The sequence below is a fragment of the Halococcus morrhuae DSM 1307 genome, from assembly GCF_000336695.1.
GTDB classification, from domain to species: Archaea; Halobacteriota; Halobacteria; order Halobacteriales; family Halococcaceae; genus Halococcus; species Halococcus morrhuae.
Genome location: NZ_AOMC01000074.1, coordinates 1 through 87,049, shown reverse-complemented (window position 1 = coordinate 87,049; position 87,049 = coordinate 1). Strand labels below are relative to the sequence as shown.

Here is an 87,049-nt window from a genome sequence, read left to right as displayed (position 1 = left end):
CCCCGCCGAAGTGCCCGAACCCCACCGTGAACAGACAGTCCACACACCGCAAGAATGGAACGAGAAAGAGGTAGAGGGGAGGTCAGTCGTCGGCGGGTTCGCCCTCGCCGTGGGCCGCCGCGTCGATCTCGGGCAGTTCGGGGATGGCGCTCGTGTCGTGGGTACCTACTGGCGGGAGGTTGACCGCCGCGGCCGGCGAGGCATCGAGATCGACACCCGTATCGAGCGCGTCCATCTCGCCGTCGGCGTCGCGGGCGTCCTGGTCGATCCGCATCGAGCAGAACTCGACGCCACACATCGAGCAGAAGCGTGCCTCCTTGTAGTTGTCACCCGGCAACGTCTGGTCGTGTGAGTCCCGGGCGCGATCGGGATCGAGCGCGAGATCGAACTGCTCGCGCCAGTCGAAATCGTATCTGGCCTGCGAGAGCGCGTCGTCCCAGTCGCGTGCACCGGGCAGCCCGTTGGCCACGTCGCCGGCGTGGGCCGCGATCCGGTAGGCCGCGAGCCCCTCACGGACGTCCTCGGCGTCGGGTAGCCCGAGGTGCTCCTTGGGTGTGACGTAGCAGAGCATCGCCGCGCCCGCGCGGGCAGCCTCGGTCGCCCCGATCGCGCTCGTGATATGGTCGTAGCCCGGCGCGACGTCGGTCACGAGCGGCCCGAGCACGTAGAACGGCGCGCCGTCACAGACCTCCTGCTGGCGCTCGACGTTACCCCTGATCTGATCCATCGGCACGTGGCCCGGTCCCTCGACCATCACCTGGACGCCGTGATCCCACGCGGTTCGAGTGAGCTCGCCGAGCGTGTCCAACTCGGCGAACTGAGCCTCGTCGCTCGCGTCCGCGAGACTGCCCGGCCGAAGCCCATCGCCGAGACTGAAGGTAACGTCGTGTTCGGCGAAGATCTCGCAGATCGCCTCGAACTCGGTGTAGAGGGGGTTCTGCATCGCGTTCTCCTCCATCCACTGGGCGAGAATCGAGCCGCCGCGCGAGACGATCCCCGTCACCCGGCCGTCGGTCAGCGGGAGGTGTTCCATCAGGACGCCGGCGTGGATCGTCATGTAGTCGACGCCCTGTTCGGCCTGCTTTTCGATCACATCGAGCAGGAGCTCGTGGGTGATCTCCTCGGGACTTGCCGCGCGCTTGACCGCCTCGTAGATCGGAACCGTCCCGATCGGCACGGGCGAGTGCTCGACGTTCGCCTCGCGGATCGTGTCGAGTTCGTCGCCGGTACTCAGATCCATCACGGTATCCGCGCCGTAGTGGACCGCCGCGTGGAGCTTGCGGAGCTCCTCGGTCCGGTCGCTCGTGGTCTCGCTGTTGCCGATGTTGGCGTTGACCTTCGTGGCGAACTCGCGACCGATGATCATCGGGTCGAGCCCCTCGTGAGCGTGGTTCGCGGGAATCACCGCCTCTCCCGCGGCGACCTGCTCGCGGACGAACTCGGAGTCGCGGTTCTCGCGCTCGGCGACGCGCTCGATCGCCGGCGTGACGATACCCTCGCGGGCGGACTGGAGCTGTGTCTTCGCCATCGACAATCTAGTTATACTACCTAATTATAAAGTTGGCGACCGCCGGCAACGGTCCGCGATGGTCGGACACACTACCCGGGCGAGGACGACGGACGTTTATATGTCAGCGGGAGAACCCCGAAGCGTGAGCCCCGTCGTCCAGCTGGCCGTCCCGCTCGACAGCCCCGTCGCGAGGATCGCGCTCGCGGGCGCGCTCGGGCTGTTTCTGGGGCTCGAACGCGAGTGGTCGGACAAGCCCGCCGGCGTTCGGACGTTCTCGCTCATCAGCCTGCTCGGGGCCGTCTTCACCACGCTCGGGCGCGACGGACTGCTGGCGGTCGGCGGCGTGCTCGTCATCGTCCAGGGCACGGTTCTGGCGATCCAGGGGCTGCGTGACGAGGACCTCGGCCTCTCGCTCACCACTTCGGTGTCGATGCTGGTCGCCTACGGCGTCGGCGCGCTGACCGCCGCCGGGTTCGTCATCGAGAGCGTTACTGTCGCCGTTCTCTCCTCGCTGCTGCTCGTGCTCAAGCGCGAACTCCACACGTTCGCCGGCGCGCTCTCGCGCGAGGAGCTCCGCTCGACGACCGAGTTCGCCATCCTCGCGTTCGTCATCTACCCGCTGCTCCCGACCGGCGACGTCACGCTCGGCTCCGGCCCGCTGGCGGTCGAACTCGAACCGCGCGTCGTCTGGCTGATGGTGGTCGCGGTCGCCGCCATCGGCATCGTTAACTACGCCATCGTGCGGACGTACGGCGGCCGAGGCATCGCCGTCACGGGGTTTTTCGGCGGGCTGGCCTCCTCGACGGCGGTCGTGGGCACGATGCTCGATTCGGTGCGCCAGCATCCCTCGGCGACCTCGTATGCGGTGGCGGCCGTCCTGCTCGCCGACGCCGCGATGGCGCTGCGCAATCTCGCCATCGTGCTCGCGTTCACTCTCCCCGACGTGCTCGTGGGCGCGCTCGTGCCGCTCGTCGTGGTCGTCGTCGGCAGCGTCGCCATCGCCGCTGTCACCGCCGACTGGAACACACCGGTGGAGATGGAGCTCGACAGCCCGTTCTCGCTGCGCAACGTGCTCGCCTTCGGTGCGATGTTCGCCGTCATCATTCTGGCCGGCGGCATCGCCCAGTCGGAGTTCGGCGAGGTGGGCTTCTACGTGACCGCCGTCCTCTCGGGGCTCGTCTCCAGTGCGGGCGCGACCGCCTCGACTGTCTCGCTCTATCGCACGGGCAGTCTGGCCGGCGAGACGGCCGTCATCGCCGTCCTGCTCGCCACCGCGTCGAGCATCGTCGTCAAGGCCGCGCTGACCGCCGCCGGACCGAGTCGGTCGTTCGCCTCCCGTGTCGCGCTCTGGAGCGCCGTTCTCCTAGCCGGTTCGCTCGCGGCGGCGGTTCTCGTGACGCTGTGAGCGACGCCGAACTGAACGATCTGTCATCAACGACCGAAACCGCTATGCGCGCGTCGCTGTCATCCGGTGACATGCAGGCAGTCCAGTTCACCGAGCACGGCGACCGTGACGTCATCGAGTACGGCGACTTCCCCGACCCCGAACCAGGGAAGGACGAAGCCCTCGTCGACGTGAAGGCCGGTGCGTTGAACCACCTCGACGTCTTCACGCGCCGCGGACTGCCGGGCGTCGATCTCGAGATGCCACATATCCCCGGCAGCGACGCCGCCGGTGTCGTCACCGACATTGGAGAAGACGTCACGCGCGTCGAGGTCGGCGATCGCGTGGCCGTCACCGCCGGCGTCTCCTGTGGCGAGTGCGAGTTCTGCCGCCACGGCGAACACTCGCTCTGTGAGAGCTACCACCTCATCGGCGAGCACGTCCGTGGGGTACACGCAGAACGGGCGGCCGTCCCTGCCTCGAACCTCGTCCACGTTCCCGACGACGTGGACTGGGTGACGGCGGCGGCCGCGCCGCTGACCTTCCAGACCGCGTGGCGCATGCTGATGACCCGCGCCGACATCGAGGCCGGCGAATCCATTCTGATTCTCGGTGCCTCCGGGGGAGTGGGCCAGGCGGCGGTCCAGATCGCCGACTACGCCGGCGCGGAGGTCTACGCGACCGCGAGCACCGACGAGAAACTGGAATACGCCGAGGAGTGTGGGGCCGATCACACGATCAACTACGCCGAGAACGATTTCGCAAGCGAGATGCGCGAGCTCACGGACGGGCGCGGCGTCGACGTCGTCGTCGACTACGTCGGTCCGGAGACGTGGGACGACTCGACGAAATGTCTCGCCAAGGGCGGTCGGCTCGTCACCTGTGGGGCGACCACCGGCCCGAAGGCCGAGACGAACATCAACCGCGTCTTCTGGAAGCAGATCGACATCCTGGGATCGACGATGGCCACCCTCGGCGAGGTCGACGATGTGCTCTCGCTGGTCTGGGACGGCACCTTCGAGCCCCGGATCCGCGAGACGCTGCCGATGAGCGAGGCCACTCGTGCCCACGAGATGCTCGAAGAACGCGAGGGGTTCGGCAAGGTCGTCGTGATCCCCGACAGCGAGCGCTGATCGGAACGCGGTTCGCGTGGATCGGTGCCATCCGAGCGGCCCCCATGTTGAATGTTTACATGACACATAACACCATGTGGAATTCTGACACATGTAACAAGTTTTATGATGCAGGTGGGTGGGGATTTGTCCGATGTCGGAGAGACCATCGACGGAACGGGCGAGTGGCACCGACAACGATGCAGATGACGGCCCGAACACGACGCGCCGAACGTTCCTCAAGGGATCGAGCGCGGCGGCCGGCATGGCAGCGCTCGGATTCCAGGGGACCGACCAAGCGAACGCGAACGACACCGACGACGCGGACGAGGACGAGGACGACGATGGCGGGGGCGACGACGGACCGACGAACGTCATTCTGTTCGTCGGCGACGGACAGGGTCGCGCACAGCTCGATCTGGGCCGATATCTGAAGGCCTATCGGAAGAACTCGGAGAAGTTCCCGCTGAATGCTGCCGACGTGACCTACAACGTCGATCGCCACGACGCGCACGGCTCGGCGATGACGTATCCGGACGATCCCGAGGAGTTCGTCGCCGATTCGGCGGCGACGGCGACCGCGATGTCGACAGGCCACAAGAGCTACAATGGTGCGATCGCCGGCGTGAAGAACGACGCGGGCGAGTTCGTCCCCAAGCAGACTGTACTGGAGCAAGCCCGCGATATGGGCTACGCCGTCGGGCTGGTGACGACGGCGCGGATGACGCACGCGACGCCGGCATCGTTCGCCAGCCACGTTCCGTCCCGCGACGAGGAGGAGAAGATCGCCAAACAGTACGTCCGTGACAGCGGCGTCGACGTGCTCTTCGGCGGCGCGCGCTCGTACTTCCTGCCCGATGGCCGCGAGAGCGACAGCGCGAATCTGGTCGCCGAGGCCAAACGCAACGGCTACAACTACGTCACGACCGCGAGCGAACTCGACTCGCTCGACAGCGCGCCAGCACTCGGCCTGTTCAGCGAGTCCGACCACCTGAGCTACACGCTTGATCGGCAGGATAACGATGACTCGACGCAGCCCGGTCTCGGCGCGATGGCCGAGACGGCGATCGAACTGCTCGAAGCCCGGGGCGGGCGAAAGGGCTTCTTCCTGCTGGTCGAATCCGGCCGCATCGACCACGCGAGCCACTCGAACTACCCGGTCGTCGCCCACGAACAGCTCGAAGCCGACGACGTGATCGGCCGACTGCTCGATTACGCCGAGGACTCCCACGGCGAGACGTCAGTCATCACGACCGCCGACCACGAGACGGGCGGTCTCTCGCTCGGATCCGGTGGTCCGTACGACGTGAACTTCGACGTACTCGACGGGATGAACGCGAGCACGGCCACGGTCGTCCCGCAGATCGAGGAGGCCGAATCGCGTGAGGAGGTCGCCTCGATCATGGCCGAGCAGATGGGTGTCGAACTGCTCGACACCGAACTCGACGAACTGCGTGCGTACAACACACCGGTCGCGGAGATCCTCAACGAGCGGATACGGATCGGCTGGACGTCGACCGGCCACACCGCCGAGAACGTCCCGACCTTCGCCACCGGCCCGAACGCCGAGTTCTTCGACGGCACCGTCGACAACACGGACATCGCCGACGCGATCCGAAAGCGGCTGAACGGCGACTGAGCCACACTCTTCCTTTCCGTGGCTCTGTTGAAACGATCGGAATTGGCGAGACCGGTGTGATACGTAGGAAGTGTATCACAGCTAAGAAGTGACGACCGATTTTCGCCGATAGCAGATCTGCGATGCAAAACACTGCTTGCTTGGCTACTGAGATATCTACCATCAAAAGCGATCATCACTGATACAAGTTGACGTGAGTAGTGAGTCAGGAGCGCGATTGGATGGGACGAACGTACAAGTACATCGAATGTCACTAACTGAGCGCAAAATGGATCGGGATGTGAAGATAAATCTCGTTTGTGGTGGCATTGTCGCCCTCTCTGGGTTTCTCGGATACATCGTTCTCCCGTTAGCCACGGGTGACTTTACTGACCTCACTCGCATTGTTACGAGTGCGATGGGCAGGTCGCTCGGATACCACATGCTAGTTCTGACAATGCCGTCGTGGTTGATCACGTTCGGCGGAATCGTTTGTGCTCGGCAGTGGGGGCTGGATTCTACATGGGACGACGTTGTGATCGTCGGCGGGATCAATGGTATCCCACTGTTGATGGCGTTTGCCACTTACGTGATTGCTGCCGTCGGGATGGCACTCGTAATTACAGTTAGCGGCCCAATCGAGACTCCTCTGGTCGTAATAGCGGCAATGGGCCTTATCTTGTTGGCCTTGCTTGTCGGATTTGCGTTTGCAGCGATAGTGTTCGTTATCGTGTTTCTGGCGGTGGGAGTCGGCAGCATTGCTGGCTACACATCTGCTCGGGCTGTCATCTATCTATGGGGATCGAGATCAGCTCGCCAGTAATCACGCTGTCTCGATGACCGGCAAGTCGTCACGATTTTGTCCCGAGCGCCGTTCCCTCCGACCGAACGCTCACGTGAACCCGATACAGCACACACAGGACGGACACTCGACGGCACGAACCGTCGGCCGACGGCGATTTCTCGGGCTGACGGCGGCCGGCGCGCTCGCGGGCGTCGCCACCGCCGGGCGCGGGCGCGCACAGAGCAGTCGCACGATCGAACTCGGCGGGAAGATCGCCGGCTGGCAGGGTCGCACGCCCGAGTCGATCGCTGGTGAAGAAAATCCCACGCTCGCCCTCGAAGCCGGCGTCGACTACCGCATCACGTGGACGAATCTCGACGGGATGGGTCACAACATCGCGCTGATCGACGAGAACGACGACGTCCTGAAGCGTACCGAGGTGATGAGCGAGCAGGGCGCGACCCAGACGATCGAATTTACCGCTCGCGAGGAGATGGCCGAATACATCTGCGAGCCACACCGGTCGTCGATGCGCGGGAGCGTGCGCTTCGGCTCCGGCTCGTCGGCCACGACGGACGCCACGACCACCGAGCAGGCCGTCCCGACCGGGCCGACGATCGGCCTCGAACGGCTCGTCGGCGGCTTCCAGGTACCGACTGATATGGCGCTGCTGCCGGGCGACGACCAGCGAGTCGTCGTCGATCTCTACGGGATCGCCCAGCTCAACGAGGGCGATCAGTTGCGCGACGAGCCGTTTCTCGATCTGCGCGATCGCCTCGCCGAGATCACCGGCGAGCGTGGCTTTCTCGGACTCGCGCCACATCCCGACTACGAGCAGAACCGGCGCTTCTACGTGCGCTACAGCGCCCCGCCCGCCGACGACGCACCCGACGAGTTCTCACACACGGAGGTCCTCTCGGAGTTCGAGGCCAACGAGGACGGCACGAGTGCGCGTCCCGACTCCGAGCGAGTGCTGCTCGAAGTCCACGAACCCCGCAAGGTCCACAACGGCGGCGCGGTCGCGTTCGGTCCCGATGGCTATCTCTACACCTCCTACGGCGACGGCGGCGGCCCACGGGATACGGGCCCCGGCCACGCCAGCGACTGGTACGATCGCAATCGCGGCGGCAACGGTCAGGACGTCACCGAGAATCTCCGGGGATCGATCCTGCGTCTCGACGTCGACAGCCAGGGTGGAGAGAACCCCTACGCGATCCCCGACGACAACCCGCTCGTCGGCAAAGAGGGTCTGGACGAACAGTACGCCTGGGGCTTTCGCAACCCCTGGCGGATGAGCTTCAACGACGGCGAGCTCTACGTCGCCGACGTCGGCCAGAACCGCTACGAGGAGATCGACCGCGTCGTGAAGGGCGGCAACTACGGCTGGAACGTCCGCGAAGGTACCCACTGCTACGGCACCGAGAGCCTGAGCGACATGCCGAAGAACTGCCCGAGCCGAACGCCGCCGGATGTCCGGGGCGGCGAACCGCTCCGCGATCCCGTCATCGAGTACCCCCACGCCCGCAACGGTGAGACCATCGGCATCTCGGTCATCGGTGGCTATCTCTACGACGGCTCGATCGACGCCCTCGACGGGAAATACGTCTTCGGCGACTACAGCAAGGAGGGCGACCCACGCTCGTCGCTGTTCGCGGCCACCCCCACCGAAGACGGGCTCTGGGATCTCGAACGGCTTCAAGTCGAGGGCGCAGAGGGCGGCGCAGTCGAGGGCTATCTCATCGCCATCGCCCGCGATGCCGACGGCGAACTGTTCGCGCTGACCTCCGCCGGCGAGCTCGGCGGTGCGGTGAACCGGATCACGGCGACCGAAGCGACGGGCACCGCAACGACCCCGGACGGGACGAACGCGACCGCGAACGCAACGGGCTCCACCACGACCGCACTGGGCACCGACGCGACCGATACCGACGCGAACGCGACGGCGGGCGTTCGGTCGGCGGCTGGAAACGGTACGGCGAGCGGATCGGGCGCTACGGATGGGTCGGGCAACGCGAGCGGAACCGAGACGAGCGGCGACGGGGCGGGCTTCGGCGTGCTCGCCGCGCTCGCCGGCATCGGCGGTCTCGCCGCGCGCCGTCTCCGGCGCTGAAAGCGGTTATTCAGCTTCGCTGCGGAGATCGGCGAGGATCTCGTCTTCGAGCACCTCGCGCACGTCGAGGGCGATCGCCTCGCGGTCGAGGGTGATCTGGTGGACACGCCCGCCGAGCATCGTCGCCATGATCAGCGCCGACAGCCGCTCGGCATCGACGTCGTGAAAGACGCCCTGTTCGATGCCGTCGTCGATGATGGTCGTGAGCATGTCGAGCAGGAGATCGTAGTTCGCCGCGAGCTGTTCGCGGAAGGCGGCGTTGTGCGGTGCCTGCGCGCGCAGTTCGAGCAGTGCCGTGTGGAACTCGCGATCCTCGCCGCTTTCGTCGTCGAGCCCGAGCAGCAGTTCGTCGACGAGGGCGTCGAGGCGTGCGTTCGGATCGTCGCTATCGACGTCGAGGCGGCTCGTGAATCGGTCGAGGAGATGCTCCAGAAAGGCCGCGAGCAGCTCGTTTTTCGTGTCGTAGTGGTAGTGCAGAACGGCCTTGGTCTTCTCGAACTCGTCGGCGATCGCCTGCATCGTGAGATTGGCGTAGCCGTGCTCGCAGAGCGCACGGTAGGTCGCCTCCATGATCTCCTCGCGGGTGTCGGTCGGCTCCGATCCACCCTCTGACGAACTCATTTGACTGACTATTCGGCGGCGGACGGTTATATCCTGTCGCTCGTGTACGTCATGAGCCGTCCTGCCGTGCCTCCACCGCACCGACCAACAGCGCGTCCTCGATGAGCGCACCCGTTGCCCGCCGGAGCCGCTCGGAGAGCGCCTGATGGGAGATGTTCAACTGGTCGGCGAGTTCGCTCTGATCGGTCTCGCGCGGGACCTGGTAGTAGCCCGCTTCGAGCGCGGTTTCGAGCGCCTCGAACTGCGCCTCGGTGAGTCCGAAGCGGCCGGCGGGCTCGCCTTCGAGCTGCCGGATGGCCGTGACGTCGAAGGTGAGTCCGCTGTCGTCGGCGAACTGGACGGTCTTCGAGAGCGATTCGCGGTTGGGGTAGAGCACGCGGAGATACCATCGACCATCGGTCCCGTAGGCGTCGGTGATGGTCGCGTGCGAGTTCGTCAGCATCTGGAGCACCACCTCGACCTCCGAGACCCACTGCATGCGGTAGAGTTGCTCCTCGTCGAACGCGGACAGCAGTTCGAGTTCATCGATGCTCGGATCGTCCCCGAAGGCCTCTCCGACGGCCTCGACCGTGGCGTTGCGGATCCACATCAGCGGCATGGCCGCCTCGTCGCCGCTCTGGACGATGCGTTCGACCTCGAACTCGACGTCGGGCAGCGCGTCGAGCGCCTCGTACAGCGCGAACTCCTCAGCCGGGATCTCTCCCCGGACGATGCAGGCGTTGGACATGGTCGGCGTTCGCGTCCGTCCGGCAAAAATTCCCTGACACGCTTTCGGAGCGCCACGGATCGGGGGAAGGAATATGCCGCGTTCGTTCCTCGATGGCGCATGGCCAGAACGGATCTCGCCCGCGCGGACGCGGTCGAACGACTGCTCGACCACCGCTCCACGGCGCTCGATAGCTGCTCCAGCGAAATCGTCTCCCTCGACGCGCTCGCCGGCCGCACGCTCGCCGAGGACGTGCGCGCCCCAACCGACGTACCGCCGCACGACTACGCGACGATGGACGGGTTCGCGATCGCCACCGACGACGAGTCGCTGGCGGTCGCCGCGGAGGTGTTCCCCGAGGACGAACCACCGGAACTCGACGAGGGGGAGGCTGCCCGCATCGCTACCGGCGCGCCGCTGCCCGCCCGGACCGATGCCGTGCTGAAAGTCGAGGACGCGACCGTCGACGACGAACGGATTTCGGGACCGCAACTTGCCCCGGGGACGAACGTCTCGCCGCGCGGCGGGACGGCACAGGCGGGCGAGACGCTGTTCGACGCCGGCACGCGACTCGCCGCCCGGCATGCGGCGCTCCTGAGCGACATCGGCATCGAGTCCGTGACCGTTCACGAACGGTTCTCGGTGGGCATCGTGGCGACCGGCACCGAGATCCACGAGGGTCGCCAGCCCGACCGCGACTCGGAGTTCCTCGCCGGGCTCGTCCGGGAATGGGGCCACGAGCCGACGATCCGCGAGAGCGTGCCCGACGACTCCGGGGCCGTGCGCCGCGCCATCGAGAGCGCCGCCGCGACCCACGACGTGGTTCTCACGACTGGTGGGACGAGCGTCGGGAGCGCCGACCACGTCGCCACGGTGCTCGAAGCCCACGACCCGCTGTTCGAGAGCGTGCGCCTCCAGCCCGGCAGGCCGGTGCTGGCGGCGGTCGTCGACGGTGCGCTCGTTGTGGGACTTCCGGGCAAACCGCTCGCGGCCCACACCGCCGCCGTGCTCGTCGCCCGATCGTTCTTCACGGGCCAGCGGCGACTGCCATCGATCACCGCCGGGCTGACGAGCACCGTCGAGATCCCCGACGACGAGCGCGAGTACGCGGTGCCGGTCGTCCTCGACGGGAACGAGGCCATCCCGCTCGGCCACGCCGACTCGTCGCTGCCGATCTACGACGAGCGGTTCGCGCCGGGGCTCGTCTCCGCCAACACGAGAACGACGACCGCGGACGGAATCGTCCTCGCCGAGCGCTCGCTCGACGCCGGTCAACCGATCGCGGTCGTTCCGTATCGGGTGCTCGCATGAACGAGGAACTCCGTCGTATCGACGTGGAGACAGTCCACGAACCGCTCCCAGAGCGGACAGATCACGATCCGACCGTCGTCGGCGTGCTGCTCGCCGCGGGCGGGAGCAGCCGTTTCGGCGAGCGGAACAAGCTCCTCGCCGAGATCGACGGGAAACCGCTCGTCCGCCGCGCCGCCCGCACGCTGCTCGACTCGCGAGTGTCGCGCGTCGTCGCTGTGCTCGGCCACCAGTCGAGCGCCGTTCAGGAAGTGCTCGCCGACTTCGACGTCGCGTTCGTCGCAAACGACGCCTACGAGCACGGACTCTCGACCTCCGTCGAGCGTGGCGCGCGTGCGGCCGCCGACGGCGATGCGGACGCCGCGATCTTCCTCCCCGGCGACATGCCGTTCGTCGAGAGTGCGACCGTCGACCTGCTCGTCGATTGTTTCGCCGGTGGCGTCGCCGATGCCGCGGCTGCCGCCTACGAGGGACAGCGCGGCAATCCAGTACTGTTCGGGGCCGATCATTTCGACGCGCTGTGTGCGGTCGACGGCGACGTCGGCGGTAAAGATGTTCTGCTCGATGACGGCGTGCTGCTCGATACCGACGACGCGGGCGTCGTCATGGATATCGACACGCAGGACGATCTCGAACGCGTCCGGTAAATGGACGATTCGGGCGACTCAGCGTCCGCTATCCGACAACAGATGGATGTCGTCCGTATCGACGGTCAGCGTCACGGTCCCCTCGGGCGGCTCCCGGCTATCGGTCTTGACGAGCAGCGATCGTCCGTTCCACGAGCAGTGAACTCGGTAGGCATCGCCGAGAAACTCGCGGTGCTCGACGGTCGCCGTTAGCGTCGTTGCGTTCGAGGCCGTATCGTTCTCGCCGAGCGAGAGTACCTCGGGCCGTACACAGAGCGCCACGGAATCGCCGGTGTCGACCGCGGCGCTCTCGGGGAGCGCGATCTCGACGCCGTCGACGGTCGCACGCGGTGGGGCCGTCGCTGTCACCTCGCCGTCGAAGAGGTTGTTCTCGCCGACGAACTCCGCGACGAACCGGGACTGGGGCTCCCGATAGACGGTTTCGGGCGGGGCGACCTGTTCGATGCGTCCCCCACTGACGACGGCGACGCGATCGCTGATGGCGAGCGCCTCGCTCTGATCGTGAGTCACGTAGATCGTGGTGATCCCGAGCTCCTGTTGGATCTCCCGGATCGTCACTCGGAGGCGCTCGCGGAGGCGGGCATCGAGCGCCGACAGCGGTTCGTCGAGCAGGAGTACGTCGGGTCCGGGCGCGAGCGCCCGTGCGAGCGCGATCCGTTGCTGTTGCCCGCCCGAGAGCTGTTCCGGCTCGCGCTCGCCCATCCCCGCCATGTCGACCAGCGAGAGCAGTTCGTCGACGCGCTCGTCGTCGGCGACGCCGCCCGGCGGGTCGCGAAAGCGGAGTCCGTAGGCGACGTTCTCGCGAACCGTCATGTGCGGAAACAGCGCGTAGTGCTGGAAGACGACGCCGACATCGCGCCGTTCGGGTGCGAGATCGGTGACGCGCCCGCCATCGATGTGGACCTCGCCCGTGGCCGGTTCCTCGAAGCCTGCGACGGCCCGGAGCGTCGTGGTCTTCCCACAACCCGACGGGCCGACGAGCGTGAAGAACTCGCCCTCGTCGACCGACAGCGAGACGTCTTCGAGAGCGGTGACGCCGCTGAACTCGACGGTGATGTTGTCGAGCGCCACGCCGGCGTCCGTCGTGGTGGGGTCGCGTTCGGGCACGGCGTCGCTCATGGCTCCCACCGCCCGCCGAGGCGCTCGATGACGAGGAAGCTCGCGGCCGTCACCAGGAGGAGGACGGTGCCCATCGCGGTCGCTGGTCCGAGACTCGGCCCGAGCGACCGATTGCCGATATACCGTTCGAGCGCGACCGGCATCGTGTAGCTTTCGACACCCTCGGCGAGTAAAACCGTCGTATCGAACTCGCCGATCGAGATGGCGAAGGCGAACGCGCCGCCGGCGAGCACCGCTGTCCAAACCAGTGGAAGCTCGACGTCGAGCAGAGTCCGAAACCGACTCGCGCCGAGCGAGCGCGCCGAATCGACGAGCTGTGAGTCGATGCCGGCGAGCGCCGGGGTGACGTTGCGCGTCACGAACGGGTAGGCCGCGACCGCGTGCGCGACGACGATGGCGAGTGCGCCGCCGGCGGTGACCCGATAGCCGGCGATCGTCGTCCCGAAGACGAGCGTCTGGAGCAACCCGAGACCGACGACGACGCCGCTGACCGCCAGCGGCGCACTCATCAGCGTCTCGGCCAGCCGCGAACCGGTCCCGCCGCGGGTCACCATCACTGAGACGACGATCCCCATCGGCACCGCGAGCGCGAGCGTGCCGACGCCGAAGGCCAGCGAGTTCGCGATCGCCGGCAGCGGTTTCGTCGTGCCGGCCGCCGTCGTCGCCTGCTGGTTGAGCAGGAACTCGTAGTACGCGCCCGTCAGCCCGTTCGGGCCGGTGACGCTCTCGACGATCATGCTCACGAGCGGACCGACGAACAGGACGAGGACTCCGACGCCGTAGACCGCGAGCCCGATCCGAACCGGATCACGAAGGGTCTTCCAACCGACTGCGAGCGCGCGCCGCGGGAGAGTCGTTCCACCGCCCGTGGTCGTCTGTCGTGCCTCGTACCGGAGGTAGAGATAGGTGAGCGCGAGCGAGAGCACCGTCTCGATGGTGCCGAGCGTCGCCGCCTCGGCGAGTTCGAGGTCCTGGACGCGCGCGTAGAGCCAGACCTCGACGGTGGCGAGGCGCAACCCGCCGAGCGCGAGCACGATCGGAAAGGAGAGGAAGGTGAAGACGAACGTGAGCAGCGCGGCGGTCAGCAGTGCGGGAAGCAGCTGTGGCACCACGATGTCGCGAAAGGCACGAAACGGGCCGGCACCGAGTGCCCGGGCCGTCTCGACGCGTCGGGCATCGACGCTCTCCCAGGCGGTCGTCACGAGCCGCGTCACGAGTGGCGCGTTGTAGAACGCATGCGCGAGCACGATGATTTCGAGCGTGAACAGCAGATTCACCTGCCCGAGACCGAGCGCGCCCAGAATATCATTGAGCAGGCCGTTCTGCCCGAACATGGCGAGGAAGCCGACCGCCACCATGATCGACGGCAATACGAACGGGAGGATGGTGAGCGAGCGGAGCGTCCGTCGGCCGCGGAACTCGAAGCGCGCGAGCAGATACGCCCCCGGCAGCCCGACGACGACGCTCGCCAGCGTCGAGAGGAACGCCTGGAAAGCGGTGAAGCCGAACAGACCGAACTCGACCGACGGGAACCCGGCTCGGATCCAGTCGAGCACGCCAGCCGGAATCGAGAGCGGTGCAGTGAACAGGTGGTGGGCGACGCCGGTATAGAAGGGATCGCCGAGCACGTCGACCAGCGGGGCCGCCGTCAGCGAGCCGGCACGGACGACCGCCTCGCGCAGCACGCTCAGGACGGGGTAGTAGAAGACGACCGCCAGGATCGCGACGGTGAGGACGAACGCGGTCGGGACGGCGAGTCGCTCGCCCCAGCGCCGCACGTTCACTCGCTCGCGACCAGCCGCGACCACTCCTCGACCCACGACTCGACCGAGCCGGCGAGTTCGTCGTAGGAGTGCGTCACCGTCTCTGGCGGCTCCTTCGCGTACTTATCGAACTCCTTGCTCGGCGTGACGCCCTTCACCGCCGGGAACTGGACGTTCTTGACCGCGATCTTCGACTGAGCCGTCTCGGTGAGCACGAACTCCATGAACGTCCGGCCGAGCTGCGGGTTGTTCGCGCTCTCGAACAGCGCCATCGTCTCGGGGTTCGCGTAGCCCTGATCGTTGAGGAAGCCGAGCTGGTGTTTCGCCATGTCGACGTCGGGGCCGTGGTAGTAGACCTGATCGGTCGAGTACGAGACCACCATCGGCGCTTCGCCGTCCGAGTAGGCCTGATAGGCCGGTTCCCAGTCCGAGAGCACCGTCACGCCGTTGCCGACGAGCTGCTTCCAGTAGTCGAGATAGTTCTCCTCGCCCTTGGCGATGATCGACCAGAGCAAGAACGCCCGCCCGGGATCGGACTGCTGGGCGTTTTCGGTGATGAGATCCCCCTCGTAACGCGATTCGAGCAGCGAGTCGAACGTCTTCGGCTCCTCGACCTCGTTTTCGTTGTAAACGAGCGAGATGTAACCCGTGTCGTACGGCACGGCGCGCTTCTTGGGATCGATACGCAGCGGCTTCTTCAGCCCGTCGGCACCGTCGAGATCCTCACCGACCGACTGGAAGAGTGGCTTGTCGAGCTTCTTCCGCGCACGGACGAGCTCGGCCGTGTTCAGACCGAGGTAGATATCGGCGTCGATCGGCGCGCCCTGCTTGGCCCGCTGGACGTACTGATTGACGCCGTTCTCCGGCGTGAGGAACTCGACGGTCGTCCCCGACTGCTCCGTCTCGAAGGCGGATTTGAGCCAGTTGCCCGCCGTGTCCTCGCCGGTGAACGACGAGTAGGTCGCGACCCGTAGCGTGCCGCCGGACGACGCGCTGCCGGTCGTCGCCGTACTGTCGGCTCCCGCCTCGGTGGTTCCGTTGCCCGATCCGTTCGTTCCCGAGCCGTTCGCTCCGGAGCCGTTGTCACCCTCGCCCGCACCCGTACAGCCCGCCAGCATCGCCAGCCCGGCGACGCCTGCGCTCGACCGTCGAAGGAACTGCCGTCTATCCATTACCGAGTGGTTTCGACGAGTGGTAATTAAAACTGTCGTCACGGTCGCCGGTGCGTGACGGAATGACAACGGGAAACGCGGCTTCAGGACAGCCGGCGATCAGTCGGCGGCCAGTTCGTCCGTCGAACGCTCGTCGTCGGCCCGCACCCGCACCTCGGCGGCGATCTCGGCCGGCAGCGAGACGGTCTCGTCTTCGCCCTCCGGCGCGACGGTGAGCATCCCGAACGGTGCGACCTCGCGGACGGTGAGGCGAGTATCGGGCGTGATGCCGGCGTCGGCGAGATAGGAGAGCACCTCGGGATCGCTGTCGGCGACCTGCGCGACGACGAGCGTCTCGCCCGCCGCGTACTCGGTGAGCGGTTCGTCGTCGGCCTCGGTGGGTTCGAGGTCCTCGGTCGGGATCGGCGCGCCGTGGGGATCGGCGCTGGGGTCGCCGAGGCTCGCGGCGAGTTCGGTTTCGAGACGCTCGCTGATGTGGTGTTCGAGCCGATCGGCCTCCTCGTGGACCTCCGCCCAGTCGTAGTTCAGGTGTTCGGCGAGAAACAGTTCGAGCAGGCGGTGGTGGCGGATCGTTTCGAGTGCGACCAGTTCGCCGTCCTCGGTGAGACGGACGCCCTTGTACTCCTCGCGATCGACGAGTCCGTGGCCTTCGAGGCGCTTCATCGTCGCGGTCACCGTCGGGGCCGTCACGTCGAGGCGCTCGGCGATGGTCGAGGTGGCGACCGGCTCCTCGCCCTCACGGAGCTGATAGATCGCTTTGAGGTAGTCCTCGGCCTTCGAACTCGGCATACGAAATCGTGGCCACCGGGCTACTAAACGGTTGCTGTCGTCCGCGTGGTCTTAGACGGCCGCCGCGGGCTGACCGTTGGCGTCGGTCTCCTCGGCGACCTCCATCAGTTCGTGATAGCGGTTCCGGATCGTCACGTTGCTGACCTCGGCGACCTCGCTGACCTCGTCCTGGGTGAGCTTGCGGTTGGTGAGGATGCCGGCGGCGTAGAGCGCCGCGCCGGCCAGCCCGACGGGGCTCTTGCCGCTGTGGACGGCTTGCCGTTCGGCCGTTTCGAGCAGGTCACGCGCACGGCGTTCGGTCTCCTCGCTCACGTCGAGATCGGAGGCGAACCGCGAGACGTACTGTTTCGGGTTCGGCGGGCCGATCTCCAGATCGAGTTCCTGGTTGATGTAGCGGTAGGCGCGCTTGAACTCCATCTCGTCGACCCGCGAGACCGCCCCGACCTCCTCGACGCTGCGGGGCAGCCCCATCTGGCGGATGCCCGCGTACAGCGCGGCGGTCGAGACGCCCTCGATCGATCGTCCGGGCAGGAGATCCTCGGAGAGCGCGCGGCGGTAGATGACCGACGCGGTCTCGCGAACGTCCTTCGGGACGCCGAGCGCGCTGGCCATGCGCTCGATCTCGCCGAGTGCCTGCTTCAGATTGCGCTCCTTGGAGTCACGCGTGCGGAAGCGTTCGTCCCAGGTGCGCAGGCGCTGCATCCGCTGGCGCTTGCGTGCGCTCAGCGTGTTGCCGTAGGCGTCCTTGTTCTGCCAGCCGATCTGGCTCGACAGCCCCTTGTCGTGCATCATCTTGGTGGTGGGCGCGCCGGTGCGCTTCTTGCGGTCGCGTTCGGCGCTGTCGAAGGCGCGCCATTCGGGACCGTGGTCGATCTCGTCGGTCGAGACCACGAGCCCGCACTCCGTGCAGGTGGTCTCGCCGTGGGCTTCGTCCTCGGCCAGTCGGCCGCCGCACTCGGGACAGACTCGCTCGGACTCGTCCGTCTTGGCGTCCTCGGTGGCTCGTTCGTCCTGTTCGCTCGGTTCTCGCTGTCGGATGTGGGTAGTGCCTTCCAATATCGGGTTGGTGAGCGCGTGCTCGGATGGGTAGGTTGTCTGACGGTACAACGGGTCGGTGTTCACCCATAGGTAAGGGATGGAGATACTTAAATATCTCGGATAACCACGCCGAGGAACCTCGCCAGAGCGTCGCTCAGCGACGCGAATCGGCCGCGTTCGCCGACGGGAAAGATTGATAGTCAGTAGGCAACTACTAACAGCTATGAGTTCCGCTGACCCGCAGGGACTGCAGGCGTTTCCCGAAGCACTCTCCGAACCCGATGCGTGGCTCGAACCGTTCGACTGGTATCGCGAGATGCGCGACGATTCGCCAGTCCGGTACGACGCTTCGCGCGGCTCCTGGGACGTCTTCCGCCACGCTGACGTCAAACGCGTCATCAGCGACGACGAGGCGTTCTCGGTGAACCCGCGGACGGCGAGCGATTTCGAGGGGCTGAGCGGCGAGGGTGAGGGGCTGATCCTCGATACGATGCTGTTCCAGGATCCGCCGCGTCACGACGATCTCCGCGCGGTCGTCGACGACGCCTTCAGCCCGCGGACGGTCGCCGAAATGGAGCCGCGCCTGCGCGACCTGATGAGCGAGCTTCTGGACGACGCGCTCGCGGCGAACGACGGCGAGATGGATCTCGTCGAGGAGATCTCCTACCCGTTCCCGGTCATCGTCATCGCCGAGCTGCTGGGAGTGCCTGCCGAGGATCGCGCGCAGTTCAAGGAGTGGTCGGACTCGCTCGTCGCGGCCGCGAGCGACGAGGAGATCGCCGAGCGCCAGCAGCAGAGCCAGCAGGAGATGGCGATGTATTTCCTCGATCAGCTCCAGCAGCGCCGCGAGGAGCCCCGCGACGACCTCCTCACGACGATCGCGACCGCCGAGCTCGACGACGGGAGCAAACTGCCCCAAGAGGAGGCGCTCGGGATGTGCATGCTGTTGCTCATCGCCGGCAACATCACCACAACGAACCTCATCACGAACGCCGTGCGCTGTTTCGGCAATCAGGGCGTCCTTTCCGAGCTCGCCGGCGACGAGAACGCCGTCGGGCCGGCAATCGAGGAGGCGCTGCGCTACCGCGCGCCCGTCCAGGCGATGACGCGCATCGCGCGCAGCGACGTGACGCTCGGCGACGCGACGATCGAGGAAGGCGATCGCGTGGTGGCGTGGCTCGGCTCGGCGAACCGTGACGAGCGTGCCTTCGACAACGCCGACGAGTTCGTCGTCGACCGCGCGCCGACGGGCCATCTCGGCTTCGGCCACGGCACCCACTACTGTCTCGGCGCGCCGCTGGCTCGTCTGGAAGCCCGAGTTGCACTCTCGGAACTGCTCTCACTCGACGGGTTGACGCTCGCCGACGCCGATCTCTCGCCGACGCGGAGTTCGTTCATCTACGGCGTCGAGTCGCTGCCGATCCGCTACGACGGGCGCTGAGACGGGCTGTCACGGCCATCACGCCGGCAGTCGATCGTCCGTGACGACCCGAACGCTCTTATGAAAGTGTGCCCTACCGAGGCCAATGACCGATACGGTCGACGACGTGGACCAACCGTACGATACCGACGCCTCACAACAGGAGAAGATCGAATCGCTTGAGGAACGCATCGACATCCTCGACGGCCAGAACGAGGAGATGCGCGACAAGCTGCTCGACGCGAACGCCGAGAACAACAAGTACAAACAGAAGCTCGAACGGCTCACCCACGAGAACAAGAAGCTGAAACAGTCGCCGCTGTTCGTCGCCACCGTCCAGGAGATGACCGACGACGGCGTCATCATCAAACAGCACGGCAACAACCAGGAGGCAGTCACCGAGGTCACGCCGGAGACCCGCGAGGAGATCGAGCCCGGTTCCCGGGTGGCGGTGAACAACTCGCTGTCGGTCGTCACCGATCTCTCGGACGAGACCGACGTCCGGGCGCGCGTGATGGAAGTCGAAGAGAGCCCCGGCGTGAACTACGAGGACATCGGCGGGCTCGAAGAGCAGATGAACGAGGTGCGCGAGACCGTCGAACTCCCGCTCGAATCGCCGGAGATGTTCACCGACGTGGGTATCGAACCACCCTCCGGCGTGCTGTTGCACGGTCCGCCCGGCACGGGCAAGACGATGCTCGCCAAGGCTGTCGCCAACCAGACCGACGCGACCTTCATCAAGATGGCCGGCTCCGAGCTCGTCCACAAGTTCATCGGCGAGGGCGCGAAGCTCGTCCGCGATCTCTTCGAGGTCGCCCGCGAGCACGAGCCCGCCGTCATCTTCATCGACGAGATCGACGCCATCGCCTCCAAACGGACGGACTCGAAGACCTCCGGCGACGCCGAGGTCCAGCGCACGATGATGCAGCTCCTCTCGGAGATGGACGGCTTCGAGGAGCGCGGCGAGGTCAGAATCATCGCCGCAACGAACCGCTTCGACATGCTCGATCGGGCGATTCTCCGTCCGGGACGGTTCGATCGCCTCATCGAGGTGCCGAAACCGAACGCCGAGGGTCGCGAGAAGATCTTCGAGATCCACACGCGCGGGATGAATCTCGCCGACGACGTCACGTTCGAGGAGCTCGCCACCGACATCGCCGAGGCCAGCGGGGCCGACATCAAGGCGATCTGTACCGAGGCCGGTATGTTCGCCATCCGCGACGACCGGACCGAGGTGCGGATGGAGGACTTCCACGAGGCGTGGACGAAGATCGACACCGACGAGGTCGACGCGGACGTCTCGAAGACGTTCGCCTGAATCGCGTCGCTACGACCGATCCGACTGCTCTGTCGTCGCGGCTCCTTCTCGTGTTTTGACGGCGACACCCGTCTCGAACTCCGCCATCGCGTCGGCCGAGAGCTCCGCCCGTCCCACGCCGAAGAGATCGTTGTCCGGTCCGACGATGCAGACCGCGTCGCCCGGTCTGATCGCCGGATCGACGTCGCGGACGAATTTCGCGAAGGCGTTTTTCCCCTCCCTGACGAACGGATCGCTCTCCGTGCCGACGACGACGCGTACCTGTGGCGCAGCGAGCGCCGTTCGGAGTCGTTCGCCGCCGGCCAGTCCAAGCGTGAAGCGGCCGTCGGTGCCGTAGGAGACGAGGCGTTCGCCGTCGGCGAAGATCTGCTGTGGCCGGCCGGTTCGTGATCGTCGTACCGAAAACGAGCCGTCGGGTGGAAAGAGTGCCGCGCCAGCGCCCGCGCCGAACTGGTAGTCGGCGACCGTGCGCAGCCGTGCGAAATCGTCCATACTGCCGTTCGCGCGTCGGTCGGCAAAAACGCGCCCATCCCGCGTCGATCGGCGCGAGGCTTTCGAAGCCATTTATACCCCGTGGGTCGCAGTGGGAGTCATGAACGAACGGACGCAGATCGGCGCGGGTGGCGTACTCCTGGTGGTCGGGGCGATAATCGTCATGCTGTTCGCGTTTCCCGCCTCGACGCTCGGGTTCGCGGTACCGATCCCGCTGGCGGTCGTCGCGGCGCTCGCGATGGCCGCCGGCTCGCTGCTCATCGGTACCTCCGAAGGAACGGTTTAGAGCAGGAACCGGTCGGAGCGCGCCGAGAGGTCGGTGAAGGCATCGGCGGCGTCGACGAGTTCTTCGGAGGTCGATTCGCCGAACGCCATCGCCTCGATACGGACGCCCTCGTGGCGCAGATGCGAGCAGAGTCTGGAGAAATCGCCGTCGCCCGTACAGATGACGACGCTGTCGAGGTTCGGCGCGAGCGTCACCGCGTCGAGGATCATGCCGACGTCCCAGTCGGCCGATTTGGAGCCGTCGGCGTGGGTCTTGATCTCCTTGATCTTGGTCTCGAAGCCGATCTCCTGAAGTGCCTCGAAGAAGTTCTCCTCGTTCGGCGAGTTCGCCCGGATGACGTAGGCGATGGCACGAGTCAGCTCGCGCCCGGCCACGGCTTCGTCGAGCAGTTCCTCGTAGTCGATGTTGCGCGAATAGACGCTCTGGGTGGTGTGATAGAGGTTCTGTGAATCGACGAGCACCGCGACGCGCTGGCCCGGTTGAACGACGTTCGACATGCGGGCATTCCTCGGAGTGTCCGCTAAAGCGTTTCGTCACCGAAAGAACGGGATGGATCGGCCGGCAGGTATCGCGTACGACGCAATTCCTAAGTGTGCCGGGTACAGTTGATCGGGTATGCGACGCGTCACACCCGAGCGAGCGAGCGGGCAGAGCGGCGGGTGTGACGGTCCCGTTCGCGCGACCAAACGGGCGGCGGGTAGCTCGCGGCGGGCGTAGCGTCCCCGTCGCGCGCTGTTTTCGATCAGCATCGATCTCCGAGTAGCGACACCACCCACATGACACACGACATCGATCTCGACGGCGTGTTCCCTGCGATGGTCACGCCGTTAGAAGCGGACGACAGCATCGACTTCGACGGACTACGAGCGGAAGCCGAACGGCTCGAACGGGCAGGCGTCGACGGGCTCGTTCCCGTCGGTACCACCGGCGAGAGCGCTACCCTTTCGCACGACGAGCACGTCTCGGTCGTCGAGACGGTGGTCGACGCGGTCTCGATCCCCGTGATCGCGGGGGCCGGCTCGAACGCCACCCACGAGGCGCTCGCCCTCGCCGAGCGGACGCGCGACGCCGGCGCGGATGCCCTCCTCCTGATCTCACCGTACTACAACAAGCCCGAACCCGCCGGGATGGAGGATCACTACCGCACGATCGCCGACGCCGTCGATCTCCCGCAGATCGTCTACAACGTCCCCGGGCGCACGGGGCGCACGATCGAGATCGACACGGCGGCGGCGCTCGCCGAGAACGAGAACGTCGTCGGCTTCAAGTCGGCGAGCGGCGATCTCGGGCGACTGAGCGAACTCGTCGAGCGGACGCGCGAGGCGGAGTTCGCCGTTCTGTCGGGCGAGGACGGGCTCACGCTGCCGGCGCTCGCGGCGGGCGCGCGCGGCACCATCAGCGTCGCGGCGAACGTCGAACCCGAGCGTGTCGGCGAGATGGTCCACGCAGCCCTCGACGGCGATTTCGAGCGGGCACGCGAGCACCATCTCGAACTCGGGCCGCTCTTTCGGGCGCTGTTCTGGGAGACCAACCCCATCCCGCTGAAGGAGGCGCTCTCGATCCGCGGGCACGTCTCGCCACGGATGCGCCCGCCGCTGTCGCGACTCTCGTCCAACCATCGCGAGGAACTCGAATCCGTGCTCGCCGATCTCGACGATGCCGATCGACTCTTGGAGGCCGAGCGATGACGGCGATCGGTGTCACGGGAGCGACAGGAACGATGGGGACCGCAGTCTTGGAGACGGCCACCGACCGCGAGGAGATAGATGTGAACGTCGCGGTCAATCGCGGGGCAGACGGCGAGCGCGTCGCCGGCCAGGGGGTCCACGACGCGGCCGATCTGCCGACGCTGCTGGCCGATCGACCCACCGACGTGGTGGTCGATTTTACCGGTCCCGAATCGGCGATCGAGTACGCCGCGGCCTGTGCGGAGGCGGGCGTCGGCTTCGTCACGGGGACGACCGGTTTCGACGCGGACGGTCGCGACGCACTAGAGACGAGCGCCGAGCGGGTGCCCCTGCTGTGGGCGACGAACTTCTCGCAGGGGATCCACGCGCTTGGCGAGGCACTCGGCGAGATCACGGAGACGCTTTCGGACTATGATATCGAAATGACTGAGACCCATCACAATCGCAAGCAGGACGCACCGAGCGGGACAGCCAAGACCCTCCTTGACGGCATCGACGACGCGAGCGGTGGCGAGCACGACCGAACCTACGGTCGCGAGGGCGACCAGCCACGTGCTGACGGCGAGATCGGCGTTCACGTCCGCCGTGCGGGCGGCATCCGCGGCGAACACGAGGTGTTGTTCGCGGGCAACGACGAGGTGCTCACGTTCACCCATCGCGCCGAGAGCCGGGCGGTGTTCGCCTCGGGTGCGCTCGATGCGGCAGTCTGGCTCGCCGAGCGCGATCCGGGATTCTACGAGTTCGGGGAGGTGCTCGCATGAGCCTCCAGTCGGACGTCGAGGCCCTCTGGCAGCGCTCCGAGGACGGTCTGACGGCGAGTGACGCGGGATCGGACGAGCGGGCGACGCTCGACGCGTTCCTCGACGCGCTCGAAGCCGGTGAGGTGCGCGCCGCCGAGCAGAGTGGTGACAAATGGGTGGCCAACGAGTGGGTGAAGCAGGGCATCCTGCTCAATTTCAGCCTTCGCGAGACCGAGCGCCGGGAGTACGGCGACGTCGGCTATCACGACGTGCTGCCGCTCCGCTCCACGAGTGACCTCGGCGAGCGTGGCACCCGCAACACGCCCGACGGGACGGTCATCAGGCGCGGTGCGCATCTCGGTGGCGACGCGATCATGATGAGTCCGAGCTTCGTCAACGCGGGCGCGTACGTCGGCGACGGCACGCTCATCGACTCCTGTGATACGGTCGGTTCCTGTGCGCAGATCGGTGCGGACGTGAAGCTCGGGGCGAACACGCTCATCGGTGGCGTGCTCGAACCGGTCGAGGACACGCCCGTGATCGTCGAGGAGGGCGTCTCGTTGGGTGCTGGCTGTCGCGTCACCTCCGGGTTCGTCGTCGGTCACGATTCGGTGGTCGGCGAGAACACGCTGCTCACGCCGCGAATTCCGGTCTACGACCTCGTCGAGGAGGCGGTCGTCTACGGTGAACTGCCGCCCGAACGGCGGGCGTTCACACGGTTCGTCGAATCCTCGATCGGCGACCACGACCTCTTCGACGGCGGGGCGTACAAGCCGGCGGTGGTGGCGACGGCCGTCGAGGACCGAACTCTCGAAGCGACCGAACGCGAGGACGCGCTTCGATGACGGGTGCTGCCGTAACGACGGCGAACCCGCCCGTCCGACGGCTCGCGGACTGGTCGGCGGACCGTCTGCGCGAGTTCGCCGACGAACACGGGACGCCGCTGTACGTCGTCGACATCGAGCGAGTGCGCGAGAACGCCGCACGCCTCCGGGAGTCGTTCCCGGATGCCGCCATCGACTACGCGGTGAAGGCAAACGCTCGAACACCGGTGCTCGCTGCGATCGCCGAGGTGGGCTTCGGTGCCGAGTGCGCGTCGGCCGGTGAGGTCGTCCGCGCGTGCGAGGCAGGGTTTGCCGACGTGCGCTATACGGCCGTCAACCCGCCCGCCCGCGATCTCGACAGGGTCGTCGAATGTGCCGACGAGCACGAGATCACGATCACGGTCGGCGCGCTCGACACGCTCGACGCGCTCGCGGAGCGTGACTGGTCCGGGGAGATCTACGTGCGCGTGAACCCCGGCGTCGGCGCTGGCCACCACGAGAAAGTCCGGACAGGGGCGGATCCGAAGTTCGGGATCCCGATCGATCGTGCCGCGGCGGCCGTACGTGACGCCGACGAGCGCGGCTTTGCGGTCGAGGGTCTCCACGCCCACGCCGGCAGCGGCATCCTGGAGACCGAGGATCTCGCGGCTCATCGCGCACTCGTCGAACGGATGAGCGATCTCGCCGACGAGATCGCCGCTGCGAATATCGACCTCGATACGGTGAGCGTCGGCGGCGGGTTCGGCGTTCCATACCGCGATACGGAAGCACCGCTCGACGTGGACACTCTCGCCCGTGCGACCCGCGAGGCGTTCTCGGCCGACGCCCGACTGGGGATCGAGCCGGGACGCTATCTCGTCGCCGACGCGGGCGTGCTCCTCGCCGAGGTGACGACGGTGAAGCCGACACCCGAGACGACCGTGGTCGGCGTCGACGCCGGGATGACGACTCTCGCCCGGCCGGCACTCTACGACGCCTTCCACGAAATTCGATCGCTCGTAGCGACTGTCGAGGGTCGCGAGACGGTCGCGGCGACGGTCGCCGGGCCGGTCTGTGAATCCGGCGACGTGCTTGGGCGCGATCGCGAGCTGCCAGCACCCGAACGCGGTGATTTCCTCGCCGTCGGCAACGCCGGAGCCTACGGCTACGAGATGGCGAGCACGTACAACTCGCGCCCACGGCCAGCGATCGTCGCGCTCGACGGCGACGGGGGCGAGCTGTGCGTGCGCCGCGAGACGATCGCGGATCTCGGGAGGCTCGAACGATGAACGTCGAGAAGTACCACGGCACGGGCAACGACTTCTTCGTGATCGACGCGAGCGAACCCGTCGCCGACCGGCGGGCGCTCGCGATCGAGCTCTGCGATAGTGACGATGGGCTTGCGGTCGGCGAGCGGACGGGTGCCGACGGCGTGCTCTTCCTCGCGCTCGAAGACGGCTACGCGTCGCCGCGCGTGGTGATGACGCTCGTCCAACCCGACGGCTCGACCGCGCCGATGTGTGGCAACGGCGCACGCTGTGCGGCGGCGTGGGCGGCCGAGCGAACGGCCGCGGAGACGGTGATGGTCGACACCCAGGCCGGCACTCGGCGCGCGACCGTCGACGACGCTGAAGGTGTGACCGTCGAGATGGGTGCAGCGAGCTTCGCACCCGATGCCGTCCCGCTTGCCGGCGACGAACCGTTACTCGACGAGTCAGTCGAGGATCTGTCCGTGACGGCGGTCGACACCGGCGTTCCCCACGCCGTGGCGTTCGTCGACGACGTTGCGACCGTCGATCTCGACGCGCTCGCACCGCCGGTGCGCCATGCCAATCGGTTCCCGCATGGGGCGAACGTGACGCTCGCCAGCCCGCGCGACGACGGGTTCGACCAACGGACCTACGAGCGTGGCGTCGAGGGCGAGACCCGCTCGTGTGGAACCGGTGCCGTGGCGATCGCGGCGGTCGCCCGCGAGCTCGGCCTGACCGAGCGCGATTCGGTCGCCGTCCGTCCGCCGGGTGGCCGCCTCGACGTTCGGTTCACCGCGCGCGGTGCGACGCTCGCCGGTCCGACCGAGCGCGAGTTCGCCGGGAGCGTCTCGATGGCTGCCTCACCGGTCGTCAAGGGCGGGACCGACGGGGCGGCCGGCGACTGATGGGGTTCGACCCGCTCGAATTTCTCGAAACGGCCGTCGAGACACCCTCGCACGAGACCGTCGAGCCGATGCGCGCGCTGCTGTGTGACTGCCTCGCCGCCAACGGCGTCGAACCGACCGTCCACGACGGGGGGAGCGTGCTGGCGAGCAAGGGAGAGATGGACGGGCCGCATATCGTTCTGAACACCCATCTCGATACGGTCGCGCCGCACGTGCCCGCCGAGCGGGATGGCGACGTGCTCCACGGTCGAGGCTCCTGCGACGCGAAGGGGCCGCTCGCGGCGATGCTGGCGGCGTTTCTCGATTGCGAGCCCGATCGGGGACGGCTCACGCTCGCGGTGACGCCGGACGAGGAACTCAGATCGCACGGTGCGGCGGCGCTCGTACCATCACTCGATCTCGATGGCGAGCGCGGTGACGCAGTTATCGTCGGCGAACCGACCGGTTTGGACGTCTGTACCGCCGGCAAGGGACGTTTCGAGGGAACGGTGAGTGTCGAGGGCGAGAGCGCCCACGCCGCCGAACCCCACACCGGGACGAACGCGATCACAGGGGCCGCAGTCGCCATCGAGGCCATCGACGAGTTTGGCGAGCGCTCCGACGCGCTCTCGGCCCATCCCGATCTCGGTGTGCCGACGCTCACACCGACGGTCGTCGAGGGTGGAACCGCGACGAATCAGGTGCCCGCTGGCTGCGAGATCGTCGTCGATCGTCGGAGTGTGCCGCCGGAGACGGCGGCGGGTTTCGAGCGCGATCTCGACGACTACCTCCGCGAACGGCTCGGCTCGTCCGTGTCGTTCACCCTCACCGAGCGCGAGACGCCGTTTCTGGAGGCGTTCGAGACGTCGGCCGATTCGGGAGTGGTCAAGGAATTTCAGGACGCGGGCTGTGAACCCCGCCCGTTCACGGCCGCGACCGAGGCGTCGTATTTCGCCCGTGAAGCTCCGACCGTGGTGTTCGGGCCGGGCGTCCTCGCCGACGCGGATGGCCCGGTGGCCCACGCCGAGCGCGAGTACGTCCGCCTTCCCGAGGTCGAACGCGCGGCGGAACTGCTCGACCGGGTTCTCGTATCGCTCTTCCGGAGGACTGGGACTTAAGAACGCGGCGCTCGAATCGAACCCATGAGTATGGAGGGTGACGAGCAGGTGCTCGACCTGCTGCACGAGGCACGCAACGACGAGTTCGAGACCGTCATCAACTACCAGAGCGATGCGATCGCGCTCGCGGGCGTCGCCGCCGAGGAGGTCGCCGACAGCCTGAGCGCCGATGTCGAGGAGGAGCTCGGCCACGCCGAGGAGCTCGGCGAGCGGATCGTCCAGTTGGGCGACCAGCCGAAGGGCTCGTACGAGATCGAAATGGGCCAAGAGAGCCTCCAGCCGCCCGAGGACCCGACCGACACGCTCGCGGTGATCGACGGTGTCATCGAGGCCGAAGAGGGTGCGGTCGAGACCTACCGCGAACTCGTCACCGTTGCCGATGAGGCAGACGACCCCGTGACCGAGGACCTCGCGACGGAGCTGCTCGCCGACGAGGAGGAGCATCTCACCGAGTTCGAAGGCTATCGGAAAGAGTACGACAGCTGACGCAGCGACTGATTTTCACACGGGCGCGCTCGCGTCCGGCGAGAGTGATAGCGAACGCCGGACGCGGATCGGCGTGCGAGATCTGCACGAGCACAGCGAGTGCAGGCTCGTCAGAGCAAAGCTCTGACGGTGGATGAGTGGGCGACCGAAGGGAGCGAGCGAATCGGTTGGGGAGGTATGTGGGCTGTTGCGGTTCGTGTGAGCCGTAGTGATCGTTTCAGTCGCGTTCGTGACCGAATTTCATTCCATCGAATCGGCCAGTTCTGCCGCCAGCCCAATGTAGTCGGCGGGCGTGAGCGCGCGCAGTTCCGCACGCGTCGTCTCGTCGACGTCGAGGTCGGCGAACAGCTCGCGGAAATCGTCGAGGCTAGTGCGTCGCCCGCGGGTGAGCTTCTTCACCCGCTCGTAGGCGTCGGTGTGGCCTTCGCGGCGGAGGATCGTCTGGACCGCCTCGCCGATGACCTCGGGATTTTTCTCCAACTCCTCGCGCATCACCCGCTCGTTCGGGACGATCTTCGAGAGGCCGGTCTGCGTCTTCCGATAGCCGATCAGGCTGTGGGCGAGCGCCGCGCCCACGTTCCGCTTGACCGTCGAGTCCGAGAGGTCGCGCTGGAGGCGCGAGGTGGTGAGGGTCTCGGCGAGGAAGGAGAGATCGCTGTCGGCCTTCGAGAGGTTCCCCTCGCTGTTCTCGAAGTCGATCGGGTTGACCTTGTGCGGCATCGTCGACGAGCCCGTCTCGCCCGCGTCGCTCTCCTGGCCGAGATAGCCATCCGAGACGTAGCGCCACATGTCCCGATCGGCGTCGAGCAGGATCGTGTTCGCACCGCGGAGTGCGTCGAACAGTGCCGCAAGATCGTCACACGGGTTGATCTGCGTGACGGGCTCAACATGGGCGAGCCCCAGCGAGCGGACGAAATCCTGTGCAAAGGCCCGCCAGTCGACATCGGGATAGGCGGCGTGGTGGGCGGCATAGGTCCCGCTCGCGCCTGCGAGTTTGCCCGCGAGATCGTCGGCAGCGTGTTCGATGCGCTCGATGACTCTCTCCAGCCGACCGGCGTAGACGGCCATCTCCTTGCCGAACGTCGTCGGCGTCGCCGGTTGGCCGTGCGTGCGCGCCAGCATCGGGCTATCGCCGTGCTCGCGCGCCATTTCTGCGAACGACTCCCGGATCGCGTCGAGTTCGGGCACCAGCACCACCTCGACGGCGGGCTTGAGCAGCAGTCGGCGCGCGAGGTTGTTGACGTCCTCGCTCGTCAGGCCGAAGTGGACCCACGGCGCGACGTCCGGATCGGGGAGCCCGTCGCGGACGAAATACTCGACGGCCTTCACGTCGTGATTGGTCGCCGAGTGCTCGGCGGTGCCCTCGGTTTCGATACGCTTGATTCGCGCCGCGTCCTCTTCGGAGAACTCCTCGTAGAGTTCTCTGAGACTTTCCCGGTCATCGGCGTCGATGTTGAGCGGAGTGGCGTCGAGATCCGCGAGCGCGACGAGATACTCGACTTCGACGCGGACGCGAGCGCGCAGCAGGGCTGTCTCGCTCGCGTACTCGACGAGCGGTTCGGTGTAGCGTGCGTACCGGCCATCGAGCGGCGACACGGACGAAAGCGGGCCGCGGTCTGTCATGCGTACGACTGACCCGAGTCCGGTGAAATGGGTGTCGAATCACTGATCGCTCTCATGTGTTCGATTCGATTTCAGGTGCCATATTGGCTTCTCGGGTCGTCAAATTCAGTCTCGGTCAGTAGAGCAGTTGTGACCGCACTACCTGACGACAATGAATCCCGCACAGCCCACACGCCTCCCCAGCCGATTCGCTCGCTTCCTGCGGTCGCTCACTCATCCACCGTCAGAGCTTCGCTCTGACGAGCCTGCACTCGCTGCGTTCGTGCAGACCTCGCACAGTGTTCGCGCTCGGTGTTCACTTCGTTCGCACACGAGCACGAGCGCGCGCCATGTGGGACGTCGAATTTCTCACGAATTTCATCGAAGGATGGCCCGTGGCCGCCGTTCTCGAATCCGAACGCACTTTGCGCACGGCGCGTCCCCTTCAGCCATGACACCGATCGCGGGACTGGCGGGTAATCGCGGCCGCAACCTCGTTCGGATCGCCGACCGCGCGCCCGGCGGCGCGGAACTGAGCGTCGTTCTCACCAATGACGCCGACGCGCCGGTGCTTGACGCGGCCGCCGAGCGCGGGATTCCCACCGAGGTCGTCGAACCCGAGGATGGAGAGTCCCGGGAGAGTCACGAACGACGACTGCTCGACCGACTCGACGAGTACGACGCCGAACTGGTCTGTCTCGACGGCTACATGCGCGTGCTCACCGACGGGTTCGTCGAGGCTGCGCCACCGGCGTTCAACGTCCATCCGTCCCTTCTCCCGGCGTTCCCGGGGATCGACGCCCACGAGCAGGTCCTCGACGCCGACGTCGACGTCACCGGTTGTACCGTCCATCTCGTCACCGAAGAGGTCGACGCCGGCCCGATCGTCACCCAGGAGCCGGTCGCGGTCTATGCCGACGACGATCCGGAATCGCTGAAGGAGCGCGTGCTCCACGAGGCCGAGTTCGCGGCCTATCCGCGCGCCGTCAGGCTGTTCGCCGAGGGAAAACTGACCATCGAAGGCGAGGGCGACGAGCGCGAGGTACGGATCGCAGGCGATCGAAACCGTTCGTTTCCAACCCGACGCGTCCGAGGCAGCGAGCGCGCGGCGGAACTCCGTTACGGCGAGAACCCACACCAGTCGGCCGCGCTCTACGCCGACGCGGACGCGGGGGCGAGCGTCGTCGATGCGCCACAGCTGAACCCCGGTGCGAAGGCGCTCTCGTACAACAACTACAACGACGCCGACGGCGCGCTCGGGCTGGTCCGCGAGTTCGACGAGCCAGCGGCCGCAGTGATAAAGCACACCAACCCCGCGGGCTGTGCGACCGCCGACACGCTCGCGGCGGCCTACGAGGACGCGCTCGCTACCGATCCGATGAGCGCGTTCGGGGGGATCGTCGCGCTGAACCGCGAGTGCGACGAGGCGACCGCCGAGCAAATCGTCGAGTCGTTCAAGGAGGTCGTCCTCGCGCCGGACTACACCGAGGACGCACTCGCGGTGCTGCGCGAGAAGGACAACCTCCGAGTGCTCGACATCGAGGACTTCGATACCGATCCATCCCCGCTGGTCGAAAAACCGCTTGCCGGCGGGCGACTGATCCAGGAACGTGATGAGCAGGTAATCACGCCCGCGGATCTGGAGATCGTCACCGAGCGCGAACCGAGCGACGCCCAGCTGAAGACGATGTGTTTCGCGTGGCAGGTCATCAAACACGTCAAATCGAACGCCATCGTCTTCGCCGACGGGACCGAGACCGTGGGCATCGGCATGGGACAGGTCTCGCGGGTCGATGCGGTGCGCCTCGCCGCGATGAAGGCCGACGAACATGCCGATGGGAAATCCGCAGCGGGCGCGGTGATGGCCTCGGACGCCTTCTTCCCGTTCCCCGACGGAATCGAGGCGGCCGTCGACGCGGGCATCGAGGCGGTCGTCCAGCCCGGCGGGTCGGTCAACGACGACGACGTGATCGCGGCCGCCGACGAGGCCGGGATCGCGATGGCTCACACCGGCCAGCGCGCGTTCCGCCACGATTGAACGGGCGAGAATGGGTGAACGGAGGGGTGTTCGACGATCGCGGTGTTCAGTTCTTAGCGGGGCGATTTCCGTCGGCTGATGGGCGTATCACAACCCCTAAGTGAGCACCGACCCCCCGTTCAGACAGTCACCGGCACCGCCACCGTGCGACGAGCGGTCCGGGAGTGATCATGACGAAGGGAACCAACGGAGAGACCTCCATTCCGTCCGGTCGGCCCTCCCGCCGGCGCTTTCTCGCTGCCACCGCTGCCGGCGTGACCGGTCTCGCCGGCGTCGGAAGCATCACGGGTGCACGCGCCCAGTCCCAGCCCGAGACGATCCGTCTCGGCGGCGAGACGACCGGTTGGGTCGGTCGCAAGCCCTCTGGGATTCAGGGGACGACCAACCCAACGCTCGAACTCGACATCGGGACGACCTACCGACTGACGTGGAAGAACGTCGACGGCGCACAGCACAACGTCGCCCTGCTCGATGCCGACGACGCCGTCATCGAGCGCACCCAGTACATGTCCGACGAGGGGCAGACGCAGACACTGGAGTTCACGGCGACCGAGGCGATGGACGAGTACGTCTGTCAGGCCCACCTCAACTCGATGCGCGGCGACATCACGCTGTCGAGCGAGAGCGGCACGACCGAGACGACGACGGCCGAATCGAGCGAGCCGGAGGGGTTCTTCCCGACGGGCCCGACGGTCAGGACCGATACCGTCGTCGACGGCGGCATCACCGCCCCGCTCGGGCTCGAAGCCCCACCCGGCGAGCGCGACGCGTTCTTCATCGTCGACCAGATCGGCGTCATCCGTCGGTACGGGGCCGACGGCAGCGGCGGCGACGTCTTCCTCGACGTGCGCGATCAGCTCATCGATTTCGACAACCTCCCCGAGATCAAGACGATCGATGAACGCGGGCTGCTCGGGCTGGCCTTTCATCCGAACTTCGCGGACAATCGGAAGTTCTACGTCCACTTCAGCGCCAAATCACGCCCCGGAACGCCCGGGAACTACACGCATACGCAGGTCATCGCCGAGTTCGAAGCCAACGAGGATGTGACTGGGGCGGTCGCGGACTCCCAGCGGACGATCCTCGAAATCCCCTCGCCGTACTACACGCACAACGGCGGCGCGATCGTCTTCGGGCCCGACGACTACCTGTATATCGGCATCGGCAACGGCGGCGGCGCACTCAAATCGTCGAAACAGCCCGACGACTGGTACGGTGCGAACCTCGGCGGCAACGGCCAGGACGTCACTCAGAACCTCATGGGATCGATCCTGCGCATCGACGTCGATGGCCGCGACGGCGACAAGGCCTACGGCATCCCCGGCGACAACCCGCTCGTCGGCAAAGAGGGTCTGGACGAACACTACGCCTGGGGCTTTCGCAACCCGTGGCGCATCGGCTTCTCTGACGGGAAGCTGATGGCCGCCGACGTCGGTCAGCGCCGTTACGAGGAGGTCAACGTCGTTCGCAAGGGTGGCAACTACGGCTGGAACGTCCGCGAGGGCGGCCACTGTTTCGTCGCCACGCAGGGATCGGACCCGTATCGCGCCAACTGTCCCACGAAGACGCCGCCGAACGTCCGCGGCGGGGAGCCGCTCATCGATCCCGTGATCGAGTATCCGCACACCTACGAGACGAACGGCGTCGGCGTCGCCGTCATCGGCGGCTACATCTACCGGAACGCGACCATTCCCGGTCTTCGAAACAAGTACGTGTTCGGCGATTACAGCAAGGACGGCACACCACGCGGATCGCTGTTCGCCGCCACGCCAGTCGAGGGCGACTCGTGGTCGGTCGAGGAGATCTCGATCGGCAACGGCGAGAACGGCGAGCTCGGTGCCTATCTCCTCTGTGTCGCCCGCGATAACGACGGCGAGCTCTACGCGCTGACGACCGACAACCTCGGCGTCGAGGGTGAGACGGGTGCCGTCCATCGTCTTCGGCCACCGGAGGCCGAGGAACGCTCGACCGCGACGACCGAGACGCCAGCTCGACCGGCGACCGCGACGGCGACTCCCGAACCGACGCCGACACCGACCGCAACGGCAACGGCGACGGCAACGCCGACCGAGACGACGAACGAGTCGGACACGGCACGGACGGGCGAGAGCGGCGGTATCGTGAGCGGCGACGGGCCGGGATTCGGCATTCTCGCCGGGCTCGCCGCGATCGCGCTCGGCGTCGCACGCCTGCTGGATGGTGACGATCGATGAGCCGCCGTGGCCGTTCGACCCCATCCCAGCACCGCGACGATCCGACCGACGACAGCGAGACATCAATGAGAACGAACGCCGCGACAGACCGACACGCAACGACCCGCAGACGATTCCTCCGCGCGAGCGCGGCGGCCGGTGCGCTCGTCGGTGCAGGGGGGATCGCGGGTGCACAGTCCCAGCCGACGCAGATCCGTCTCGGCGGCGAGATCGGCGGCTGGAAGGGTCGCAAGCCCGAATCGATCGCCGGCGAGAGCAATCCGACGCTCCAGCTCGACGCCGGCGTCGACTACCGCATCACCTGGAAGAACATCGATGGCCAGGGCCACAACATCGCGTTGCTCGACGATAAGGGTGAGGTGCTCAAGCGCACCGAAGTGATGAACGAGCAGGGCGCGACCCAGACGATCGCATTCACCGCGCGCGAGGAGATGGCCGAGTACATCTGTGAGCCACACCGAAGCTCGATGCACGGCTCGATCGCCTTCGGCGAGGAGACCGCAACCCGGACCACGACCGAGAGCGGCGGCTCGTCATCGTATTTCGGTGACGGTCCGACGGTGCGCATCGAGACGGTGACGGAGGGGACACTCACCGCACCGCTCGATTTCGGCGTCCCGCCGGGCGAGAGCGGTCGCTACTTCATTGCCGATCGCATCGGACAGGTCTACGTCCACGAGTCGGGAAGCCTGAACGAGGAGCCGTTCATCGACGTGAGCGAGCAGCTGACCGAGATCACTGGCGAGATGGGGCTGCTCGGGATGGCGTTTCATCCGAACTTCGCGGACAACCGGAAGTTCTACCTGCGATACAGCGCCCCCTCGCGGGAGGGGACGCCCGACGAGTTCTCGCACACCGAGGTGCTCTCCGAGTTCGAGGCGAGCGAGGACGGCTCGACCGGGAACGTCGACTCGGAACGGACGATCCTCGAAATCCCCTCGCCGTACGACACGCACAACGCCGGCGCGATCGTCTTCGGGCCCGACGACGGCTATCTCTACGTGGCGATGGGCGACGGTGGCGGCGCACACGACACCGACCTGGGTCACGTCAGCGACTGGTACGACCGCAACGAGGGTGGCAACGGCCAGGACGTCACCGAGAACCTGCTCGGCTCGATCCTGCGCATCGACGTCGACAGCCAGGAGGGCGACAAGGCCTACGGGATTCCCGACGACAACCCGCTCGTGGGGAGGGACGGACTGAACGAGCAGTTCGCGTGGGGGTTCCGTAACCCGTGGCGGATGGGCTTTTCCGACGGGAAGCTGTTCACCTCCGACGTCGGCCAGAACGGGTTCGAGGAGATCGATATCGTCGAGAAGAACAAGAACTACGGGTGGAACGTCCGTGAGGGGACTCATTGTTTCAAACCCGGTCCCGAGGGCAGTCGCAACCCGCCCGAGAACTGCCCGAGCAAACTCCCGTCGGACGTGCGTGGCGGCGAACAGCTCATCGATCCCGTGATCGAGTATCCACACAGCGCCGACGGGCAGGGTGTCGGTTCGGCAGCCATGGGGGGCTATCTCTACCAGCGCGACGCGATCCCCGAGCTCCAGGGCGACTACGTCTTCGGCGACTTCCGCAAATCGAAGGAGACCGAGACGCCGACGGGGTCGCTGCTGGCGGCCACGCCCGCCGAGGACGACGGTCTCTGGGACATCGCGGAGCTCTCGGTCGAGAACACCGACAGCGGGTTCGTCGGCGGCTACATCCTCGCGATGGGCCGCGACAACGACGACCGGCTCTACGTGTTGACGACTGCGAATCCGGGCAGCGAGGCGACCGGCGCGGTCCACCGTATCGTGCCACCCCAATCCCAGGGAGCGACCGCGACTGGCAACGCGACCGCCCCGAACGGCTCGGCGACAACCCTGAATGCGACGGCCACCACGAACACGACGGCCGCCGGGACGACCGGGGTCGGCCGGACAGACGCCACGACATCGTCGACTGACGGGACGAGCCCACGGACGGCGACCGAGGGGACGCAGGCGGGCGGCGAAGGCGGCGTGTCGGCGGGGACGAGCAGCGACTCCGGCCCCGGGTTCGGCGTCCTGGCGGCGCTGTCGGGGCTGACGATCGGTGCGGCCCGGTTGCTGTCCGGACGCAAAGAATAGATTTTTACAGCGCGTCGCGCTCGAATGCCGTTTCGACTTCGATATCGAGCAGGTCGGTCAGCGTTGGCGCGACCGTCCGTGCGTCCACGTCGTCGGGCACCGAGTCGGGGGCGGCGGGACCGCCCAGCCCGTAGAACCCGTCGACGTCGGCGCGACCGTGCGACCCGCCGACCTTCGAGGCATCGAGCGAGACGAGCCCCTCGTCGCCGAAGAACAGTTCGACGGGATCGAAGCCGGGTTTCGCGTGGATATCCATGTCGCGGGCGTAGTACGGTGCGTTCGCGTCGTCGAACCACCAGTAATACTGGAACCAGCCCGATCGCTCGGCAACGCAGACGAGGTCGCCGGCGTTCGGATGGGCGACGCCGTACTCTTTTTTTCCTTCCTCGCCGAGCACGCGTTCGACGCCATCGAGTCCGGTGAGCGCCTCACGTGCCTCGTCGACGACGTCCTCGTCGGCGTAGACGTGGGTCACCTGATGGTCGACCAGCGCGAACGCCCGCGAATTCGGCAGATCGAGTTCCTCGCCGCCCTCGCCATCGTCCTGAACCGAGAGCAGTCCGGCCTCGCGTAGCGCGCGGTTCGGGAACACGGGTGTGTCGACATCGTGGAAGCCGTACTCGCTGACGACGTTCACTGCTGTTTCACCCCAGCGCTCGTCAGCGCGCAGGAAGTCGAGGAAGTCTCCGACGAGCTCGTCGGCGACGCCGATCGCCTCGCGGAGTTCGTCGCTGCTCGCGCCGTGGGCCAGTCCGGCGTAGTCGAGATACGGGATGTAGATCCAGAGCAGGTCGGGATCGTAGCGGTCGATGGCCTCGCGGGCGGCGTCGAGGATCCACGCGGTCGATTCCTCGTTCGCGCCGGGACCCCAGTACGTGTGGAGCGGGAAGTGGCCGTATTCGGCTTCGAGCTCGTCGTAAAATCCGTCGGGGTTGGTCCAGCAGTTCATCTCCAGGATGTTGTTCTCCTCGTCCTCGATCGGCGAGGGCGTGAGCGCGACGTCCGCCGTCGTGCCGATGAGATGCTGGAAGCAGAACACTCCAGTAGTGAGCCCCGCCTCGCTCGCGCTCTCCCAGAGGCGATCCCGGCTCTCGCTGTCGCGCTCCCAGAGCGCCGCCGTGTCGTTCTCCCTGTCGTACTCGCCGTTGGCCACGTCGCCGTGGTTTGCGGGCGATTGACCTGTGGCGAGCGTGCTCTGGACGGGCAGCGTCACGGCCGGGAACGGTGACTGGAGGTCCGCACGCGCGCCGTCGGCCACGAGATCGGCGATGTTCGGCGCGAGCCCCGACTCGACGTGCTCGCGTTCGAGCCCGATCACGTCGAGGACGATCGCCCGTCCCGCGTCGTTGTCAGTCATCGCCGTCCTCCGCGCCGACCGCGGTCGGCCGTGCGGTGTGTGCTTCGACGTACTCTTCAAGCATCCCGAACTGTTTCGAGAGGCCGTGTTCGTCGACGCCGAGCGGCGCTTTGAAGAAGGAAGCGAGCTGGGGCTGCAGTCCCGACTCGCCCTGTTCGTCGGCGAACGCGAGCAATCGCGCGAGATCGAGCACGAGCGGCGCGGCGAGCGCCGAATCGGAGCCCTCCCAGGTGAACTGGAGCTTCATGTCCGTGTCGAGAAAGCCGCGAAAACGGATGTCGTCCCACGCGGTCTTCCAGTCGCCGAGCGCGGGCGTGTAGTCGATTCGGACCCGGTTGTGGAGGTCCTCGTCGAGGATGCCATCGAGCACACCACCCTTGCTCGCCAACTTTCCAGCTTTGTTTGCATCGTCCTCAAGCACTTCACCGTCTTTGTTCCCGAGGATGTTGTGACCCTCCCACGAGCGCACCCGGAGATTGCGCTGAGCGAACATCGGCGCGAGCGTGGATTTCATCAGTGTCTCGCCCGTCTTGCCGTCCTTGCCCATGTGCGGGACGCCCTCACGCTCGGCCAGCTCGTGCAATCCACCGAGCGCGTTCGCGGCGTTCGGCGTGAAGTTCACGAACGGATGGCCGCCGGCAAGCGCGGCGTAGGCGTACAGCGAACTCGCCGGCAGCGGTTCGTCCTCGTCGAGCGCGCGCTCGATGGCCTCGATCGAGTCGTACTTCTCGGGATCGGCCGGCAACGGTTCGGAGGAGGCGACGTTGATGACGACGACCCGCTCCAAATCGTTCGCCTCGCGAAACCTCTCGTAGTCATCCTGGATGTCCCCGACGATCGCCCGCAGCGAGAGCGATTCGTCAGTTTCCCCGTCGGCGAGTTTCTCGACCGCCTGCCCGCAGTTGCGTGCCGTGCCGGTCTCGATGCGCTCGTCGATCACGGCGAGATCGTCACGAACGGCGTCGAGCGTCGCGCGATCGGGAATGCCGTTGCGCTCCGCGAGGCGCTCGGCCGTCTCGGCGACGCTGCCGTCCTGGACGTCGTGACCGCCGAAGACCAGCGAGTCGACGGATGGCAGATCGAGGTCCGTACACGGCGCGCGCTCGGTGACCATCCCCGTCGTGTCGGTCGCGCCGTGGGCGATGGCGCGTGCACCGATCATCGCCGTCGTGGCGACGTTCCCGCGTGCGCCGACGAGCCAAACCCCGATGCTCGCGCTCATCGCGACCACCCGACCGTCGTGGCGTTCGATCGTCCATCCCGATTCGATTGCGATTCGATCCCCTGTTTTCCGATCGGCTCGGAAGTCCGTCGCTGCATCCTCTCAAACCACGATTCCGAGACACACCTACTTTGTGATGTCGGCACCGAACTGTTCGATCGTTGGCCGGATGGTTTTGCGGGATGATCAATTAGTTCCACAGCAGCGACCCCAACGCGACGAATCCTGACTCAAATGAGAACCGCAACAGCCCACATACCTCCCCAGCCGACTGCGCTCCTCGCTCGCTTCGCTCACGGGTCGTCCCTCCCCGTTCGCATCGAGGCGCTCACGCTGTTCGCGCCTCGCTTCGCTCGCTGCGGTGCTCATCCCTCGCGCAGTGTTCGCGCTCGTGTGCTCGCTTGGCTCGCACACGAGCGCGAGCGCGCGCCAACCGCCATAATGGGAGTCGGATCGCGACCCGAGAATGTACGATCAGTACATAGTAGTGCGTCCGGCACCCACTCGCGGACATGGAGATCATCGATCCGCACATGCACATGGTCTCGCGCTCGGCCGACGACTACGCACGGGCGCGTCGGGCCGGCATCGAGTGCTGCATCGAACCCGCGTTCTGGAGCGGTACGGACAAACGGCACGCGGGCTCGTTTTTCGACTACTTCGAGCAGATCATCGACTTCGAGACCGCGCGCGCCGAGCGCGCCGGCGGGATGGATCACTATGTAACGATCGGCCTCGAACCGAAGGAGGCGAACTACCGCGAGATGGCCGAGGAGGTCCTCGATCGCCTGCCGGAGTATCTCGACCGCGAGAACGTCGTCGGCCTCGGCGAGATCGGGTTCGACCAGGGCACCGACGACGAGGAGTGGGCGTTCCGCACCCAGTTGCGGATGGCCGAGGAGCGCGAGCTCCCCGTCATCATCCACACACCTCACACGGACAAACCCGAGGGCACCGAGCGCATCGTCGACATCATCGAAGACGAGGGCGTCACCCAGGAACGCATCGTCATCGACCACAACACCGCAGAGACGATCGAGACCTCCCTCACCACGGACTGCTGGGTCGGGTTCACGCTCTACCCCGGCAAGATCGAGGACGAGGCGGCCATCGACCTCCTCGAAGAGTACGGCACCGACAAGATGCTGTTCAACAGCGCCGCCGACTGGGACCCCTCGGACCCGCTCGCGGTCCCCAAGGCGCGCGACAAGATGCTCGATCGGGGCTGGGATCGCGAGGACGTGAAGAAGGTCGTCTTCGACAACCCCTACGAGTTCTTCGACCAGTCGCCGAACTTCACCTACGAACGATGAAGTTCGGCTTCTCCGCGAACGCCTTTCGCGAGTATGACGCAGGCGAGGCGATCGAGATCGTCGCCGATGCGGGCTACAACGGCATCGAACTGCTGTTCGACGAGCCCCACCTCTACCCGCCCGACGCGAGCGAGGACGATATCGAGGAGATCAGGCAAGCCCTCGACGCGAACGATCTCGCCATCGGCAACTGCAACGCGTTCATGCTGACGGCCATCGAGGGGTTCCACCATCCCTCCTACATCGAACCGGACACGGACTACCGCCAGAAGCGCATCGATTACACGAAAGCTGCCCTTCGGACGGCGGCCGAACTCGACCACGACTACATCTCGATCGAACCCGGTGGCCCCATCCCGGAGGAAAAATCCCGCGAGTGGGCGGTCGAGACGTTCGTCGAGAGCCTCGAAGCAGTCCTGCCGATCGCCGAGGAGGTAGGGGTGGATCTGCACGTCGAACCCGAACCGGACCTGCTCATCGAGACTTCGGAGGAATTCTTAGAGTTCGCCGAGCGCATCGACCATCCCCGGATTCGCTGCAACTTCGACGCTGGCCACCTGTTCAGCGTCGGCGAGAATCCCGTGGCAGCGTTCGATCGGCTCGCCGAGTACGTCGATCACGTTCATCTTGAGGACATCCCCGAGAATCGCCGCCACGAACACACCCAACTCGGCGACGGCGCGCTACCGATCGGCGAGTTCCTCAGTGCGCTCGATTCGCGAGGCTACGACGGGTTCGTGACGGTCGAGCTCTACCCGTACGAGGAGACGGCGGCCGAGACCGCCCGCGAGGCGATGGCCTACCTCGAAGACGGTGGGTGGGTCTGAGGGAGCCGCGCGCGAGGCCGACTCGCGCGGGAAACTCGCAGCCTACGCAGCGCTGGTGCGCGTTCCGAACCTCTTCAGCACCCCACCAGATATCCTGCTCGGTGGTGCGCTCGTCGCCGCCACAGGAACGACGGTTTCGATACCTGCACTCGCCGGGCTCGCGGTCGCGTCGATGTTGCTGTACGCCGGCGGCACGACGCTGAACGACTACTTCGACGCGGCGATCGACGCGCGCGAGCGACCGGAACGACCGATCCCATCGGGCAGGATTCCACGTCGGACGGCGGGCGCGCTCGGCGCGACGCTGCTGATCGGCGGTGTTCTCGTCGCGCTCGGGGCCGCCGGACCACGAGCCGGGCTGTTCGCGGCAGCGCTTGCGACCGTCATCGCGCTCTATGACGGCGTTCTCAAGGGAAGCCCTGCCGGATTTCTCGCGATGGGTAGCGCGCGCGGGCTCGACGTACTGCTCGGTACGGCGGCGGGGGCGACGGCGGCGACAGCCCCGCTTCCCGCGTGGGCGCTCGCGATCCCGGTCGCCATCGCGCTGTATATCGCTGCCGTGACGTACATGGCCGACAACGAGGCGACGACGACCGAGCGCGGTGCGGTCGCGGCGGCGGCCGCGGGCGTGTTGCTGGCCGTTCTCGGCGTGCTCGCGGCGGTCGTGACGACCGGGCCGTCGCTCGTCCGGACCGCGTTCGCGGTCGGACTCACTGGTGGCTTCCTGGTCTGGACTGGGCGCGCGCTCGGGCCGGCGTACGCGACTCCCCGACCCGATACCGTCGGCCCGGCGGTCGGGACCTGTATCCTCGCGCTCGTCGTGCTCGATGGGGCGTTCGCGGCGCTCGCGGGCGTCGAGTGGGCACTCGCCGTCCTCGTCTTTCTCATCCCCGCAGTCGGCCTCTCCCGTCTGTTCGACGTCTCGTAACATCGTCGGAAGGTGTTTCGGGAGGCCGGCCCTGCCTTCGCCATGGTCGAACTGGCATTTTCGACGAACGCCTACACGCGCCACGCGCTGCCGGACGCGGTCGAACGCATCGCCGAGCACGGCTACGCTGGCGTCGAGATTTTAGGTGACGAGCCACACGCCTACTTCCCCGATTTCGGCGAGGACGATCGAGAAGAGCTGTCGAATACGCTCGACAGCACCGGGCTGGCCGTTTCGAACGTCAACGCGAACACCGCGACGGGCTACTACGACGATGCACCGCCGTCGTCCTTTTTCGACCCGAGCGTCGTCACCGCCGACGACGAGGGGAGGGAGTGGCGTATCGACTACACGAAGCGAGCTATCGACCTCGCCGACGAGGTCGGTGCGCCCGCGATCTGTCTGGCCACCGGTCGCCCGCTGCCAGGAAATCAACCGGACCAGGCCTACGAGTACCTGCTCGACTCGCTCGGGACGATCTGTGAATACGCCGCCGAGCACGACGTCGAGGTGGGGATCGAATACGAACCCGAACTGCTCGTCGAGTGTACTGAAGAGGTCCTGGAACTGATCGAGGACGTCGGTTACGAGGCGCTCGGCGTCAACCTCGACGTCGGCCACGCGGCCGTCTACGGGGAGAATCCTGCGGAGGCGATCCGGCGGTGTGCGGGCCACATCACGGGCGTCCATCTGGAGGACATCGTCGGTGGTGTCCGCGGCAAACACTACCACCGCATCCCCGGCAAGGGCGATCTCGATTTCCGGGCGATCTTCGACGCGCTTGACGGGATCGGCTACGAGGGGTTCGCCACGCTCGAACTCTACACCTATCCCGACGAACCGGACAGAGCCGCCAGCGAAGCCTACGAGGCGCTATCGACGTACTGCTGATCCCGCCACGTTGCGACGGAAAACGGCCTGTCGTAGTGAACACTGTTTTCCATATCGGCGGCGGTCGTCGTGCGAGCGGTGAACGGGAACGTCCGATACGCTCAAACCACGGCCCCACCGGTGTCAGATATGGAGTTCCACGAGGCGGCAAACTTCCTCTTCGACCTGCGTCGGTATCCGCCCCGCCCGGGCCTGGACGCCACCGACGACCTGCTCTCCGTTCTCGACGATCCACACGAGGGGATCGCGTTCGTCCAGATCGCCGGTTCCAATGGCAAGGGGAGCACGGCCAGGATGGTCGCATCAGTGCTCCGAGAAGCGGGGCTCGACGTCGGTCTCTACACCTCGCCACATCTCGATTCCGTCCGCGAGCGCGTCCGTGTCGACGGCCGCATGATCACCGAGAGCGCGCTCGCCGACTACGTCGCAACGATCCGCCCTTACGTCCTGGATCGGGCCGCCGACGGCGATGCACCCACCTTTTTCGAGGTGCTCACCGGGATGGCGCTGTGGGAGTTCCACCGCCAGTCGGTCGACGTCGCCGTGCTCGAAGTCGGTCTCGGCGGGCGCTACGACGCGACCAGCGTCGTCGATCCGGTGGCCAGCGCCATCACCAGCGTCACGCTCGAACACACCGACATGCTCGGCGACACGGTTGGAGAGATCGGCCGCGACATGGCCACCGTCGCGCCCCGCGAAAACGATATCGTGACCGCCGCAACCGGCGACGCGCGCGCGGCCATCGATGAGAGCGCCGGCGACGCCGTGACGGTCGGTCCGGATGGTGACGTCTCGGTAACGCACGAGGGCCGAACGGGCGTCGAGAACGCTATTCGCCTCTCTGGTGCGGACTGGACCGTCGAGACCCGACTCTCCCTGCTTGGAGCTCATCAGGCCGAGAACGCTGGCATCGCGGCGGCGCTCTCCCGACAGGTCACCGATGAGTTCGACGTCGAGTGTGGCGAGGAAGCGCTCGCGCGCGGGTTGCGCGCGGCCTACTGGCCCGGTCGGTTCGAAGTTCTCGAACGCGATCCATTGGTGGTGCTCGACGGTGCACACAACCCTGGTGCATGCGAGCGCCTCGCCGACACGCTCGACGAGTTCGACTTCGAGAACCTTCATCTCGTGTTCGGCGCGCTCGCGGACAAGGACCACCGGGGAATGGTCGACGCGCTGCCGACGCCCGAGCACGTCGTCGCCTGTCGGCCGGACGTCCCGCGCGCCGAGGACAACGCAGTTCTCGCGGAGGTGTTCGACGACAGTCGCGTCGAGACCAGCAGCGACGTCACCGACGCGCTCCAGACCGCTCTCGATGCCACCGAGCCGGACGACTGCGTGCTCGTCTGCGGTTCACTTTATGTCGTCCGCGAGGCACGGACGCGCTGGAGTCGCCTCGACGTCCCCAAGGAGATCGACGGACTCGACGACGCCCGGCGCGCGATCAAGGGGACGCACGTGACCGACGCGGGGGCCTATCGGATGCGCGGCAAGGCCGTCCATCGAGCGCTGAAGACCCGCGTGCGCCCGCGACAGGCACAGTATCTCAAGGAGGAACTGCTCTCGCTCGGCGGCGAGTGTTCGATCTCGGGGCTCAACGATCAGGACGAGGAATCGCTCGACGTGCTCATGCTCGCCACGCTCGCGCAGTTCAAACGTCTCACCGAGAAACTCGCCGGCCAGCCCTACGGGTTGGCACCGCTCGCCGACGACATCCGTGAGGCGCTCTCGATCGGTGTCAGTCCGGAGGTACGGGGCTACCCCTGGGAGGAGGGGACGGCGGTGATGGGAATTCTGAACGTGACGCCCGACAGCTTCCACGACGGCGGCGAGTTCGATACTACGGAGGCAGCGGTCCGGCAGGCCGAGACGATGGTCGACGAAGGCGTCGACATCATCGACGTGGGTGGCGAGAGCACCCGCCCCGGCGCGGAACCCGTCTCGGACGAGGAGGAGTGCGACCGGATAGTTCCCGTCATCGAGCGCATCGCGGAGTTCGACGCTCTCGTCTCGATCGACACCCGGAAGGCGGCGGTCGCGCGCGCGGCGCTCGGTGCCGGCGCGGACATCATCAACGACGTCACGGGGCTCGATGATCCGGAGATGCGGTTCGTCGCCGCCGACTACGACTGCCCGCTCGTCGTGATGCACAGCATCGACGCACCCGTCGATCCCGACTCGACTCCCGAATACGACGACGTGGTCGGGGACACGATCCGCGAACTGCGCGAGCGCGTGCTGCTCGCCGAGAAGGCGGGCCTCGACCGCGAGCAGATCATCGTCGATCCCGGCATCGGCTTCGGCAAGAGCAAGCGGGAAAACTTCGCGATCCTCGACCGTCTAGCCGAGTTCCGCGCGCTCGACTGCCCGATCCTGTTCGGTCACTCGCACAAGTCGATGTTCGATCTCGTCGGCAGCGAGGCGAACGATCGCCTGTCGGCGACGGTGGCTGCGAGCGCGCTGGCCGCCGAGCGTGGTGCGGACATCGTCCGCGTCCACGACGTCGCCGAGAGCGTCGCTGCCGTCGGCGTCAGCGAGGCGGCGAACGCGCCGAACGAATTCGATGGCTCACATCATTAGGCTGCCGTTGCGGAACTACGCGTCGCGGTCGTGGTTGCGGTCGCCGTCTGCGTTGCTGTCGTCGTGCGTTCCGCTGTTGGCTCCGCCGTCTGCGTCGTCGGTTCTGCTGTCTGACTCACCGTCTCGGCAGTCGCAGCCGTCGCTGCCGAGTCAGTCGGAGTTGGCGTTGATGTCTCGGCCGCGGTAGCTGTCGGAGTTTGAGTTGCGGTTGGCGTCGAAGTCGGCGTCGCGGTCGACGTTTCCGTCGGAGAAGGGGTTTCGGTCGGCGTCTCGGTCGTTGGTTCGTCGGTCGGGGTTTCGCTCGATGATTCGGTGGATTCGCTCGCGCGTTGGCTGTCCGTCTCCGGCGGTGGCGTGTCGGTCGGCGTCGGCGTTTCGGTCGCCTCCGCTGTCGGCGCGTCCGTGGCCGTCGCTGTTGAGGTCGTGGTCGTCGCAGAACTCGTCGCGGTTTGGGTTTCGGCTTCGGTCGTCGGTTCGTCGGTCGTCGTTTGGGAGGTCGTCTCCGTCGCACTCTGGGCGGCCGCCTCCGGTGGCGGCGTATCAGTTGGCGTCGGCGTTTCGGTTGCCGTCGGCGTTTCCGTGGGGGTTGCCGTTTCGGTCGGCGTCGGGGTTGGCGTGGGCGTCTCCGTCGGCGTTTCGGTCGCCTCGGACGTCGGCGTCGCCGTGGCCGTCGGTTCCGGCGTTGGCGTCGCGGTCGGTGTTTCTGTATCGGTTTCGGTCGGCGTCGGGGTTTCCGTCTCGGTCGGTGTGTCCGTCGGCGTATCAGTTGCCGTCGGTGTTGGGGTCGGCGTGGCTGTCGTGGTGGTCGCCGCGGTCGTCGCGGTCGGCTGGGCGGTCGTCGCCGTGGCGTTCGTGGTGGTCGCCGCGGTCGTCGTGTTGTTCCCCGGGGCGGCGACGCCAGCGCGGTCAGCGTCGTCCGGGCCGCTCGGAGTGCCGCCGAGATAGTCGGTGACGAGAAAGCCCACGCCGGCCAGCAGGACGAGCACGACGACGACGCCGACGGCCGGCGCTAACCACTTCTCGACGTTCGAGAGCTCCTCGCGGTCGAGCAACCCCGAATCCGATTCCGGTCCCGGTTCGATCACGGTCGCCGTCGATAGGGGCCGTTGCCTTATCTGTCTTCTCCGTTCGTTTACTGGTACTCTGCTGACGAGTTTTCCGTGAGAACAGGTGTGCGCCGCCGCGACCCGAAGGGATTTGCGCCCGACTGCGGAACCGAACGGCATGCGATCGATCGAACGGTATCTCAACGTCCGTAGCGCCTACGGCGCGAGCTTTTCGCCCGCCGGCGATCTCGCCTTCCTGTTCGACGCGACAGGTACGCCACAGGTCTGGTCGCTCTCGGAGCCCGGCCGGTGGCCCGATCAGCGAACCTTCTCCGACGAGCGCGTCACTACCGTCGCGTTCTCGCCCGAGCGTGAGGAGCTGATCTTCGGCATGGACGAAGGCGGCAACGAGCGCGCACAGCTCTTCCGGCTCGCCCCGGATGGCGAGATCCAACCGCTCACCGACGATCCCGACACGAAGCATCGCTGGGGCGGCTGGAGCCACGACGGCGAACGCTTCGCCTTCGCCGCCAACCGACGTGACAAGTCCGTCTTCGACGTCTACACGCAGGGACGCACAGAGACCGGTGACGACGCCACGCGCGTCCACGAGGGCGACGGCTGGCTCACGGTCGCGGGGTTCTCGCCGAGCGACGACCGACTGCTCGTGAGCGAATCGCAGTCGAGCTTCGATCAGGATCTTCACGTGCTCGATCTCGACACTCAGGAGATCGAACACGTCACACCACACGACGGTAACGTGCGATTTCTCGATCCCTCTTGGAGCCCGGCCGGCGACGCGCTCTATCTCGTGACCGACCGTGAGTCCGACACGCTCTCGCTCGCCAGACTCGATCTCGCCACCGGCGACCTCGAAATCGTGGCCGACGGCGACGGCTGGAACGTCGAGGGAATCACGCTCGACGAGGACACCGGCCGACTGGTGTACGCACGCAACGTCGACGGCTACACCGAGCTCACCGTTGGCCGACTCACCGACGGCGGGATCGAGGAGTTCCCAGCGCCCGATCTCCCGGAGGGCGTCGCCGGCGGCATCGCCTTCGACGCCGACGCCGGGCGCTTCGCCGTCACCGTCACCGGTCGTCGCGAGAACACGAACGTTCACGTCGTCGATGTCGAGACGGGCGAGAGCGAGCGCTGGACGAACGCCTCGACTGCGGGTCTCGATCGCGAATCCTTCCGTACGCCGGAACTCGTCCGGTACGAGAGCTTCGACGGCCGTGAGATTCCAGCCTTCTTCTCGCTGCCGGCGGACGCCGAGGAGGGCGCAACGCCGGTCGTCGTCGACATCCACGGGGGACCCGAGAGCCAGCGCCGGCCCTCGTTCAGCCCCGTCACGCAGTATCTCCTTGACGCTGGCTACGCGGTCTTCGAGCCGAACGTGCGCGGTTCAACGGGCTACGGGAAGGCCTACACGCATCTCGACGACCGGGACAAGCGGATGGATTCGGTCGCCGACATCGAGCGCGGCGTCGCCTGGCTCCACGAGCACTCGGCCGTCGATCCGGAACGCATCGCGGTGATGGGGGGTTCGTATGGTGGGTTCATGACGCTCGCGTCGCTCACCGAGTATCCCGACCTGTGGGCCGCCGGTGTAGACATCGTCGGCATCGCGGATTTCACGACCTTTCTCGAAAACACCGGCTCCTGGCGGCGCGCGCTGCGCGAGGCCGAATACGGCTCGCTGGCGGATGACCGCGAACTCCTCGAATCGATCAGTCCGCTCAACAGCATCGATCGCATCGACGCGCCGCTGTTCGTCCTGCACGGCGAGAACGACCCACGAGTGCCCGTCGGCGAGGCCGAGCAGGTCGCCGCGCGCGTCGGCGAGCGCGTTCCCGTCGAAACACTGATCTTCGACGACGAGGGCCACGGCATCGTCAAGCGCGACAATCGCATCGAAGCCTACACCGCGATCGCCGACTTCCTCGCCGAGCACGTCTGACGGGTCCACAGGGCACGAATGAAATCGCGGAAAACGGCGTGAAACGTGTTCACACGGTGATGAACGAACCTCCGTTTTTATTGTGAGTCGACGTCGTTTCGTGATATGAACGAGGCCGAACGGTCCGAACAGTGGGTGACGGACCAGCTCGACCGGCTGGAGGAGGTCTACGGCTCCGCGCCGGTCCACCAACTCGGCTGGACCGTTCCCCCGACGCGCTACGAGCGAGCGGCTGACGCCGACGGGATCGAACGAGCAGTCGCGGGCGTTCACGTGACCAACGACGCCGACGAGGTCCTCTTGATCCGCGACGGTCACGACGAGTGGGCCTGTCCGCGCGGCCCCGTCGAACCCGGCGAATCGCTCGAAGCGGGTGCGAAACGAAACGTCCGCGAAGCGACCGGTATCGACTGTTCGATCGATGCCGTCGAGCGGATCACCATCGTCGGCATCGGTGACGAGACCGACCGCGAGCGCCCGCAGGTGTACTGTCTGGTCGTGCGGTTCGTCGGCTCGTCGGGCCCCGACGAGCGCGTCGAATGTGGCGAGAGCCCCGTTCGCTGGCGCAGCAGCCGCCCGACCGATCGTCTCGACGCCGGCGTGCTGGCCATCTGATACTGTCGGACGGAACTGATCGGAAATCGTAAGGTGAAATGTCACTCGTTGCAGTAGATTTTCGCAATCTGAACTTCACGTACTTCCGTCCGACAGTATGAGCAGGGAGACAGATACATACTCGCCGAGGGCCAACCCGCGAGTGATGTTCCGGTGGTTGTTCCGGACGCTCGGGTGGCTGCTGTCGCTCCTCGTCCGGCTCGCGTTCGTGGTCGCCGTCGTCGTCTTCGCCGCCAGCATCGCGTTCGGCGGTCTCCCGGTCGACGGTGGCGTCGGCGATCTGCTCGGCGATCTCGGTGTGCCAGCCGATGTGGGCGACATCGGCGCGCTCGGTGCCGTCGACAACGACAGCGCCGGCGGGGTCGGCGGTATCGGCAGCATCGTCGACGATGAAGCCGATGGGTCGGGTGGAACTGCTGGTGCGGGCACGAACGCGTCGACCGTTTCGGCATCGGAGACGAGCGAGCTCAACGGCACCAAACTCGAATATCTCATTCATCGAAACGTCAACGAGGAGCGCGCCGAGCGCGGCAAGTCGAACCTGTCGTTCGACACCGATCTCCGGCCGGTCGCGCGCTATCACAGCACCGACATGGCCAATCGGAGCTACTTCTCGCACGTGGGCCCCGACGGCGAGACGCTCGCCGATCGCTACCGACGCTTCGACTACCAGTGTCGTGTCAAAACGGGCACCCTTCGGTACGCGACCGGCGGCGAGAACATCCTCTACACCTACTACGACGCACCGGTCTCGATGGACAATCGTACGGTGCAGTACGATTCCCAGGAGGAGCTCGCCCACGGCATCGTCAACGGCTGGATGAACTCGACGAGCCACCGGAAGAACCTGCTCAAACCCTACTGGGAGAACGAGGCCATCGGAGTCCACATCGAGCAGATCGACGGCCGGACGCGCGTCTACGCGACCCAGAACTTCTGTTGAGCAAGCAAAAACGGTATGTGGGCCGCGCGTGGAGTTCGGGTATGGTCGCTCGTTCGACGTGGTTGATCCTCGCCGGTGTCGCCCTTCTCTTCCTACCAGTGCCACCCATTCTGAGCGCCGTCGCCGGTGTCGGCGTCATCATCGCGGGCGTGGCACTCCGATTCGTCGGTGACGACGACAACTGATGGAGATCTACTGATCCGGCCGCTCGTGATCGCTCCAGAACCGTTCGAGCTGTGAGTCGAGAAACATCGGGGTCATCGTGCGCCACTCGTCGCGCTCGGCGGGCGGGAGATATTCGTGGACCGACCGGGGTGCATCCGGCGTGTAGCGTTCGTCGACGAGCGCGCGCACCCCGATCTCCTCGGGGCCCCTGATCACTCGGCCGATAGCCTGTCGCGCACGGCGCACGGCGGGCACCGTGAGCGCGTACTCGAAGGCGTGCTCGTCGCCGAACTCCGAACCATAGGCCCGCCGCACGGCCCGGATCCGCGGCGAGGCCACGTTGACGAGCGGGACGCCGACGACCGCACACGCGCTCAGTTTTTCGCCGTCGTAATCGACACCCTCTGTGAGCGTGCCGCGCGTGGAGGTGACGAGGACTTTGCCGTCGCCGGCGAAGAACTTCTGTTTGAGTTTTTCGGTGGCTTCGTCGCTCGATGGCTCGTCCAGAAGCACCGGTTTCGCCACCGCGTCGGCGAGGCGGTCGTGTGCCCACGCGGCCTCGCGATAGCTCGGCATACAGACTAGGACGTTGCCCGGGCTGCGGGCGAGTTCCCGGAGCGCGTAGGCATAGGTCTCCCGAACTTCGCTTTCCTCGCCGGGTGGCCCGCGGTTGCGCGCGGTGAAGGCCGGTGCGTCGACGATCCAGCTCGCACGATTTGTCTCGGGATAGGCGAGATCGTAGGTCCGCGTGGCGATCGGCCGCTCGCGATCGTCGCTCTCGTCGTCCGTGGTCTCGACGAGGCGATCGAGACCGATGCACTCGCGCAGGACGTCCATCGGTTCGAGCGTCGCGCTCATCAGCACGCCGCCGCCGAGATCCGAAAATCGCTCGCGGAGATCCTCGGCGGGTAGGCAGTCGTAACAGACCAGTCCGGCGGTGTAGTAGCGCTCCCAGCCCTCGACGCGCTCGCGATCGGTCCGCGAGAGCGTGATCTCCCGGAAGTAGCTCGCGTGGTCGCGCGTCCACCAGCGAGTCACGATGCGGCCGACGTCGCCACAGACCGTCGAGCGCTGGGGATCGAGCGAATCGAGCGCGTCCGCGACGGCCGCGCCGATGGTATGGAGTGATTTGCAGAACCCGGGCGAATACTGCTCGTTCGCCCACTCTGAGAACGCGTCGGTCTCGTCCGTCTCGGGATCGCGCAGCGGGATCTCGACGTCCTCGGGCAGTCGTCCCTCCTCGGCCGCGCGGTCGAGATCACCGTACTCGTCCGCGAGATGGCGCTCGACGCGGCGGTCGAGCCAGTCGATGGCGTCGTCGAAGAACTCCCTCGCTCGCTGGAGCTCGTCGGTACCGACCTCGTAGCTGGCGAGTTCGGTGGCGACCTCCTCGCGATGCTCGCGCGACTGGCCCGCGAGCGTGCTGAGATGGGAGACGTCGTTTCGCGCGCGCCGGAGCGACTGGATCCCGATTCGATCGCTCAGAAGATCGCGGACGCGCCCCTCCAGCCGATGGGCCTCGTCGACGATGACGAACGTCCGATCGTCGACTACGCCGTCGGTGAGCGCGCGCGTTCGCGGGTCGAACAGGTGGTTGTAGTTGCCGACCACCACGTCGGCGTCGGCGAGCAGCGTCCCCATCGCACGATGTGGGCAGGTTCCTCGGGGGACCGCACCGGCGAGCAGTTCGTCGGTGGTGACGACGTGGTTTTCGTCGTCGTCGAAGGCCACGGGGACGGATTTCTCGCGGGCGTACCAGTCGGCCTCGAACGGACAGTAGGACTGATCGCTCTCACTGAGCGAGTCGGGTGCGGTCGGTCGTGCGGTCGGATAGGGAGCCGTCTGGCCGGCCGTCGAGAGGTTGTCGTCGAGCGTGCGCCACGAGTCGGCATCTGTGCGGGCCTCGGACACGAGTTCGCCCGCGCGGGCGCTGTCCCACCAGACATCGCCACCGCCGTCGTGGGCGACTAGGCCAGCGGTGTTCTCCCGGAGATCCTCGCAGGCGTCCTGAGTGCCCCGATCGAGCGCACCCGCGCGCTCGTAGGGACAGAGGGTGGGCTTGCCGACGAGTGCGAGCCCGGAGAGAGGGTCGTCGAGCCCAGCGTTGATCGCCCGTAGGTCGTCGATGAACTGCCGGCGCTGCTGTTTGACCGGCGTCACGACCAGCACGTTGTCGTAGCGGTCGGTCTCGCGGAGCAGCGTCCCCGCGGCGGTGAGCGCGGCCATCGTTTTGCCCGTCCCGCAGGCACCCTCCATGACGAGATAGCCGCCCTCGGCCCCCGTTTCGATGGCCGTCTCGATGGCGTCGGCCTGGCCATCGTAGGGCTGCTCGTAGCCGAAGCGCGCCCGCCATGACGGCTCGTCGTTCCCGTGGGTGGCGGCGGATTCCTCACCGCTCATCGGTCATGTGCCAGGTTCATGCGCCATTCGTTATAGGGCTTCGCTCGTGGTCGACGGCGGTGCGGTTCGACAATGCGATCGCCGACATCTCGCCGGATGATCGCCACCGATCGAGAGTTTGTCCTCTACGGTTGACGGACAGAAATCGTTGCCAAAAGATGTTATATTTTTACTATTTTCGGCAGGTTTTTTGTAGTTCCGGCACGACACGCGTTCATGCGACAGACTATCACACGACGTGATTTCCTCGCGATCGCCGGCACAGTCGCCATCGGGACCGGAACCGTCAGTGCGGACGACGGGGATGACGAACCGGTCACGTTCGCGACCTACAACGTCGTCGACCTCCGCACCGAACAGGTCCAGTCGTCGGGCGACGAACAGGCCGCCGCCGCAGCACGCGTCATTCAGGAAATCCGTCCGGACGTACTGGTGCTCAACGAGCTGACCAACAACCGTCAGGCGAGTCGTGTCAAGGACGTCCCGTCGTCGCCCTCGAACGCCCGCGCGTTCGTCGAGAACTACCTCAGCGTCCCCCAGCGCTCCGATCTCCAGGGAATCGACTATCCACAGACGGTCATGCCGACGACGAACACGGGCGTCGCCAGCGGGCTCGATCTCGACAACAACGGCACGGTCGACGAGACGCCCGGCGATCGAACGTACGGCAACGACGCCTACGGGTTCGGGGAATTCCCCGGCAAGTACGGTCTGGCGATTCTCAGTCGATTTCCCATCCGGCGGGACGCGATCCGAACCTTTCGAAAATTCCTCTGGGAGGACATGCCGGACAACCTGCTCCCACGCGATCCGAACACGAACAACTACCTCTCGGACGCCGAGGCCGAGGAGTTCCGCCTCTCCTCGAAGACGCATATCGACGTCCCGATCGAGATCGGCGACGAGGTCGTCCACGCCCTCGCCGCCCACCCGACGCCGCCCGTCTTCGACGGCGAGGGGAACTTCAACGGCAAGCGAAACCACGACGAGATCCGCCTGCTGGCCGACTACGCCGCCGGTGCCGACTACATCTACGACGACAGCGGGCGACAGGGCGGTCTCGACGACGACTCGTACGTGCTGATGGGCGATATGAACGCCGCACCCGGCGATGCGGAGAGCCTCAACGCCGCCACGGAGTATTTCGTCGAGAACGACGGGTTCGTCGCCACGCCGTTCCCGACGAGCCCCGGCGGCGCGGCGAAGAACAAGCCGCGCTCGCGCTTCTGGACCGCCGAGTTCGGCTCCCAGGTCGACTACGTGCTCCCGTCGCCCGATCTCGGTCGCGACCAGTCGTCGGTCATCTGGCCGAGCGCGGCGACGACCGAGCGAGGGTTGCTCGACGCCGTCCGTACCGCCTCGGATCACCGACTCGTCTGGGCAAACGTCCCGATTGAGCGCGAGGACGCGGAGGACGACCCCGAACAGGACGATGGCGATGAAGACGACGGAGACGAAGACCGCGAAGAAGATGAAGACGAGGAGGATGGAGATGACAGGGAAGACGAGAAAGACGATGGAGCTGAGGAGGACGAATCGGACGACGATTGAGGGGCGACAGTACGACCAGAGGTGAAGAACGATCGCGGCTTTCGCCCGACATCCACATGACTCCGGAGCGAAAATTCAGCCGAAGTTCTCGACTTTCGCGCGGTCGGGATCGCCACCGGCGGCCTGGAGTGCGTCGGTGGCGGCGTCGAGGAAGTCGGCGAAGCCGTAGACGAGCACCTGTTCGTCGGGCGTGCCCGCGAGCACATCGGCGACGGCGTCGGTCATCGGTTCGTCGCCGTCGAGAACGGTGACGGCAGCGCCCGCCTCGTCGAGGGCCGCGAGGCGCTCGTCGTGAATGGGCTCGTCGTCACGGTAGACGACGGCGCTGTCCCCGCCATCGGCAAGTGTACGCTCGGCAATACCGATGGCGGGGCCAACGCCCGGCCCGCCGGCGAGGACGGTCGTTCGGGATTCGTTCTCGTAGTAGGCGTTGCCGAAGGGGCCGGCGACGACGATCGTGTCGTCGAGTTCCAAGGAAGCGAGTTTCGGGCCGACGTCGCCCTCGGGATCGACGGCGACGGTGATCTCGAACGCCTCCTCGACGCTCGGCGAGGAGAGCGTGTAGAACCGCGAGAGGCGCTCGCCGTCGATGTCGAGCGAGAGTTTGACGAACTGACCTGGTCGGGCGTCGAACTCCTCCGGCGTTTCGAGATCGAGCGCGATGGCGTCCGGGCCGACGTCCCGGACGGCGCGGATGCGAGTGCGTGTTGGCTCCATGTCGACGCTCGGTGTGGCCCGGGCAAATGGACTTCGATTCGGCGAGCAGCGCGGCGCAAACACGTCGCATCTATCGATTCGGCGGGTGCTGCGGGCCGCAGCGGAACTGTATCCGTCGAAAATGTTGATGGTCGTTCCGAAGCCTTTTCGTCCGCAGATGGCGTAGTCGGGGCCAGCACATGCCAGATGATTTGAACTGGGCCATCGGTGGGGAGGCCGGCGACGGCATCAATTCGACGGGGAAGATCTTCGCCCAAGCGCTCTCGCGCGCGGGCCGACAGGTCTTCACCTCGAAGGATTTCGCCTCGCGCATCCGTGGCGGCTACACCGCCTACAAGGTCCGCAGTTCGACCGAACGCGTCGAGTCGGTCGTCGATAGGCTCGACGTCCTCATCGCGCTCACACAGCGAACAGTGGAAGAAAACATGGACGAACTCCACGAGGGCTCGGTCATCATCTACGACGGCGAGCGGACGATGATGGAGGACTTCGAGGCCCCCGAGGGGATGATCGATCTGGCCGTGCCGCTCAAATCGCTCGCCGAGGACGCCGGCGGCGCGATCATGCAGAACATCGTCGCGCTCGGGGCGGCCTGCGAGGTCGCGAACTTCCCGATCGACAACCTCGACGAGGCGCTCGAAAAACGGTTCGGCGACAAGGGCCAATCGATCATCGACAACAACCAGGATGCTGCCCGCCTCGGCGAGGAGTACGTCCAGGAGGAGTACGACGAAGAGTTCAGCTACGACATCGAGACCACCGACAACGACTACGTCCTCCTGAACGGCGACGAAGCCATCGGTATGGGCGCGATCGCCGCCGGCTGTCGGTTCTATTCGGGCTACCCCATCACCCCCGCGACGGACGTGATGGAGTACCTCAAGGGGCGACTCGAACGCTACGGCGGCCACGTGATGCAGACGGAAGACGAACTCTCGGCGATCAACATGGCGCTCGGCGCGGCGCGGGCCGGCGCGCGGGCGATGACCGCCACCTCGGGTCCGGGCATCGACCTGATGGCCGAGACGTTCGGCCTCGTCGCCCAGAGCGAAACGCCGCTCGTGATCTGTGACGTGATGCGCTCGGGCCCCTCGACGGGGATGCCGACCAAGCAGGAACAGGGCGATCTCAACATGACGCTGTTCGGCGGCCACGGCGAGATCCCGCGGTTCGTGGTCGCGCCGACGACGGTATCGGAGTGTTTCCACAAGACGATCGAGGCGTTCAACTACGCCGAGAAATATCAGACGCCCGTCTATCTGGTCTCGGACCTCGCGCTGGCGGTCACCGAACAGACGTTCGCCCCCGAGGAGTTCGACATGGACGCCGTCGAGATCGACCGCGGCAAGCTCGTCGGCGAGGACGAGATCGACACGTGGCTCAACGACAGCGATCAGTTCCAGCCACATTTCCCCGCCGCCGACGGTATCAGCCCGCGGACGCTACCCGGAACGTCGGGCGGCGCACACATGACGACGGGGCTCGAACACGACGAACTCGGTCGACGCACCGAAGAACAGGAGGTGCGCATCGAACAGGTCGACAAGCGAAACCAGAAGGTCGAGACCGCGAAAGAAGAGGAGGAGTGGGACTATCGCGAGTTCGGCGACCCCGATGCCGACACGCTCGTGCTCTCGTGGGGCTCGAACGAGGGCGCGATGCGCGAGGCGATCGGCTTTCTCGATGAGGCGGACATCTCGGTCCGGTTCATCTCGGTGCCGTATCTGTTCCCGCGGCCGGATCTCACCGAGGAGATCGAGGCCGCCGACGACGCCATCGTCGTCGAGTGTAACGCGACGGGCCAGTTCGCCGACGTCATCGAACACGACACACTTACACGACTGAAACGGATAAACAAATATAATGGCGTGCGGTTCAAGGCCGACGAGCTGGCCGAGCGGATCACCGACGAACTCGACACGCCACAGGAGGTCCCCACATGAGCTCAGACGTCAGATTCACCGACTTCAAGTCCGACAAACAGCCGACGTGGTGTCCGGGCTGCGGCGACTTCGGCACCATGAACGGGATGATGAAGGCGCTCGCCAACACGGGCAACGATCCCGACAACACCTTCATCGTCGCCGGCATCGGCTGCTCGGGCAAGATCGGCACGTACATGCACAGCTACGCGCTCCACGGCGTCCACGGGCGCGCACTCCCCGTCGGCATCGGCGTCAAAAGCGCCAATCCCGACCTCGAAGTGATGGTCTCGGGCGGCGACGGCGACGGCTACTCTATCGGCGCGGGCCACTTCGTCCACGCGGCGCGACGCAACATGGACATGACCTACGTCGTGATGGACAACCGCATCTACGGCCTCACCAAAGGCCAGTTCTCGCCGACCTCCCGCGAGGACTTCGAGACGTCGACCTCGCCGGACGGTCCCAAGCAGTCGCCCGTCAACCCGCTCGCGCTCGCGCTCGCGGCCGACGGCACCTTCATCGCCCAGTCGTTCTCCTCGGACGCCCAGCGCCACGAGGAGATCGTCCAGCAGGCGGTCGAACACGACGGCTTCGGCTTCGTCAACGTCTACAGCCCCTGCGTGACGTTCAACGACGTCGATACCTACGACTACTTCCGCGACACCATCGTCGACGTCGACGACGAGGACCACGATCCGACTGATCGTGACGCCGCCCGCGAGAAGATCACCAACGACACCGAATACCAGGGCGTCATCTACCAGGACGAGGACTCGGTTCCCTACAACGAACGCCACGGCCTCGACTCGAACATGGCCGACATCCCCGACGGCGCTCCCGAAGACGCCACCGACCTCGTCCGCGAGTTCTACTAACGACTTTTTTACAGAGGGTCCTCGGCTCGCCACGCTCGCCTCGAACCCTCTGCAAAAACCTCGACTAAAAACTCCCGCTCACTCGCTTCGCTCGTTCACGGTGAACCGCGCTCACTCCGTTCGCGCGGATATTGACCCATCACGGCACCACAACCGCACAGCACCGCAGAAGCCCTCGGTCACTCACTCCGTTCGTGACCTCGCCCTTCATCCGCCAGGAACCACACCGCGACCACGCCGCTGCCGCGTGGCGGCCACCACGAATCACTCGCCGAGTTCGTCGCGGAGATAGGCCGCAATCTCGTCGATACCGTCGTACGTTCGGTCGACAATCCCCTCCATATTGAGGAATCCGTGGATCATCGACTCGTAGTTCGTGTGCTCGACAGCGACGCCGGCCTCTCGAAGTCGGTCGGCGTAGGCGATCCCCTCGTCGCGTAGTGGATCGAACCCGTTGGTCATGACGAATGCCGGCGGGAGGTCGGTGAGATCGCGCGCCGCGAGCGGGAAGGCGAGCGGGTTGTGCGCGTCGAGTTCGTTCTCGATGTACTGATCGAGAAACCACAGCAGGTCCTCGGCGGTGAGGAAGTAGCCCGAGGCGTTCTCCGCGCGCGAGTCCATCGGTTCGAGATACGCCGTCGCCGGGTACAAGAGGATCTGTCCGTCGATGGCGGGCATCCCGCGCTCGCGGGCCAGCAGCGAGACCGTCGCCGAGAGGTTCCCGCCGGCGCTGTCGCCCGCGACCGCCAGGCGATCGCCGTCGCCCGAAAACCGCTCGGCGTTGCTCGCGAGCCAGTTCGTCGCCGCGTAGGCGTCCTCCAGCGCCGCCGGCCACGGATGCTCCGGTGCGAGCCGGTAGTCGACCGACACCACCAGACAGTCGCTACGCTTGGCCAGCAATCGACAGAGGTTGTCGTAGCCGTCCAGGCTCCCGAGCACGAACCCACCGCCGTGGAAGAAGGCCACCGTCGGGAACGGTCCTTCGCCATCGGGCACGTACGCACGCGCCGGCAGCTCACGCCCATCGGCCGGAATCGTGACGTCGGACACTCGTCCCACGTCCACGGGATCGTCACCCGCGAGTTCGAGCATCCGATCGAGCTGCTGACGCGATTCGGCGACGTCACCCGACAGCGAAATGTCGTACTCGTTCAGCATATCGAGCAGCTGTGCGACCTGTGGATCGAGTTCACCCCTCATGACGATCCCCCATATTCGACGCCCTCTATTAGCTGCTTCGTCGCATTACCGGCATCGACCGACTGTGGATTGACCCCGACGGCGACCACCGCATCACCGTCGTTCTGGGCGACCGCGACGTGGACGTACACCGGTGTGGTCTCCTCGCCTGATCGGTTTGTCGTCGCGTACGTCACCAGCTCCGTCGGCTGGCCGACCAGCGTGACGTTCTGTCGGTTTTCGACCGCCAGCGCGCTCGTGTTGTTCACTTCGCCGAGCATCCGGCCCACGTCGCGGCGCTCGGACGGCTTCGCGAACGGGTTTATCGGCGTTCCGTTCGCCTCGGGGCTTGGCGTACTGAAGACGGCGAATCGCCCCGCGTGATCGCCGTGTGCGTACGTCTCGATGTGGTTTTCCACACCGACCGTCCGATCCTCGCCGTCGATCCCGACCGTCTCGTTGAATGCGATCGTGGCGCTGTCGTCGAGCGTGTAGCCCGTTCGATCGAGGGTGTCGTTCCCGACCGAGACGGGGTTCGCCTCGGCAGTGAGCTGACCACCGGGGAGCGTACAGCCGCTCACCACGACGAGAACGACAAGCGCGAGCGCGACACGGAGACGACGCATGAGCCCGAGAGAGGCCCGGGGAATAAGACGGTTACCCACGGTATTCCCGGTCTACTATACTGCCGGTCGGAGAGAGCTCGTCTGAACGAAGGAGGAAAAGGGGGCGAGAGGTGGGAGGGTGGGGAAAAGGGAGAGCATCCAACGGCGTCATCGAGCGAATGATCGCCCGTTCGCTACCGAGACGAAAGTACCGAATTCCCGTCAATTCCGGCCGTTCAAGTGGTTTTGGCCCCTGTTTTGGGTATGAGCACGACCCCTCCCGGACCGAAGGGACTGCCGGTGGTCGGCAACTCGTATCACTACGCTCAGGACCCGTTGCGGTTCATGACGGCGGTCCGGGACGCCTACGGCGACATCGCGCAGTTCACGCTCGGGCCCGAGCAGGCGTACATGCTGACGAACCCGGACGACGTCGAACGCGTGCTCGTCAGCGACGAGGGTGCCTACCGCAAACCCCAGTTCCAGGCGGACACGCTCGGCAACCTGCTCGGCGACGGCCTGTTGCTCAGCGAGGGCGGGACGTGGAAACGCGAGCGCCAGCGGATGCAGCCGGCGTTTCTCAGGAACCGGCTCGACGACTGTGCGGGGCTGATGGCCGAGTACGCCGCGGAGATGGCCGCGGGATGGGACACGGGCGAGACCATCCAGGTCGACATCGAGATGGCGAAAGTCACCCTCCAGATCATCACCAGCGCGATGATGGGCGTCGATCTCGACGACGCGACGATCGAGCGCGTCCAGGAGAGCCTCCAGCCGGTCGGCGACCAGTTCAGTCCGACGATCCGTGGCTTCCTGATGCCCGAATGGGTGCCGACGCGCGAACAGCGCGAATACCGCCAGTCGATCGATGTTCTCGAAGACGTCCTTCGGGACGTCCTGCGCGACCGGCAGGGCCCACACGCCGACGGGCCGGACATGCTCTCGCTGCTGTTCGGCGCACAGTCAGAGAGCGCCGAGGTCGATCGCGAGTTGATCCGTGACGAGATGATGACGATGTTGCTCGCGGGCCACGACACGACGGCGCTCACGCTCACCTACACCTGGCATCTCCTCGCGCGCCATCCCGAGATCGAGGCGCGACTCCACGACGAGCTCGACACGGTGCTGGGCGGCGAGCCACCGACGAGCGAGACGGTGCGACGGCTCGACTACACCGATCGCGTGCTCTCCGAGGCGATGCGGCTCTACCCGCCGGTCTACACCCTCTTTCGAACGGCAAAGGAGCCGGTCGATCTCGGCGGCTATCGCCTGCCGCAAGGGTCGCTACTCATGCTCCCCCAGTGGGCCATCCACCGCGATCCCCGCTGGTACGACGATCCCGACACGTTCGACCCCGACCGCTGGAAACCCGCGCGCCGGAACGAGCGCCCGAGCTATTCGTACTTCCCGTTCGGTGCCGGCCCACGGTCGTGTATCGGCAAACAGCTCTCGCTGCTCGAAGCGAAGTTCATCATCGGCACCGTCGCACAGGACTACCACCTCGATCTCGAATCGAGCGCCTCGTTCGACTTCCAGCCGACGCTGACGCTCCATCCTGCCGATCCGGTCGAGATGTCGATCCGCGAGCGTCAGTAGGACTCAGTCGTCGGCGACCGCCGCGCCGACTTCGATCTCGCCGGCGTCGAGTTCGCGCTCGACCTCGCGGGCGGCCGTGACCATGTTCTCCATCTTGCCGTAGGCCACGTCGCGCGGGAGGAGCTTCACCCCACAGTCGGGGCTCACCGTCAGTCGCTCGGGCGGGACGATCTCCAGGCCCTTCTGGATGTTCGCCTTGATCTCGGCGACCGATTCGACCTCGGCGACGTGGACGTCGGTGACGCCGAGCGCGAGATCGAGATCGAACTCGGGCTCTTTGAACACGTCGAGCTGCTCGTAGTCGCCGTTGGCGAGCTCGACGTCGAACTCGTCGATCGGGAACTCCAGGATCTCGGGGTAGATCCGCGAGTAGTCGCCGTAACAGACGTGCAGGCCGATCCGTACCTCCTCGGGGAGGTCGGCGACGATACGGTCGAGTGCCTCGCCGACGATCGCGTGGTCGTCGGGCGTCGTGGCGAGGGCGGGTTCGTCGATCTGGATGTAGCGCGCGCCAGCGTCGACCAGCTTCTGGATCTCCTCGTTGACGAGGTCCGCGAGCGCGAGCGCGAGCTCGCGATCGTCGTCGTAGGCTTCGTTGAAACTCCAGCTGGCGAGCGTGTAGGGCCCCGTGATCGGGACCTTCACCGGGCGATCGGCCACGCCATCGGTGAACTCGAACTCGGAGACGAGCCAGGAGTCGTCGTACTCGACGTCGCTCACGACGGAGGGTTTGTCGAAGTAGTTGTGACCCCAGACCTTGACCGGGCCGTTGAACTCGTAGCCCTCGATGCGATCGGCGAAGAACTCGACCATCTCGTTTCGTCGCATCTCGCCGTCGACGACGGCGTCGAGCCCCGCGCGTTCGTGTTCGTGAGTGATGATGCGGGCGGCGTCGTCGGTCGCCTCCTCCCACTCGCCGTCGTCGAAGTCGCCTTCGGGATCGTCGTGGAGCTCGCGCACGCGATCGAGCCACTTCGGTTTCGGGTAGCTCCCCACGACGGTGGTGAGGATGAAGTGCTCGTTCGGGTGGCCGGCCGGCCGGAACTGCTCGCGGCTCATTGGGCCACCTCCGCGGCACGGGCAGCGCCCGCGGCCAGCGCTTCGAGCTTCTCGATACAGCGACTCACCGGCAGGTAGAACAGTTCGGTGTTGGTGGTGATGTACATGGTTTCGAACTCCGCACCCGGGGTCTGCTCGTCGACCCACGCGACGCGCTCGGCGATCTTTTCGGGCTCCTCGACCAGCGTGTTCTGGCCGTCGGCCAGCCCGAACGCAACCTCCTCTTTCGTCCCGTACTCGTTGATGTTGTAGAGGTTGTCCTCGTGGTTCGTGACGAAGTCGTAGCCCACGGCGTCGATGTCCGCGTCGAGCAGGTGGGCGTGGACCTTCTCGGTGAGCGCGCCCCAGTAGGTCTGGACCACGACGTCGGCGTCGGTCGCGTCGGCCACGCGATCGATGGCCTCGCTCGCGCGTTCGTCCTCGCCGTCGCCGGGCGGGTTCGTGACGAGCGACGGTTCGAGGACGAAGACGGTCTCAACGTCCGAGAACGCCCGGACCTCGCCCGCGAGGAAGTTCGCGATGGCATCGAGGAATTCCCCCTCGTCGCCGTAGAACTCGTCGGTCGCGAGCTCCGACAGCGAGTACGGACCGGGAACGGCCGCCTGCGTCGGGGCGTCAGGATCGATCTCGCCGAGCGCGTCGAGATCGTCGGCGAGGTCACCGTCGAACGTGAGTTCGCCGGAGACGACCGGCTCGCGGTAGAAGTTGTTGTTGTCGTAGTAGCGGACGATCCCGCGCGTCTCGACGGCGTCGTGGACGCAGAGCGGGTGGGCGAGCATGTCGTCCCAACGGAGCTGTCCTTCCACTACTCTGTCGAGTCCGGCGGTCGCCTGCCAGTCGGCGACGGTCGCCCGCGTCTCATCGTAGACGTCCGTGATCTCGGTCCCCTCGCTGCCGTCGACGAGGTCCTCCTTCTGGTGGCCCTTCAGGCTCCCCAACTGATCCTTCGCCCAGTCGGGCAGCGGAAACACGCCGGGCGTCGTCGCGACGAATTCCGTCATAGGTGGGATGGGGAATGACGGCGCTTAATATTTGCTACTCGCGATTATGCACTCGGGTAATCATTCGTGGTCGAGACGGAGGATCGAGAGCGTCTCGAACGGGAACGAGTCCTGGTCGACGGTCGTCGCCGTGAAGCCGGCCTCGTTCGCCAGTTCGACGACGGTGTCGAACCCACTCAGACTGCTCACGAGCATGAGCACCCGCCCCTCGGGCGTGAGCACGCGCCCGACGCCGGCGAGAAACGGCTCGATCACCGCACGCCCGCTCTCGCCGCCAGCGAGCGCCACCTCCATCCAGTCGTCGACCGCTTCCTCGGGCGTGGTCGGCAGATAGGGCGGGTTGAACGTCACGAGGTCGAACACCCCGTCCCCAAAGGGTTCGGTGAGATCGCCCTGCACCACTCGGATACCGTTCTCGCGGGCCTGCCGGCAGGCATGTGGGTTCGGGTCGACGCCGTAGACCGTCGCGCCGGTCTCGGCCATCGCGGTCGCGACGTAGCCCGATCCGGTTCCGACGTCGAGCGTGCGGTCGGTGGGGGCGGCCTCGTCGCGGGCGGCCGTCGCCAGCAGGTGTGAGTCCTCGGCCGGCTGATAGACCTTCTCGCGCTCGCGGCGCTCGTCGAGCCCCATGCTACTCACCCCCGTCCGTCGCGGGGGTGAGGCTGCCGTGCTCGGCGTGTGGGCCGACCTCGCCACCCTCATCGCGGGCGGCGAGCACGCGCTGCGGGTAGGCGATCGAGATCCCCTCACGGTCGAACGCCCCTTTGATCGCCTGAATGAACGCGCTCTTGGCCCCCCAGACGCGCCGCGAGCTCGGGTCGTCGATCCAGAAGCGTGCTTCGAGGACGATGCTCGACTCGTCGAACTCCTTCAGCACGGCCTGTGGCGAGGGCACCGATCGTGGTTCGTCCATCTCCGCCATCGTCTCCTCGGTGAGCGCGACCACGTCGCTGTCTCTTATACACATNTCAGAGATGTGTATAAGAGACAGGTGTCGACCCGCAGGCGGTTGTTTTCGGAGAGATTGACGAGCGGCTCGCTCGTGATCTGGTCGTTCGGGACCAGGACGTGCTCGTCGTTGAACGTCCGGATCTCGGTGTTGACGATCGTGACTTCCCTGACGATCCCCTCGTACTCTCCGACGGCGATCCAGTCGCCGACGTGGAACGGGCGCGAGAAGAGGAGCACGAAGCCGGCCGTGATCGAGCCGATCGTCTCCCGGGCGGCCAGCCCGATGACCGCGCCGAGCGCCCCCGCACTGAGGAAGAGCCGGCTGAGTTCGATCCCCCAGATCGCTAGCACGACGAACAGCGCGGCCACGGCCACGCCGACGTCGGCGATGTGGTAGGCGACCTCGCTCTGGTGGTCGGTGATCGCGCCGTACTCCTCGGCCAGCCGGTCGATCGAGCGGTTGAGCAGCCGTATCAGCAGATAGGCCATGACGATCACGCCGGCGATGAGCAGCAGTCGAGCCCCGGTCCAGCGATTCACCGACAGCGCATCCAGTACCAGCCCGATGGCCGGCACGACCCGCCAGACGACCATCAGCCAGTAGACGGTGCCGACGACGCAGACGGCCACGATGCCGGCCTGCAGCGCCTCGGTGAGTCGCGAGCTATACCGCCGCTTGAGCGGCTTTCCAGCTCGATTGACGAGCACCACGATGCCGGCCAGAACGACCAACGCGCCGAGACTGCCGAGCAGCTGCCCGCCGGTCGACGAGAGATAGATCTTCTGGATGGAGCGGAGGAACTCGGGCACTAACATCGGCGATCGCACCCGACAGCCGCCTCAGACGCGCTCGAACTCCTCGCCACCACACTTCGGACAGAGCCGCTTTCGCTCGTCGAACTCGGCATAACAGTCGATGCACCGATATTCCTCGTCGTCGGGCCCCGCGTCGGCGGTATCCGTATCGAGCGTCTCGCGGAGCCCCTCGATGAACGCCATGTGGTCAAGGATGTTCGTGGAGCCTTTCGGTTTCGTGCATGCACGTGCCGTGTTCGCTCGACCGACACGAATCGTGAACCGTTCCTCCGGCTCGCCTCGGTCCACCCGCCCGATCCCGCCCATCCGCCGGGTACGCGCGAGACGCGCCCACCCGGTACGGCGTCGAGCGCCGTTTCGCTTAACGCGGTCATTCCGGAGGGGCGACGTCGGTATGTTCGATCGCCAGTTCCGTCAGCGCGGCGAACTGCTTGGGAGCGAGTTCGCCCGCGCGCTTGCCCAGCAGTTCCTCGTCGGCGGCCTCGACGACCGCTTCGGGTCGTTCGATACCCGTGATATGGCCCGTGTTCCGAATCGCGTTGCGCAGCGTCTTGCGTCGCTGGGTGAACACGCCCCTGACGAACGCGAGGAAGGGTTCTTCGGGAACGCCGTAGTCGGGATCGCGGGGACGGGTTCGCACGACGGCACTCTCGACGGCTGGCGGCGGCGAGAACGCCGCCGGTGGCACGGTCTCGACGATCTCGCAGTCGGCGTAGTGGCCCGCCGTCACCGACAGCCGGCCGTAGTTCTCGGTGTTGGGAGCCGCGACCATCCGCTCGGCGAACTCCCGCTGGACGGTGACGACGAGCGGCCGCTTGCGGGGCAGCAGTCGAAACAGAACCTCGCTCGAAATCCCATAGGGGAGGTTCGATAGCGAGGCCGTGAATTCGGGCAGATCGATGGCGAGCGCGTCGCCCTCGACGACGGTCAGACGTCCTGCCGCGATCGCGTCGGCAAACTCCTCGCGGAGGAAGGCGGCGAGCCGGCTGTCGCGCTCGACGGTCGTCACGCGCTTGGCCCGATCGAGCAGGCGGTCGGTCAGCGCACCCGTGCCGGCACCGATCTCTAGGACGTGGCTCGTGTCGAGCTCGGTAGTGTGGGACGCCAGGCGGTCGAGCACACGATCGTCGACCAAGAAGTGTTGGTCCTGATCCGGATCGGCGCGCACGCCCGCCCGTGCGAGCAGTGCATCGGGGTCGCGTTGCTGGTCGTGATCTCGTTCGTCGGCGTCGCGTCCGTGACTCATCGCCATCCGCCCGCCACGGCCGCGCTCGACGCTCGCTGATTCATGGCGGCGATAGCGACGCGGCCGACAAAACCCTATTCACTCCTCGTCGCGCCCGACGAAGATGCGGTACTTCAGATCGTCGTCGCGCAGCTCCTCGCGGATGCGCTCGATGAGGATCTCCTTCGGTCGGTGGAGCCCGGCGACGCGCTCTTCGAGTTCGTCGAAGCTCTCGAACGGTTTTCGCTTGCGCTCGTCGAGAATTGAATTTCTGAGTTTCTTCCCGATCCCCGGCAGGAGGTTGAGCTGATGCAGTCGGAGGGTGATCGGCTGGGCGTCGTTGTAGAAATCGACGAACCGCTGCTCGTCGCGGTCGATGGTGTCCTCGATCGCGTATTCGAGCTCCGAGCGGGCGGCGCTCGGCAGCGCGTCGAACTCGATGGCGTGTGTCGCTTCGATGACCGGATCGTCGGGCCGGATGCGATCGCTAAAGCCGATGTCGGCGTCCTCGGCGAGCGTGAACTCCGACAGCAGGAAGTCGGCCTCGCCGAGGGCGAACGCGAGCGCCGATTTCTGCTGTGGCGGCCGGTCGTCGTCGGGACGGCCGGTCGGCAACATATCGAGGACGACGGCACGGTGCTCGCCGGCCTCGTCGCTTTCGACATCGCTCATAGCTTCCGCCTACGCCGAGGATACACTTAAACTCGTCCCGCTCAGTCGTAGCGGGCAACCACGTCGAGAACGGCGTCGAGCTCATCGCCCGACAGCGAATAGCGCTCCTGGGCGAAGACGGCGCGAAGCTCGTCGCGGTTGGCGGGCTTCAGGTTGGCGATCTTGTACGCGGTCGACTCGTCGATCTTCTCCTGGGATTCGAGTTCGTCGACGAACTCGCCGGCCTCCTCGACGGTCAGATCCGCAAAGCGGTTGACGTGGTCGATGGCACGCGCGAGCTCGTAGCGCATCTCGCGCTCCTCGTCGGCGGCGCGCTCGGCCTCGATATCGGCAAGCAGCTCCTTCGTCTCGGCGAGCGTGAGATACTCCTCGTCGAGTTTCTCCTTGAAGATCGTCATTCCTGCCGGCGGAGATGGGCGGCGGTGACGATGATCGTCTTGTCCTTCTCGCCGTCGGTGATGCGCACGCGGTAGGCGCGCCCCTGCTCGTCGAGCACTTCGCCGGTGTGACCGTTGAACCGGGGATGGAAGCGCCCATCGGGCACGCTCGGATCGAGACTGAGGTGGACGCGATCGCCGGCGTCGAACTCCTCGATGGCGCGCTGGGGCGGCGAGGTACCGCGCTCTCGCGGGTCGTTGGAGAGTTTGTTCCGGGTTTTCTTGAGTGGGCCCTTGGAGTTCGGCATATGGCCTGCGTTGCAGAGGGGCCCGTATAAAACGTGTGTTCCGGGACGGCGAACTATATCCGGCCGACGTTCTGCACGTCGATGCTCTCGACGCGGCCGACGCTGCTGAAGGCTTCCTCGACCGCTTCGGTCCCGCCCGCGTCGTCGGGGACGATCACCGTCGGCAGCAGCGCGACCAATCCGAAGGCGACGTCGTCGCGCTCGAACCCGTTGATCTTCGCGCCCTCGGGCAGCGAGTCCTCCAGCTCCTCTTGGAGGTCGTCGAGGTCGACTTCGGGGCTCTCGGGCATCACTTTGAGCTTCGCGGCGACCTTCCCCATCGTTACGGCCCCGTGAACCCACAGTCGGGACACTCGTAGAGGTTGCTCTGCTTGCGGCAGGTCGCACACCGGTGGATGCGTGCCCCACAGTCGGGACAGTCGAAGACGGCGGCGTTGGTTCCGGAGACGTCGATACCACAGGAGACGCAGGTCCGCGACTGCGTCGATGCGGAGTCGCTCTCGCTCATACCGCAACCTGTGTACCCGCGGGTTAAGTCTTGTCGAAAGCCGATCGCCGTACGCGACCGTGCCGATCGTGGTTCGCCCCGATGGTTGCCAGGTAGAGCGAACCCCGGTGAGATGCAGTTCGTGTAGCACTGCTGCAACTAATTTTTTATACGATCGGTGTGGGTGTATGTGATGGTATGGTAGACCATAGCCGTCGGAAATTCCTTCAGTTGACCGGGATGGCGGGTGCCGGACTCGCGTTCGGGACGACAGCCGTCTCGGCCGCGAGCGGAAAGAAGCGCTTCCTGATCGATCTCCGCGAAGTCGATCGCTCGGCGGTGTCCGCGGACACGGAGATCATCCACGATCTCGCCGATATCGACGTCCTCGTCGCCGCCGGCGATCCCGACGAGGTCGGCGGTCCGGCCGCCACCGCGCCCGACGTGGAGATCGCCCCGCACGACGACGAATGGGACGGTGACGACGGGCCGGCCGTCGAGCGCGACGATGACGACGCGGAGACGCCGGGGGTTCCCGACCGCCGCACGCTCCAGTGGGACAAACACGCCCAGGAACTCGCGGAGGAGGTTCACGAGACGACCCGTGGTGCGGGAAGTCGGGTCGCCGTCATCGATACCGGCGTCTACGCCGACCATCCCGATCTCGACGAGGTGGTGAACGAGGAGCTCTCGCGGAACTTCACCGGCGACGGCGGCGGGTTCTTCGCCAGCGGCGCGAGCGATCACGGCACCCACGTCGCCGGCATCACCGCCGGGACGAACGACTACGACGGCGAGCGCGGCGGGATCCTCGACACCGCGCCGAAAACCGATCTGCTCGCGCTCCGCGTGTTCGCCGCGGGTGAGGAGGGCGCGGCGACCGGCGACATCCTGGCGGCGATCGTCTACGCCGCCGAGATTGACTGTGACGCCGCGAACCTGAGTCTCGGCATTCCAGCGACGGATGGGAACAGGAGTCCGGAACTCGTCGCGATCCAGAAACTGTACGGCCGCGCCGCCAGCTACGCGAACGAGCAGGGGACGGTCGTCGTGAACTCGGCAGGGAACTCCGCCGTCGATCTCGATCCGAAGGAGACGATCGGCGTACCGACGGAGGCCGACGGCGTGTTCTCGGTTGCGGCGACGGGCCCGATCGGCTACATCTGGGACGACGAGTTCGACGACGAGATCGAGGTCGAGGAGGCGCTCGAACCCGAGAACCTCCGCAAACCGACGACACAGCCGGCGAAGTACACTACGTATGGCGGGAGCGTCGTCGACGTGAGCGCCGCCGGCGGGAACTTCGATCCCGACGCCCAGGACGAGGCCAACGACGGCGACGCGAACTCCCCGAAATGGTTCTACGATCTCGTGCTCTCGACGGTCTATAGCGAGGGGAACGGCGATGTATCGCCCGATTATGGGTTCAAGGCCGGCACCTCGATGGCCGCTCCACAGGTGACGGGCGCAGTCGCGCTCGTGCGATCACTGCGCCCTGATATGAGCGCCGCGGCGGTCGAGGACCTGCTTCGCGACACCGCGCGCGACATCGGTGAACCGGACTACCGGGGCGACGGCCATCTCGATCTCACCACGCTCGTCGGTGCCGCCAGCGGGAAGAGTGGAGATGATGACGGGGACGGAGACGACGATGACGACGAGCAAGACGGCGAGGACGGAGACGACTGACGATACCTATCTCACCGTTCCTCTTTGCATCACCCCGTAACCGGGGATTTTCGAGCCGTCCGAAACGATCCGATCAGTCGGACGAATAGCGGATCAGATCGAGTTCCGAGAGCTGCGCGAGGAAATACGAGAGCGTCTCGTCGACGGGTTCGATCCGTTCGTCGGGCACCGTCGTGGCGAGTTCGTCGGCGATCGCAGCCGTCGTCGTCTCGCCGTCGCAGTGACGCCAGACGATGCTGCCGACCACGTCGAGTTCGAGTTCGCGCTCGGTCGGCGTATCGAACAGGTCGAAAAGGAGTTCGTCGACGCGGTTCCGTGGCTGACGCGGACGCTGGATCGTCACGCTCGGGTCGCCATCGACACGTTCGCACTCCCAGTCCTCGGTCGTTCGGATCGGATATCGCACCCGCGACTCGGTTTCGGACATGCTCAGTACAGCTCCTCGACGTTTTCGGTCTCCCTCGCACCGCGGATCGTGCTCGCGGCGATGAACGCGAGCAGCCCGCCGACGGCGGCGACGCCGAGCCACAGCGAGAGCTGGTCGCCGATGCCGACGGGGAAGGGGATCTCGCCGCCGGACCCGACGCCGAGAATCCGGATCGCGCCGACGACGATCCCCATGATCGCCTCGCCGGCGATCAGGCCCGCGGCCACGATACGGCCGTTGAGAGTGGCGCGTTCGGTCGCCTCCTCGTCACCCGTCCGTTCGACGTAGCGGGTGACGATCGCCTTCAGCACGCCGCCGAGGAAGATCGGCGTCGCCAGGCTGATCGGGAGATACATCCCGACCGCGAACGGCAACACCGGCACGTCCATCATGATGAGGACGACCGCGAACGTCGCGCCGATCAACACCATCCCCCAGTTCGCCGTCCCGTTGAGGACGCTCTCGGCGATCAGCGCCATGAGCCCGGCCTGGGGTGCGGGGAGCGTCTGGCTCCCGAGCCCGTAGGCCTGATTGAAGAAGACGATGATCCCGCCGGCGAACAGCGCCGACAGCCCGATCCCGATGAGTTGAGCGATCTGCTGTTTCCGTGGCGTCGCGCCGAGCAGATAGCCCGTCTTGAGGTCCTGTGAGGTGTCGCCGGCGACCGCGGCCGCGATGGCGACGACCGAGCCCGTGACGAGCACGATGACCGGATCCGAAACGCCCGTCGAGCGGAGTACGACCGCGGCGATCAGGATCGTCGCGACGGTCATCCCCGAGACGGGGTTCGAGGAACTCCCGACGACGCCGACGAGATAGGAGGAGACCGCGACGAACAGGAACGCCGCGAGCACCGCGATGAGCGCGCCCAGCAGCCCGACGCGGACCTGGGGTATGACGACGAGCAAGATCGCGACGACGGCCGCGCCGACGACGACGATCGCCATCGGGAGGTCGCGAGCGGTGCGTTTGCGGTCCGTGTTCCCGTTGAGCCCCTCGCTGAACTCCGCGCCCGCGAGCCGGATCGCGTCGAGGATCGTCGAGCGCATCGAGGCGATCGCGTACAGCCCGCCGACGATCATCGCCCCAGCGCCGACGTAGCGGACGTAGCTGCTCCAGACCGCGTTCGCCTGCTCGAACAGCGTCCCGCCGGCCGCGTCGGGCGGCACCATCCCGCCGGTGACGAGCAGCGGGATCAGCATCATCCACGAGACCAGCCCGCCGCCGAGGATGTACGCCGCGATGCGCGGCCCGATGATGTAGCCGACACCGACGAGTGCGGGCGTGAAATCCCCGCCGAGCGCGAACCCGCGGGTGTTCGTCACCGAGAACGCTCCCTGAATCGTCGTCTGGATCACGCCCCAGATGTTCGCGAGCGCCGTGTAGACCGCGCCCACGATGAATCCGATCGAGACGAACCGGACGCCGCGCCCGCCGTGTTCACCCGCCTGAAGCACGTCCGCACAGGCGGTCCCCTCGGGATAGGGGAGCTCCTGGTGCTGTTCGACGATGAGATAGCGTCGCATCGGGATCATGAACAGTACGCCGAGGATCCCGCCGAGCAGCGAGACCGCCGCGGTGGTGACGATATCGATCGACTCGCCGAGGAAGGCGACGCCGGCGAGCGAGAAGATCACGCCGGCGGTCAGCGACGAGCCGGCCGACGTCATCGTCTGGACGATGTTGTTCTCCAGGATCGTCCCCTGGATGCCGATGCGCGAGAGGCCGTAGAACAGTCCCATACTGATGACCGCCGCCGGGATGGAGGCGCTGATCGTCAGTCCGGCACGCAGCCCGAGATAGGCGTTCGCCGCCATCAGAACGACGTTGAGCACGAGCCCCAGCAGGACCGCCTTCACCGAGAGTTCGGTCATGCTGGAGTCGGCTGCAACGTACGGGTCGACACCGCCGGTCGATGGCGGTTCGTTCTCCGATTCCATGTGAAACTACCTCGCAGTATTTGCCCAGGTACGGAAAGAATTGCGCACTGAGTTCGCTAACCGGTTGTCTATCGTGTCTCAAGACAACAAACGTCAACTCAGTCGTGGTATTCGTCACGAATCACGGAATATGTGAGAGAAACCATCGCACGCGACTCCGAATCGTTTCGGAAAAGCAGGACATCTCACCGGGGAGCAAAGAAGAGCCGCGAGAACGCGATCTATCCCATCGACTCAGCGGTCGCGTCGGTGCCGTCGAACCGATCGCGGACGAACAGCGCGAGCAACAGCACCGTCGCAACCGCGAGCACGGCGGCGAACGCGAGCACGAACAGCGTGACCGGCGTCAGCCCGCTCGCGACCTGTTCCTGGAGGAACGAGCCGGCCGTGACGGCGGTGACGCCGATGAGTGCGAGCCCGCCGACGTTGGCGAGGGTGGAGTTCGTCTCCGGCACCGCTTGGCGATCGTTGAGCAGGTAGAGCACGACCGCGAGCGCGAACGGCGTGCCGACGAGGCCGAACGCGAGCGTCAGCACGAGCAGCGGGAACGCCTCGCCGCCGATGAAGACGCCGCCGATGCCCGCCAGCGCGACGGCGATGATGGCCGCCCGGTAGCGGTTGTCGGAGACGTCGCGCTCCCAGCCGAGTTTGTCGGCGAGGAGATAGGGCGGAACGACCGTGTTCGCGCCGAGCGTCGAGACGGCCGCACCCCAGAGCCCGACCAGGAACAGCCAGCTCGCGGCATCGCCGACGAGCGGGCCGAGCGCCTGCGCGGCCGCCGTCGCGGTCAGCTCGGCTCCCGAGACACCCGGTCCGTGGAGCACCGACGCGGCCACGAGGAAGATGGCGAGGCTATAGATCCCGAACGCGCCGAGCATCGAGAGACCGACGTCGAACCGGGCGAGATCGATGTCGTCACGGCTCCAGCCGTGCGCATTCATCGTGTACGACTGCATCGTCACGAGCGTGACGTGGACCGCACCACCGAGGATGCCGGCGGCGACGAGCGCGCCGTCCACGCCGGCGGGGATCCGCGGGACGAGCCCGCCGGCCGCCGCCGAGAAGTCGATCGGGACGACGAACAGCGAGGCGAGGAAGGCGAGGACGACCAGCGAGACGAGCAGTTTCGCGCCCGTCTCGGCGAGGCGATAGCCACCGCCCGCGAGCCCGGCTGCGAGTACGAGCGCCCAGATGACCGCCCAGATGCGCGCGTCGATGCCCGTGATCGTTGCCGAGACACCGGCGACCGTCTTCATGATCGTGAGCTGTGCCAGCCCCGCAGCCAACACCGCGTCGACGACGAGCAGCCACGCCCAGGTGTTTCCGAGATGCTCCTCGACGACCGCGACGATGCCCGCCTCGGTGAGGAGGCCGAGCCGCATGGCGAGATACTGCGAGAGCGCGCCCAGGATCGCCGAGAGCAGGGCGACCCAGAGCAGTGCGTAGCCGAAGCTCGCACCGCCGGTGATGAGGCTGGCCATCGTCGCCGGGCCGGCCGCGATGGCCCCCGCGAGCCACGTCGGCCCGATGCTGCCGGTGAACGCTCGAAACCGCTCCGCGACGCTCATTCAGACACACCCCGGGAACTCGTCGCCGGCGATCGGGTGGCTCTCGACCCACTCCGGCCGATCGTCCGTGGTGAACCGGGACCGCGCGCGCATGTACGCGACGATCTCGCCCGACGCCACCGATCGGTTTCGTTCGGCGCGGTGTAGTGTGGCAGCAGGCAGTGCTGAAACAGTACGTCGCCGGGGTCCATCGGGAGCGAGACGGTGTCGCTCTCGTCGTAGTCGTTCCCCGCGAGCGCGATATCGGTGTCGTACTCGACCTCGTCGGGGGTGAGAACGTCCTCGACGACGAGATAGCCGTCCCGTTGATACCGCTCGAACTGCTCGTCGGTGATCGACATATCGATCGGTGGTACTCATCGGTAGTTAGCGCTTGCGCATCGGGACTCGATCTCGTTTCCCGACTATCCGGAAATATTCGGTACGACGAGTTTCGAATCAGTTCACAGCAGCCCGGCGACGACGAGCAGCGCTATCGAGACGACACTCGCCCCGAGAAACCACGGTCGTGCGTTCGTTGCCGCGGCTGCCGCCGACCGGTTCGATCGACTGCCGGACAGGCGACGGAATCCGAAGAACAGCACGACTGCGAGGACGAGCCAGAGGCCGACCATCGCCAGCACGAGGTTTCCGCGGCCCGTCGTCTGGAGCGTTTCGGCGGTGTAGAGCGTTCCCGCGAGATGGCCACCGCTGAACAACAGCAGCAGCACCGACGCAGCCGTGAGATAGCGAAACCGTCGTGCCACGAGCGCCAGTCCGTCCGTGTTCAGCAGCTCGCTGCGTGCGGCCGGGATGACGGCACCCGCGACCACGAGCGTGCCACCTGTCCACAGTGCGGCGAAGACCGTGTGGATGGTCATCACCACGTCAAGTACGCTCGTCATCCGCGACCTCTCGTGTCCGACCGTTCGCTCGCCGACGTGGCTTCCGCTCCGCGGCGTGCCAGTCGAGTTTCGGTCATCCATCTGGCATCCCTCAAGTGGAGTCGTTCGGTTGCTCCGTTCGTCATCGTCGAACCGTTTGGGGGTGGGATATAAACGCCATCGGAGGCGTCCCAGATCGTGGGAGTGCCACGGGCAGGTGGCCAGCGACCCGATCGACGACCGGAGTCGTGCCATTCCGGCGATCTGGGAACGACCGAGACCACTATACCTCAGCCACCGAAAGAATGAGTGATAGCAGCGATGATCGACGCCGACGCACGGAGCGAAATCGTGGGGGAGTCCTCGAATGAGTGACCACGTCGGGTCGAACCGATTATCACTGATCCCGTCGAACACGGACACCACGGACGGCTCCACAGGAATGGCTCGCTGGACGGCCGACGACCCCGATGGCCCCTCGCTCCCGACGGTGTTGCGATCGCTCGACGACGATCACTGCCGGGCGATCCTGGCGCTGTTGGACAGCCCGAAATCCGCGAGCGAGCTCCGCGACGAGTGCGAACTGTCGAGTTCGACGGTGTATCGCAAGCTCGAACTGCTCCGGGAATCGGGCCTCGTCAGGGAGTACACGGAGGTGCGCCGCGACGGGCCGAACGTCACGCTCTACGAGCGGGATTTCTCCGAAATCACCATCGGTGTCGACGATGACGGTGGGTTCACCATGTCGGTGACGCGTCCGGAAACCGACGCCGAGGACCGACTGGCCACGTTCTGGTCGGCGATGAAGGAGGAGTCGTGATGGACCTTCTCGTCGCGTCGTTGCTCGTCGTCAAACTCGCCGCACTCGTTCTCGGCGGCGTCGTCTCCCTGATGGCCTACAGAGCCTACGATCGGACGCGAATCGCCGGACTCCAGTATTTCGCGCTGGGGCTGGCGGTCATCACCTTCGGTACCGTTCTCGTGGGTGCGTTCCACCATCTCGGCGGCGCGTCGATCACGCTCGGCATGCTTCTCGAAAGCGTGATCATCTGTGCCGGGTTCGCCGTCATGATCGTCGGGCTCTATCGGACGTAGCCAGCCTCCCTCCTCCTCCCTTCCTTCTCGTCACGGTCCGTGAGTGTCGTGTCTGCTCGATCGGAACGGCTCTCCCACGTTCTGGGAACCTCCCATCGCCCCTTATCAGTTCCTCTCGGAGGATGGGCATGAACGGATACGCAACGACGGATCGGGGAACAGATCGTGCGGTCGCTTCCAGAGCAGAGAAGGACGGGAGCCGATGAAACGGGATATTTCGTCCCGCTACGCGGCGTTCCTCGTCTCGCGGAGCCGGCTGATAATCGCCCTGCTGCTCGTCGTCTCCGCGATCGTCGGCGCTGGGGCGGTCGTCGGCACCACTGGCGAGGAGCAGATCGGCCAGGCCGGCATCGACTCGCCGGAGCAGGCGGCGCTCGACCGTATCGACGCGACCTACGGGACCGACGACGCGGTGGTCTCGCAGGTCGTCGTCAGGGACGACGAGGGTGACGTCCTCACCCGTGAGTCGCTCCTGAAGAGTCTCCGATTGCAGAAGCAGTTCCACGACAACGAATCGATCAACGCGACGCTGCGCGCGGAGACGGGAGCGATCGGCATCGAGAACATCGTGGCGAACGTCGCCTACGCCCACCAGCAGAGCGAACGTGCCGATGCCGCGGGTGGTGACGACTCCAACGGGACCGCATCCAACGGGACGGCGACAAATGCCACGGCGGGCTCGGCTGCGGAGCGATCGTCGGAGCCGACGCTCGATCAGCAGATCGCCGCCCTCGAATCCAGATCCGACGCACAGGTCGAGACGTATCTCAGCCGCATCCTCGATCCGGACGCGTCCGTTCCGGGCGACGATCCGGCCGAGTTCCTGCCGACGGCGTACGAACCGGGTACGACACGGGCCGACGCGCGGACCACTCTCGTCTTCCAGACGCCCCCGGGCGATTCGGCGACGACCGAAGAGGAGATCAACGACGCGCAGGTGACGATCGATGCGCTGGTCGAGAACCGCTTCGCCGACGCGTTCGTCTTCGGGCAGGGCATCATCGACGAGGAGTCCTCCCAGGCGATCGGCGATACGTTCACGATCATCACGCCGATCGCGGTCGTCCTCCTGCTCGTGGTGCTCGCGATCGCCTACCGCGACCTGATGGACGTGCTCGTGAGCGTCTTCGGCGTCGCCGTCGTGTTGGTCTGGTACGCCGGCATCCAGGGCTGGCTCGGCATCCCATCGAACTCGACGCTGATCGCCGTCCCCTTCCTGCTGATCGGGCTGAGCATCGACTACTCGCTGCACGTCGTCATGCGCTATCGCGAGGCCAGAACTGGCACTCTCGATACCGACGACGAGTCCGTCGAGCGGCGCGATCCCACGGCCGCGATGCGCGTCGGGATCGCCGGTGTCGTGCTCGCGCTGGCGACTGCCGCGTTCTCGACGGCCGTCGGCTTCCTCTCGAACTACATCAGTCCACTGGGTTCGATCCAGGATTTCGCGATCCTGAGCGGTGTCGGGATCGTCGCCATCTTCGTCGTCTTCGCGGCGCTCGTCCCGGCGCTCAAACTCGAACTCGAACGGTTCTTCGATCGTCGTGATCGCGATCGACGGAACGCCGCCGTCGGCGTCGGTTCGGGCTGGCTGCGCCGGCTGCTCTCGGGCACCGCCACGCTCGCCCGGCGCGCACCGATCGTCGTCATCGTTCTCGCGGTGGTGCTCGCCGCCGGCGGTGCCTACGGAGCGACCGGCATCGACACGGAGTTCAATCAGGCCGATTTCCTGCCGCAAGACGCACCGGCGTGGATGGATTCGCTGCCGGGCCCGTTCGCGCCCGGTGACTACGACGTGAGCGAAAACCTCGACTATCTGAGCGAGAACTTCCGCCAGCGTGGCCAGGGTTCGGACGGACAGATACTGCTGGAAGGGAACGTGACCGCGCCGGCGCTGTTGACCGCCACCGACCAGACGGCCGAAAACACCGCCCAAAACGGAACGATCGTGGTCGGTGCCGACGGCCGGGCCGCCATCGAGAGTCCGACATCCGTTCTCCGGAGCGTCGCCGCACAGAACGAGACGGTCGCCGACGCGATCGCAACGCGAGATATGGATGGCGACGGGCTCCCGGACCGGGATACGGCGGCGGTTTACGATCTCCTGTTCGATGCCGCGCCGGAGCAGGCGTCGTCGGTATTCTACCGGGCCGACAACGGCTCGTACCAGTCCGCCAGACTGACCGTCGGCGTCCAGGGCAACGCCTCCTCCCAGGCGGTCGCGGGCGACGTGCGGGACGTTGCATCGACGATCGAGGGGGATGCGCCGGTGACGGCCACCGCAACTGGCGGGCCGGTCATCACCGCAGTCGTCCAGAGCGCGCTGTTCGAGACGCTCGTCGAAGGGTTCGCCATCACGCTGGTGGTCATTCTCGGGCTGCTGGCCGGGCTGTACTGGTGGCGAAGCCGAACGCCGGGATTGGGAGTGATCGCGCTCGTGCCCGTTCTGATCGCGCTCGCGTGGCTGCTCGGGACGATGGCCGCCCTCGAAATCCCGTTCAACAGCGAGACGGTCGTCATCACGAGTCTCGCGATCGGTCTCGGCGTGGACTACAGCATCCACGTCAGCGAGCGGTTCGTCGACGAGCGCGTCCGCCACGACACCCTGGCGGACACGCTGTCGGCCACGCTCACGGGCACCGGCGGCGCGTTGCTCGGGAGCGCGGTGACGACCGCGGCCGGCTTCGGGGTGCTCGCGCTGGCGCTGTCGCCGCCGCTCCAGCGCTTCGGCATCGTGACGGGGCTGAGCATCGTCTATGCGTTCGTCGCGTGCATGACGGTGTTGCCGTGTCTGCTCGTGCTCCGGGAACGACTGCTCGCACGAGTGGCTTAGAGCAGTCGTAACTGGTCGAACCCGCTCCATAACGGTACAAAACTGGCTGTTCATGGTGTTCTATCGGTTTTCTGACCGCTGGTGTCGAACGATCGTTCGCCGTCATTCGCCAACAACGCACTTTTCGCCGTCGGCGCTGTACGGAGGACATGGCGTCGTTCATCGTGACGAGTGCGACGACTCGCACCGACGAGGAGGTGGACATCGAGATCCGGGACGGGACGATCGACCGGATCGTCCCGGCCGGTGAGGGCGATCCGTCGGCGTTCGATAGCGATCAGCACTACGACGCCGCCGGAAAGCTCGTCACACCGCCGCTGATCGAGCCACATATCCACCTCGACGCGGCGCTCACGGCCGGCGAACCCTGCTGGAACGACGTCGGCACGCTCGCGGCGGGGATCGAGCTCTGGGGCGAACGAAAGCAGGAGCTCACCACCATCGGTGTCAAGGAACGAGCCGAACAGGTCATCGAGTGGCTCGCGGCGAACGGCGTGACGCGGGTCAGAACCCACGCCGACGTCACCGAAGAGACGCTCACCGGGTTCGAGGCGTTGCTCGAACTGCGCGAGGAAGTCAGCGACATCGTCGATCTCCAGGTCGTCGCGTTCCCGCAGGAGGGCGTGTTTACCGAGGAGGAAAACGAGGACCTCCTCCGTGAGGCCGCCAGCATGGGTCCCGACCTCGTCGGCGGCATCCCCCACAACGAGCATACGCGCGAGGAAGGAGTGAAGGAGGTGGAAACCGCCGTCGAGATCGCCCGGAAGCACGACATCCAGCTCGATCTCCACATCGACGAGACGGACGATCCCACCTCCCGGATGACGGAGGTGCTCGCGAGCGAGGCCCATCGGCACGACATCGGCGAGCGAACCACGGCGAGTCACACGACGGCGATGCACTCGTATCCGGACGCCTACGCGGACAAGCTGATCTCGTTGCTGGCCAAAAGCGGCGTGAGCGTCATCACGAACCCGCCGGACAACAGCGTTCTCCAGGGGCGCTACGACGACTACCCACGCCGGCGCGGGCACACGCGGATCGACGAACTCCACGAGTCGGGCGTGACGGTCGGCATCGGCCACGACTCGGTGATGGACCCCTGGTATCACTACGGAAAAGCCGACCCGCTCGACTCCGCCCATCTCCTGGTCCACTACGCGCACATGAACGGCCGCGAGGACGTGCAGACGATCTGGGAGATGCTGACCGACGCGAACGCGACCGTGTTCGGTGCGGAGCAGTACGGCCTCGAGGAGGGGAACAGGGGCTCGCTCGTGCTCTACCACAGTCCGGACGCGTTCAACACGCTTCGGACGCGGGCCCCGCGCGCACTCGTACTCAGGGATGGCCGGCCGATCGCGCGCACGGAACCACGGGAGACGGTCGTCGAACGGCGGAGCGGCTCTCGATCCATCGACTTTCATCGGAGTGACTGACCCATCGATCGGGTACCGTATCGGACAGGGCGGATCGTGGATCCGTCATAGGGCCGATCGCTGCGGCGAATTCCTGATGTCGACTCATCGAATCGCTTTGTTTAACAGTATCGACACACACCTGGACGACGATCGGTGGACGAGGCAACACCGTCGTACCAGCCGAACGATGGCGGGAGGCTGATCGAAGCCATGACCAGCCGTGCGTCGTGGTTTCGTCCGATCGCGCTATCGAGCACATTGCATCGGCCGCCACAGGTCCGGTAGAGTTAGCGCACGCCAAACAACCCCTTTTATCGGCCCTACTGGTGATACGAACTGATGGAACGCACGAGTCGACGACGGTTCATTGCGGGCATCGGAGCAGTAGCCATCACTGCAACCAGTGCAGGCTGTAGTAGCAGCGGCACCAGTTCCAGTAGTGGCAGTAACGTCAGTGACGAAACGGGCGGTGGGAGCGATGGCAGTGGTGACGGAACGACCGGTGGGAGCGGTGCCGACAACGGAACCGCTTCGGACGACACGTCGACGGACGGGGCAGCGACAGCCGGTGGAGGCGGTAGCGGCGGGAAGACGGTCGCAGCCGGTCCCAATGGAAGCCTCGTCTTCGAACCGGAACAGATCGAGGTTTCGGTCGGCGACACGGTGACGTGGGAGTTCGAGAGTACGGGCCACAACGTCAGCGCGAGACCACAGGACGACGACAACGTGAGCATCCCGGACGGTGCGGAGTCGTTCGCATCCTACGATAACGGCGACAGCTTCGCCGTCGTCTCGGAGGGCGAAACCTACGAGCACACCTTCGAAACAGCCGGTGACTATACGTATGTGTGCATCCCACACACTAGTTCGGGAATGATCGGGACGGTCACGGTCTCCGAGTAACGGATGACGGCTCTGTGCCGACAGCGGACGAACATATCATGACAGAAAACAAAACAGAAGACGAACCAGCGACGGACCGATCGCAGAGTGAACGCTACCTGAGCAGACGGCGCTATCTCGCGGCGGCGGGAGTGACCGCCGGTGCAGGGGTGTTGGCCGGCTGCGGTGGTGGAGACCAGTCCGACGGCAACGAAACGACCAGCGCAGCCGGGACGACCGTTGCCGAGACGGCGACCGCCGGCGAGACCACGGACCAAACGGCCGCGGCGACCACCGAGGGCGGAGCGACGGGCGACAGCTACAGCTACACGAAACAACAGCTGAAGCAGAAATATCCGGGTCTCGAGATCCTCTCGCCCGAACCGCCGAACGGACAGGCCGACGATCTGGCGACGTATACGAGCTTCCTCACGGGCGTCGACTCGGAGTATATCCGGAGTCACTACAACTCCCCGAAGATCGACGAGGCCGAGCACACGATCTCGTTCACGGGACTGTCCGACGACGAGGCCGAGATCTCGATGGAGGAGCTGAAACGGGACTACCCCACGGAGTCGGTCGTCCACACGATGCAGTGTTCGGGCAACGGACGGTCGTATTTCGAGCCGCAGGTCGCTGGCAACCCGTGGTCGTTCGGGGCGACCGACACCGCCCGCTACACCGGGACGCCGCTCAGTGCGGTGCTCGAAGCGTACGGGGCCGACACGAGCGACGAGATGTGGCTCTCGGTGATGGGCGAGGACGCTCCTGAGGGCGAGGACGTCTTCGCGCGGTCGATCCCGATGCAGAAGGCGACGGACGACTGCATGCTGGCCTACGAGCGAAACGGATCCGCGCTGACCGCCGAACACGGCTTTCCGGTCAGACTGATCGTCCCCGGCTGGTACGGCTGTAACAACGTCAAGTGGCTCGGCCGGATGCACGTCATGGAGAAGATGCTCTACGGGCCCCAGTGGAACGGCGAGCAGGACCGCACCTACACCCACTGGCAACAGAGCTCCTATCGGATCATTCCGGTTCAAGACGAGGAGCCGAAACGCTACGAGTCCATCGACACCTTCGACGTCCACGAGCAGATGCAGAACACCGATGAGATCCGTAACGCGTACATGTACGACCAGTTGGTGAAATCACTCATCGGCTATCCCGGACAGGACGCGACGGTGAGCCCCGGTATCGACGGCACTGTCGAGGTGGTCGGGGTCGCGTGGGCCGGCGACGACGAGGTTGATGGCGTCGAGATCTCGACCGATGGCGGCGAGACGTGGAACGACGCGGAGTTCTTCGGTCCGAGCCCCGGCCCGGCGGCGTGGCGACAGTACCGCTACCGCTGGGATGCCGACCCCGGCGACTACACGCTCGCCTCACGGGCGACCGACGGGGAGGGACGCACCCAGCCGGCGACGATCTCCAAACCGGACGAAAACCTCCGCGGCATCACCGACGACAAGTACCCGTGGAACAAGGACGGCTACGGCAGCAACGCCTACATGCCCGAATCGGTCGACGTGACCGTCACGAGCGGCGGTGACGGGAACGCAACCGGCGACAACGCCAGCAGCGGAAACGCGACTGGCGGCAACGTGACGGGTGGGAACGCGATGACTGGAAACGAAACTAGCGGAGAAACCGCGATCGGAAACGGATCCGGCGATACCACAGCCGGTGGAAACACGTCCACCACGTCGGGTAACAACACTACCGACGGCGGGAGCTGATCGACAGGGCGCGATCGGCCGCTATTCCGGATCGTGGACGTCGATCACGCGGAGTTCGAACTCGACCGGTTGGCCCGCGAGTTCGTGGTTGAAGTCGATGACGACCCGTTCGTCGGTCACGTCGGTTATCCAGCCGGTCTCGTCGGTATCGCTTTTCACCAGTTCGCCCTCCTCGGCAGTGACGTCGTTTCGGGTTTCGAGTTCGTCCAGCGGAACCTCGACGACGCGCTCAGCATCATACGTTCCGTAGGCTCGCTCGGGATCGACACGGACGGTCTTCGTCTCGCCGGTCTCCATCGTTTCTACTGCCTCGTCGATACCGGCGACGACCTCGCCCGCTCCAACCCGGAATTCGAGGGGTTTGTAGTCGCGGTGGCCGTGGTAGATCTCCTCCGACAGCGCTACATCGACGTCGGAGGTGTCGAAGACCGTACCCGCCTCCGCACCGTCCGCGATCCGTCCGACGAAATGGACGACCGCGATCCGCCCGTTGTTCACCATGCATGCCGGTGTCGACGGACCGTATTGATCGTTCTGCTCGTCGGATCGCGATCGACGCCACCTACGAATACGTCCTACTCCGTGGCCATCCGCTGGTGAGTGTTGCTCAGGATCACCCATTCATTCGCTCGTAGCTCAGCAGATGCGTGCGCCCTCGTTCGTGATGTGAGTCGTTCGTTCGAGGACGTTTCGCGTCCCGGTGGCGATGACGGTCTCACCGAGCATCGCCATGCTCGCGACACCGCCATCCCGTTCGACGCGTCGTACTTCGTCGATGACGCGATCGGTTGCGAGACCGGTTCGTTGGACGAACGTCCACGACAGTTCGAGCAGCTCTCGCAGCGATTGGCCGGGAGTAATGTGTGAGAGAACCTCCTGGCCGTACTCGCGAACCCGCTCGACGGTCCGTTCGTCGTCGAGGACGGCACTGGTGGCGATCCCATCGAGCGCAGTGTACGCGAGTTCGGCCGACGACTCCGAGCGCTGGATGCCGTCGCCGGTGTTCCAGACGAGGCCGCCACGATCCTGGATGAAGACGTCGCCGAGACCGGTTCCGGCGTCGATCTCCGCGTGGTGGGCCGCGTCGAGGAGTTGCTCGCGATCCCGCCCGAGACCGAGCGCCTCGTTGGCAGCCAGCGCAGTGGCGAGGGTCGCGGCACCGCTGGCTCCGAACCCGTAGCCGACCGGAATCGACGCCGTCAGCGACACCGCCGCCACGACCGACAGCCGGTGGAGGACGTTCTCGACGGGTTCGACGGCGGTCGGCTCCCCGTCGAGGCTGACCGATATCTCGTCGCTGGGTTCGACCGTCGCTTCGACACCGTCCTCGATGGCGAAACTCACGCCGAACGACCCGTCCTGTGAGGAGCGCGGTGGGACGAAGATCGGCGTCACGCTTCCGGGGGCGGCTGCGGTTACGGCTGGCGATTCTGTCGTCACCATTGTCGTCTGCAGGTGACGACCGTATACAAGGCCTTGGTGGGATTTCGGGCTGTGGAGCGTTTCGCGATGGTTGGTCAGTCCCTCTTCCTCCGATCGCTCAGTAATGGATCCCGTCCGGGTCGCGACCCGATCATCCACGGGCGTTCGCGAGTCGCACGGCCCCACATCGGACCAGTCCGCTGGCAACCAGTAGCCAGGCGAGGACCGCGATGACGACGAAATATCGTGGAATGACACCGATCGCATTGAGTCCGGTCGCCGCCGCCAGCCGATAGGTGCTGACCGTGTACATCCCGAGCGGGAACACCATCCCCCAGTAGCTCGGATCGTATCCTGCCGGCGTGTGCGGGAGGGCGAGCCCGCCGGTCGTGTGTCGCCAGACACCCAGCGCGACGAGCAGCGGGATCCACCACGTCGCCGTCATCCAGTAGAAGAAGGTGAATCCGACCAGAAACGGTCGGAGAGTGGCGAGGAACGCCCAGTCGCCGCTGGCGGCGACGAGTATGGCCCCGGCAAGCGTCGTGATCGCCACCGCCCCGGTGTTGATCCAGTACGGTGGCGTCGCCGAACTCGGATCGAACGCGAAGAACGTCATCCGGTAGAACACGAGCGTGATCAGTATCAGATACAGCATTCCACCGACCGCGTACAGTCCGAACGCGACGAGCAACAGCTCCTGCAGCATCAACGGGTAGGACGGCGCGAGCAGTCCCGACAGCACCGCCACCGACTGCGTGGCGACGACAGCGAGCAGCCAGCTTCCGTCGATCGCCTCGTCGATGGGCTGGTCGACATCGCGGACGGTCAGACCGAAGAAGACCGCGTACACGAGCACGAACCACAGTCCGCCGCCGACGGCGAGCAGCCCGGTCGCGATCGGTATCGAGACGTCGAAGACGACGAACTGGCTCCCGAGCACGCAGGTTCCTGCGATCGCGGTGAACGAACCGACCGCACGATCGTAGTTCGTCAGATCGCGAACGGCCGAGTACGGATGACGCCCGATCTGCGCGAGCGTGAACGCACCGATGACGACGTACGCGAGCACGTTGCAGCCAAAGAGCACGATGCCGAGCGGACGGAGACCGAGCAAGTGCGTCGCGATCGAGACGATCCCCGTCGCCATGACGAGAGCGAAGTAGATCGGGTCCCAGTCACGCAGCATGTCACCGATGACACTCCGGATGTAGCCGTTCGATCGCGACGATCCGCTCTCGGTCGGCACGGTCCCATTTTCCCAGTCCGTCCCGCTCACGGCTGCTGATCCCGAACCCTGCGTGTGAGGTGGGGTCGCTGAACCCACGCTCCCCCGGGATCGCGCTCAGATATCGGCACTGTTGGGGAAGTAGTTGAGCACGTCGTCGCGCCAGCCGCCCTGGCCCTTGCCGATGTCGTCGAACTCCTCGACGAACTCGACGTGGGTGACCCATTTGGCCATCTTGTAACCCAGTTGCGTCCGGAGGCGCAGGCGCAACGGCGCGCCGTGGGCGATCGGCAGGGGTTCGTGGTTCATCTCGTCGGCGAGCAGCGTCCCCTGCTCGGTGGCCTTGTCCATCCGGATCGCCTCGTAGTAGTGGCCGTCGACGTCCGGCTCCTCCCACTTCTCATCGAGCGTGTGGAAGACGACCCACTCGGCCTCTTCGGACGGGTTGCAGCGATCGATGAGCTCGTTGACCGGCACGCCGCCCCACTGGGCGACGTACGTCCATCCCTGGATGCAGTCGTGACGCGTCGTCTGTGACTGCCGGGGAAGCTCCTGGAGTTCGTCGAGCGAGAGTTCGAGTTCGTTCTCGACGAGCCCGCCGACCGTCAGTCGCCAGTTCGCGAAGTCCTCGGCGACGTGCGCTCGGTAGTCGTCGTTTCGTGGTGCTTTCCCGTTGACACGGGCGAACTCCGAGGGGGTCTGCAGTTCGCTTTCCTCGTCGACGATATCGGTGTGATGGTGGAAGACGCGCTTCAACAGCGAATCGAGGCCAATCTCGAGGAGTTTCTTGGTCCGCATGGGCCATTTGAGTGACGCTCGATCGGCGATCACGAGAAAGGCGACCGCCCCACCAATCCAGACCGCCGTGAGCGCGAGCGCGAGCGAGTGCGATGCGTCGGCGCTGCCGAGCAGGATCTTCGCCATCTGTTCGCTGAAACCGTGCGCGACGACGAGGCTCACGTGGCCGATGATGAAGACGACGAACGCGAGCATTCCGAGGAGATGGATCGACCGCACCTTCTGACGGATATGTGAAAACCAACCCGGGAAGTGTGCCCGCATCGCCGGCGCTTGCAGCACACCGGTGACGATCATCAGCGGCGAGAGGACGAAGATGACGGCGAAATACGTGAGTTGCTGCAGCGCGTTGTAGCCGGCCGCTGCCGGAATCTGTAGCTGGGCGTACGTCACCAGCGCGTCGATGGCCTGCGGGAAGATCGACCACGAGGTCGGGACCAATCGATCCCATTGACCGGTGCCGAACAGCAAGACGACGTAGAGACCGCCCGTGATGAGCCAGCCGGCCACGCCCCAGTAGTGCCAGTGGCGCGAGAGGCCGAGATTGTCCTTGCCGGGGAGTGCCAGCCACGAGGAGTACGGATCGGCCTCGTCTTCGGCCGTCCACACTCCCTCTTTTTCCTTCGATACTCGCTTGGACGTCCGTCCCGACGAGCGCTCTGGCGACGGGAGCTCGGCCGCCTCCGTGTTGACTCCGCCGTCGGTGGCCTCCTTGGAAACGGGTTCGGTCGCGGTCGGTCGTCGTTGTTCGTCGCCACCGCCGATTCGTTCCTTATCGATGTTGGTTGGTCGTTCCTCATCGCCGGTGCGAAGCCATTCTGTCCCGGGAATCGCGTCGTCGCTCCAGTAGAATCGCGGATGCGCGCCGATGATCCCGACCCCGCTCCGGATCAAGAGCAGCATGAAGAGGAGATTGAAGACGTGGGCTAGTCGGAGCCACCACGGGAATTCGAGGGCCATGTCGGGAACGTCGCTCGGTGTGATGATATATGTACTCCCGAACATGTTTTTGCGGTCCGTACCATGCCATCACGAATTACGCAGGTAGATTCGTCATGTGCGATGGTTTCGACCCCACGAGGGTTCGTCTGAAACTCGGCAAGCGTCTCGAAGGCATGGGCCAGCAGGAGCTTCAACCCCACGAGGGTTCGTCTGAAACCGGGTCAGACGGGCACGCCGGCCGATCACGAGCCCGTTGCTTCAACCCCACGAGGGTTCGTCTGAAACATCTGGTTCCGCTACTCGCGCGGTGCGAAGGCGAAGCTTCAACCCCACGAGGGTTCGTCTGAAACTCGCCGCTGGTTTCGCCCGCTTCGAGTTTCTGGATTGCTTCAACCCCACGAGGGTTCGTCTGAAACAGTCAGAACCGAGAGCTGCGGTCGCGTTTCTTGCTGCTTCAACCCCACGAGGGTTCGTC

General features: G+C 66.0%; 79 protein-coding genes and 1 CRISPR repeat array. Of the genes, 40 read left to right on the top strand and 39 right to left on the bottom strand.

The features are described from left to right. Positions 1 to 82: 82 nt before the first annotated feature. Entirely contained in the window at positions 83 to 1,528 is a 1,446-nt protein-coding gene (thiC, locus tag C448_RS05310; protein ID WP_004052383.1) for a phosphomethylpyrimidine synthase ThiC, read from the bottom strand. 124 nt (positions 1,529 to 1,652) lie between these two features. On the opposite strand from thiC, the gene C448_RS05305 reads away from it, so the two are divergent. From C448_RS05305 to C448_RS05285, 5 genes are all read left to right on the top strand, one after another. After that, complete coding sequence (locus tag C448_RS05305; protein WP_004052381.1) at positions 1,653 to 2,915, top strand: MgtC/SapB family protein; 1,263 nt, start codon at positions 1,653 to 1,655, stop codon at positions 2,913 to 2,915. Between the two features lie 71 nt (positions 2,916 to 2,986). Next, positions 2,987 to 4,027: a zinc-binding dehydrogenase gene (locus tag C448_RS05300; RefSeq protein WP_004052379.1), complete on the top strand. Its 1,041-nt coding sequence runs from the start codon at positions 2,987 to 2,989 to the stop codon at positions 4,025 to 4,027. A gap of 133 nt (positions 4,028 to 4,160) precedes the next feature. Beyond that, positions 4,161 to 5,645, top strand: a complete 1,485-nt coding sequence (locus C448_RS05295; RefSeq protein WP_004052377.1) for an alkaline phosphatase — start codon at positions 4,161 to 4,163, stop codon at positions 5,643 to 5,645. Positions 5,646 to 5,913: 268 nt separating this feature from the next. After that, positions 5,914 to 6,447, top strand: a complete 534-nt coding sequence (locus C448_RS05290) for a hypothetical protein (RefSeq protein ID WP_004052375.1) — start codon at positions 5,914 to 5,916, stop codon at positions 6,445 to 6,447. 73 nt (positions 6,448 to 6,520) lie between these two features. After that, positions 6,521 to 8,518, top strand: a complete 1,998-nt coding sequence (locus C448_RS05285; RefSeq protein WP_004052373.1) for a PQQ-dependent sugar dehydrogenase — start codon at positions 6,521 to 6,523, stop codon at positions 8,516 to 8,518. Positions 8,519 to 8,524: 6 nt separating this feature from the next. Here C448_RS05285 and C448_RS05280 read toward each other — a convergent pair whose 3' ends face one another. Both C448_RS05280 and C448_RS05275 read right to left on the bottom strand, forming a co-directional pair. After that, a complete protein-coding gene (locus tag C448_RS05280) occupies positions 8,525 to 9,139 on the bottom strand; it encodes a TetR/AcrR family transcriptional regulator (protein WP_004052370.1) in 615 nt (204 codons plus the stop codon). A gap of 49 nt (positions 9,140 to 9,188) precedes the next feature. Next, positions 9,189 to 9,866 carry a helix-turn-helix domain-containing protein gene (locus C448_RS05275; protein WP_004052368.1) on the bottom strand — a complete coding sequence of 226 codons (678 nt, stop codon included), beginning with the start codon at positions 9,864 to 9,866 and terminating at the stop codon, positions 9,189 to 9,191. Positions 9,867 to 9,965: 99 nt separating this feature from the next. Here C448_RS05275 and C448_RS05270 point away from each other — a divergent pair, with 99 nt between their 5' ends. After that, positions 9,966 to 11,156, top strand: a complete 1,191-nt coding sequence (locus tag C448_RS05270; protein WP_004052366.1) for a molybdopterin molybdotransferase MoeA — start codon at positions 9,966 to 9,968, stop codon at positions 11,154 to 11,156. Beyond that, positions 11,153 to 11,800, top strand: coding sequence for a nucleotidyltransferase family protein (locus tag C448_RS05265; protein ID WP_004052364.1), 648 nt, complete (start codon positions 11,153 to 11,155; stop codon positions 11,798 to 11,800). Before C448_RS05270 ends, C448_RS05265 begins: the two co-directional genes overlap by 4 nt. Positions 11,801 to 11,818: 18 nt before the next feature. Here C448_RS05265 and C448_RS05260 read toward each other — a convergent pair whose 3' ends face one another. The 5 genes from C448_RS05260 to C448_RS05240 all read right to left on the bottom strand — a co-directional run bounded on the left by C448_RS05260 (position 11,819) and on the right by C448_RS05240 (position 17,699). Further along, on the bottom strand, positions 11,819 to 12,919 hold the full coding sequence (locus tag C448_RS05260) for an ABC transporter ATP-binding protein (protein ID WP_004052362.1): 1,101 nt from the start codon (positions 12,917 to 12,919) through the stop codon (positions 11,819 to 11,821). Continuing rightward, on the bottom strand, positions 12,916 to 14,727 hold the full coding sequence (locus C448_RS05255) for an ABC transporter permease (protein ID WP_004052360.1): 1,812 nt from the start codon (positions 14,725 to 14,727) through the stop codon (positions 12,916 to 12,918). Before C448_RS05255 ends, C448_RS05260 begins: the two co-directional genes overlap by 4 nt. Beyond that, positions 14,700 to 15,854 (bottom strand): thiamine ABC transporter substrate-binding protein, encoded by a 1,155-nt coding sequence (locus tag C448_RS05250; RefSeq protein ID WP_004052358.1) that lies wholly within the window; start codon positions 15,852 to 15,854, stop codon positions 14,700 to 14,702. The genes C448_RS05255 and C448_RS05250 overlap by 28 nt, the downstream gene beginning before the upstream one ends. Positions 15,855 to 15,953: 99 nt before the next feature. Continuing rightward, entirely contained in the window at positions 15,954 to 16,643 is a 690-nt protein-coding gene (locus C448_RS05245) for a metal-dependent transcriptional regulator (RefSeq protein ID WP_004052356.1), read from the bottom strand. Between the two features lie 51 nt (positions 16,644 to 16,694). After that, complete coding sequence (locus tag C448_RS05240; protein ID WP_004052355.1) at positions 16,695 to 17,699, bottom strand: transcription initiation factor IIB; 1,005 nt, start codon at positions 17,697 to 17,699, stop codon at positions 16,695 to 16,697. A 205-nt stretch (positions 17,700 to 17,904) separates the two neighbouring features. Here C448_RS05240 and C448_RS05235 point away from each other — a divergent pair, with 205 nt between their 5' ends. Next, positions 17,905 to 19,122: a cytochrome P450 gene (locus C448_RS05235; protein ID WP_004052353.1), complete on the top strand. Its 1,218-nt coding sequence runs from the start codon at positions 17,905 to 17,907 to the stop codon at positions 19,120 to 19,122. 85 nt (positions 19,123 to 19,207) lie between these two features. Beyond that, entirely contained in the window at positions 19,208 to 20,419 is a 1,212-nt protein-coding gene (gene pan1, locus C448_RS05230; RefSeq protein WP_004052350.1) for a proteasome-activating nucleotidase Pan1, read from the top strand. A 9-nt stretch (positions 20,420 to 20,428) separates the two neighbouring features. Here the strand turns inward: pan1 and C448_RS05225 are convergent, their stop codons facing one another. Beyond that, positions 20,429 to 20,911, bottom strand: coding sequence for a PUA domain-containing protein (locus tag C448_RS05225; RefSeq protein ID WP_004052348.1), 483 nt, complete (start codon positions 20,909 to 20,911; stop codon positions 20,429 to 20,431). 100 nt (positions 20,912 to 21,011) lie between these two features. Here C448_RS05225 and C448_RS05220 point away from each other — a divergent pair, with 100 nt between their 5' ends. After that, positions 21,012 to 21,197 carry a hypothetical protein gene (locus C448_RS05220; protein ID WP_004052346.1) on the top strand — a complete coding sequence of 62 codons (186 nt, stop codon included), beginning with the start codon at positions 21,012 to 21,014 and terminating at the stop codon, positions 21,195 to 21,197. Here the strand turns inward: C448_RS05220 and C448_RS05215 are convergent. Beyond that, the gene (locus tag C448_RS05215; RefSeq protein ID WP_004052343.1) at positions 21,194 to 21,694 is read right to left on the bottom strand and encodes a LabA-like NYN domain-containing protein; all 501 of its coding nucleotides are present in this window, start codon (positions 21,692 to 21,694) and stop codon (positions 21,194 to 21,196) included. The genes C448_RS05220 and C448_RS05215 overlap by 4 nt on opposite strands. A 279-nt stretch (positions 21,695 to 21,973) precedes the next feature. Here C448_RS05215 and dapA point away from each other — a divergent pair, with 279 nt between their 5' ends. From dapA to C448_RS05180, 7 genes are read left to right on the top strand one after another with little or no spacing between them, the layout of a single operon-like run. Further along, the gene (dapA, locus tag C448_RS05210; protein ID WP_004052342.1) at positions 21,974 to 22,885 is read left to right on the top strand and encodes a 4-hydroxy-tetrahydrodipicolinate synthase; all 912 of its coding nucleotides are present in this window, start codon (positions 21,974 to 21,976) and stop codon (positions 22,883 to 22,885) included. Next, entirely contained in the window at positions 22,882 to 23,646 is a 765-nt protein-coding gene (gene dapB / locus C448_RS05205; protein WP_004052340.1) for a 4-hydroxy-tetrahydrodipicolinate reductase, read from the top strand. Before dapA ends, dapB begins: the two co-directional genes overlap by 4 nt. After that, positions 23,643 to 24,470, top strand: coding sequence for a 2,3,4,5-tetrahydropyridine-2,6-dicarboxylate N-succinyltransferase (locus tag C448_RS05200; protein ID WP_004052338.1), 828 nt, complete (start codon positions 23,643 to 23,645; stop codon positions 24,468 to 24,470). The genes dapB and C448_RS05200 overlap by 4 nt, the downstream gene beginning before the upstream one ends. Further along, the gene (gene lysA, locus C448_RS05195; protein WP_004052336.1) at positions 24,467 to 25,717 is read left to right on the top strand and encodes a diaminopimelate decarboxylase; all 1,251 of its coding nucleotides are present in this window, start codon (positions 24,467 to 24,469) and stop codon (positions 25,715 to 25,717) included. Before C448_RS05200 ends, lysA begins: the two co-directional genes overlap by 4 nt. Continuing rightward, a complete protein-coding gene (gene dapF / locus C448_RS05190; protein WP_004052334.1) occupies positions 25,714 to 26,583 on the top strand; it encodes a diaminopimelate epimerase in 870 nt (289 codons plus the stop codon). Before lysA ends, dapF begins: the two co-directional genes overlap by 4 nt. After that, positions 26,583 to 27,680, top strand: a complete 1,098-nt coding sequence (locus tag C448_RS05185; RefSeq protein WP_004052332.1) for a M20 family metallopeptidase — start codon at positions 26,583 to 26,585, stop codon at positions 27,678 to 27,680. The genes dapF and C448_RS05185 overlap by 1 nt, the downstream gene beginning before the upstream one ends. Positions 27,681 to 27,704: 24 nt before the next feature. Then, positions 27,705 to 28,166: a ferritin-like domain-containing protein gene (locus C448_RS05180; protein WP_193363112.1), complete on the top strand. Its 462-nt coding sequence runs from the start codon at positions 27,705 to 27,707 to the stop codon at positions 28,164 to 28,166. A 240-nt stretch (positions 28,167 to 28,406) separates the two neighbouring features. Here the strand turns inward: C448_RS05180 and purB are convergent, their stop codons facing one another. After that, positions 28,407 to 29,789 (bottom strand): adenylosuccinate lyase, encoded by a 1,383-nt coding sequence (gene purB / locus C448_RS05175; protein ID WP_004052327.1) that lies wholly within the window; start codon positions 29,787 to 29,789, stop codon positions 28,407 to 28,409. A 430-nt stretch (positions 29,790 to 30,219) separates the two neighbouring features. Between purB and purH the strand changes: the two genes are divergently transcribed. The 3 genes from purH to C448_RS05160 all read left to right on the top strand — a co-directional run bounded on the left by purH (position 30,220) and on the right by C448_RS05160 (position 36,136). Beyond that, positions 30,220 to 31,806: a bifunctional phosphoribosylaminoimidazolecarboxamide formyltransferase/IMP cyclohydrolase gene (gene purH / locus C448_RS05170; RefSeq protein ID WP_004052325.1), complete on the top strand. Its 1,587-nt coding sequence runs from the start codon at positions 30,220 to 30,222 to the stop codon at positions 31,804 to 31,806. Positions 31,807 to 31,976: 170 nt separating this feature from the next. Beyond that, the gene (locus tag C448_RS05165; protein WP_004052323.1) at positions 31,977 to 34,019 is read left to right on the top strand and encodes a PQQ-dependent sugar dehydrogenase; all 2,043 of its coding nucleotides are present in this window, start codon (positions 31,977 to 31,979) and stop codon (positions 34,017 to 34,019) included. Continuing rightward, the gene (locus tag C448_RS05160; protein ID WP_004052321.1) at positions 34,016 to 36,136 is read left to right on the top strand and encodes a PQQ-dependent sugar dehydrogenase; all 2,121 of its coding nucleotides are present in this window, start codon (positions 34,016 to 34,018) and stop codon (positions 36,134 to 36,136) included. Before C448_RS05165 ends, C448_RS05160 begins: the two co-directional genes overlap by 4 nt. Positions 36,137 to 36,140: 4 nt before the next feature. On the opposite strand, the gene C448_RS05155 is transcribed toward C448_RS05160, so the two are convergent. Both C448_RS05155 and C448_RS05150 read right to left on the bottom strand, forming a co-directional pair. Beyond that, on the bottom strand, positions 36,141 to 37,493 hold the full coding sequence (locus tag C448_RS05155; RefSeq protein ID WP_004052319.1) for an alkaline phosphatase family protein: 1,353 nt from the start codon (positions 37,491 to 37,493) through the stop codon (positions 36,141 to 36,143). Further along, on the bottom strand, positions 37,486 to 38,715 hold the full coding sequence (locus tag C448_RS05150) for an inositol-3-phosphate synthase (protein WP_049916059.1): 1,230 nt from the start codon (positions 38,713 to 38,715) through the stop codon (positions 37,486 to 37,488). Before C448_RS05150 ends, C448_RS05155 begins: the two co-directional genes overlap by 8 nt. 512 nt (positions 38,716 to 39,227) lie before the next feature. On the opposite strand from C448_RS05150, the gene C448_RS05145 reads away from it, so the two are divergent. The 5 genes from C448_RS05145 (at position 39,228) to folP (ending at position 45,251) form a co-directional block, all read left to right on the top strand. Continuing rightward, the gene (locus tag C448_RS05145; RefSeq protein WP_004052315.1) at positions 39,228 to 40,028 is read left to right on the top strand and encodes a TatD family hydrolase; all 801 of its coding nucleotides are present in this window, start codon (positions 39,228 to 39,230) and stop codon (positions 40,026 to 40,028) included. After that, positions 40,025 to 40,855 (top strand): sugar phosphate isomerase/epimerase family protein, encoded by an 831-nt coding sequence (locus C448_RS05140; protein WP_004052313.1) that lies wholly within the window; start codon positions 40,025 to 40,027, stop codon positions 40,853 to 40,855. The genes C448_RS05145 and C448_RS05140 overlap by 4 nt, the downstream gene beginning before the upstream one ends. Beyond that, complete coding sequence (locus C448_RS05135; protein ID WP_004052312.1) at positions 40,842 to 41,783, top strand: UbiA family prenyltransferase; 942 nt, start codon at positions 40,842 to 40,844, stop codon at positions 41,781 to 41,783. The genes C448_RS05140 and C448_RS05135 overlap by 14 nt, the downstream gene beginning before the upstream one ends. A 42-nt stretch (positions 41,784 to 41,825) precedes the next feature. Next, positions 41,826 to 42,674: a sugar phosphate isomerase/epimerase family protein gene (locus tag C448_RS05130; protein ID WP_004052310.1), complete on the top strand. Its 849-nt coding sequence runs from the start codon at positions 41,826 to 41,828 to the stop codon at positions 42,672 to 42,674. A gap of 129 nt (positions 42,675 to 42,803) precedes the next feature. After that, positions 42,804 to 45,251, top strand: coding sequence for a dihydropteroate synthase (folP, locus tag C448_RS05125; RefSeq protein ID WP_004052309.1), 2,448 nt, complete (start codon positions 42,804 to 42,806; stop codon positions 45,249 to 45,251). Here folP and C448_RS05120 read toward each other — a convergent pair. After that, on the bottom strand, positions 45,248 to 46,336 hold the full coding sequence (locus tag C448_RS05120) for a hypothetical protein (protein WP_004052306.1): 1,089 nt from the start codon (positions 46,334 to 46,336) through the stop codon (positions 45,248 to 45,250). The genes folP and C448_RS05120 overlap by 4 nt on opposite strands. 139 nt (positions 46,337 to 46,475) lie before the next feature. Here C448_RS05120 and C448_RS05115 point away from each other — a divergent pair, with 139 nt between their 5' ends. The 4 genes from C448_RS05115 (at position 46,476) to C448_RS05100 (ending at position 50,006) form a co-directional block, all read left to right on the top strand. Beyond that, positions 46,476 to 48,263 (top strand): S9 family peptidase, encoded by a 1,788-nt coding sequence (locus tag C448_RS05115; RefSeq protein WP_004052303.1) that lies wholly within the window; start codon positions 46,476 to 46,478, stop codon positions 48,261 to 48,263. A gap of 105 nt (positions 48,264 to 48,368) precedes the next feature. Beyond that, complete coding sequence (locus C448_RS05110; RefSeq protein WP_004052301.1) at positions 48,369 to 48,878, top strand: NUDIX domain-containing protein; 510 nt, start codon at positions 48,369 to 48,371, stop codon at positions 48,876 to 48,878. A gap of 97 nt (positions 48,879 to 48,975) precedes the next feature. Then, entirely contained in the window at positions 48,976 to 49,821 is an 846-nt protein-coding gene (locus tag C448_RS05105; protein ID WP_239640526.1) for a CAP domain-containing protein, read from the top strand. 41 nt (positions 49,822 to 49,862) lie between these two features. Further along, positions 49,863 to 50,006 carry a hypothetical protein gene (locus tag C448_RS05100; protein WP_049916054.1) on the top strand — a complete coding sequence of 48 codons (144 nt, stop codon included), beginning with the start codon at positions 49,863 to 49,865 and terminating at the stop codon, positions 50,004 to 50,006. A gap of 7 nt (positions 50,007 to 50,013) precedes the next feature. Here C448_RS05100 and C448_RS05095 read toward each other — a convergent pair whose 3' ends face one another. Continuing rightward, positions 50,014 to 52,386: an ATP-dependent DNA helicase gene (locus tag C448_RS05095; protein WP_004052297.1), complete on the bottom strand. Its 2,373-nt coding sequence runs from the start codon at positions 52,384 to 52,386 to the stop codon at positions 50,014 to 50,016. Between the two features lie 216 nt (positions 52,387 to 52,602). Here C448_RS05095 and C448_RS05090 point away from each other — a divergent pair, with 216 nt between their 5' ends. Next, positions 52,603 to 53,937, top strand: coding sequence for an endonuclease/exonuclease/phosphatase family protein (locus tag C448_RS05090; protein WP_004052296.1), 1,335 nt, complete (start codon positions 52,603 to 52,605; stop codon positions 53,935 to 53,937). A 75-nt stretch (positions 53,938 to 54,012) separates the two neighbouring features. Here C448_RS05090 and C448_RS05085 read toward each other — a convergent pair whose 3' ends face one another. Next, the gene (locus C448_RS05085) at positions 54,013 to 54,654 is read right to left on the bottom strand and encodes an FAD-dependent oxidoreductase (protein WP_004052293.1); all 642 of its coding nucleotides are present in this window, start codon (positions 54,652 to 54,654) and stop codon (positions 54,013 to 54,015) included. A gap of 179 nt (positions 54,655 to 54,833) precedes the next feature. On the opposite strand from C448_RS05085, the gene C448_RS05080 reads away from it, so the two are divergent. Both C448_RS05080 and C448_RS05075 read left to right on the top strand, forming a co-directional pair. Further along, positions 54,834 to 56,597, top strand: coding sequence for a 2-oxoacid:acceptor oxidoreductase subunit alpha (locus C448_RS05080; RefSeq protein WP_004052292.1), 1,764 nt, complete (start codon positions 54,834 to 54,836; stop codon positions 56,595 to 56,597). Beyond that, positions 56,594 to 57,454 (top strand): 2-oxoacid:ferredoxin oxidoreductase subunit beta, encoded by an 861-nt coding sequence (locus tag C448_RS05075; RefSeq protein WP_004052291.1) that lies wholly within the window; start codon positions 56,594 to 56,596, stop codon positions 57,452 to 57,454. Before C448_RS05080 ends, C448_RS05075 begins: the two co-directional genes overlap by 4 nt. Before the next feature lie 264 nt (positions 57,455 to 57,718). Here C448_RS05075 and C448_RS05070 read toward each other — a convergent pair whose 3' ends face one another. Next, a complete protein-coding gene (locus C448_RS05070; RefSeq protein ID WP_004052288.1) occupies positions 57,719 to 58,654 on the bottom strand; it encodes an alpha/beta hydrolase in 936 nt (311 codons plus the stop codon). Further along, a complete protein-coding gene (locus C448_RS05065) occupies positions 58,651 to 59,259 on the bottom strand; it encodes a DUF6517 family protein (protein WP_004052286.1) in 609 nt (202 codons plus the stop codon). Before C448_RS05065 ends, C448_RS05070 begins: the two co-directional genes overlap by 4 nt. A gap of 243 nt (positions 59,260 to 59,502) precedes the next feature. Here C448_RS05065 and C448_RS05060 point away from each other — a divergent pair, with 243 nt between their 5' ends. Further along, positions 59,503 to 60,834: a cytochrome P450 gene (locus C448_RS05060; RefSeq protein ID WP_080503155.1), complete on the top strand. Its 1,332-nt coding sequence runs from the start codon at positions 59,503 to 59,505 to the stop codon at positions 60,832 to 60,834. A gap of 3 nt (positions 60,835 to 60,837) precedes the next feature. Here the strand turns inward: C448_RS05060 and C448_RS05055 are convergent, their stop codons facing one another. The 12 genes from C448_RS05055 to C448_RS05005 form a co-directional block, all read right to left on the bottom strand. Continuing rightward, positions 60,838 to 61,893, bottom strand: coding sequence for a methionine synthase (locus tag C448_RS05055; RefSeq protein ID WP_004052282.1), 1,056 nt, complete (start codon positions 61,891 to 61,893; stop codon positions 60,838 to 60,840). Beyond that, positions 61,890 to 62,894 carry a 5-methyltetrahydropteroyltriglutamate--homocysteine methyltransferase gene (locus C448_RS05050; protein WP_004052280.1) on the bottom strand — a complete coding sequence of 335 codons (1,005 nt, stop codon included), beginning with the start codon at positions 62,892 to 62,894 and terminating at the stop codon, positions 61,890 to 61,892. The genes C448_RS05055 and C448_RS05050 overlap by 4 nt, the downstream gene beginning before the upstream one ends. 60 nt (positions 62,895 to 62,954) lie before the next feature. Then, on the bottom strand, positions 62,955 to 63,524 hold the full coding sequence (locus tag C448_RS05045; RefSeq protein ID WP_004052278.1) for a HemK2/MTQ2 family protein methyltransferase: 570 nt from the start codon (positions 63,522 to 63,524) through the stop codon (positions 62,955 to 62,957). 1 nt (position 63,525) lies between these two features. Continuing rightward, entirely contained in the window at positions 63,526 to 63,840 is a 315-nt protein-coding gene (locus C448_RS16660; protein WP_004052276.1) for a hypothetical protein, read from the bottom strand. 11 nt (positions 63,841 to 63,851) lie between these two features. Then, the gene (locus tag C448_RS17175; protein WP_455429048.1) at positions 63,852 to 64,334 is read right to left on the bottom strand and encodes a mechanosensitive ion channel family protein; all 483 of its coding nucleotides are present in this window, start codon (positions 64,332 to 64,334) and stop codon (positions 63,852 to 63,854) included. Positions 64,335 to 64,685: 351 nt separating this feature from the next. Continuing rightward, positions 64,686 to 64,844 (bottom strand): FmdB family zinc ribbon protein, encoded by a 159-nt coding sequence (locus C448_RS16655; protein ID WP_169316345.1) that lies wholly within the window; start codon positions 64,842 to 64,844, stop codon positions 64,686 to 64,688. A gap of 187 nt (positions 64,845 to 65,031) precedes the next feature. Then, a complete protein-coding gene (locus C448_RS05030) occupies positions 65,032 to 65,913 on the bottom strand; it encodes a 16S ribosomal RNA methyltransferase A (protein WP_004052270.1) in 882 nt (293 codons plus the stop codon). 72 nt (positions 65,914 to 65,985) lie between these two features. Continuing rightward, the gene (locus tag C448_RS05025) at positions 65,986 to 66,558 is read right to left on the bottom strand and encodes a DUF655 domain-containing protein (protein ID WP_004052268.1); all 573 of its coding nucleotides are present in this window, start codon (positions 66,556 to 66,558) and stop codon (positions 65,986 to 65,988) included. A 41-nt stretch (positions 66,559 to 66,599) separates the two neighbouring features. Continuing rightward, positions 66,600 to 66,956 carry an RNA polymerase Rpb4 family protein gene (locus tag C448_RS05020; RefSeq protein WP_004052265.1) on the bottom strand — a complete coding sequence of 119 codons (357 nt, stop codon included), beginning with the start codon at positions 66,954 to 66,956 and terminating at the stop codon, positions 66,600 to 66,602. After that, positions 66,953 to 67,243 (bottom strand): 50S ribosomal protein L21e, encoded by a 291-nt coding sequence (locus tag C448_RS05015; RefSeq protein ID WP_004052263.1) that lies wholly within the window; start codon positions 67,241 to 67,243, stop codon positions 66,953 to 66,955. Before C448_RS05015 ends, C448_RS05020 begins: the two co-directional genes overlap by 4 nt. A gap of 53 nt (positions 67,244 to 67,296) precedes the next feature. After that, positions 67,297 to 67,563 (bottom strand): elongation factor 1-beta, encoded by a 267-nt coding sequence (locus C448_RS05010; RefSeq protein WP_004052261.1) that lies wholly within the window; start codon positions 67,561 to 67,563, stop codon positions 67,297 to 67,299. A gap of 2 nt (positions 67,564 to 67,565) precedes the next feature. Next, the gene (locus C448_RS05005) at positions 67,566 to 67,751 is read right to left on the bottom strand and encodes an HVO_2753 family zinc finger protein (protein WP_004052259.1); all 186 of its coding nucleotides are present in this window, start codon (positions 67,749 to 67,751) and stop codon (positions 67,566 to 67,568) included. Between the two features lie 177 nt (positions 67,752 to 67,928). On the opposite strand from C448_RS05005, the gene C448_RS05000 reads away from it, so the two are divergent. Further along, the gene (locus tag C448_RS05000) at positions 67,929 to 69,419 is read left to right on the top strand and encodes a S8 family peptidase (RefSeq protein ID WP_152415520.1); all 1,491 of its coding nucleotides are present in this window, start codon (positions 67,929 to 67,931) and stop codon (positions 69,417 to 69,419) included. Between the two features lie 73 nt (positions 69,420 to 69,492). On the opposite strand, the gene C448_RS04995 is transcribed toward C448_RS05000, so the two are convergent. The 5 genes from C448_RS04995 to C448_RS04975 all read right to left on the bottom strand — a co-directional run bounded on the left by C448_RS04995 (position 69,493) and on the right by C448_RS04975 (position 74,238). Further along, on the bottom strand, positions 69,493 to 69,846 hold the full coding sequence (locus C448_RS04995) for a PqqD family protein (RefSeq protein ID WP_004052256.1): 354 nt from the start codon (positions 69,844 to 69,846) through the stop codon (positions 69,493 to 69,495). Positions 69,847 to 69,848: 2 nt separating this feature from the next. Then, positions 69,849 to 71,786 carry an OPT family oligopeptide transporter gene (locus tag C448_RS04990; protein ID WP_004052255.1) on the bottom strand — a complete coding sequence of 646 codons (1,938 nt, stop codon included), beginning with the start codon at positions 71,784 to 71,786 and terminating at the stop codon, positions 69,849 to 69,851. Between the two features lie 221 nt (positions 71,787 to 72,007). Continuing rightward, a complete protein-coding gene (locus C448_RS04985; protein ID WP_004052253.1) occupies positions 72,008 to 73,354 on the bottom strand; it encodes an NRAMP family divalent metal transporter in 1,347 nt (448 codons plus the stop codon). After that, positions 73,351 to 73,695: a phytanoyl-CoA dioxygenase family protein gene (locus C448_RS15850; RefSeq protein WP_004052251.1), complete on the bottom strand. Its 345-nt coding sequence runs from the start codon at positions 73,693 to 73,695 to the stop codon at positions 73,351 to 73,353. The genes C448_RS04985 and C448_RS15850 overlap by 4 nt, the downstream gene beginning before the upstream one ends. A 102-nt stretch (positions 73,696 to 73,797) precedes the next feature. After that, the gene (locus C448_RS04975) at positions 73,798 to 74,238 is read right to left on the bottom strand and encodes a hypothetical protein (protein ID WP_049916057.1); all 441 of its coding nucleotides are present in this window, start codon (positions 74,236 to 74,238) and stop codon (positions 73,798 to 73,800) included. 346 nt (positions 74,239 to 74,584) lie between these two features. Between C448_RS04975 and C448_RS04970 the strand changes: the two genes are divergently transcribed. The 6 genes from C448_RS04970 (at position 74,585) to C448_RS04945 (ending at position 82,187) form a co-directional block, all read left to right on the top strand. Further along, positions 74,585 to 75,037: an ArsR/SmtB family transcription factor gene (locus C448_RS04970; protein ID WP_004052247.1), complete on the top strand. Its 453-nt coding sequence runs from the start codon at positions 74,585 to 74,587 to the stop codon at positions 75,035 to 75,037. Continuing rightward, on the top strand, positions 75,037 to 75,312 hold the full coding sequence (locus C448_RS04965) for a DUF7521 family protein (RefSeq protein ID WP_004052245.1): 276 nt from the start codon (positions 75,037 to 75,039) through the stop codon (positions 75,310 to 75,312). The genes C448_RS04970 and C448_RS04965 overlap by 1 nt, the downstream gene beginning before the upstream one ends. Positions 75,313 to 75,514: 202 nt before the next feature. Then, on the top strand, positions 75,515 to 78,145 hold the full coding sequence (locus tag C448_RS04960) for an efflux RND transporter permease subunit (RefSeq protein ID WP_004052243.1): 2,631 nt from the start codon (positions 75,515 to 75,517) through the stop codon (positions 78,143 to 78,145). Between the two features lie 149 nt (positions 78,146 to 78,294). Continuing rightward, on the top strand, positions 78,295 to 79,584 hold the full coding sequence (locus tag C448_RS04955) for a cytosine deaminase (protein WP_004052241.1): 1,290 nt from the start codon (positions 78,295 to 78,297) through the stop codon (positions 79,582 to 79,584). A gap of 321 nt (positions 79,585 to 79,905) precedes the next feature. Next, positions 79,906 to 80,469, top strand: a complete 564-nt coding sequence (locus C448_RS04950; RefSeq protein ID WP_004052239.1) for a plastocyanin/azurin family copper-binding protein — start codon at positions 79,906 to 79,908, stop codon at positions 80,467 to 80,469. A 38-nt stretch (positions 80,470 to 80,507) separates the two neighbouring features. Continuing rightward, on the top strand, positions 80,508 to 82,187 hold the full coding sequence (locus C448_RS04945; protein WP_004052237.1) for a sulfite oxidase: 1,680 nt from the start codon (positions 80,508 to 80,510) through the stop codon (positions 82,185 to 82,187). Between the two features lie 21 nt (positions 82,188 to 82,208). On the opposite strand, the gene C448_RS04940 is transcribed toward C448_RS04945, so the two are convergent. From C448_RS04940 to C448_RS04925, 4 genes are all read right to left on the bottom strand, one after another. Next, entirely contained in the window at positions 82,209 to 82,688 is a 480-nt protein-coding gene (locus tag C448_RS04940) for an FKBP-type peptidyl-prolyl cis-trans isomerase (RefSeq protein WP_004052235.1), read from the bottom strand. A 135-nt stretch (positions 82,689 to 82,823) separates the two neighbouring features. After that, positions 82,824 to 83,630 carry a GHMP family kinase ATP-binding protein gene (locus C448_RS04935; protein ID WP_004052233.1) on the bottom strand — a complete coding sequence of 269 codons (807 nt, stop codon included), beginning with the start codon at positions 83,628 to 83,630 and terminating at the stop codon, positions 82,824 to 82,826. Between the two features lie 130 nt (positions 83,631 to 83,760). Continuing rightward, the gene (locus C448_RS04930; protein ID WP_152415519.1) at positions 83,761 to 84,885 is read right to left on the bottom strand and encodes a tellurite resistance/C4-dicarboxylate transporter family protein; all 1,125 of its coding nucleotides are present in this window, start codon (positions 84,883 to 84,885) and stop codon (positions 83,761 to 83,763) included. 66 nt (positions 84,886 to 84,951) lie between these two features. Next, complete coding sequence (locus C448_RS04925; RefSeq protein ID WP_049916056.1) at positions 84,952 to 86,592, bottom strand: molybdopterin-dependent oxidoreductase; 1,641 nt, start codon at positions 86,590 to 86,592, stop codon at positions 84,952 to 84,954. A 105-nt stretch (positions 86,593 to 86,697) separates the two neighbouring features. Beyond that, a CRISPR array of direct repeats spans positions 86,698 to 86,990; the repeat unit is 30 nt; unit sequence GCTTCAACCCCACGAGGGTTCGTCTGAAAC. Positions 86,991 to 87,049 lie beyond the last annotated feature (59 nt).

Bases quoted from the DNA above. Each gene is read 5' to 3' on its own strand.
- thiC (WP_004052383.1), bottom strand. From the start codon at position 1,528: ATGGCGAAGACACAGCTCCAGTCCGCCCGCGAGGGTATCGTCACGCCG.
- C448_RS05300 (WP_004052379.1), top strand. From the start codon at position 2,987: ATGCAGGCAGTCCAGTTCACCGAGCACGGCGACCGTGACGTCATCGAG.
- C448_RS05295 (WP_004052377.1), top strand. From the start codon at position 4,161: ATGTCGGAGAGACCATCGACGGAACGGGCGAGTGGCACCGACAACGAT.
- C448_RS05290 (WP_004052375.1), top strand. From the start codon at position 5,914: ATGGATCGGGATGTGAAGATAAATCTCGTTTGTGGTGGCATTGTCGCC.
- C448_RS05280 (WP_004052370.1), bottom strand. From the start codon at position 9,139: ATGAGTTCGTCAGAGGGTGGATCGGAGCCGACCGACACCCGCGAGGAG.
- C448_RS05275 (WP_004052368.1), bottom strand. From the start codon at position 9,866: ATGTCCAACGCCTGCATCGTCCGGGGAGAGATCCCGGCTGAGGAGTTC.
- C448_RS05270 (WP_004052366.1), top strand. From the start codon at position 9,966: ATGGCCAGAACGGATCTCGCCCGCGCGGACGCGGTCGAACGACTGCTC.
- C448_RS05265 (WP_004052364.1), top strand. From the start codon at position 11,153: ATGAACGAGGAACTCCGTCGTATCGACGTGGAGACAGTCCACGAACCG.
- C448_RS05260 (WP_004052362.1), bottom strand. From the start codon at position 12,919: ATGAGCGACGCCGTGCCCGAACGCGACCCCACCACGACGGACGCCGGC.
- C448_RS05250 (WP_004052358.1), bottom strand. From the start codon at position 15,854: ATGGATAGACGGCAGTTCCTTCGACGGTCGAGCGCAGGCGTCGCCGGG.
- C448_RS05245 (WP_004052356.1), bottom strand. From the start codon at position 16,643: ATGCCGAGTTCGAAGGCCGAGGACTACCTCAAAGCGATCTATCAGCTC.
- C448_RS05235 (WP_004052353.1), top strand. From the start codon at position 17,905: ATGAGTTCCGCTGACCCGCAGGGACTGCAGGCGTTTCCCGAAGCACTC.
- pan1 (WP_004052350.1), top strand. From the start codon at position 19,208: ATGACCGATACGGTCGACGACGTGGACCAACCGTACGATACCGACGCC.
- C448_RS05225 (WP_004052348.1), bottom strand. From the start codon at position 20,911: ATGGACGATTTCGCACGGCTGCGCACGGTCGCCGACTACCAGTTCGGC.
- C448_RS05220 (WP_004052346.1), top strand. From the start codon at position 21,012: ATGAACGAACGGACGCAGATCGGCGCGGGTGGCGTACTCCTGGTGGTC.
- C448_RS05215 (WP_004052343.1), bottom strand. From the start codon at position 21,694: ATGTCGAACGTCGTTCAACCGGGCCAGCGCGTCGCGGTGCTCGTCGAT.
- dapA (WP_004052342.1), top strand. From the start codon at position 21,974: ATGACACACGACATCGATCTCGACGGCGTGTTCCCTGCGATGGTCACG.
- dapB (WP_004052340.1), top strand. From the start codon at position 22,882: ATGACGGCGATCGGTGTCACGGGAGCGACAGGAACGATGGGGACCGCA.
- C448_RS05200 (WP_004052338.1), top strand. From the start codon at position 23,643: ATGAGCCTCCAGTCGGACGTCGAGGCCCTCTGGCAGCGCTCCGAGGAC.
- lysA (WP_004052336.1), top strand. From the start codon at position 24,467: ATGACGGGTGCTGCCGTAACGACGGCGAACCCGCCCGTCCGACGGCTC.
- dapF (WP_004052334.1), top strand. From the start codon at position 25,714: ATGAACGTCGAGAAGTACCACGGCACGGGCAACGACTTCTTCGTGATC.
- C448_RS05185 (WP_004052332.1), top strand. From the start codon at position 26,583: ATGGGGTTCGACCCGCTCGAATTTCTCGAAACGGCCGTCGAGACACCC.
- C448_RS05180 (WP_193363112.1), top strand. From the start codon at position 27,705: ATGAGTATGGAGGGTGACGAGCAGGTGCTCGACCTGCTGCACGAGGCA.
- purB (WP_004052327.1), bottom strand. From the start codon at position 29,789: ATGACAGACCGCGGCCCGCTTTCGTCCGTGTCGCCGCTCGATGGCCGG.
- purH (WP_004052325.1), top strand. From the start codon at position 30,220: ATGACACCGATCGCGGGACTGGCGGGTAATCGCGGCCGCAACCTCGTT.
- C448_RS05165 (WP_004052323.1), top strand. From the start codon at position 31,977: ATGACGAAGGGAACCAACGGAGAGACCTCCATTCCGTCCGGTCGGCCC.
- C448_RS05160 (WP_004052321.1), top strand. From the start codon at position 34,016: ATGAGCCGCCGTGGCCGTTCGACCCCATCCCAGCACCGCGACGATCCG.
- C448_RS05155 (WP_004052319.1), bottom strand. From the start codon at position 37,493: ATGACTGACAACGACGCGGGACGGGCGATCGTCCTCGACGTGATCGGG.
- C448_RS05150 (WP_049916059.1), bottom strand. From the start codon at position 38,715: ATGAGCGCGAGCATCGGGGTTTGGCTCGTCGGCGCACGCGGGAACGTC.
- C448_RS05145 (WP_004052315.1), top strand. From the start codon at position 39,228: ATGGAGATCATCGATCCGCACATGCACATGGTCTCGCGCTCGGCCGAC.
- C448_RS05140 (WP_004052313.1), top strand. From the start codon at position 40,025: ATGAAGTTCGGCTTCTCCGCGAACGCCTTTCGCGAGTATGACGCAGGC.
- C448_RS05130 (WP_004052310.1), top strand. From the start codon at position 41,826: ATGGTCGAACTGGCATTTTCGACGAACGCCTACACGCGCCACGCGCTG.
- folP (WP_004052309.1), top strand. From the start codon at position 42,804: ATGGAGTTCCACGAGGCGGCAAACTTCCTCTTCGACCTGCGTCGGTAT.
- C448_RS05115 (WP_004052303.1), top strand. From the start codon at position 46,476: ATGCGATCGATCGAACGGTATCTCAACGTCCGTAGCGCCTACGGCGCG.
- C448_RS05110 (WP_004052301.1), top strand. From the start codon at position 48,369: ATGAACGAGGCCGAACGGTCCGAACAGTGGGTGACGGACCAGCTCGAC.
- C448_RS05105 (WP_239640526.1), top strand. From the start codon at position 48,976: ATGAGCAGGGAGACAGATACATACTCGCCGAGGGCCAACCCGCGAGTG.
- C448_RS05100 (WP_049916054.1), top strand. From the start codon at position 49,863: ATGGTCGCTCGTTCGACGTGGTTGATCCTCGCCGGTGTCGCCCTTCTC.
- C448_RS05095 (WP_004052297.1), bottom strand. From the start codon at position 52,386: ATGAGCGGTGAGGAATCCGCCGCCACCCACGGGAACGACGAGCCGTCA.
- C448_RS05090 (WP_004052296.1), top strand. From the start codon at position 52,603: ATGCGACAGACTATCACACGACGTGATTTCCTCGCGATCGCCGGCACA.
- C448_RS05085 (WP_004052293.1), bottom strand. From the start codon at position 54,654: ATGGAGCCAACACGCACTCGCATCCGCGCCGTCCGGGACGTCGGCCCG.
- C448_RS05080 (WP_004052292.1), top strand. From the start codon at position 54,834: ATGCCAGATGATTTGAACTGGGCCATCGGTGGGGAGGCCGGCGACGGC.
- C448_RS05075 (WP_004052291.1), top strand. From the start codon at position 56,594: ATGAGCTCAGACGTCAGATTCACCGACTTCAAGTCCGACAAACAGCCG.
- C448_RS05070 (WP_004052288.1), bottom strand. From the start codon at position 58,654: ATGAGGGGTGAACTCGATCCACAGGTCGCACAGCTGCTCGATATGCTG.
- C448_RS05065 (WP_004052286.1), bottom strand. From the start codon at position 59,259: ATGCGTCGTCTCCGTGTCGCGCTCGCGCTTGTCGTTCTCGTCGTGGTG.
- C448_RS05060 (WP_080503155.1), top strand. From the start codon at position 59,503: ATGAGCACGACCCCTCCCGGACCGAAGGGACTGCCGGTGGTCGGCAAC.
- C448_RS05055 (WP_004052282.1), bottom strand. From the start codon at position 61,893: ATGAGCCGCGAGCAGTTCCGGCCGGCCGGCCACCCGAACGAGCACTTC.
- C448_RS05050 (WP_004052280.1), bottom strand. From the start codon at position 62,894: ATGACGGAATTCGTCGCGACGACGCCCGGCGTGTTTCCGCTGCCCGAC.
- C448_RS05045 (WP_004052278.1), bottom strand. From the start codon at position 63,524: ATGGGGCTCGACGAGCGCCGCGAGCGCGAGAAGGTCTATCAGCCGGCC.
- C448_RS16655 (WP_169316345.1), bottom strand. From the start codon at position 64,844: ATGGCGTTCATCGAGGGGCTCCGCGAGACGCTCGATACGGATACCGCC.
- C448_RS05030 (WP_004052270.1), bottom strand. From the start codon at position 65,913: ATGGCGATGAGTCACGGACGCGACGCCGACGAACGAGATCACGACCAG.
- C448_RS05025 (WP_004052268.1), bottom strand. From the start codon at position 66,558: ATGAGCGATGTCGAAAGCGACGAGGCCGGCGAGCACCGTGCCGTCGTC.
- C448_RS05020 (WP_004052265.1), bottom strand. From the start codon at position 66,956: ATGACGATCTTCAAGGAGAAACTCGACGAGGAGTATCTCACGCTCGCC.
- C448_RS05015 (WP_004052263.1), bottom strand. From the start codon at position 67,243: ATGCCGAACTCCAAGGGCCCACTCAAGAAAACCCGGAACAAACTCTCC.
- C448_RS05010 (WP_004052261.1), bottom strand. From the start codon at position 67,563: ATGGGGAAGGTCGCCGCGAAGCTCAAAGTGATGCCCGAGAGCCCCGAA.
- C448_RS05005 (WP_004052259.1), bottom strand. From the start codon at position 67,751: ATGAGCGAGAGCGACTCCGCATCGACGCAGTCGCGGACCTGCGTCTCC.
- C448_RS05000 (WP_152415520.1), top strand. From the start codon at position 67,929: ATGGTAGACCATAGCCGTCGGAAATTCCTTCAGTTGACCGGGATGGCG.
- C448_RS04995 (WP_004052256.1), bottom strand. From the start codon at position 69,846: ATGTCCGAAACCGAGTCGCGGGTGCGATATCCGATCCGAACGACCGAG.
- C448_RS04990 (WP_004052255.1), bottom strand. From the start codon at position 71,786: ATGGAATCGGAGAACGAACCGCCATCGACCGGCGGTGTCGACCCGTAC.
- C448_RS04985 (WP_004052253.1), bottom strand. From the start codon at position 73,354: ATGAGCGTCGCGGAGCGGTTTCGAGCGTTCACCGGCAGCATCGGGCCG.
- C448_RS15850 (WP_004052251.1), bottom strand. From the start codon at position 73,695: ATGTCGATCACCGACGAGCAGTTCGAGCGGTATCAACGGGACGGCTAT.
- C448_RS04975 (WP_049916057.1), bottom strand. From the start codon at position 74,238: ATGACGAGCGTACTTGACGTGGTGATGACCATCCACACGGTCTTCGCC.
- C448_RS04970 (WP_004052247.1), top strand. From the start codon at position 74,585: ATGAGTGACCACGTCGGGTCGAACCGATTATCACTGATCCCGTCGAAC.
- C448_RS04965 (WP_004052245.1), top strand. From the start codon at position 75,037: ATGGACCTTCTCGTCGCGTCGTTGCTCGTCGTCAAACTCGCCGCACTC.
- C448_RS04960 (WP_004052243.1), top strand. From the start codon at position 75,515: ATGAAACGGGATATTTCGTCCCGCTACGCGGCGTTCCTCGTCTCGCGG.
- C448_RS04955 (WP_004052241.1), top strand. From the start codon at position 78,295: ATGGCGTCGTTCATCGTGACGAGTGCGACGACTCGCACCGACGAGGAG.
- C448_RS04950 (WP_004052239.1), top strand. From the start codon at position 79,906: ATGGAACGCACGAGTCGACGACGGTTCATTGCGGGCATCGGAGCAGTA.
- C448_RS04945 (WP_004052237.1), top strand. From the start codon at position 80,508: ATGACAGAAAACAAAACAGAAGACGAACCAGCGACGGACCGATCGCAG.
- C448_RS04940 (WP_004052235.1), bottom strand. From the start codon at position 82,688: ATGGTGAACAACGGGCGGATCGCGGTCGTCCATTTCGTCGGACGGATC.
- C448_RS04935 (WP_004052233.1), bottom strand. From the start codon at position 83,630: ATGGTGACGACAGAATCGCCAGCCGTAACCGCAGCCGCCCCCGGAAGC.
- C448_RS04925 (WP_049916056.1), bottom strand. From the start codon at position 86,592: ATGGCCCTCGAATTCCCGTGGTGGCTCCGACTAGCCCACGTCTTCAAT.